General features: G+C 66.1%; 103 protein-coding genes (1 of these 103 only partly in view). 45 read left to right on the forward strand and 58 right to left on the reverse strand.

Annotated elements, in window-relative coordinates; all coding sequences use genetic code 11:
* The 11 genes from IB274_RS16175 to ccoN (IB274_RS16225) form a co-directional block, all read right to left on the reverse strand.
* A protein-coding gene (locus IB274_RS16175; RefSeq protein ID WP_192432934.1) for a heavy metal translocating P-type ATPase crosses the window boundary here: on the reverse strand, positions 1–360 show its start. It extends 2,118 nt beyond the left edge of the window; only the first 360 of its 2,478 coding nucleotides appear in the window; the start codon lies at positions 358–360; its stop codon lies off the left edge, out of view.
* On the reverse strand, positions 357–902 hold the full coding sequence (locus tag IB274_RS16180) for a FixH family protein (protein WP_192432935.1): 546 nt from the start codon (positions 900–902) through the stop codon (positions 357–359). The genes IB274_RS16175 and IB274_RS16180 overlap by 4 nt, the downstream gene beginning before the upstream one ends.
* A gap of 128 nt (positions 903–1,030) precedes the next feature.
* Positions 1,031–2,446 carry a cytochrome c oxidase accessory protein CcoG gene (ccoG, locus tag IB274_RS16185; RefSeq protein WP_192432936.1) on the reverse strand — a complete coding sequence of 472 codons (1,416 nt, stop codon included), beginning with the start codon at positions 2,444–2,446 and terminating at the stop codon, positions 1,031–1,033.
* A 210-nt stretch (positions 2,447–2,656) separates the two neighbouring features.
* Entirely contained in the window at positions 2,657–3,622 is a 966-nt protein-coding gene (ccoP, locus tag IB274_RS16190; protein WP_081518549.1) for a cytochrome-c oxidase, cbb3-type subunit III, read from the reverse strand.
* Complete coding sequence (locus tag IB274_RS16195; RefSeq protein ID WP_024763940.1) at positions 3,619–3,810, reverse strand: cbb3-type cytochrome oxidase subunit 3; 192 nt, start codon at positions 3,808–3,810, stop codon at positions 3,619–3,621. Before IB274_RS16195 ends, ccoP (IB274_RS16190) begins: the two co-directional genes overlap by 4 nt.
* Before the next feature lie 5 nt (positions 3,811–3,815).
* Positions 3,816–4,424, reverse strand: coding sequence for a cytochrome-c oxidase, cbb3-type subunit II (gene ccoO / locus IB274_RS16200; RefSeq protein WP_017516817.1), 609 nt, complete (start codon positions 4,422–4,424; stop codon positions 3,816–3,818).
* Complete coding sequence (gene ccoN, locus IB274_RS16205; protein ID WP_045209126.1) at positions 4,424–5,866, reverse strand: cytochrome-c oxidase, cbb3-type subunit I; 1,443 nt, start codon at positions 5,864–5,866, stop codon at positions 4,424–4,426. Before ccoN (IB274_RS16205) ends, ccoO (IB274_RS16200) begins: the two co-directional genes overlap by 1 nt.
* 340 nt (positions 5,867–6,206) lie before the next feature.
* Positions 6,207–7,130 (reverse strand): cytochrome-c oxidase, cbb3-type subunit III, encoded by a 924-nt coding sequence (gene ccoP, locus IB274_RS16210; protein WP_192432937.1) that lies wholly within the window; start codon positions 7,128–7,130, stop codon positions 6,207–6,209.
* Positions 7,127–7,318, reverse strand: coding sequence for a CcoQ/FixQ family Cbb3-type cytochrome c oxidase assembly chaperone (locus IB274_RS16215; RefSeq protein WP_017516305.1), 192 nt, complete (start codon positions 7,316–7,318; stop codon positions 7,127–7,129). Before IB274_RS16215 ends, ccoP (IB274_RS16210) begins: the two co-directional genes overlap by 4 nt.
* A gap of 4 nt (positions 7,319–7,322) precedes the next feature.
* A complete protein-coding gene (gene ccoO / locus IB274_RS16220) occupies positions 7,323–7,931 on the reverse strand; it encodes a cytochrome-c oxidase, cbb3-type subunit II (protein ID WP_017516306.1) in 609 nt (202 codons plus the stop codon).
* A 10-nt stretch (positions 7,932–7,941) separates the two neighbouring features.
* Positions 7,942–9,366, reverse strand: coding sequence for a cytochrome-c oxidase, cbb3-type subunit I (ccoN, locus tag IB274_RS16225; protein WP_192432938.1), 1,425 nt, complete (start codon positions 9,364–9,366; stop codon positions 7,942–7,944).
* Positions 9,367–9,487: 121 nt separating this feature from the next.
* Here ccoN (IB274_RS16225) and IB274_RS16230 point away from each other — a divergent pair, with 121 nt between their 5' ends.
* Together IB274_RS16230 and cprA are read left to right on the forward strand one after the other, a co-directional pair.
* Positions 9,488–10,186 (forward strand): alpha/beta fold hydrolase, encoded by a 699-nt coding sequence (locus tag IB274_RS16230; protein ID WP_225614882.1) that lies wholly within the window; start codon positions 9,488–9,490, stop codon positions 10,184–10,186.
* An 89-nt stretch (positions 10,187–10,275) separates the two neighbouring features.
* Positions 10,276–11,448, forward strand: a complete 1,173-nt coding sequence (cprA, locus tag IB274_RS16235; RefSeq protein WP_225614883.1) for a cationic peptide resistance protein CprA — start codon at positions 10,276–10,278, stop codon at positions 11,446–11,448.
* Positions 11,449–11,667: 219 nt separating this feature from the next.
* Here the strand turns inward: cprA and IB274_RS16240 are convergent, their stop codons facing one another.
* Together IB274_RS16240 and acnA are read right to left on the reverse strand one after the other, a co-directional pair.
* The gene (locus tag IB274_RS16240) at positions 11,668–13,233 is read right to left on the reverse strand and encodes a methyl-accepting chemotaxis protein (protein WP_192432939.1); all 1,566 of its coding nucleotides are present in this window, start codon (positions 13,231–13,233) and stop codon (positions 11,668–11,670) included.
* Between the two features lie 194 nt (positions 13,234–13,427).
* Complete coding sequence (gene acnA, locus IB274_RS16245) at positions 13,428–16,160, reverse strand: aconitate hydratase AcnA (RefSeq protein WP_192432940.1); 2,733 nt, start codon at positions 16,158–16,160, stop codon at positions 13,428–13,430.
* A gap of 359 nt (positions 16,161–16,519) precedes the next feature.
* On the opposite strand from acnA, the gene rlmM reads away from it, so the two are divergent.
* Positions 16,520–17,587: a 23S rRNA (cytidine(2498)-2'-O)-methyltransferase RlmM gene (gene rlmM, locus IB274_RS16250; protein ID WP_192432941.1), complete on the forward strand. Its 1,068-nt coding sequence runs from the start codon at positions 16,520–16,522 to the stop codon at positions 17,585–17,587.
* 100 nt (positions 17,588–17,687) lie between these two features.
* Complete coding sequence (locus IB274_RS16255) at positions 17,688–18,566, forward strand: MaoC family dehydratase (RefSeq protein WP_192432942.1); 879 nt, start codon at positions 17,688–17,690, stop codon at positions 18,564–18,566.
* Between the two features lie 93 nt (positions 18,567–18,659).
* Here IB274_RS16255 and IB274_RS16260 read toward each other — a convergent pair whose 3' ends face one another.
* Positions 18,660–20,216 (reverse strand): alpha/beta fold hydrolase, encoded by a 1,557-nt coding sequence (locus tag IB274_RS16260; protein ID WP_192432943.1) that lies wholly within the window; start codon positions 20,214–20,216, stop codon positions 18,660–18,662.
* Positions 20,217–20,367: 151 nt separating this feature from the next.
* On the opposite strand from IB274_RS16260, the gene tusA reads away from it, so the two are divergent.
* Complete coding sequence (gene tusA / locus IB274_RS16265; protein ID WP_015477744.1) at positions 20,368–20,607, forward strand: sulfurtransferase TusA; 240 nt, start codon at positions 20,368–20,370, stop codon at positions 20,605–20,607.
* Positions 20,608–20,736: 129 nt separating this feature from the next.
* On the opposite strand, the gene IB274_RS16270 is transcribed toward tusA, so the two are convergent.
* The 8 genes from IB274_RS16270 to IB274_RS16305 form a co-directional block, all read right to left on the reverse strand.
* Positions 20,737–21,552, reverse strand: coding sequence for an ABC transporter permease (locus IB274_RS16270; RefSeq protein WP_192432944.1), 816 nt, complete (start codon positions 21,550–21,552; stop codon positions 20,737–20,739).
* Between the two features lie 10 nt (positions 21,553–21,562).
* On the reverse strand, positions 21,563–22,399 hold the full coding sequence (locus IB274_RS16275; RefSeq protein WP_192432945.1) for an ABC transporter permease: 837 nt from the start codon (positions 22,397–22,399) through the stop codon (positions 21,563–21,565).
* 15 nt (positions 22,400–22,414) lie between these two features.
* The gene (locus IB274_RS16280; RefSeq protein ID WP_192432946.1) at positions 22,415–23,530 is read right to left on the reverse strand and encodes an ABC transporter substrate-binding protein; all 1,116 of its coding nucleotides are present in this window, start codon (positions 23,528–23,530) and stop codon (positions 22,415–22,417) included.
* 56 nt (positions 23,531–23,586) lie between these two features.
* Entirely contained in the window at positions 23,587–24,672 is a 1,086-nt protein-coding gene (locus IB274_RS16285; RefSeq protein ID WP_192432947.1) for an ABC transporter ATP-binding protein, read from the reverse strand.
* A 139-nt stretch (positions 24,673–24,811) separates the two neighbouring features.
* Complete coding sequence (locus IB274_RS16290) at positions 24,812–25,735, reverse strand: LysR substrate-binding domain-containing protein (protein ID WP_081518536.1); 924 nt, start codon at positions 25,733–25,735, stop codon at positions 24,812–24,814.
* A gap of 629 nt (positions 25,736–26,364) precedes the next feature.
* Positions 26,365–27,678 (reverse strand): NAD(P)/FAD-dependent oxidoreductase, encoded by a 1,314-nt coding sequence (locus IB274_RS16295; RefSeq protein ID WP_192432948.1) that lies wholly within the window; start codon positions 27,676–27,678, stop codon positions 26,365–26,367.
* Between the two features lie 202 nt (positions 27,679–27,880).
* Positions 27,881–29,245 (reverse strand): glutamine synthetase family protein, encoded by a 1,365-nt coding sequence (locus tag IB274_RS16300; RefSeq protein WP_192432949.1) that lies wholly within the window; start codon positions 29,243–29,245, stop codon positions 27,881–27,883.
* Between the two features lie 190 nt (positions 29,246–29,435).
* Positions 29,436–29,624, reverse strand: coding sequence for a hypothetical protein (locus IB274_RS16305; protein ID WP_192432950.1), 189 nt, complete (start codon positions 29,622–29,624; stop codon positions 29,436–29,438).
* 232 nt (positions 29,625–29,856) lie between these two features.
* On the opposite strand from IB274_RS16305, the gene IB274_RS16310 reads away from it, so the two are divergent.
* Together IB274_RS16310 and IB274_RS16315 are read left to right on the forward strand one after the other, a co-directional pair.
* Positions 29,857–30,126 (forward strand): MoaD/ThiS family protein, encoded by a 270-nt coding sequence (locus tag IB274_RS16310; RefSeq protein WP_192404720.1) that lies wholly within the window; start codon positions 29,857–29,859, stop codon positions 30,124–30,126.
* 28 nt (positions 30,127–30,154) lie between these two features.
* Positions 30,155–31,258, forward strand: a complete 1,104-nt coding sequence (locus tag IB274_RS16315; RefSeq protein ID WP_192432951.1) for a WD40/YVTN/BNR-like repeat-containing protein — start codon at positions 30,155–30,157, stop codon at positions 31,256–31,258.
* Here IB274_RS16315 and IB274_RS16320 read toward each other — a convergent pair.
* Together IB274_RS16320 and IB274_RS16325 are read right to left on the reverse strand one after the other, a co-directional pair.
* A complete protein-coding gene (locus IB274_RS16320) occupies positions 31,237–31,380 on the reverse strand; it encodes a hypothetical protein (protein ID WP_156160346.1) in 144 nt (47 codons plus the stop codon). The genes IB274_RS16315 and IB274_RS16320 overlap by 22 nt on opposite strands.
* Before the next feature lie 22 nt (positions 31,381–31,402).
* Positions 31,403–32,983, reverse strand: a complete 1,581-nt coding sequence (locus IB274_RS16325; protein WP_192432952.1) for a RimK family protein — start codon at positions 32,981–32,983, stop codon at positions 31,403–31,405.
* Positions 32,984–33,076: 93 nt separating this feature from the next.
* Between IB274_RS16325 and IB274_RS16330 the strand changes: the two genes are divergently transcribed.
* From IB274_RS16330 to IB274_RS16350, 5 genes are all read left to right on the forward strand, one after another.
* Positions 33,077–33,526: a GNAT family N-acetyltransferase gene (locus IB274_RS16330; RefSeq protein ID WP_192432953.1), complete on the forward strand. Its 450-nt coding sequence runs from the start codon at positions 33,077–33,079 to the stop codon at positions 33,524–33,526.
* Positions 33,527–33,602: 76 nt separating this feature from the next.
* Positions 33,603–33,932 carry an ArsR/SmtB family transcription factor gene (locus IB274_RS16335; protein ID WP_192432954.1) on the forward strand — a complete coding sequence of 110 codons (330 nt, stop codon included), beginning with the start codon at positions 33,603–33,605 and terminating at the stop codon, positions 33,930–33,932.
* On the forward strand, positions 33,929–34,363 hold the full coding sequence (locus IB274_RS16340) for a YeeE/YedE family protein (protein WP_192432955.1): 435 nt from the start codon (positions 33,929–33,931) through the stop codon (positions 34,361–34,363). Before IB274_RS16335 ends, IB274_RS16340 begins: the two co-directional genes overlap by 4 nt.
* Positions 34,360–34,785 (forward strand): DUF6691 family protein, encoded by a 426-nt coding sequence (locus IB274_RS16345; RefSeq protein ID WP_192432956.1) that lies wholly within the window; start codon positions 34,360–34,362, stop codon positions 34,783–34,785. Before IB274_RS16340 ends, IB274_RS16345 begins: the two co-directional genes overlap by 4 nt.
* Positions 34,782–35,645 carry an MBL fold metallo-hydrolase gene (locus IB274_RS16350; protein ID WP_192432957.1) on the forward strand — a complete coding sequence of 288 codons (864 nt, stop codon included), beginning with the start codon at positions 34,782–34,784 and terminating at the stop codon, positions 35,643–35,645. The genes IB274_RS16345 and IB274_RS16350 overlap by 4 nt, the downstream gene beginning before the upstream one ends.
* 106 nt (positions 35,646–35,751) lie before the next feature.
* On the opposite strand, the gene aceF is transcribed toward IB274_RS16350, so the two are convergent.
* The 3 genes from aceF to IB274_RS16365 form a co-directional block, all read right to left on the reverse strand.
* Positions 35,752–37,680, reverse strand: coding sequence for a dihydrolipoyllysine-residue acetyltransferase (aceF, locus tag IB274_RS16355; RefSeq protein ID WP_192432958.1), 1,929 nt, complete (start codon positions 37,678–37,680; stop codon positions 35,752–35,754).
* An 11-nt stretch (positions 37,681–37,691) separates the two neighbouring features.
* Positions 37,692–40,340 (reverse strand): pyruvate dehydrogenase (acetyl-transferring), homodimeric type, encoded by a 2,649-nt coding sequence (gene aceE / locus IB274_RS16360; protein ID WP_192432959.1) that lies wholly within the window; start codon positions 40,338–40,340, stop codon positions 37,692–37,694.
* A 223-nt stretch (positions 40,341–40,563) separates the two neighbouring features.
* Complete coding sequence (locus IB274_RS16365) at positions 40,564–41,544, reverse strand: sensor domain-containing diguanylate cyclase (RefSeq protein WP_192432960.1); 981 nt, start codon at positions 41,542–41,544, stop codon at positions 40,564–40,566.
* Between the two features lie 292 nt (positions 41,545–41,836).
* Here IB274_RS16365 and IB274_RS16370 point away from each other — a divergent pair, with 292 nt between their 5' ends.
* Positions 41,837–42,481 (forward strand): histidine phosphatase family protein, encoded by a 645-nt coding sequence (locus IB274_RS16370; RefSeq protein WP_192432961.1) that lies wholly within the window; start codon positions 41,837–41,839, stop codon positions 42,479–42,481.
* Here the strand turns inward: IB274_RS16370 and IB274_RS16375 are convergent.
* The 3 genes from IB274_RS16375 to IB274_RS16385 form a co-directional block, all read right to left on the reverse strand.
* Complete coding sequence (locus IB274_RS16375) at positions 42,468–43,040, reverse strand: hypothetical protein (protein WP_192432962.1); 573 nt, start codon at positions 43,038–43,040, stop codon at positions 42,468–42,470. The two genes, IB274_RS16370 and IB274_RS16375, sit on opposite strands and share 14 nt — an antisense overlap.
* Before the next feature lie 73 nt (positions 43,041–43,113).
* The gene (locus IB274_RS16380) at positions 43,114–43,488 is read right to left on the reverse strand and encodes an NUDIX hydrolase (RefSeq protein WP_192432963.1); all 375 of its coding nucleotides are present in this window, start codon (positions 43,486–43,488) and stop codon (positions 43,114–43,116) included.
* Positions 43,489–43,728: 240 nt separating this feature from the next.
* Entirely contained in the window at positions 43,729–44,634 is a 906-nt protein-coding gene (locus IB274_RS16385) for a LysR family transcriptional regulator (protein ID WP_192432964.1), read from the reverse strand.
* A 100-nt stretch (positions 44,635–44,734) separates the two neighbouring features.
* Between IB274_RS16385 and IB274_RS16390 the strand changes: the two genes are divergently transcribed.
* From IB274_RS16390 to IB274_RS16405, 4 genes are all read left to right on the forward strand, one after another.
* Positions 44,735–45,601: a pirin family protein gene (locus IB274_RS16390; RefSeq protein ID WP_192432965.1), complete on the forward strand. Its 867-nt coding sequence runs from the start codon at positions 44,735–44,737 to the stop codon at positions 45,599–45,601.
* A gap of 97 nt (positions 45,602–45,698) precedes the next feature.
* Positions 45,699–46,385, forward strand: a complete 687-nt coding sequence (locus tag IB274_RS16395; protein ID WP_192432966.1) for a hydrolase — start codon at positions 45,699–45,701, stop codon at positions 46,383–46,385.
* A 50-nt stretch (positions 46,386–46,435) separates the two neighbouring features.
* Positions 46,436–47,062, forward strand: coding sequence for an isochorismate family cysteine hydrolase YcaC (gene ycaC / locus IB274_RS16400; RefSeq protein ID WP_045209191.1), 627 nt, complete (start codon positions 46,436–46,438; stop codon positions 47,060–47,062).
* Positions 47,063–47,504: 442 nt separating this feature from the next.
* Entirely contained in the window at positions 47,505–48,656 is a 1,152-nt protein-coding gene (locus IB274_RS16405; RefSeq protein ID WP_192432967.1) for a hypothetical protein, read from the forward strand.
* 19 nt (positions 48,657–48,675) lie between these two features.
* Here IB274_RS16405 and IB274_RS16410 read toward each other — a convergent pair whose 3' ends face one another.
* Complete coding sequence (locus IB274_RS16410) at positions 48,676–49,962, reverse strand: OprD family porin (protein ID WP_192432968.1); 1,287 nt, start codon at positions 49,960–49,962, stop codon at positions 48,676–48,678.
* 194 nt (positions 49,963–50,156) lie between these two features.
* Here IB274_RS16410 and IB274_RS16415 point away from each other — a divergent pair, with 194 nt between their 5' ends.
* A complete protein-coding gene (locus IB274_RS16415; protein ID WP_225614884.1) occupies positions 50,157–50,447 on the forward strand; it encodes a DUF6021 family protein in 291 nt (96 codons plus the stop codon).
* Positions 50,448–50,457: 10 nt separating this feature from the next.
* Here the strand turns inward: IB274_RS16415 and IB274_RS16420 are convergent, their stop codons facing one another.
* The 12 genes from IB274_RS16420 to phnD form a co-directional block, all read right to left on the reverse strand.
* On the reverse strand, positions 50,458–51,024 hold the full coding sequence (locus tag IB274_RS16420; RefSeq protein ID WP_192432969.1) for a hypothetical protein: 567 nt from the start codon (positions 51,022–51,024) through the stop codon (positions 50,458–50,460).
* A gap of 14 nt (positions 51,025–51,038) precedes the next feature.
* Entirely contained in the window at positions 51,039–51,665 is a 627-nt protein-coding gene (locus tag IB274_RS16425) for a hypothetical protein (protein ID WP_192432970.1), read from the reverse strand.
* 10 nt (positions 51,666–51,675) lie between these two features.
* Positions 51,676–59,928: a hemagglutinin repeat-containing protein gene (locus IB274_RS16430; protein ID WP_192432971.1), complete on the reverse strand. Its 8,253-nt coding sequence runs from the start codon at positions 59,926–59,928 to the stop codon at positions 51,676–51,678.
* A 43-nt stretch (positions 59,929–59,971) separates the two neighbouring features.
* Positions 59,972–60,490 (reverse strand): toxin-activating lysine-acyltransferase, encoded by a 519-nt coding sequence (locus IB274_RS16435; protein ID WP_192432972.1) that lies wholly within the window; start codon positions 60,488–60,490, stop codon positions 59,972–59,974.
* A gap of 9 nt (positions 60,491–60,499) precedes the next feature.
* Complete coding sequence (locus IB274_RS16440) at positions 60,500–62,218, reverse strand: ShlB/FhaC/HecB family hemolysin secretion/activation protein (RefSeq protein WP_225614885.1); 1,719 nt, start codon at positions 62,216–62,218, stop codon at positions 60,500–60,502.
* Between the two features lie 435 nt (positions 62,219–62,653).
* Positions 62,654–63,481, reverse strand: coding sequence for a phosphonoacetaldehyde hydrolase (phnX, locus tag IB274_RS16445; RefSeq protein ID WP_192432973.1), 828 nt, complete (start codon positions 63,479–63,481; stop codon positions 62,654–62,656).
* 93 nt (positions 63,482–63,574) lie between these two features.
* The gene (locus IB274_RS16450) at positions 63,575–64,435 is read right to left on the reverse strand and encodes a LysR substrate-binding domain-containing protein (RefSeq protein WP_192432974.1); all 861 of its coding nucleotides are present in this window, start codon (positions 64,433–64,435) and stop codon (positions 63,575–63,577) included.
* Positions 64,436–64,491: 56 nt separating this feature from the next.
* Positions 64,492–65,787, reverse strand: coding sequence for an MFS transporter (locus IB274_RS16455; RefSeq protein WP_192432975.1), 1,296 nt, complete (start codon positions 65,785–65,787; stop codon positions 64,492–64,494).
* A 126-nt stretch (positions 65,788–65,913) separates the two neighbouring features.
* Positions 65,914–67,002: an iron-containing alcohol dehydrogenase PsrA gene (gene psrA / locus IB274_RS16460; RefSeq protein ID WP_192432976.1), complete on the reverse strand. Its 1,089-nt coding sequence runs from the start codon at positions 67,000–67,002 to the stop codon at positions 65,914–65,916.
* Between the two features lie 216 nt (positions 67,003–67,218).
* The gene (gene phnE, locus IB274_RS16465) at positions 67,219–68,037 is read right to left on the reverse strand and encodes a phosphonate ABC transporter, permease protein PhnE (protein WP_192432977.1); all 819 of its coding nucleotides are present in this window, start codon (positions 68,035–68,037) and stop codon (positions 67,219–67,221) included.
* Positions 68,034–68,834, reverse strand: a complete 801-nt coding sequence (gene phnC / locus IB274_RS16470) for a phosphonate ABC transporter ATP-binding protein (protein ID WP_192432978.1) — start codon at positions 68,832–68,834, stop codon at positions 68,034–68,036. Before phnC ends, phnE begins: the two co-directional genes overlap by 4 nt.
* Positions 68,831–69,703 (reverse strand): phosphonate ABC transporter substrate-binding protein, encoded by an 873-nt coding sequence (phnD, locus tag IB274_RS16475; protein ID WP_192432979.1) that lies wholly within the window; start codon positions 69,701–69,703, stop codon positions 68,831–68,833. Before phnD ends, phnC begins: the two co-directional genes overlap by 4 nt.
* A 111-nt stretch (positions 69,704–69,814) precedes the next feature.
* On the opposite strand from phnD, the gene IB274_RS16480 reads away from it, so the two are divergent.
* The 4 genes from IB274_RS16480 (at position 69,815) to IB274_RS16495 (ending at position 73,310) form a co-directional block, all read left to right on the forward strand.
* Complete coding sequence (locus IB274_RS16480; RefSeq protein WP_192432980.1) at positions 69,815–70,672, forward strand: LysR substrate-binding domain-containing protein; 858 nt, start codon at positions 69,815–69,817, stop codon at positions 70,670–70,672.
* Positions 70,673–70,758: 86 nt separating this feature from the next.
* Positions 70,759–71,886, forward strand: coding sequence for an MFS transporter (locus IB274_RS16485; RefSeq protein ID WP_192224402.1), 1,128 nt, complete (start codon positions 70,759–70,761; stop codon positions 71,884–71,886).
* 39 nt (positions 71,887–71,925) lie between these two features.
* Complete coding sequence (locus tag IB274_RS16490; protein ID WP_192224403.1) at positions 71,926–72,303, forward strand: c-type cytochrome; 378 nt, start codon at positions 71,926–71,928, stop codon at positions 72,301–72,303.
* A gap of 119 nt (positions 72,304–72,422) precedes the next feature.
* On the forward strand, positions 72,423–73,310 hold the full coding sequence (locus IB274_RS16495; protein ID WP_192432981.1) for a sterol desaturase family protein: 888 nt from the start codon (positions 72,423–72,425) through the stop codon (positions 73,308–73,310).
* Here the strand turns inward: IB274_RS16495 and IB274_RS16500 are convergent.
* Both IB274_RS16500 and IB274_RS16505 read right to left on the reverse strand, forming a co-directional pair.
* On the reverse strand, positions 73,299–73,982 hold the full coding sequence (locus IB274_RS16500; protein ID WP_192432982.1) for a helix-turn-helix domain-containing protein: 684 nt from the start codon (positions 73,980–73,982) through the stop codon (positions 73,299–73,301). The two genes, IB274_RS16495 and IB274_RS16500, sit on opposite strands and share 12 nt — an antisense overlap.
* Positions 73,969–74,529 (reverse strand): GNAT family N-acetyltransferase, encoded by a 561-nt coding sequence (locus tag IB274_RS16505; protein ID WP_192432983.1) that lies wholly within the window; start codon positions 74,527–74,529, stop codon positions 73,969–73,971. Before IB274_RS16505 ends, IB274_RS16500 begins: the two co-directional genes overlap by 14 nt.
* A gap of 241 nt (positions 74,530–74,770) precedes the next feature.
* On the opposite strand from IB274_RS16505, the gene IB274_RS16510 reads away from it, so the two are divergent.
* Positions 74,771–75,760 carry a zinc-dependent alcohol dehydrogenase family protein gene (locus tag IB274_RS16510; RefSeq protein WP_192432984.1) on the forward strand — a complete coding sequence of 330 codons (990 nt, stop codon included), beginning with the start codon at positions 74,771–74,773 and terminating at the stop codon, positions 75,758–75,760.
* Between the two features lie 66 nt (positions 75,761–75,826).
* On the opposite strand, the gene IB274_RS16515 is transcribed toward IB274_RS16510, so the two are convergent.
* The 4 genes from IB274_RS16515 to IB274_RS16530 form a co-directional block, all read right to left on the reverse strand.
* Entirely contained in the window at positions 75,827–76,756 is a 930-nt protein-coding gene (locus IB274_RS16515) for a LysR family transcriptional regulator (protein WP_192432985.1), read from the reverse strand.
* A gap of 49 nt (positions 76,757–76,805) precedes the next feature.
* Positions 76,806–77,780 carry a quinone oxidoreductase family protein gene (locus IB274_RS16520; protein ID WP_192432986.1) on the reverse strand — a complete coding sequence of 325 codons (975 nt, stop codon included), beginning with the start codon at positions 77,778–77,780 and terminating at the stop codon, positions 76,806–76,808.
* Positions 77,781–77,919: 139 nt separating this feature from the next.
* Positions 77,920–78,330, reverse strand: a complete 411-nt coding sequence (locus IB274_RS16525; RefSeq protein WP_192432987.1) for a hypothetical protein — start codon at positions 78,328–78,330, stop codon at positions 77,920–77,922.
* Positions 78,331–78,423: 93 nt separating this feature from the next.
* Positions 78,424–79,083, reverse strand: coding sequence for a hypothetical protein (locus IB274_RS16530; RefSeq protein ID WP_192432988.1), 660 nt, complete (start codon positions 79,081–79,083; stop codon positions 78,424–78,426).
* A gap of 273 nt (positions 79,084–79,356) precedes the next feature.
* On the opposite strand from IB274_RS16530, the gene IB274_RS16535 reads away from it, so the two are divergent.
* Positions 79,357–81,285, forward strand: a complete 1,929-nt coding sequence (locus IB274_RS16535) for an LTA synthase family protein (RefSeq protein ID WP_192432989.1) — start codon at positions 79,357–79,359, stop codon at positions 81,283–81,285.
* Between the two features lie 88 nt (positions 81,286–81,373).
* On the forward strand, positions 81,374–82,318 hold the full coding sequence (locus IB274_RS16540) for a LysR family transcriptional regulator (protein ID WP_192432990.1): 945 nt from the start codon (positions 81,374–81,376) through the stop codon (positions 82,316–82,318).
* Here IB274_RS16540 and IB274_RS16545 read toward each other — a convergent pair.
* Positions 82,309–82,752: a GlcG/HbpS family heme-binding protein gene (locus tag IB274_RS16545; protein WP_192432991.1), complete on the reverse strand. Its 444-nt coding sequence runs from the start codon at positions 82,750–82,752 to the stop codon at positions 82,309–82,311. The two genes, IB274_RS16540 and IB274_RS16545, sit on opposite strands and share 10 nt — an antisense overlap.
* Positions 82,753–82,754: 2 nt before the next feature.
* A complete protein-coding gene (locus IB274_RS16550) occupies positions 82,755–84,098 on the reverse strand; it encodes a metal-dependent hydrolase family protein (protein ID WP_192432992.1) in 1,344 nt (447 codons plus the stop codon).
* Positions 84,099–84,360: 262 nt separating this feature from the next.
* Here IB274_RS16550 and IB274_RS16555 point away from each other — a divergent pair, with 262 nt between their 5' ends.
* Positions 84,361–84,741, forward strand: coding sequence for a nuclear transport factor 2 family protein (locus IB274_RS16555; protein WP_192432993.1), 381 nt, complete (start codon positions 84,361–84,363; stop codon positions 84,739–84,741).
* Between the two features lie 187 nt (positions 84,742–84,928).
* Here IB274_RS16555 and IB274_RS16560 read toward each other — a convergent pair whose 3' ends face one another.
* The gene (locus IB274_RS16560; RefSeq protein WP_192432994.1) at positions 84,929–86,086 is read right to left on the reverse strand and encodes an alpha/beta hydrolase family protein; all 1,158 of its coding nucleotides are present in this window, start codon (positions 86,084–86,086) and stop codon (positions 84,929–84,931) included.
* Between the two features lie 199 nt (positions 86,087–86,285).
* Positions 86,286–87,224: a LysR family transcriptional regulator gene (locus IB274_RS16565; RefSeq protein ID WP_192432995.1), complete on the reverse strand. Its 939-nt coding sequence runs from the start codon at positions 87,222–87,224 to the stop codon at positions 86,286–86,288.
* 281 nt (positions 87,225–87,505) lie between these two features.
* Here IB274_RS16565 and IB274_RS16570 point away from each other — a divergent pair, with 281 nt between their 5' ends.
* From IB274_RS16570 to IB274_RS16650, 17 genes are all read left to right on the forward strand, one after another.
* Complete coding sequence (locus tag IB274_RS16570; RefSeq protein ID WP_192432996.1) at positions 87,506–88,447, forward strand: VOC family protein; 942 nt, start codon at positions 87,506–87,508, stop codon at positions 88,445–88,447.
* A 3-nt stretch (positions 88,448–88,450) separates the two neighbouring features.
* On the forward strand, positions 88,451–88,798 hold the full coding sequence (locus IB274_RS16575) for a Rieske (2Fe-2S) protein (protein ID WP_192432997.1): 348 nt from the start codon (positions 88,451–88,453) through the stop codon (positions 88,796–88,798).
* 140 nt (positions 88,799–88,938) lie between these two features.
* Positions 88,939–90,063 (forward strand): FAD-dependent oxidoreductase, encoded by a 1,125-nt coding sequence (locus IB274_RS16580; protein WP_192432998.1) that lies wholly within the window; start codon positions 88,939–88,941, stop codon positions 90,061–90,063.
* 90 nt (positions 90,064–90,153) lie between these two features.
* Positions 90,154–91,824, forward strand: coding sequence for a DUF1302 domain-containing protein (locus IB274_RS16585; RefSeq protein ID WP_192432999.1), 1,671 nt, complete (start codon positions 90,154–90,156; stop codon positions 91,822–91,824).
* Positions 91,825–91,838: 14 nt separating this feature from the next.
* Positions 91,839–93,206 carry a DUF1329 domain-containing protein gene (locus IB274_RS16590; protein ID WP_192433000.1) on the forward strand — a complete coding sequence of 456 codons (1,368 nt, stop codon included), beginning with the start codon at positions 91,839–91,841 and terminating at the stop codon, positions 93,204–93,206.
* 105 nt (positions 93,207–93,311) lie between these two features.
* Positions 93,312–94,373 carry a WD40/YVTN/BNR-like repeat-containing protein gene (locus IB274_RS16595; RefSeq protein WP_192433001.1) on the forward strand — a complete coding sequence of 354 codons (1,062 nt, stop codon included), beginning with the start codon at positions 93,312–93,314 and terminating at the stop codon, positions 94,371–94,373.
* 3 nt (positions 94,374–94,376) lie between these two features.
* Positions 94,377–96,863: an efflux RND transporter permease subunit gene (locus IB274_RS16600; RefSeq protein ID WP_192433002.1), complete on the forward strand. Its 2,487-nt coding sequence runs from the start codon at positions 94,377–94,379 to the stop codon at positions 96,861–96,863.
* 119 nt (positions 96,864–96,982) lie between these two features.
* Complete coding sequence (locus IB274_RS16605) at positions 96,983–98,173, forward strand: MFS transporter (protein ID WP_192433003.1); 1,191 nt, start codon at positions 96,983–96,985, stop codon at positions 98,171–98,173.
* The gene (locus tag IB274_RS16610) at positions 98,170–98,943 is read left to right on the forward strand and encodes an SDR family NAD(P)-dependent oxidoreductase (protein WP_192433004.1); all 774 of its coding nucleotides are present in this window, start codon (positions 98,170–98,172) and stop codon (positions 98,941–98,943) included. The genes IB274_RS16605 and IB274_RS16610 overlap by 4 nt, the downstream gene beginning before the upstream one ends.
* Positions 98,944–98,954: 11 nt before the next feature.
* Positions 98,955–99,527: a cupin domain-containing protein gene (locus IB274_RS16615; protein WP_192433005.1), complete on the forward strand. Its 573-nt coding sequence runs from the start codon at positions 98,955–98,957 to the stop codon at positions 99,525–99,527.
* Positions 99,524–100,516 (forward strand): fumarylacetoacetate hydrolase family protein, encoded by a 993-nt coding sequence (locus tag IB274_RS16620; protein WP_192433006.1) that lies wholly within the window; start codon positions 99,524–99,526, stop codon positions 100,514–100,516. Before IB274_RS16615 ends, IB274_RS16620 begins: the two co-directional genes overlap by 4 nt.
* On the forward strand, positions 100,507–101,490 hold the full coding sequence (locus IB274_RS16625) for an NAD-dependent epimerase/dehydratase family protein (protein WP_192433007.1): 984 nt from the start codon (positions 100,507–100,509) through the stop codon (positions 101,488–101,490). The genes IB274_RS16620 and IB274_RS16625 overlap by 10 nt, the downstream gene beginning before the upstream one ends.
* Complete coding sequence (locus IB274_RS16630; protein WP_192433008.1) at positions 101,487–102,269, forward strand: cyclase family protein; 783 nt, start codon at positions 101,487–101,489, stop codon at positions 102,267–102,269. The genes IB274_RS16625 and IB274_RS16630 overlap by 4 nt, the downstream gene beginning before the upstream one ends.
* A 71-nt stretch (positions 102,270–102,340) precedes the next feature.
* Positions 102,341–102,919 carry an NAD(P)H-dependent oxidoreductase gene (locus IB274_RS16635; protein WP_192433009.1) on the forward strand — a complete coding sequence of 193 codons (579 nt, stop codon included), beginning with the start codon at positions 102,341–102,343 and terminating at the stop codon, positions 102,917–102,919.
* Positions 102,920–102,985: 66 nt separating this feature from the next.
* Complete coding sequence (locus IB274_RS16640; protein ID WP_192433010.1) at positions 102,986–103,366, forward strand: MerR family transcriptional regulator; 381 nt, start codon at positions 102,986–102,988, stop codon at positions 103,364–103,366.
* An 85-nt stretch (positions 103,367–103,451) separates the two neighbouring features.
* The gene (locus tag IB274_RS16645) at positions 103,452–103,796 is read left to right on the forward strand and encodes a cupin (protein WP_192433011.1); all 345 of its coding nucleotides are present in this window, start codon (positions 103,452–103,454) and stop codon (positions 103,794–103,796) included.
* A 99-nt stretch (positions 103,797–103,895) separates the two neighbouring features.
* Positions 103,896–104,558, forward strand: coding sequence for a VIT1/CCC1 transporter family protein (locus IB274_RS16650; RefSeq protein WP_192433012.1), 663 nt, complete (start codon positions 103,896–103,898; stop codon positions 104,556–104,558).
* Positions 104,559–104,577: 19 nt separating this feature from the next.
* Here IB274_RS16650 and IB274_RS16655 read toward each other — a convergent pair whose 3' ends face one another.
* On the reverse strand, positions 104,578–105,477 hold the full coding sequence (locus tag IB274_RS16655; protein WP_192433013.1) for a LysR family transcriptional regulator: 900 nt from the start codon (positions 105,475–105,477) through the stop codon (positions 104,578–104,580).
* A gap of 139 nt (positions 105,478–105,616) precedes the next feature.
* Between IB274_RS16655 and IB274_RS16660 the strand changes: the two genes are divergently transcribed.
* Positions 105,617–106,270 carry an NADPH-dependent F420 reductase gene (locus tag IB274_RS16660; RefSeq protein ID WP_192433014.1) on the forward strand — a complete coding sequence of 218 codons (654 nt, stop codon included), beginning with the start codon at positions 105,617–105,619 and terminating at the stop codon, positions 106,268–106,270.
* Between the two features lie 7 nt (positions 106,271–106,277).
* A complete protein-coding gene (locus IB274_RS16665) occupies positions 106,278–106,934 on the forward strand; it encodes a DUF998 domain-containing protein (RefSeq protein WP_225614886.1) in 657 nt (218 codons plus the stop codon).
* Between the two features lie 56 nt (positions 106,935–106,990).
* On the opposite strand, the gene IB274_RS16670 is transcribed toward IB274_RS16665, so the two are convergent.
* The 4 genes from IB274_RS16670 to IB274_RS16685 all read right to left on the reverse strand — a co-directional run bounded on the left by IB274_RS16670 (position 106,991) and on the right by IB274_RS16685 (position 111,851).
* Positions 106,991–109,462: a TonB-dependent siderophore receptor gene (locus tag IB274_RS16670; protein WP_225614887.1), complete on the reverse strand. Its 2,472-nt coding sequence runs from the start codon at positions 109,460–109,462 to the stop codon at positions 106,991–106,993.
* A gap of 112 nt (positions 109,463–109,574) precedes the next feature.
* Positions 109,575–110,531: a FecR domain-containing protein gene (locus tag IB274_RS16675; protein WP_318652883.1), complete on the reverse strand. Its 957-nt coding sequence runs from the start codon at positions 110,529–110,531 to the stop codon at positions 109,575–109,577.
* On the reverse strand, positions 110,528–111,037 hold the full coding sequence (locus tag IB274_RS16680; protein WP_192433015.1) for a sigma-70 family RNA polymerase sigma factor: 510 nt from the start codon (positions 111,035–111,037) through the stop codon (positions 110,528–110,530). Before IB274_RS16680 ends, IB274_RS16675 begins: the two co-directional genes overlap by 4 nt.
* A 124-nt stretch (positions 111,038–111,161) precedes the next feature.
* The gene (locus tag IB274_RS16685; RefSeq protein ID WP_192433016.1) at positions 111,162–111,851 is read right to left on the reverse strand and encodes a GNAT family N-acetyltransferase; all 690 of its coding nucleotides are present in this window, start codon (positions 111,849–111,851) and stop codon (positions 111,162–111,164) included.
* Positions 111,852–112,026 lie beyond the last annotated feature (175 nt).

Genomic DNA, 112,026 nt, shown 5'->3' on the forward strand with positions numbered 1-112,026 from the left:
GGCAGGCAGGCCCTTGAGGTGCTTTTCGATCAGCCAGCCGCAGGCGGCGCAGCTGATGCCTTCCATGATCAGGGTGGTCTCGGCCAGTTCGCCCATGTGCTGGACGAAGGGCTGCTGCACGTCGGGGCGGTCGAACAGCTTCAGCTCATCGGCGAGCTGTTCGGGTAGGGCATCAGGGTTGGGCGCGGCTTCAGTGCGGTGGCGGTAATAGCCTTCCAGGCCGCCGGCGACGATGGCCTCGGCCACGGCCTGGCAGCCGGGGCAGCAGAATTCGCGGGGCTCGCCCAGGACGGGCGCAACGAAACGGCTGCCGGGTGGAACCGGCAGCGCGCAGTGGTAACAGAGCAGCGCGGCGCTCATGGGCGCTCGGCTTCATCTCCGCTGAGGGGCTCGTCGCCGAGGTCGAAGGAGCCGCCGGGGGCGACTTTCTCTTCCTCGAACAGACGCCAGGTCTTGCCGTTCTCTTCGCCGAGCAGCTCGACGAAACGGCGACCTTTTACGGCGGAGTCGAGGCTGGCGGTGTAGCGGCCCGGCTCGGCGGGGCTGGCGCGCAGCACGAGGTGCTTGTCCTGCGATTCCAGGGTGGGGGAGAGCAGGTTCAGGGTGAGCGTGGTCGGACGGCTGTCGCCGGTTAGGCGCAGGTCCACTTCGCCGGTCAGCTCGTCGAAGCTGAGCTTGGCGCGCAGCTTGAGTTCCTGGGCCAGGTGCTCGCGGTCGAGGGAGCGGTTGATGCCCTTGCCGGCCTCGTAATAGTTGTCGCTGACCAGGGAGTCCTGATTATTCACGGCGATGTTGACCATCGTCAGGCTGAGGGCGATAGAGGTAGCCAGCATGGCGATGATGATCCACGGCCAGAGGTGCTTGTACCAGGGTTCCACGGGCGTTTTCATGGCCGATTGCATGGTTTTTTTCTCTCGCTGGCAGTGCCGCAGGGGCGCTGCCCGGTGAAGGGGCGGGCGAAATTCTACGTGCTTCGTTCGGTACTGGCACCCCATGCGCAACATGGGGTGCCAATTAGTTCAGCGTTGGTTCAACGAACGCGCGGGCCGATGAAGCGGCTGGTGGATTCCTTGCTGATGGACGGGTCGTCCACCGACTGGATGGTGAAGCTGATCTCGTTGGTGGTGGAGGGCAGCTTCTCCGGATCGATGGACAGTTCCACCGGCATGGTGAAGATGTCCCCGGCGGCAACCGAGATTTCCTTCTTGCCTTCCAGGATCAGGCCGTCCATGCCCTTGGCGCTGAGCACGTAGGTATGGTCCTTCTGGTCCTTGTTCATGACCTTCAGGCTGTACACGTTCTCGATGCGGCCTTCTGCGTTCTCGCGGTAGAGCACGCGGTCCTTGCTGACGTCGAAGCCGACCAGCGGGCGCAGGATGATGGCCGTGATCAGCAGGCCGATCATGATGCACAGGGCGATGGCGTAACCGATCAGGCGCGGGCGCACCAGATGGGTCTTCTGCCCGGACAGGTTGTGTTCGGTGGTGTAGCTGATCAGGCCGCGCGGATAGTTCATCTTGTCCATGATGCTGTCGCAGGCGTCGATGCACGCAGCGCAGCCGATGCACTCGATCTGCAGGCCGTCGCGGATATCGATGCCGGTCGGGCACACCTGTACGCACATGGTGCAGTCGATGCAGTCGCCCAGGCCCTGGGCCTTGTAGTCGACGGTTTTCTTGCGCGGGCCGCGTTTCTCGCCACGACGCGGGTCATAGGAGACGATCAGGGTGTCCTTGTCGAACATCACGCTCTGGAAGCGCGCGTAGGGGCACATGTAGATGCACACCTGCTCACGCAGCCAGCCGGCGTTGCCGTAGGTGGCGAGGGTGAAGAAGCCGACCCAGAAGTAGGCCCAGCCGTCTGCCTGGCCGGTTACCAGATCGCTCAACAGCTCGCGCATTGGGGCGAAGTAGCCTACGAAGGTCAGGCCGGTCACCAGGCCGATCAGCAGCCAGAGGCTGTGCTTGGCGATCTTGCGCAGCAGCTTGTTGCTGCTGAAGCCCGCCTTGTCGAGCTTCATGCGCTGGTTGCGGTCACCCTCGGTGACTTTCTCGCACCACATGAAGATCCAGGTCCATACGCTCTGCGGGCAGGTGTAGCCGCACCAGACGCGGCCGGCGAACACGGTGATGAAGAACAGGCCGAAGGCGCTGATGATCAACAGGCCCGAGAGAAGGATGAAGTCCTGCGGCCAGAAGGTCGCGCCGAAGATGTAGAACTTGCGCTCGGGCAGGTCCCAGAGAACCGCCTGGCGACCGTTCCAGGTCAGCCACACGGTGCCGAAATAGAGGAGGAAGAGGAGGGCGCCCCCGGCCATGCGGAGGTTGCGGAAGAACCCGGTAAAGGCTCGGGTGTAGATCTTTTCCCGGGAGGCATAAAGGTCGACGCTTTCACCCTTGCCCTTGGTGGGCGGAGTGACGTCCTGGACCGGAATCTGTTTGCTCATCAGTGCATTCCACGGCAGCGGGAGGGCGCCCTGTCGATACATGCCGAAAGGGTCAGAAATATGCTTGCACGCCTAACAATGATACGGCGTGGTGGGTGTTGCAACCGTGCGACAGTTGGTCGCGCAAGGAATTATGGACCCAGAAATAGAGCGGCGCCGGTGTAGAAACCGGCGCCGCTGGGTGTCGCTATGGGTGTAGGAAAGAGAGGCTTATTCGGCGCTCTTCTCACCTTCGCCATGGGACAGGCTATACACGTAGGCAGCGAGTAGATGAACCTGGTCTTTGCCCAGACGCTCCAGCTGAGCCGGCATCTGGCCCTGACGGCCGTAGCGGATGGTCTGCTGCAGCTGAGCGAAGCTCGAGCCGTAGATGAACGCAGCCGGGTGGGTCAGGTTCGGCGCGCCCATGGCGGCGGTGCCTTTGCCTTCGGCGCCGTGGCAAGCCACGCAGTTGGTAGAGAAGATCTTCTGGCCATTGGCGACCTGTTCGTCAGTCACGCCTTCGGGCAGCTTGCGGCCGTCCAGCTTGGTGGTGACGAAGGCAGCGACGTCGTGGACACCCTGGTCGCCGATGACTTCGCCCCAGGCCGGCATGGCCGCGTGGCGACCGCCTTCGATGGTGGCGATGATGTCCTTCGGCTCGCCGCCCCAACGCCAGTCGGCGTCGGTGAGGTTCGGGAAGCCGTGGGCACCCTTGGCGTCGGAACCGTGGCAGACGGAGCAGTTGGAAGCGAACAGGCGGTTACCCATTTTCAGGGCCTGCTCGTCCTTGGCCACTTCCTCGATCGGCATGGCGCCGAACTTGGCGTACAGCGGGCCGTACTTCTCATCGGCCTTGGCCATTTCCTTTTCCCACTGGTGTACACCGGTCCAGCCTTGTTCGCCGTTGGCGAATTCGGCCTTGTCCTGGTAGCCCGGGAGCAGGCCCTTCCAGTTGCCCAGCCCCGGGTACAGGACCAGGTAGCCGAGGGCGAAGATGAAGGTGGCCACGAACAGCATGAACCACCACTTCGGCAGCGGGTTGTCGTACTCCTCAATGCCATCGAAGGCATGGCCGACGGTTTCATCGGTGGCTTCGTTGCGCTGACCGCGACGGGTGGCGAACAGCAGCCACGCCAGGGCGAAGATGGTGCCCAGGGTAAGTACGGTGACGTACAGACTCCAGAAGGTTGTCATTCTTTGTTGCTCCTAGAAGCTTGCTCTTGCTCGACGTGCTTTTTGGCGACCGGGTCATCCGCGAAGGGCAGCAGGGCGTCTTCGTCGAAGCGCTCCTTGCGTTTGCCGCCATAGGCCCAGAGCAGGACGCCGACGAAGGCGACCATCACTACTACAGTGCCGATACCGCGAATGGTCCCGATATCCATCACTGTCACCGTTTGCTCTTGATGATGGTGCCGAGGCCTTGCAGGTAGGCGACGACAGCGTCCATCTCGGTCTTGCCTTTGACGGCATCACGGGCACCGGCGATGTCTTCGTCGGTGTAAGGCACGCCCAGAGTGCGCAGGGCTTCCATTTTCTTCGCCGTGTCCTTGCCGTCGAGCTTGTTCTCCACCAGCCAGGGGTAGGAGGGCATCTTCGATTCCGGCACTACGTTGCGCGGGTTGTACAGGTGCGCGCGGTGCCAATCGTCCGAGTAGCGGCCGCCGACGCGGGCCAGGTCCGGGCCGGTACGCTTGGAACCCCACAGGAACGGGTGATCCCAGACACTTTCGCCGGCGACGGAGTAATGGCCGTAGCGCTCGGTTTCGGCGCGGAACGGACGGACCATCTGCGAGTGGCAGCCTACGCAGCCTTCGCGGATGTAGATGTCACGGCCTTCGAGTTCCAGCGCGGTGCGCGGCTTCATGCCTTCGACCGGCTTGTTGGTCACGTCCTGGAAGAACAGCGGAACGATCTGGGTCAGACCGCCGATGCTCACCGCAATGACCATGAAGAAGGCCAGAAGGCCGATGTTCTTCTCGACTACTTCGTGCTTCATCAGTGAGCTCCTACAGCGGGGATCTGGGCAGCGGCATCGGCGTCAGCCTGTTTGAAACCGCGCACAGTACGGAAGGTGTTGTAGGCCATCAGCAGCATGCCGGAGGCGAAGAAGGCGCCGCCCAGCGCACGGACGATGAAGCCCGGGTGGCTGGCCTGCAGGGCTTCCACGAAGGAGTAGGTGAGGGTGCCGTCGGCGTTGATCGCGCGCCACATCAGGCCCTGGGTGATGCCGTTGACCCACATCGAGGCGATGTACAGCACAGTACCGATGGTAGCCAGCCAGAAGTGGGCGTTGATCAGACCAACACTGTGCATCTGCTCGCGGCCGAAGACCTTCGGAATCAGGTGGTACAGGGAGCCGATGGAGATCATCGCAACCCAGCCCAGAGCGCCGGCGTGCACGTGGCCGATGGTCCAGTCGGTGTAGTGCGACAGGGAGTTGACGGTCTTGATGGCCATCATCGGGCCTTCGAAGGTGGACATGCCGTAGAAGGCGAGGGAGACCACCAGGAAGCGCAGGATCGGATCGGTGCGCAGCTTATGCCAGGCGCCCGACAGGGTCATCATGCCGTTGATCATGCCACCCCAGCTAGGAGCCAGCAGGATCAGGGACATCACCATGCCCAGGGACTGGGCCCAGTCCGGCAGAGCGGTGTAGTGCAGGTGGTGCGGACCGGCCCAGATGTACAGGGTGATCAGCGCCCAGAAGTGCACGATGGACAGGCGATAGGAGTAGATCGGACGCTCGGCCTGCTTCGGAACGAAGTAGTACATCATGCCGAGGAAGCCAGTAGTCAGGAAGAAGCCCACGGCGTTGTGGCCGTACCACCACTGGATCATCGCGTCGGTGGCGCCGGCGTAGACCGAGTAGGACTTGAACCAGGTGACCGGCAGTTCCGCGCTGTTGACGATGTGCAGCATGGCGGTGACGAGGATGAACGCGCCGTAGAACCAGTTGCCCACGTAGATGTGCTTGGTCTTGCGCTTCATCACAGTGCCGAAGAACACCAGTGCGTAGGTGACCCAGACGATGGCCAGCAGGATGTCGATCGGCCATTCCAGCTCGGCGTACTCCTTGGAGGAGGTGTAGCCCAGCGGCAGGGTGATGCCGGCCAGCACGATTACCGCTTGCCAACCCCAGAAGGTGAAGGCTGCGAGGCTGTCAGAGACCAGGCGGGTCTGACAGGTGCGCTGTACGACGTAGTAGGAAGTTGCGAAGAGAGCACAGCCGCCGAAGGCGAAGATCACCAGGTTGGTGTGCAGCGGACGCAGGCGCCCGAAACTGGTCCAGGGAAGGTCCAGGTTCAACTGGGGCCAAACCAACTGTGAGGCGATGTAAACACCCACCCCCATTCCAAGTATCCCCCAGACCACCGTCATGATGGCGAACTGGCGGACGACCTTATAGTTATAAGCAGTCGGACTGATTGCTGTGCTCATTCTAAGGTTCCACGGTTTTTGGATTTTATGGACAAAAAACGGCGGCAAGTATGGAGAAAGCAGGTGGCCATTGCAACGCGCCAGGCCTTGGCGCGGTGCCGGTTCGACGCCTGCTCCGAAGCGCTTTGCGCCGCTGTTTGCGCCTGTTTCGGGTCGCACGTACCAACCTGGAAAGTGGGTCAGGTTAGTCGTATTGCAGGTTTGCGAATGGAATCCAGCTTAGACGTGAACCGGAAGGGTGTGAAGAAAGGAGATAGAGAGGGTGCGACACTTCGTCGCGATATTGCGGAGGTAAGAAACTCGCGCCCGTTTTAAGGGGCGCGAGTTGGGGGCGAGGAGTTTACTTCGCCTGGCCGGAAATGTTGTAGATGTAACCGGCGAGAATGTGCACTTTGTCTTTGCCCAGGTATTGCTCCTGCGCCGGCATCTGGCCCTGGCGGCCGTGACGGATGGTCTGCTGCAGTTGCGCGTAGCTGGAACCGTAGATGAAGGCGCCCGGGTGGGTCAGGTCAGGCGCGCCCATGATCGGGTTGCCCTTGCCTTCTGGACCGTGGCATGCGACGCAGGTGGTGGCGAACAGCTTGCCGCCGTTGTCGACATTCTCGGCGGTCACGCCCTCGGGCAGCTTGCGGCCGTCCAGTTGAGCGGTGACGAAGGCAGCTACGTCCTGCACGCCTTTCTCGCCCAGCACTTCGCCCCAGGCCGGCATGGCAGCGTGACGGCCACCCATGATGGTGGTTTCGATGTCCTGGGCGGTGCCGCCCCAGCGCCAGTCGCTGTCGGTCAGGTTCGGGAAGCCCTGGGCGCCCTTGGCGTCCGAGCCATGGCAGATGGAGCAGTAGGTGGCGAAGAGGCGCTCGCCCATTTTCATGGCTTGCGGGTCTTTCGCGACGTCTTCCACGGACATGGCGGAGTATTTGGCGAAGATCGGCCCATACTTCTCCTTGGCCAGCGCTTCTTCCCGCTCCCACTGCTTGTCCTGCGTCCAGCCACCCTCGTAGCCCGGCAGGATGCCCTTCCAGGTGCCCAGGCCTGGGTAGAGGACCAGGTAGCCGGCGGCGAACACGATGGTGCCGACGAACAGCAGGAACCACCACTTGGGCAGCGGGTTGTCGTATTCCTCGATGCCATCGAAGGCATGGCCCATGGTCTGGTCGGTGGTGTTCGAGGACTGCCCGCTGCGGGTGGCGAATACCAGCCACAGCAGGGCGATCAGCGAGCCGACTGTTAGAACGGTGATGTACAGACTCCAGAAGGTAGTCATGCGTTGTTGCTCCTAGAAGCTTGCTCTTGCTCAGCGTGACGCTTGGCTGCCGGGTCATCCGCGAAGGGCAGTAGCGCGTCTTCGTCGAAGCGCTCCTTGCGTTTGCCGCCGTAAGCCCAGAGCAGTACGCCGACGAAGGCCACCATCACGATGACGGTGCCGAGGCCGCGAATGGTCCCGATATCCATGCTGTCACCGCTTGTTCTTGATGGAGGTGCCGAGGACCTGCAGGTACGCGACTACCGCGTCCATTTCGGTCTTGCCCTTGACGGAATCGCTGGCGCCAGCGATGTCGTCGTCCGTGTAGGGCACGCCCATGACACGCATCACTTCCAGTTTTTTCGCCGTGTCCTTGCCGTCGAGCTTGTTCTCGACCAGCCAGGGGTAGGCGGGCATCTTCGATTCCGGCACGACGTTGCGCGGGTTGTAGAGGTGCGCGCGGTGCCAGTCGTCCGAGTAGCGGCCGCCGACCCGGGCCAGGTCCGGACCGGTACGCTTGGAGCCCCACAGGAACGGGTGGTCCCAGACGCTTTCGCCGGCGACGGAGTAGTGGCCGTAGCGCTCGGTCTCGGCGCGGAACGGACGGATCATCTGCGAGTGGCAGCCCACGCAACCTTCGCGGATGTACACGTCACGACCTTCCAGTTGCAGGGCGGTGTAGGGCTTCATGCCTTCCACCGGGGTGTTGGTGACGTCCTGGAAGAACAGCGGGACGATCTGGGTCAGGCCGCCGATGCTGACGGCCACGGCCATGCACAGGGCCAGCAGGCCGACGTTTTTCTCAAGTACTTCGTGTTTCATGTCGGTATCCTCAGGCCATCTGCGCCGCGGCTTGCATTTCAGCCGGCTTGGCGGCGGCGACGGTGCGCCAGACGTTGTAGGCCATGACCAGCATGCCCAGCAGGAAGATGGCACCACCGATCATCCGCACGATGAAGCCGGGGTGGCCGGCGGCCAGGGCTTCGACGAAGGAGTAGGTGAGGGTGCCGTCGGAGTTCACTGCGCGCCACATCAGGCCCTGGGTGATGCCGTTGACCCACATCGAGGCGATGTACAGCACAGTGCCGATGGTGGCCAGCCAGAAGTGGGTATTGATCAGGCCCACGCTGTGCATCTGCTCGCGGCCGAAGACCTTCGGGATCAGGTGATACAGCGAGCCGATGGAAACCATGGCGACCCAGCCCAGTGCGCCGGCATGTACGTGGCCGATGGTCCAGTCGGTGTAGTGGGAGAGGGCGTTGACGGTCTTGATTGCCATCATCGGGCCTTCGAAGGTGGACATGCCGTAGAAGGCCAGGGAAACCACCAGGAAGCGCAGGATCGGGTCGGTGCGCAGCTTATGCCAGGCGCCGGAGAGGGTCATCATGCCGTTGATCATGCCGCCCCAGCTCGGAGCCAGGAGGATCAGGGACATCACCATGCCCAGCGATTGCGCCCAGTCCGGCAGCGCGGTGTAGTGCAGGTGGTGCGGACCAGCCCAGATGTAGACGGCGATCAGTGCCCAGAAGTGCACGATGGACAGGCGGTAGGAGTAGACCGGGCGCTCGGCCTGTTTCGGAACGAAGTAGTACATCATCCCCAGGAAGCCGGCGGTCAGGAAGAAGCCCACGGCGTTGTGGCCGTACCACCACTGGATCATGGCGTCGGTGGCGCCCGAGTACAGCGAGTAGGACTTGGTCAGGCTGACCGGGATTTCCAGGTTATTGACCACGTGCAGAATCGCCACGGTCAGGATGAAGGCACCGAAGAACCAGTTGCCCACATAGATGTGCTTGGTCTTGCGCTTCATCAGCGTGCCGAAGAAGACGATGGCGTAGGAAACCCAGACGATGGTGATCAGGATGTCGATCGGCCATTCCAGCTCGGCGTACTCCTTGGAGGAGGTGTAGCCCAGCGGCAGGGTGATGGCGGCGCACAGGATCACCAGCTGCCAACCCCAGAAGGTGAAGGAAGCGAGCGGCCCCGCGAACAGGCGGGTCTGGCAGGTACGCTGCACCGAGTAGTAGCTGGTGGCGAACAGTGCGCAGCCGCCGAAGGCGAAGATCACCGCGTTGGTGTGCAGCGGACGCAGGCGGCCGAAGCTCGTCCACGGTAAGCCGAGGTTAAGGTCCGGCCACACCAATTGCGCGGCGATCAGGACACCGACGGCCATGCCGACGATCCCCCACACCACTGTCATAATGGCGAACTGGCGGACCACCTTATAGTTATAAGCGGTCTGATTGGTTGTGCTCATTTATGGGCTTCCATCCACGGTTATGGGCTATGCCCATCCCGGCAAGGTTTTTTACGGCTTACGGCGTATGCCGCCCCTCCCCCTTGGGATAGGTACTAATTCGGAATTAGCGGAGTGAAGGATGGATAAAGGCACCTCCCGGAATATTGATTCGGATCAATTGGCACCTGAGACCCCTGTCGCGGGCGCCTGCGGTCCTTTGTCGCTGCTCCGGAACCCGGCACGTGGCGAGCTGTCGGCGACGCTGGTTCTGGCGCACGGAGCGGGTGCGCCGATGGACATTCCGTTCATGGACGACATCGCTGCGCGCCTGGCCGAAAGGGGTATCTCAGTGGTGCGCTTCGAGTTCCCCTATATGGCTATGCGCCGACAGGACGGAAAGCGCCGCCCGCCGAACCCGCAGAAGCAGTTGCTCGAGTGCTGGCGGCAGGTTTACGCGCAGGTCCGCGCTGAGGTATCGGGCCAGCTGGTCATCGGCGGAAAGTCCATGGGCGGGCGGATAGCCAGCCTGCTGGCGGACGAGTTGGGCGCCGACGCGCTGGTCTGTCTCGGCTACCCGTTCTATGCCGCCGGCAAGCCTGAGAAGCCGCGCGTTGCCCATCTCGCTGAGCTGAAGACGCCGACGCTGATCGTGCAGGGCGAGCGTGATGCGCTGGGAGATCGCCCCACGGTCGAGAGCTACTCGCTGTCGCCAGCGATCCAATTGCAGTGGCTGGCCGCTGCCGACCACGACCTCAAGCCGCTCAAGGCCTCCGGGCTGACCCACGAGCAACATCTGGAAAGCACAGCCGCCAGGATCGAAGCTTTTCTATTGCGCTAATCGGTCCTTAATGCAGGAGTTCCTATCCTCGCCAGCGTCGGCTCCCCGGAGTCGACGCCCCGCTTCCAGAGGACAGGCTGAACGCTGCCATGAACCCCGATTACGCTGAACGCATTGCCACCCAATCCTTCCGATACGCCCCCGGCGCCGCGCACAGCCTGTTGCTGACTGGCGCGACCGGCTTTCTCGGCGGCTCCGTTGCTGCCCACCTGATCGCGGACGGCCACGGTCCAGCGTTGCTGTTTCTCGTCCGAGCAGAAACTTCGGAGCAGGGCCTGGAGCGGTTGCGTGACAACCTGCGCCTGCATTGCGTGCCGGAGACTGCGCTGAAGGGCCTTCAAGAGGACCAGATTCTCTGCGGCGACCTGCTGGACACTGCGTGGATGCAGGACGAGCGCGCCCGCCTGATGCGCGTGGAGCAGGTGATCAACTGCGCGGCGGTGGCTTCGTTCTCGAAGAACCCGAGCATCTGGCCGGTAAACGTCGAGGGCACCTTCGCGTTTGCCCGCCTGCTCAGCCAGTCGCGCAACCTCAAGCGCTTCCTTCACGTGGGCACGGCCATGTGCTGCGGACCGCAGCGCGAGTCGCCGGTGCGCGAGTCCTGGGACTTCCCCGACACTGAAGAGCAACTGGTGGACTACACCGCCTCCAAGGCCGAGATCGAGCGACGCATGCGCGAAGAGCTACCGTCGTTGCCGCTGGTGGTCGCGCGCCCCTCCATTGTGGTTGGGCACCGCGAACTGGGCTGCCGTGCGTCGGGGAGCATTTTCTGGGTGTTCCGCATGGGCTTCGCCTTGGAGAGCTTCACCTGCGACCTGGATGAGCAGATCGACGTGATCCCGGTGGACTACTGCGCCGAAGCGCTGGTGGCTCTGGCGCTCAAGCCGACGCTGAGCCACAGTCTCTATCACATCTCCGCCGGCCACGGTTCGGCGTGCACCTTCGGCGAGATTGATCGCGCCTATGCCGACGCGCGTGGCGAGCAACCCGTGGGGGCTCGCTACCGCAAGGTCAGCAGCGAGGATCTGCGCGAACTGGCCGGCAGCTTCGAGAGCCGCATCGGCAAGGCCAACCCGCGCCTGGTGCTGCGGGCGTTACGCCTTTACAGCGGCTTCGCCGACCTCAACTACCTGTTCGATAACCAGCGTCTGCTGGATGAAGGCATTGCCGCACCACCGCGCTTCACCGACTACGTGGACGTGTGCGTGCATTCCTCGCGGGATGTCAGCATCCCGGCTCAGATGCAGTGGGATTTCAAGTGACTCGCTAGAACGCTGCGTTCCTTGACCTTGTAGGAGCGAGCTTGCTCGCGGACGAACGGGCCGGCAGTTCCGGTGGGGAGGGGATCGCGAGCAAGCTCGCTCCTACAGCTAGTCTCTGGATCAGAGCGTAGGGCGCATACCCCGGAACGGGTTATCCGCCGCAATGGCGGATAACGCCTGGGGCGTAATTCGCCCGACGGTCCTAGGTGAGCTTTGGCCCTAGCGGTTGAAGCGCTCCACCAGCGAGTACTGCCTTTGCGCGGTCTGTGTCAGCTCTTCGCTGAGCAGGGCGGTGCGCTGCGCCTCGCCGGATGTCTGGTCGGCGAGATTGGCGATGGTGCTGATGTTGCGATTGATCTCCTCGGCGACGGCGCTCTGTTCCTCCGCCGCGGCGGCGATCTGGGTGGCCATTTCGGTGATGTTGGCCACCGCATCGCTGATCCCCACCAGCGCGTTGTCCGCCTGCAGCACGCGCTCCACGCCTTCGTCGGCCTGGCGGCGGCCGGAGTCCATGGCGCGCACCGCCTCGGTGGCGGTATTCTGCAGGTTGGCGATGAGCTGGTGAATCTGCCCGGTGGACTCGGCAGTGCGCTGGGCCAGGGAGCGGACTTCATCGGCGACCACGGCGAAACCGCGGCCCATCTCGCCGGCACGGGCGGCTTCGATGGCGGCGTTGAGCGCCAGCAGGTTGGTCTGGTCGGCGATGCCCTTGATCACGTCCACCACGCCACCGATCTGCTCGCTGTCGCGGGCCAGTTGGCTGACGGCTTCACCGGTTTCGCCCACGGAGCTGGAAAGACGCTGCATGGCCTCGCGCGTCTCGGCGGCGATCTGTCGGCCTTCGGTGGTCAGGTTGTTGGCCTGGCGAGTGGCATCGGCGGTGCGCTGCACGTTGTCGGCCACTTCCTGAGTGGTGGCGGCCATCTGGTTGACGGCGGTGGCCACCTGCTCGGTTTCCTGGCGCTGGCGGTCCAGCCCGGCGGAACTGTGGTGGGCCAGGGAATCCGCTTCGCGGGCCTGCTCGGTGAGGGTTTCGGCGGTGTCCTGCAGACGGGTCAGGCAGGTCTTCAGCCTTGCTTCCTGGCTGAGGATCGACATTTCCAGGCGTGCCTGGGCGCCGCGGCTGTCGGTGTACATCTGTGCGATCAGCGGGTCGGAGGTAGTCTGCTCGGCCAGGCGCAGCAGGCGCTTCAGCCCGCGTTGCTGCCAGCCCAGGCCGGCGAGGCCCAGCGGGATCGAGAGCAGGGCGGCCAGCAGGAAACCCCAGTGAGAGTTCAGCCAGGCGCCGATGAGGAAGCCGATCTGGCCGATCAGGATGAACGGGAGCCAGTCCAGCAGCACCGGCAGCCAGCGGTCGCGGGTGGGAATGGCCGATTTACCGGCATTGATGCGCGCATACAGCGCTTCGGCGCGGCGTACCTGTTCGGCGCTGGGCTTCACCCGCACCGACTCGTAGCCGACGATCTCGTTGTGCTCGTACATCGGCGTGACGTAGGCGCTGACCCAGTAATGATCGCCGTTCTTGCAGCGATTCTTGACGATGCCCATCCAGGGGCGGCCTTTCTTCAGGGTCGCCCACATGTGTGCAAACACCGCCGGCGGCACGTCCGGGTGGCGCACCAGGTTGTGCGCCGCGCCCACCAGCTCCTCGCGTGAGAAACCGCTGATGGCGCTGAAGGCATCGTTGACGTAGCTGATGACACCGCGGGCGTTGGTCGTGGAGATCAGCCGCTGTTCGGCAGGGAAGGTGCGTTCACGCTGGGTGATCGGCTGGTTGTTGCGCATCAGGCTGGGGTCTCGGAGAAAGGCGAATTGGCACGTCTGTCCAGCTTATCGGCCGCCGGCTCTAAAATTTGATGGCAATCACAGGAAAATGTCAGAAGAGTGACGCCGAGAGAATGACGATAGCGTATCGCCACCGGTCACGGAAATGAAACAAAAGAAGGAGGCGGCGGCCCGTTGCAGGCCGCCGCACCGCTCTAGATCAGGCTGCGCAGCACGTAGTGGAGGATGCCGCCGGCCTTGAAGTACTCGACTTCGTTCTGGGTATCGATACGGCAGAGCACCTCGAAGCTGTCCTGACTGCCGTTCTCCCGCTTCACCGTCACCTTGAGGGTCATGTGCGGCTTCAGCTCGCCGGACAGTCCGCTGATGCTCAGCACTTCCTTGCCGGTCAGCTTGAGCGCCTTGCGGTCCTGGCCGTCCCTGAACTGCAGTGGCAGCACGCCCATGCCCACCAGATTGGAGCGGTGGATGCGCTCGAAGCTCTCGGCGATCACTGCTTTGACCCCCAGCAGGTTGGTGCCCTTGGCCGCCCAGTCGCGGGACGAGCCGGTGCCGTATTCCTTGCCGGCGACGATCACCAGCGGGGTGCCGTCCTGCTGGTAACGCATGGCGGCGTCGTAGATCGCCAGCTTGTCGCCGGTGGGAACGTAGAGCGTGTTGCCGCCTTCCTCGCCGCCGAGCATCTCGTTCTTGATGCGGATGTTGGCGAAGGTGCCGCGCATCATCACCTCATGGTTCCCACGGCGCGAGCCGTAGGAGTTGAAGTCGGCGTAAGCCACGCCGTGCTCGCTGAGGTAGCGGCCGGCGGGGCTGTCCTTCTTGATGTTGCCGGCGGGGGAGATGTGGTCAGTGGTCACCGAGTCGCCCAGTACCGCGAGGATGTTGGCGCCCTGGATATCCGCGACTTTCGGTGGCGCCTCGGCGATGTGCTCGAAGAACGGCGGATGCTGGATGTAGGTGGAATCGTCCTGCCAGGTGTATGTCTGGGCGTCCGGCACCTGGATCGCACGCCATTTCTCATCGCCCTGAAAGACTTCGGCGTACTCCTTGTGGAACATCGCCGTGTCGACCTTCTGTACGGCGTCGGCAATTTCCTTCTGGGTCGGCCAGATGTCCTTCAGATAGACCGGTTGGCCATCCTTGCCGGTGCCCAGTGGGTCTTTCGTCAGGTCGGTGCGTACGCTGCCGGCCAGTGCATAGGCGACCACCAGCGGCGGCGAGGCCAGCCAGTTGGTCTTCACCAGCGGATGAACGCGGCCCTCGAAGTTGCGGTTGCCGGAGAGCACCGAGGCGACGGTCAGGTCCGCCTGCTGCACGGCCTTCTCGATGGGGTCGAGCAGCGGGCCGGAGTTGCCGATGCAGGTGGTGCAGCCGTAGCCGACCAGATCGAAGCCCAGCTCGTCGAGATAACGGGTCAGGCCGGCGGCGTGGAAGTACTCGGTGACCACCTTGGAGCCGGGAGCCAGGGAGCTCTTCACCCAGGGCTTGCGCTGCAGGCCTTTCTCCAGCGCCTTCTTCGCCAGCAGGCCGGCGGCCATCATCACGCTGGGGTTGGAAGTGTTGGTGCAGGAGGTGATGGCGGCAATCACCACGGCGCCGTTCTTCAGCCGATAGGTGTGGCCGTCGTGCTGGTAGTCGGCCTCGCCGGTCTGGGCTGCCGCGCCCACGGCGGCGCCACCACCACCCTCGCTGAGCAGGCGGCCTTCCTCGGTGGAGGCGGGTTTGATCTGCAGGCCGAGGAAGTCATCGAAGGCCTGGCTGACATGGCCGAGGGCGACGCGGTCCTGCGGGCGCTTGGGCCCGGCGAGGCTGGCCTCGACGTCGCCCATGTCCAGTTGCAGGGAGTCGGTGAATACCGGTTCGTGGCCTGTCTCGCGCCACAGGCCCTGGGCCTTGCTGTAGGCCTCCACCAGTTTGACCGCGTCGTCCGGGCGGCCGGACAGGCGCAGGTAGCCCAGGGTGATCTCGTCCACCGGGAAGAAGCCGCAGGTGGCGCCGTATTCCGGGGCCATGTTGGCGATCGTGGCGCGGTCGGCCAGCGGCAGGTCGGCGAGGCCGTCGCCATAGAACTCGACGAATTTTCCGACGACACCTTTCTTGCGCAGCATCTGGGTGACGGTCAGCACCAGGTCGGTGGCGGTGATGCCTTCCTTCAGCTTGCCGGTCAGCTTGAAGCCGATCACCTCGGGAATCAGCATCGACACCGGCTGGCCGAGCATGGCCGCCTCCGCCTCGATGCCGCCCACGCCCCAGCCGAGTACGCCGAGACCGTTGATCATGGTGGTGTGCGAGTCGGTGCCGACCAGGGTGTCGGGGAAGGCGTAGGTACGGCCGTCCTCGTCCTTGGTCCAGACGGTGCGCCCCAGGTACTCCAGGTTGACCTGGTGGCAGATGCCGGTGCCCGGCGGCACCACGCGGAAGTTGTCGAAGGCGTTCTGCCCCCAGCGCAGGAAGGCGTAGCGCTCGCCGTTGCGCTCCATCTCGATCTCGACGTTCTGGGCGAAGGCGGACTGGCTGGCGAACTTGTCCACCATCACCGAGTGGTCGATGACCAGGTCGACGGGGGACAGCGGGTTGATCTTCTGCGGGTCGCCGCCGGCCTTGGCCATGGCGTCGCGCATGGCGGCGAGGTCGACCACCGCCGGTACGCCGGTGAAGTCCTGCATCAGCACGCGGGCGGGGCGGTACTGGATCTCACGCTCGGAGCTGCGGGTCTTCAGCCAACCGGCCAGGGCTTTGAGGTCGTCGCCGGTGACGGTGTTGTCGTCCTCCCAGCGCAACAGGTTTTCCAGCAGGACTTTCAGGGACATGGGCAGCTTGCCCAGGTCCCCCAGACTCTTCGCCGCTTCAGGCAGGCTGTAGTAGTGATAGGTCTTGCCGGCGACCTCAAGGGTGCGCAGGCTGTTCAGGCTATCCACTGCGGGCATGACATTCTCCTCAGGCTTGGATTCTGCTCGTGATCGGCGGCGCGGCCGAATCAACGGCGCACAGGCGATACTTGGCGAAGGAGGGCGCTAACGTCCTGATCCATCGCAGGCCTGGTTCATTCAGACAGGCTGCGGTCGGTGGCATCTTCGCCAGGCAGGGCAATCATCGGGCAGTCTTCTGGCGGGCTGAGCCAGACCACTCAAGCTAGACCGCCCGAAGGGGTATTGCCATCTGTTCTGGACCCCAGGTTCCCCAGTGGGGTTCAGATCAAGTGAATATTGTCGTGGGAAGTTTCCTGCGAATCTGCATGAAACCTGTGCGGGCAGCCTCTATAGTGCGCGGCCAAGGAGACACCCCGATGAATACCCTCTTACTGCATTGCCGTCCAGGCTTCGAGAACGAGGTCTGTGCCGAGCTGTCCGAGCACGCCGCGCGCCTGGACATCCCCGGCTACGCCCGAGCCAAGCCGTCCTCCGCCTACGCCGAGTTCATCTGCATGGACGCCGATGGCGCTGGCCGCCTGATGCGCCAGTTGCGTTTCCCTGAGCTGATCTTCCCGCGCCAGTGGGCGCGTGGGAACGGCTTCACCGCGCTGCCGGAAACGGACCGCATCGGCGCGATCCTCGAGGCCCTGGCCGACTTTCCGGCATGCGGCAGCCTCTGGCTGGAGGTGTTCGATACCAACGACGGCAAGGAGCTATCGACCTTCTGCCGCAAGTTCGAGAAGCCCCTGCGCGCCGCCTTGGTGAAATCCGGCAAGTTGGTGGAAGACCCCAGCCTGCCGCGCCTGCTGCTGACCTTCCGCTCCGGCCGCGAGGCCTTCATCGGCCTGGCCGAGGCGCGCAACTGCGCCATGTGGCCCATGGGTATCCCGCGCCTGAAATTTCCCCGCGAGGCTCCCAGCCGCTCGACGCTGAAGCTGGAAGAGGCCTGGCACCACTTCATTCCGCGCGCCGACTGGGACCGCCGCCTGGCGCCGGACATGCTCGCCGTGGACCTGGGCGCATCGCCCGGCGGCTGGACCTGGCAGCTGGTGAACCGGGAGATGCGCGTGGTCGCCGTGGACAACGGGCCGATGGCGGAGAACCTGATGTACTCCGGGCTGGTCGAGCACCAGCGCGTTGACGGTTACGCCTTCCGTCCGCGCCAGCGCATGGACTGGATGGTCTGCGACATCGTCGAGAAGCCCGCGCGCACTGGGGCGATGATCGAAACCTGGATCGGCGAGGGGTTGTGCCGCGAGGCCATTGTCAACCTCAAGTTGCCGATGAAGCAGCGCTACGCCGAGGTGCAGCGTATCCTCGACCGCCTGGAGGAGTCCTTCCGCGAGCGCGGGCTGAAGGTGCAGATCGGCTGCAAGCAGCTCTACCATGACCGCGAGGAAGTGACCTGCCACCTGCGCCGACTCGAGAAGGGCGAGCGCTAGCGACGCGGAACTACCCGGTCACGCCACCCGACCTTCGGTGACTTGCCGCGCCGCCCGGCATTGCCCATGCTGTGCGGCGCGAGATCTTCCGGAGACCTTCGTGAAGCGAAAGTTGCCCTCCCTTCTGGGCAGTTACAGCCGCATGCTGCTGCCACGCCGTGGCCTCGGCCAGGGCGAGCGTGTGCCCTACCTGGCGATGGACAGCCGCACCCTGAAATTCGACCTGCGCCACCTGCGCGCGTACCGCCAGCACTTCGGCCTCGACCCGACGCTGGGCGTGCCGTTGCTCTATCCGCAGGTCATCAGCCTGCCGCTGCACCTGCGCCTGCTCAGCCGCTCGCGCATGCCGCTGTCGGTGGTCGGGCTGATCCACCTGCGCAGCCATATCCAGCGCTACCGCATGCTCGACGAGAACGAGCCGCTGCAGTTCGACTGCCGCATCCTCACCAGTCGCCGCAGCGAGCTGGGCCTGGAGGTGGACGTGGTCACCGAGGCCTGGCACCACGACATGCTCTACTGGCAGTCGATCACCACCTACCTGCGCCGGGGTGATTTCCTCGATGACGGGAGCCAGCCCGATCCACTGCCCGAGCGCGCCCAGTGGCAGACCCTGGAAGCGCCGGTGCATGCGGGCGTGCAGTGGCGCGTGCCGAAGATTGTCGGTTGGCGCTACGCCGGGCTGAGCGGCGACTTCAACCCGCTGCACCTGTCACGGCTGATGGCCTCGCACTATGGCTTCGGCAAACCCTTCGCCCACGGCATGTGGGGCTTGGCGCGCAGCCTGACCGGCCGTCGCCTGGCCGAGAACGTGCGCCTGGATGCGCACTTCAAGGCGCCGCTGCCGCTGGGTAGCCAGGTGAAGCAGGTCTACCGTCGCCTGGGCAAGAAGGAGCAGTGGGCGCTGCTGCCCGCCGAGGGCGATGGCCAGCCGATGCTGCTGGCGCAGCTGGACGAGGCGCCGGACGGGCCGTTGCGTTAGGCGCTTAGCTTGGATGAATTATTGCGGCTTGGTTCGCATCGGTGCACGCTTTTCGTAGGAGCGAGCTTGCTCGCGAACAGCATGGCAGAGCAGTCAACGACTCGTGGCGACGCGCGGTTGCAGCGGCACAAGGCCGGGCAGTTGCACTTCACCTTGCAATTCCACGGGGGCAATCAGCCAGGAACTGTTGAACAGGTACTGGTCGCTGAACCCGCTTACCAGTAATCCAATTTCATCCCCCGGCACGAGGCTGGCGCTGACGGCGTTCAACCGTGTGCTGCCCTGGTTCGCGAGCGGTTTCACCTGTTCGTCCAGGCGTCGGGTGCTGCCATCGGCGCTGCGGATCGCCAGGGCGGCGAAGAGCTGCGCTTCGGGGCGCTCCGTCAGCGGCTGGTTCAGGCGTACTTCGGCGCTGCCGAGCAGGGCGCTGTGTTCGCTGACGCGCTGCAAGGGGATGAACCGGGAAGGTTGCAGCAGACCGCTCACCGCCGGGCGGATGGCGGTGCCCGGCAATGCGAAGGTGGGGCCGGGAGCCGGCAGGTCGTCCAGCGCCACGCCCTGGTCGAGATCGAGGCTGATGCACAGGTCCGGCACGCCGTCGGCGGCGCCGGGACGCTTGCGCAGCTTTTCCTCGTACCAGGCGACGATGCCGGTGTAGAGGTTGATTGCCCGCGAGCCGCAATGGATCACCGGCTCGTTGTTGAACGGTGGCAACCCGCTCCAGGCCTGCAGCGGCGGCGGCAGGATGTGCCCGCCCTGCATGCCCAGCAGGCGTACGTCCGCGGGGCCCTGTTTCAGGCATTGTCGGATCTGCAGGCCTTGGTCCAGCGGGAACAGTGTGTCGCGCAGGCCCTGGATCAGCAGGGCGTCGGCGTGGGGCAGACGACCGGCCGCGCAATAACTGGCGAGGCTGTTGGCATGCAGTTCGGCCTGCACCGGCGCGGCCATGCGTCCGCCGGTGGTGTGCAGGTAATCGGCCTGGACGAACTTGCCCAGGTCGTAGCCGGTGGCCAGCCCCAGGCTCACCAGCACGCCGCCCCAGCCGATCTTCAGCTGGCCGTCCGGCGCCAGGGCGTCGGCCAGGTCGTACCAGGTGGCGATGGGGACGATGGCGTCGATGCGCGGGTCTTCTGCCGAGGCCAGCAGTTGAACGGCGCCGCCGTAGCTTTCGCCGAGCATGCCGACGCGCGGATCGTTCGGGCCGTCCATAGTCAGCCGGGCCAGATGCGCCGTGGCCCAGTCGATCACCGCGCTGGCGTCCTGCACTTCGAACTGCGGGTTCATCATCTCGATGCGCCCGTCGCTGCCGCCCCAGCCGCGCTGGTCGTAGCTGACCACCCAGAAGCCGGCCTTCCAGGCGCGCAGCGCGGCGCGACCGGACATCATGTTCTTGCCGTAGTAACCGTCCGGTCCGGTCACCCGCCAGCCGCCCCAACCGTGGGTGTGGACGATCAGCGGGGCGCTTTCGCCGGCCTTGAGTACCGGTTGGAACACGGTAGCGGAGAGCTTCGTGCCGTCGCGGGCGGTGATGACGGCCTCGAACCAGGTAGCCGGCAGATCCTGCCCGGCGCTGGCGTTGAAGTCGGGGACCTGGTCGCGGGCGGCGCAGCCGGCGAGCAACACGAGGCACAGGCAGAGGAGGGCGCGCATCGACTTTCCATAGTGGGGGCGAATGCGCCAGCATGCCCGGCGCCCGCAGCGCCCACCCCCCAACCAAGGTTCGGTGACCCGGACGGACGCGGGGTGACCGCACGGTGCGCTTTGCGCGACAATGCGCCATTGGTTTTTCTGGAGTGACGTGATGTCCCAGCCTGTCGATGCGATTCTCGACGCCACCGGCCTGAACTGCCCCGAGCCGGTCATGATGCTGCACAACAAGGTGCGCGACCTGCCGGCCGGCGGCCTGCTCAAGGTGATCGCCACCGACCCTTCCACCCGCCGCGACATCCCCAAGTTCTGCGTCTTCCTCGGCCACGAGCTGGTGGAGCAGCAGGAGGAGGCGGGGACCTACCTGTACTGGATTCGCAAGAAGGCGGAGTGATCATTCCGCCGATGCTGGATTGCGCGAAGGAGCGGACTGGATACTCCTCTGCGAGGCAACCTTCACCTCAACCCTCTGGGAGAGGGTTTGGGTGAAGGTAATCAGCTGAGCCGAAATTCCAGATAGTCGTCAGCTGCCGACCGGGCGTGTGGCGATGTGCTGGGCGATCATCCGCCCGACCAGCGCGATGAAGGTCAGGGCGATCAGCACCACCGAGATGGCCGCCACGGCCGGGTCGATGTTGTCGCGCAGGCCGGACCAGATCTGCCGGGGCAGGGTGTTCACCTCGGTACTGGTGACGAACAGGGTTACCGCGATCTCTTCCCAGGAGAGCGCAAAGCACAGCAGCGCCGTGCTCGCCACGCCCAGCTTGAGGTTCGGCAGCACCACCATGAAGGTGGTCTGGCCCAGGCTCGCGCCCAGGTTGCGCGCCGCCAGTTCGATGCGCCGGTCCAGTTGGCTCAGCGCCACCAGCATGGTCACCACGCCGTAGGGCACGACCATCACGATGTGCGCGATGGTCAGGCCGAACAGGGTGTCGTAGCCCAGGCCGGGGGCGAACTGGCTGACCTTGGTTTCCATGAAGTACAGGACCATCGCCGAGATCATCGGCGGGATCGCCATGGGCAGCAGCACCAGGCCGATCAGCAGGGTCGCCAGGCGCGAGCGCAGGTACCAGATGCCGAGGCTGAAGCTCACCGCCAGCGCGGTCGCGATGATGCAGGTGGCGGTCGCGACGATCAGGCTCTGGCCGATGGCCGCGAGCCATTCGGGGCTGTCCAGCAGAGCCTGGTAGTGGCGCAGCGACCAGTTGCCGTTGGGCATCGACAAAAAGCGCTTGCTGGTGAAGGACACCGGGATCACCGCCAGCAGCGGGAAGACCATGAAGATCATCGCCATGGTCGCCAGCAGGCGGCTGGGGGTTTTGGTTTCGTGTGCGTTCATCGTTGAGTCCTCAACCGACCAGCTTGTCGACGCGGGCCATGCGCAGCAGCGCCCAGATCATCCCGCTGACCAGCGTCAGCAGTACCACCGAGAGCGCCGCGCCCAGGCCCCAGTTGCTGGTCTGGAACATCTGCAGATAGACGTACTCGGCCACCATCACAGTCTGCCCGCCGCCGAGGATCGCCGGGGTGATGAAGAAGCCCAGGCAGAACACGAAGACGATGATGAAGGCGCCGAGGATGCCGGGAATGGTCTGCGGCACGAAGATGCTCCAGAAGGTGCGCATCTGACCGGCGCCCAGGCCGCGCGCGGCCAGCAGCACGCGCGGGTCGAGGCGGCGCATGGTCGACACCAGGGGGAACAGCGCGAAGGGCACCATGAAATGCACCATGCCGATCACCACGCCCATTTCGTTCCGTGTGAGCTGCAACGGCTCGCTGGTGATGCCCAGATATTGCAGCCAGTCGTTGAGCAGGCCGTTGCTGCGCAGGGCGATCAGCCACCCGAAGGCACGCACCAGCACCGACAGCCAGAACGGGATGAACACGCAGATTTCCACCACGCGCTGCCAGAACGGCGGGCTGTAGACCCAGCAGTAAGCCATCAGGTAGGCGATCAGCAGGGAGATCACGCTGACCGTGGTGCACAAGCGGAAGGTTCGCCAGAGCACGTCGTGGATCGCCGGGTCCGTCATGATCCGCTGGTACTGCTCGATCCCCGGCTCCGGCAGGGTCACGCTCCAGCCGAGCACGCCGAGGAAGGGCAGTACGTAGAAGACGATCAGAACCACCGGCAGCGGCAGCAGCAGGGCGCCCAGCTTGAGCCGCGAGGGGGCGTTATCGGCCATGACCTGCGCTCCGTGTCACTTGGAAATGTGGGTCAGGTACTGCTCCAGGGTTGCCCCATAGTGGTCGGTGTACCACTCGTGGCTGAGCATTACCTGCTTGGGCAGGTTTGCAGGATCGGTGCAGTTCAGGTGCTTGCGGTCGTCCGGGATCAGCGCAGCGGCGGCGGGGTTGGCAGGGCCATTGCCGAACATCTTGAAAAGCTCCACCTGGGTCTGCGGGTCCTGGGCGTAGGCGATGAACTTCATGGCCGCCTCGGTGCCGGCCGGGTTGCCCTTGAGCACGCCCCAGTTGCTGCAACCCAGCAGGGCGTTGTCGAAGGTCCATTTGATGCGGCCTTCACTGTCGTCGGTGATTACTTGGGCGCGGGTGTTCCAGATGGCGCCCATGGACACTTCACCCTCGATCAGCAGTTGCTGGGTCTCTGCGCCCGAGCCCCAGAAAGACAGGATATGGGGCTTGAGCTCATCGATCTTCTTCAGAGCACGCGGCACGTCCAGCGGGTAGAGCTTGTCGGGCGTCACACCGTCGGCCAGCAGCGCAGCCTCGAGCATGCCGTTCATCCACTTGTAGAGCGTGCGCTTGCCGGGGAAGGTCTTCACGTCCCAGAAGTCGGCCCAGGTCTTGGGCGCCTTGTCGCCGAAGCGTTCGCTGTCGTAGGCGATCACGTAGCTGAGCATGTAGTCGGCGATGCCGTATTCATAGGCGAAGCCCGGCAGGACCTTATCCTTCGAGACGACGTTGTAGTCGATGGGCTGGACCAGCCCTTCCTTGCCCAGGATCTGCAGCACCGAGCTTTCCGCGTCGACTACGTCCCAGCTCACCCGGCCGCTGGACAGCTGGGTGCGGATAGCGCCTTCGGTCGGGCCGCTACCGTCGATCTTGGTGGCGATGCCGGTGGCCTTGGAGAAGCCCTCGGTCCAGGCCTTGCCGAACGCCTTGATGGCGTCGCCGCCCCAGTTCACCACCACCAGCGGCTTGTCGCCGGCGGCGAAGCTCACGCCGTTGCGCAGCGCCAGCGGCAGGGCGGCCATCAGGCCCATGCCCTTGAGGAAGGTACGGCGGTCGATCTGTCCGCGACGGGTCTTTTCGATGAGGACTTCGATGCAGTCTTGCTGGTGCGGATTGAACATGGAGGCGGCTCCCGATCAGGTGGGATGGCAAATAAGGGACGAACACGTTCGGCGACTCAGGCGATCAGCAGGCTTTTCTCGATGGGCCAGCTCAGCCAGACCTTGGCGCCCTGTTCCAGGCGCGAGGCCTGGTGGTCGGCATGCACGGCCAGGCTCATCGGTTGCTTGCCCTCGCTGCCGGCACCCAGGCAAAGCTCGGTGCTGGCGCCCTGGTAGGTCTTGGCGGTGAGCACCGCCTGCACCACGTTGTGGCCGTTCACCTGCGGCGGCACGCTATGCAGCTGCATGTGTTCCGGACGCACGGCCAGCAGCGGTGCTTCGGCCTGCACGGCCGGCGAGTAGCCGGCGCGCAGCTCGGCCTCGCCGAAGCGTCCGCAGGCCAGCTCGCCGGTGCGGCCCACCTGGCTCAGCGGGAACAGGTTCATCTTGCCGAGGAACTCGGCGACGAAGCGGTTGCTGGGCTGGTTGTAGATGGTCTGCGGGTCGTCGACCTGGGCCAGTTGGCCGCGGTTGAAGATGGCGATGCGGGTGGACAGGGCGAGGGCTTCGTTCTGGTCGTGGGTGACGAAGACGAAGGTGGTGCCGACCTGGCGGTGGATGCGCTGCAGTTCGGCCTGCAGCTGCTCGCGCAGGTTCTTGTCCAGTGCCGAAAGGGGTTCGTCGAGCAGCAGCATGTCTGGCTCGAACACCAGCGCCCGGGCGATGGCCACGCGTTGCTGCTGGCCGCCGGAAAGCTCGCCGGGGCGCTTGCCCAGGTGCTCGCCGAGGCCGACCACGTCGAGCATGTGGCGCACGCGGCGGTTGCGCTCCTCGGCCTTCACGCCACGGATCTTTAGCGGGAAGGCGACGTTGTCCTCGATGCTCATGTGCGGGAACAGGGCGTAGCCCTGGAACACCATGCCGAAGTTGCGCTTCTCGGCGGGGCGTCGGGTGATGTCGGCGCCGCCTTCTTCGAGCTTGCCGCGGGACGGGTCCTGGAAGCCGGCGAGGATCATCAGGAAGGTGGTCTTGCCGGAGCCCGAAGGCCCGAGGAGGGTGAGGAACTCGCCCTGCTGGATGTCGATGGACACGTTGTCCAGCGCGTTGAAACTGCCGTAGCTCTTACCGATGCCGATGGCACGTAGTTGGGGCTGTCGCTCCACTGCATTTACCTCGATTTCTTGTTCTTGTTCGAGCGGCCGCCGGGTGAGGATCGGGTAAAGATCGGCGGCCTTTTTTTAATGCAGTATTGTTAAATCTCTCTCCGCATCAATCGCGTTTTTTCGCCCTCATTGTTCGAAATCATTCACCTATCACCGCGCTGCGGCCGCTGTGGCGGAACTGCTCGGACATCCGCAGCTCGGCCTTCATCCAGGCCTTGAAGGCCCGCACGTCGGGGCGTTCGGACTTGGCAGGATCGGTGACGAAGTAGTAGCGGTTGGGCGGTTCGATGGCGACGTTGAACAACCGCACCAGCTGCCCCTTGGCCATGGCGTCGCCGCTGACCAGCGCATCGCCCATGGCCACGCCTTGCCCGGCGATGGCCGCCGACTGCACCAGGTGCGCATCGGAGAAGACGATGCCGTTGCGCACGTTGAGGTTCTTCACCCCGGCGGCGGCGGTCCACAGCAGCCAGTCGGAGTGATCGACCATGTGCAGGAAGGGCAGGCTGGCGAGGTCTTCCGGCGAATCGAGGCCGCCGACGGAGTTGATCAGCGACGGGCTGCACACGGGAAAGGTGTCCAGGGTGGCGATCAGGTCGACGTGCAGGTCGGTCCAGTCGCCCACGCCGTAGGCGATGAACAGGTCGACGTCGCGGTCGCTGACGTCGTCGGGCACCCGCGGCGAGACCAGGTTCAGCTCCACCTGCGGGTGGGCGCGCTGGAACTTGCCGATCTGGTGGCACAGCCAGTAGGTGGCGAATCCGGGCGTGCAGCTCACGCACAGGCGGCCGGAGACTTCCTCGGCATTGGCGAAGCGCCGCGCCTCGTTGAGGATCGCCAGGGCGCGCTGAGTTTCGCGGGCGAAGCATTCGCCGTGGTAGGTCAGCGCTATGCCGCGGCCGACCCGCTCGGTGAGCGGGATGCCCAAGCAGTCTTCCAGGCTGTGCAGCTGGTGGCTGACGGCGCTGCGGGTCAGGCTCAGCTCGCTGGCCGCGCCGGACAGGCTGCCCAGGCGGGCGACGGCGTCCAGCACGCGCAGGGCGGTCATCGAGGGAAAACGCATGGCTCACTCCAATTTCGAAGTGGAGCCTTTATCCCTGAGCGGGGCGGTGGTGTCGAGTGGCTGCGGGTACGGGCGCAGAGGGTGGGTGTTTCGGGGCGTTGCGCTCGGCGCCTGCAGCGGGTGCCCCGTTGCGACAGATGCTTCCCTGTAGCAGTGGGCCATGCCCGCGATCCGTCGGCAGGGCCGGCGTTTGACCTTTGCTCCGGTGCTGCAGGTGTGTTGCTTCGGCCTGGGTATTTCCGCGCCGCTTTGGTGTGCGCCCGGCCTTCCTGTTTTGCCCCCTCGGGCGAGTCCCTTTTGGCAAACGTCGGATAGCCGCCCTCCCAAAAGGAACCAAAAGGTCTTGCCCTGGACATCCGGTTTTTCGCTTGGGCGAAAAAAACCCTCTTTGAAGCGCATTTTCAGGGGCACTCGCTGACGGGCCATCCCTGGCCGGACAGCGCTCTCGCGACATCCATGTCGCTCAACCCCTGAAACTCTGATTCGACGAGGCCTCCTGAACGGGGCATTCGGAGTGCGCGGATGTTTCTCTGGAAGCTATCTGAGAGCGAGGGGCGAAAAGCGGATGTGGGGGCGAGCTTGCTCGCGAACCGCCCAACGCCAGTGTTTCCGTGCAAGAGCGCCGGTTGTCAGCGCAGCTTCTCCATCATCTGGTAGTACCACATGCCCGCGGCCAGCATCGGGTTGCCGAACACGTCGCCCATGGGCACGCGGATGTGCTTGCACTGGGCGAAGGTGTCGAATTTCTCCAGGTCGCCGGTCATTGCCGTGGCCATGATCTCGCCCATGATGTGGGTGGTCGCCACGCCGTGGCCGGAGTAGCCCTGGCAGTACCAGACGTTCTCCGAAAGCTTGCCCAGCTGCGGGATGCGGTTCATCACGATGCCCATGGCGCAGCTCCACTGGAACTCGATGTCCACGCCCTTGAGTGCCGGGAAGGTGCGTTCGATGCACGGGCGGAGCTCGCCGGCGATGTCGCGCGAGTCACGGCCGGAATAGTTGGCGCCGCCGCCGAACAGCAGGCGGCCGTCGCCGGTCATTCGGTAGTAGTCGAGCACGAAGCGGCAGTCGTAGACCGCCAGGTCCTGCGGGTTGATGCGCTTGGCCAGCTCGCCCAGCGGCTTGGTGGTGACGATGCCGCCCATGGCCGGGAAGATCATGCCCTTTAGCTGCTTGCGCTCCAGCTTGTGGTAGACGTCGCCGGCCAGCATCACCTGGGCGGCATTGATCCGCCCGCTCGAGGTGACCACCGCCGGACGCGGGCCGTGGATGATATCCAGCACTTCGGAGTGCTCGAAGATCAGCGCGCCCAGGCTGGCGGCTGCCTTGGCTTCGCCGATGCACAGGTTGAGCGGGTGCAGGTGCATGTTGCGGGTGTTCTTGATGGCACCGCAGTAGAGGTCGCTCTCCAGGTGTGCGCGCACGCCGGCGCCGTCCAGCAGGCTGATCTCGTCGCCCATGCCGCGACGCTTGGCGTCATCGAAGGTGGCCTTCAGTTCGTCCATGTGCGACTGCTTCATCGCCGCGTGCAGGTGGCCGAACTTCAGATCGCACTGGATGCCGTACTTCTCCACGCGGCTCTTGATGATCTCATGGCCCCGCCAGCGCAGGTGCCAGATGAAATCGTCGACGTCGTCGCCCAGCCATTGGCGCATCTGCTTCTCCATGGCGGAGTCGCCCGAGAGGCTGCCGGTGACCTGCCCGCCGTTGCGCCCGCTGGCGCCCCAGCCGACCTTGTTGGTCTCGACGATGGCGACCTTGTAGCCGCGCTCGGCCAGCTCCACGGCGGTGGCGACGCCGGTGAAGCCGCCGCCGATGATAGCGATGTCCACGTTCACCTCGCCTTGCAGCGTGGGGTAGCTGGTCTCTTCGTTGAGGCTCGCGGAGTAGTAGGACTTCGCGCGCTCGGGGGCGGGAGTGGCGGGGTTCAGTGCAGCGTTCATTTCGGTGTTCCTGTTGTTGTTCGTTTTCCCTCACCCTAGCCCTCTCCCAGAGGGAGAGGGGACAGTTTGGTGCGGGTTGTAAATTCGGTTTTGCCGGGTGTATCAGTGCGCGGAAAGCTCATCTCGGCACAGTCGGCACCCTCTCCCCCTGGGAGAGGGCTGGGGTGAGGGGCTCGTGAGTCCACGACTCAACAGAGCGCCCTCACGCCTGCGTCAGATACCAGCGCCAGTCCTGCTCGCCGACCTCGCCCATGAACTGGCGGTACTCGGCCTGCTTGACCTTCAGGTAGACGCCGAGGAATTCGTGGCCCAGCGCATCCCGTGCCCAGCTGGAGCGCTCCAGCGCGCGCAGCGAGGTGAGCCAGTCGGTGGGCAGCAGTTCCTTGGCCTGGGCGTAGCCATTGCCTTCCACCGGCGCGCCCGGATCGATCTGCTCGCGGATGCCGCGATGGATGCCGGCAAGGATGGCCGCCGCAGCGAGATAAGGGTTGGCATCGGCGCCGCAGATGCGGTGCTCCACGTGCCGGGTGTTGGCCGGGCCGCCGGGCACGCGCAGGCTCACGGTGCGGTTGTCGCAGCCCCAGGTCGGCGCCAGCGGCGCGTAGCTGTTGGCCTGGAAGCGGCGATAGGAGTTGGCGTTGGGGCAGAACAGCAGCAGCGAGTCGAGCAGGCTTTTCAGCATGCCGCCTACGGACTGGCGCAGCAGCGGAGTGCCCGCCGGGTCTTCACTGGCGAAGAGGTTGTTGCCTTCGGCATCGGCCAGGGAAACGTGCATGTGCATGCCAGTGCCGGCCAGGTCGTCGAACGGCTTGGCCATGAAGCACGCCTGCATGCCGTGCTTGTGCGCCACGCCCTTCACCAGGCGCTTGTAGCGCACGGCCTGGTCCATGGCGACCAGCGCGTCGCCGTGCTCCAGGGTGATTTCCACCTGGCCCGGCGCGTACTCGGAAATGGCGGTGCGTGCCGGAATGCCCTGGGCCTTGCAGGCGGCATAAAGGTCGGCGAGGAAGGGCTCGATCTGCTCCAGTTCGCGCAGGCCGTAGACCTGGGTGGCACGCGGGCGGCCACCGTCGGCATCCAGAGCCGGTTGCGGGCGGCCGTTGGCGTCGCGCTTTGCGTCCAGCAGGTAGAACTCCAGCTCGCAGGCCATCACCGGGTGGTAGCCGGCGGCCTTGAGGTCGTCAATTACGTGGATCAGCACATGGCGCGGGTCGGCGATGTCGGCCGGCTTGCCTTCCTCGGGGTGCATGCTGACCTGCACCGCCGCCGTGGGAATCTGCCGCCAGGGCAGGCGAACCAGGCTGCCGGCCAGCGGGTAGGCGCGGCAGTCGATATCGCCGACGTCCCAGACCAGCCCGGAATCCTCCACATCCTCGCCATGCATGGTGAGTCCGAGGATGGTGCTGGGCAACGGCCGACCGGACTGGTACACGGCGAGCAGTTCCTCCCGGTGCAGCAGCTTGCCGCGCGGCACGCCGTTGGCGTCGAGGATGAACAGCTCGACCATCTCGATATCGGGATTCTGGGCCAGGAAATACTGGGCTTCTTGCACGGAGGCGAAATTCATGGGGCTCTCGTTAGCATCCACGCGGATGCGCTGACGACCTGCAGGCCAGGGCCGCGCCGAAGGACACGGGATTGAAGGCAGGCAAGCGATGCAACGGGCTACGTCTTGTTCGATGAAAAGCGTTGGCCGTGATTAGCCGAGCTCTTCGATGAATGTAGCTCCGTCGGGCGAAGTCGGGCGGGGTGCCCGGTCAGCGAGAGGTGGTGTCCGGCGGGCGCGCGTGGCGGCAATGCCAGAGCGCCCAGAAGGCCAGTTCCAGAGGCAGGGTCAGCGGTTGCAGTTCGAGCCAGCGGGCATGTTTGCGCGGCAGGCGGACGACGCTGCCGGCCTTGCGGGCGGCGACGGGTTCCAGCGGTGCGGGCGAAACGAGCAGGTGCATGTCGAAGGATTTGGCTGACGATTCCCGCAGACTCGCACGGCGTATGGGTTTGTTAAATGTGATTTTCACGACGTTTGGTTTTGCCAAATCGAAACTGAATGCTCGCGGGTGACCACCGCGAAGGCCGTCCCAGAGCCATTTCGTGGCCCTTCGCGCATCCCGTCGAAGCGACCGGAACGCCCGCCAAGTCTGCCCTAGACTGGGGCAATCAGCGTCCGCAACGGGCCCGCCCATGTGCCGCATCGTCTTCGCCCCATCGATCCAGCGCCACGTTCCCATCGAGGAGCGCGAGTTGCCGGCCGTGACCCTCGCCGGCGCGCTGGAAGCGGTATTCGTCGAGGCGCCGAAACTGCGCGGCTATCTGCTCGACGACCAGGGCGGGCTGCGCCGGCACCTGACGATCTTCATCGACGGCCTGCGTCTGCGCGACCGCGCGCGCCTCAGCGATGCGCTGGCGGCGGACAGTGAGGTCTACGTGGTCCAGGCTCTGAGCGGTGGCTGAGGACCAGGCGGCATTTCAGGAGAGCAAGATGGATGATCTACTGCTGGTGGCGACTCGCAAGGGGCTGTTCACCTTTCAGCGTGGCGCGGACGGCTGGCAGGAAACCCGCCGGGACTTCATCGGCGAGCCGCTGAGCACGGTGCTCGCCGACCCGCGCGATGAAACCCTCTATGCCGCCCTCAACCTCGGCCACTTCGGCTGCAAGCTGTGGCGTCAGCGTGCCAGTGAGGACTGGCAGGAGATCGCCGTGCCGACCTACCCGTCGCAACCCGATCCGCTACCCGAGCCTAAAGAGGGTGAAGGCCCGCCTGCGCCCTGGATCCTGCAGCAGGTCTGGTGCCTGGAGACCGGCGGGGCCGCGGAGCCTGGCGTGCTCTGGGCCGGGACCATTCCCGGAGGCCTGTTCCGCAGTGATGATAGTGGCGACAGCTGGGAGCTCAATCGCCCGCTCTGGGACCGCCCCGAGCGATCGCGTTGGATGGGCGGCGGCTACGACTGGCCGGGCATCCACTCGATCAGCGTCGACCCGCGCGACAGCCAGCACCTGACCGTTGCCGTGTCCTGCGGCGGCGTGTGGCAGAGCGAGGATGGCGGCGCCAACTGGCGCCTCACCACCAGCGGCATGTTTGCCGATTACATGCCGCCGGAGCTGCGCGAGGAGGGCGCCATCCAGGACCCGCACCGCCTGGTGCATTGCCCTGCGCAGCCGCAGCGCCTGTGGGTGCAGCACCACAACGGCATCTTCACCTCCACCGATGGCGGCGCGCGCTGGAGCGACGTGCAGGTCAAGCCGTCGAGCTTCGGCTTCGCCGTCGCCGTCCACCCGACCCGGCCGGACACCGCCTGGTTCGTTCCCGCGGTAAAGGATGTCTGCCGGATTCCGGTGGACGCCCGCTTCGTCGTCACTCGCACCCGCGACGGCGGCGCCAGTTTCGAGGTGCTCGACAGCGGCCTGCCGCAGGGTGCGGCCTTCGACCTGGTGTATCGCCACGGCCTGGCGGTGGACGACGATGGCGTCTGCCTGGCGATGGGTTCCACCACCGGCGGGCTGTGGCTGTCGGAGAATGGCGGTGACCATTGGCAGTGCCTGTCGATGAACCTGCCGCCGATCTACTGCGTGCGCTTCGGCTGAGCCTTGCGCCTGGCCTGTTCGCGCACCTCGCGCGGCTTCATGCGGTGGTCGAAATAGTTGATCGCGGTACCGAACACGACGATGGCGATCAGGATGGTCAGGCCGATGTGCGTAGCTTCCATGGGTTCTCCTTGAGGGGGCGGATCACAGCGCCTGGCCGCGCCGCTTGAGTTCCAGGCGGCGGATGAATTCCTCCAGCACCTGGCGGTAGAGGTCGTCCTTGAGGCAGGCGTCCTCGATGCCGGCGTCGAGGTTGGGGTTGTCGTTCACCTCGATCACCACCACCTCGCCCTTCGCCTCCTTGAGGTCCACGCCATACAGGCCGTCGCCGATCAGGCTGGCGGTCTTCAGCGCCAGTTCCACCACGGCCGGCGGTGCGCTTTCCACCGGCAGGGTGCGGCATTCGCCGATCACCTCGCCGCCGGCCTTGTGCTCGACGATCTGCCAGTGCCCGCGGGACATGAAGTACTGGCAGGCGAACACTGGCTTGCGGTTGAGGATGCCGATGCGCCAGTCGTACTCGGTGTAGAGGTACTCCTGGGCGAGCAGCAGCACCGAGTGTTCGAAGAGTTCGGCGCTGACACTTCGCAGTTGCTGGGCATCCTCGACCTTGTAGACGCCCCGGGAGAAGCAGCCGTCGGGAATCTTCAGCACCAGCGGGAAGCCCAGCCGTGTACCGACGCGCTCCAGCTCCTGGGGGGTGTCCTTGTAGAGGATTTCCGTGTCCGGCATGCCCAGGCCCTGGCCGCGCAGCAGGTCGGTCAGGTAGACCTTGTTGGTGCAGCGCAGGATCGAAGCCGGGTCGTCCATCACGATCAGCCCCTCGCGTTCGGCCTTCTTGGCGAAGCGGTAGGTGTGGTCGTCGACGCGGGTGGTCTCGCGGATCAGCAGGGCGTCGTACTCGGCCAGGCGCGCATAGTCCTTCTTCTCGATCAGCTCGACGTCGATGCCCAACTGCCGGCCGACCCGGACGAAGTTCTCCAGTGCGCGGGCGTTGGACGGCGGCAGGCACTCCGCCGGGTTGTGCAGGATGGCCAGGTCATAGCGCGCAAGGCGTCGCGAGTTGGGCTGGCGCCAGACGCGCCGGCTGAAACGGTCGAGGGCATCGGCGAACTGGTCTTCCTGGTTCTCCCGCAGCTTGTGCAGGGCGCCGGGGCGTACACCGGCGATGTGCCAGGCGTCGGTGCGGCGGAAGTCCACCAGCAGGATCGGGCAGGGGAAGGCATCGAATAACTGGCGTGCGATGGGCTGCAGCGGCTCGAGGTCAGTGCGGCCGAAGTACAGGCGCAGGGTGAAGCCGTCGGTGCTGGCGCAGGGATGCTGGTCGAGGGCTCTTTCCAGGGTCTTTTCCAGGCCATCCAGGGCCAACCCGTAGAGGGATTTCTTCGCCAGTTCGCTGATGGTGCGTACCGACGGAATCACTTTGTGCCCGCGCGCCTCGGCCAGCAGGGAACAATAATAACCGTGGCCGAGATATTTATAGTTGCGACACAGGTTGATCACTTGGAAGCGTTTTCCCGCATCGAACTGGCGGGAGTCCTCCAGATATTCCCGTGCTGTCAGCATATCTTCGCTGGGGATATAGGAAGCCCAGTCTTCCTTGCGCTCGACGATGATAAGAACCTGGCTTGACCTGGCTGAAGGCGGCTCCGCAGAGGCCTCTGAGATTGCCTGGAGAGAACTTGCATTCAACTTTTCATGGAAGTTAGTGTGTAGCGAAGACATTGTTCACGGACCTGTCTGAAAGTTGCCGTGTGTCTATTAAGCAGCAACTTCCGGAAATGTCCCGGTCCATTACGAAAGTTTTACGGAGAACCCATGTCGCTGTTATGTCGCCTTGCCACCCGTGCCGATTTTCCGGCTCTTGTGGCGTTGGAGGAAGGCACTTTTCACGAGGACCGTCTGAGTGCGCGCAGCTTTCGCCAGCTGATCGCGGCGCCGAGCGCCGAGCTGATCGTGGCGGAGGAGGGTGGCGAGTTGCTCGGTTATGCCTTGCTGCTGTTTCGCCGGGGCACGAAGGTGGCGCGTCTGTATTCGCTGGCGACCTCGCAGCAGGCTCGTGGTCGGGGGTTAGGCAGTGGTTTGCTGGAGCAGGCGGAGCGCAGCACCGCGCGGCACGGTTGCAGGGCGTTGCGGCTCGAGGTGCGTGTCGATAACAGCGTCGCCATTGGTCTCTATGAGCGGCGTGGCTATCGCCGCTTCGGCCAGATCGCCGGTTTCTACGAAGACGGCGCCGATGCCTGGCGGTACGAGAAGCCGCTGATCTGAGGAAGCGGCAAGGGGCTGGTCATGACGCGGAAAACAATCTATAAAAATATAGATTGTTTATTGGTAGATCGTTCCCATGACCGCCACCACGCTCGAACCCGTCGAGGCCCTGCGCCTGCACCAGTCCGCTGAATCCGCCTGCCAGTTGCTCAAGGCGCTGGCCAACACCGACCGCTTGATGCTGCTCTGCCAGTTGGCCCAGGGCGAGCTGAACGTCGGCGAGCTGGAAGCCCTTACGGGTATCAGCCAGCCCACCCTGTCGCAGCAGTTGGCCGTCTTGCGCCGCGAGGAGCTGGTGGAGACCCGCCGCGACGGCAAGCAGGTCTACTACCGCATTGCCAGCCAGCAGGCGCTGGCGGTGATCGAGACCTTGTACCGGCTGTTCTGCGCGGAGCAACCGACATGATCGACTGGACGCATTTCACCCCGTGGAGCGCCCTGGCCGGTGGCGCGCTGATCGGTCTTTCGGCCGGGCTCTATGCCGTGCTCGAGGGTCGTGTCGCCGGCATCAGCGGCCTGCTCGGCGGGTTGTTCAAAGGCGCCGGCTGGAAGGGCGAAGGGCTGTTCTTCCTGCTCGGAATACTGGCGGCGCCGTTGTTGTGGACGGTGCAGCGCCCACTGCCGGAAATCCGTTTCGACGCGGGATGGATGACGCTGGTGGCGGCGGGACTTCTGGTCGGTGTCGGCAGCCGTTTGGGTTCCGGCTGCACCAGCGGCCATGGCGTCTGCGGTTTGTCGCGGCTGTCCGGTCGCTCGCTGGTGGCGACGCTGTGTTTCATGGGCACCGGCTTTGCCACTGTGTTTGTCGCGCGTCATCTGCTGGGGAATGGAGCATGAGCCGCATCGTCGCTTTGCTGGCCGGGCTGTTGTTCGGTTTCGGCCTGCTGCTGGCCGGCATGGCCAACCCGGCCAAGGTACTGGGCTTCCTCGATCTCGCCGGGCAGTGGGACCCGTCGCTGGCGCTGGTAATGCTCGCCGCCATCACGGTTGGTCTACCGTTCTTCACTTGGGCGCGCCGGCACGATCACGCGTTGCTGGGCGGCGTGATGCAGTTGCCGCAGCGCCGCGACCTGGATGGCCGGCTGGTCGGCGGCAGCCTGCTGTTCGGGGTTGGCTGGGGGATTGCCGGCATCTGTCCGGGGCCGGCTCTGGTGACCTTTGCTGCCGGCTACTGGCAGGGTGCATTGTTCTGCCTCGCCATGCTGGTGGGGATGGCGGGCTACGAATGGAAAGTCGAGACCAGCAGGAGACCCGTATGAGCGGCACCATCCAGCACTTCTTCGATCCGGCCACGTCCACCTACAGCTATGTGGTGGCGGATCACAGCACCGGGCGCTGCGCCATCATCGACCCCGTGCTGGACTACGATGCCGCTGCCGGCCGCGTTGGCAACGTTGGCGCCCGCCAGATACTCGCGTACGTTCGCGAACAGGCGCTGACGGTGGAGTGGTTGCTGGAAACCCATCTGCATGCCGATCACCTGTCGGCGGCGGCCTGGCTCAAGGGCGAGCTGGGCGGCCAACTGGCCATCGGATCAAGCATCGCCCAGGTGCAGCGCACCTTCGCCGGGCTGTTCAACCTGGATGACGATTTCCCCTGCGACGGCAGCCAGTTCGACCACCTGTTCGAAGACGGCGAGCGCTTCAGCATCGGCGAACTGCAAGCCCAGGCATTGCACACACCCGGCCACACCCCCGCCTGCATGACCTACCTGATCGGTGATGCGGCGTTCGTGGGCGACACCCTGTTCATGCCCGACTACGGCACCGCCCGTTGCGACTTCCCCGGCGGCGATGCGCGGCAGTTGTACCGCTCGATCCAGCGACTGTTCGCCTTGCCGGACGAGACGCGGCTGTTCATGTGCCACGACTATCTGGCGCCGGGACGCAACGAGCACCAGCACGAGACCACCGTGGCGCGCGAGCGTGAGGCGAATGTCCATGTGCACCAAGGGATTGGCGAGGAGGCGTTCGTTGCCATGCGTAACGAGCGCGATGCCACGCTGCATGCGCCAGCGCTGATCTGGCCGTCGATCCAGGTGAACATGCGCGGTGGGGCGCTGCCGGAGGCGGAGGGAAACGGGGTGCGTTACCTGAGGATTCCGCTGGACCGGATGTAACGGGTTCGCGTGCCATAACGATGGCGTCCGCTCGCTCCTACGGGAGGCATGTACGATCAGCTCTTCGTAGGAGCGAGCTTGCCCGCGAACAACGCCGGGAAGGGCGCTACAGCAACAGACTCCGAATATCCCCCAGCACTTCGCCCAGCCGGCGGGTGAACCTGGCCGCCGCCGCGCCGTTGATCACCCGGTGGTCATAGGATAGCGACAACGGCAGCAGCAGCCTGGGCTGGAAGGCCTTGCCGTCCCAAACGGGCTGGATCGCTGCCTTGCTTACGCCGAGGATCGCCACTTCCGGCGCGTTGACGATGGGCGTGAACCCGGTACCGCCGATGTGTCCGAGGCTGGAGATGGTGAAGCAGGCACCCTGCATCGCGTCGGCGGAGAGTTTCTTGGTCCGTGCCTTCTCCGCCAGTTCGGCCGCTTCGAGGGCGAGTTGCAGCAGCCCTTTCTGGTCGACGTCGCGGATAACCGGCACCAGCAGGCCGTCCGGAGTGTCCACGGCAAAACCGATATGCACGTACTTCTTGCGGATCAGCGCCTTGCCGCTGGGGGCGAGCGAGCTGTTGAAGTCGGGCAGCTCGCGCAGCAGATGGGCGCAGGCCTTGAGAAGGATCGGCAGGATGGTCAGCTTGGTCCCGGCTTTTTCCGCCGCGGCCTTCTGCGCGATGCGGAATGCCTCCGCCTCGGTGATGTCGGCGGACTCGAACTGCGTTACGTGGGGCACGTTCAGCCAGCTGCGGTGCAGATTGGTGGCGCCGACCTGCATCAGCCGGGTCATGGCCACTTCCTCGGTTTCGCCGAACTTGCTGAAGTCGATCTCCGGGATCGGCGGGATGCCCGCGCCGCCGGATGCTCCTGCCGCCGCGCTGGACTTGCTACGTTGCAGTTGCTCCTTCACGAAGGCCTGCACGTCTTCCTTGAGGATGCGTCCCTTCGGCCCGCTGCCGGTGACTTGCACCAGGTCGACACCGAACTCTCGGGCGAGCATGCGCACGGCGGGGCCCGCGTGCACCTTGGTGCCGTCGCGGCTGGGCGCGCCCACTGGGGCGACGTCCGGCGCCTTGGGTGATTCGGCTTTCGCCGCTGGCGCAGTGGCCGGCTTTTCCGCGGCGGCTGCAGGAGCCGGAGCTGTGCCCGCCACTTCCAGGTCGAGTATCTCGTCGCCTTCCTTGAGCGTGTCGCCGATCTTCACCTTGATGGCCTTCACCACGCCGGCCCTGGGCGCGGGAATCTCCATGCTGGCCTTGTCGGACTCCAGCGTCAGCAGGCTCTGGTCGGCCTCGATGCGGTCGCCGACCTTGACCATCAGTTCGATGACGTTGCCCTGGCCGTTGCCGATATCCGGCACGCGGATGGTCTCCACGCCGCCACTGGCAACCGGCGAGGGTGCCGGCTTCTCTTCCTTCGCAGGAGCCGGGGCAGAGGCGGGCACCGCCGCGGCCGGCGTGTTGGCCGTCGCCGCGCCGCCCTCGGTTTCCAGTTCGAGGATGTCGTCGCCTTCCTTGAGGGTGTCGCCGATCTTCACCTTGATCGCCTTCACTACCCCGGCCTTCGGCGCGGGGATCTCCATGCTGGCCTTGTCGGATTCCAGCGTCAGGAGGCTCTGGTCGGCCTCGATGCGGTCGCCGACCTTGACCATCAGTTCGATGATCTCGCCCTGGCCATTGCCGATGTCCGGCACCTTGATGGTTTCCACGCCGCCAACGGAAGACGCAGGTTGAGGCGCCGGCCCGGCGGCGGGTTGGGGTTCCTCGGCGGCAGGTTGGGCCGGTTCCTCGGCCTTGGCTTCGGCGGCGCCGCCTTCGGCCTCGAGTTCGAGGATTTCATCGCCCTCCTTGAGGGTATCGCCGATCTTCACCTTGATCGCCTTCACCACGCCCGCTTTCGGCGCGGGGATCTCCATGCTGGCCTTGTCGGACTCCAGCGTCAGCAGGCTCTGGTCGGCTTCGATGCGGTCGCCGACCTTGACCAGGAGTTCGATGACTTCGCCCTGGCCGTTGCCGATGTCGGGTACGCGAATGGTCTCGCTCATCGTGCCTCTCCTCAGCAGTCCAGCGGGTTGGTTTTTTCCGGGTCGAGGCCGAACTTCGCGATGGCCTCGGCTACCACTTTCGGCTCGATGTCGCCGCGATCGGCCAGGGCCTCCAGCGCGGCGAGCACCACCCAGTGGCGATCCACCTCGAAGAAGTGGCGCAGCTTGGCGCGGGTGTCGCTGCGGCCGAAACCGTCGGTGCCGAGCACCTTGTATTCCTTGGTCGGCACCCACTGGCGAATCTGGTCGGCGTAGACCTTCATGTAGTCGGTGGACGCCACCACTGGCCCGCGCCGCCCGCCCAGGCATTGCTCGACATAGCTGGGCCGTGGCTTCTGTCCTGGATGCAGGCGGTTCCAGCGCTCCACCGCGAGTCCGTCGCGACGTAGTTCGTTGAAGCTGGGCACCGACCAGACGTCCGCACCGATACCGAAGTCGTCACGGAGGATTTTCGCCGCCGCTTCCACCTCGCGCAGGATGGTGCCCGAGCCGAGCAACTGCACATGGTGCGCGGCGGCACGCTTGTCCTCGTCGAGGAGGTACATGCCCTTGATGATGCCTTCCTCGGCGCCCTTGGGCAGCGATGGGTGAGGGTAGTTCTCGTTCATCACGGTGATGTAGTAGAAGACCTCCTGCTGCTCTTCCATCATCTGCCGCACGCCTTCATGGATGATCACCGCCAGTTCGTAGGAGTAGGTCGGGTCGTAGGTGCGGCAGTTGGGGATGACTGAGGCCAGCACATGGCTGTGGCCGTCCTCGTGCTGCAGACCCTCGCCATTGAGCGTGGTGCGCCCGGCGGTGCCGCCCAGCAGGAAGCCGCGCGTCAGGCTGTCGCCGGCCGCCCAGGCCAGGTCGCCGATGCGCTGGAAGCCGAACATTGAATAGAAGATATAGAACGGCAGCATCGGCTGGCGGTAGTTGCTGTAGGCCGTGCCGGCGGCGATGAAGGACGACATGGCACCGGCCTCGGTAATGCCTTCCTCCAGAATCTGGCCCTTCTTGTCCTCGCGATAGAACATCAACTGTTCCTTGTCGACCGGCTCGTACAGCTGGCCCACCGAGGAGTAGATGCCGAGCTGGCGGAACATGCCTTCCATACCGAAGGTGCGTGCCTCGTCGGGAATGATCGGCACGATGCGCTGGCCCAGCTCCTTGTCCTTCACCAGCTGCGAGATGATCCGCACGAAGGCCATGGTGGTGGAAATCTCGCGGTCGCCGGAGCCATCCAGCAGTGCCCTGAGTGTTTCCAACGGCGGCGCCGGGATGCGCTGGCTGTTGCCGTGGCGATGGGGCATGAAGCCGCCCAGGGCGGCGCGGCGCTCCTTCAGGTAGCGCGCTTCGGCGCTGCCCTCGTCGGGGCGGTAGAAGGGCAGCTTGGCTAGGTCCGCGTCCTTGATCGGGATGTCGAAGCGGTCGCGGAAGGCGCGCAGGCTGTCCACGTCGATCTCGTGGATGTTGTGGGCGATGTTCTTCGCCTCGCCGGTGCCGGTGCCGTAGCCCTTGATGGTCTTGGCTAGCACTACGCTGGGCTGGCCCTTATGGTTCACCGCCGCGTGGTAGGCGGCGTAGACCTTGTAGGGATCGTGGCCGCCGCGGTTGAGCTTCCAGATTTCCTCGTCGGAGAGGTCCTTGACCATCTCCAGCAGCTCCGGCCGCGCGCCGAAGAAGTGCTCGCGGACGAAGGCACCGTCCTTGGCCTTGTAGTTCTGGTAGTCGCCGTCCACCGCCTCGTCCATGCGCGCCTGCAGCAGTCCGGCGGTGTCCTTGGCGAACAGCGGGTCCCAGAAACGCCCCCAGATGACCTTGATCACGTTCCAGTTAGCGCCGCGGAACACGCCTTCCAGCTCCTGGATGATCTTGCCGTTGCCGCGCACCGGGCCGTCCAGGCGCTGCAGGTTGCAGTTCACCACGAAGATCAGGTTGTCGAGCTTCTCGCGCCCGGCCAGGGAAATCGCGCCGAGGGATTCCGGCTCGTCGGTCTCGCCGTCACCCAGGAAGCACCAGACCTTCTGCTTGCCGGCGGGAATGAAACCACGGCTCTCCAGGTACTTCATGAAGCGCGCCTGGTAGATCGCCTGGATCGGCCCCAGGCCCATGGACACGGTGGGGAACTGCCAGAACTTCGGCATCAGGCGCGGGTGCGGATAAGAGGAAATGCCCTTGCCGTCGACCTCCTGGCGGAAGTTCTCCAGTTGCTCGTCGGTGAGCAGGCCTTCGATGTAGGCGCGGGCATAGAAGCCCGGCGAGGCGTGGCCCTGGAAGTAGATCAGGTCGCCGGCGTGTTCCTCGGTGGGACCGTTGAAGAAGTAGTTGAAGCCGATGTCGTAGAGGGTCGCCGAGGATGCGAAGGTGGAGATGTGCCCGCCCAGCGACGGGTCCTTGTGGTTGGCGCGCATCACCATGGCCAGTGCGTTCCAGCGCACCAGCGAACGGATGCGCCGCTCCATGAACAGGTCGCCCGGCATGCGGGCCTCATGGCCCACGGGGATGGTGTTGCGGTAGGGCGTGTTGATGGCGTAGGGCAGTTGCGTGCCGGTTCGGCTGGCCAGCTCGCCTAGGCGAGTCATCAGGTAGTGGGCGCGCTCTTCGCCTTCTTTTTCCAGTACGGATTCCAGCGCGTCCAGCCATTCCTGGGTTTCGACGGGGTCGATATCGTGCATGGTCAGGGGTCCTGGTTACGGGGTCGGCTCTACGCAATGCCGGCTCCGGGCCAGGTGATCCATCGGGTTGGCGCAGTGGGTGGCAACCCTCGTGAGGCCGCCGCGCTGCCGCCGGCACGCGCGTGTGGCTATAGAGCTTAGACAGCTCTGGCGCCAGTGCTCGCCCGGTTGGTCGAGTCAGGACGTCGCAGGGGGCTCTTTATCAGAGCTTGGCACGCACTAATCAGAGCCTGCTGCTTGCCGCATCTCGCCGCAGGTCGTCGCCACGACCCCACTGCGCGGTAACCAGCCGGTCGCGTCCGGCCTGCTTGGCCCGGTAGAGCAGGCGATCCACCGCCGCGACGAAGTCCAGCGGACGGTCACTGGAAGAGGGCACGGCGGTGCCGACGCCCAGGCTGATGGTGAGCATATCGGAGACAGCGGACTTCTCATGGGCTATGCGCTGCTCACGCAGCACACTGCGACAACGCTCGGCGATCTGCCGCGCGGCCTCGCTGTCGGTCTCCGGCAGCACCAGCACGAATTCCTCGCCACCGAAGCGCGCGATGAAGTCCCTGGGTCGATGCAGCGCGCCGGCCAGCGCCTTGCCGACGCTGCGCAGGCAGTCGTCGCCCTGGATGTGCCCGTAGTGGTCGTTGAACTGCTTGAAGTAATCGATATCCAGCAGCACCAGGGAAAGCGGCTGGCCGCTGCGCTGGGCACTGCCCCATTCGGTGTCCAGCACCGAGTCGAACATGCGCCGGTTGGCCACGCCGGTCAGGCCGTCCTTGTACGAATACTCCTCCAGCTGGCGCTGCAGCATGATCAGCTGCTCTTCGGCGCGCTTGCGCTCGCTGATGTCGAACATGAAGCCGACCAGCGAATCCACCTCGCCGTTGTCGTCGCGCACCACGTGCACCACATCGCGGATCCACACGTAGTCACCGGAGGAGGTGAGGGCGCGGTAGTCCGCCTCGTGGTCGGTGCCCTCGCGGGACTGCGACACGCAGAAGTTCACCACGCGCTCGCGATCCTCCGGGTGCATGCGCTCAGCCCAGTCGTTGGCGCTGACCCAACTGGCCTGGCTCCAGCCAAGGAGATCTTCGATCTGCGGGCCGATGTAGGCGAACGTCATGGATCGCCAGTCGATTTTCCACGGGATGGCGCGGGTGGATTCTAGGAGGGTCTGGTAGACGGGATTTTCCGGGGAGGCGTCGTACGGCATGGCGGCGGCTCTCTGCTGGCACTGTGCCTTGTTCTATCACATTGCGATGACCGAAAACCGTTGAATCTCGCCAGCTGTAGCCCGGAAAGCGGCGAGACGACAGGCGGTCGTTTTTCACAGAGACGGATTCTTCAGCAATTCATAACGGGTTCTTCACGAATCCGGGGATAGGGTTTGATCGCCCGCCATCTGACAACCCCGCAGTGCGATGGTCATCCCAGGGAAGGGTCGGGCCTCCCTCCTTTTTTCGGGGGAAACGGATGCGGATCCATTCCCTGTAGCGGCCCAAACCATGCCCATCCCGAAATTCATCAGATCACTGTCCCGCGGCTGGTTGGCCTTGCTCGCGATTCTTCCGGTGATTGCCCTGCTCAGCGGTTTTCTGCCGCTGGATTTCTCGCGGCCGACGCCGCTGGTGGGCGATGCCCAGCGCCAGGCCGAGTTGCGCGAGCATTGGCAGAACGGCGACCTGATCGTTCTGGTGCGCCATGCCGAACGCTGCGACCGCTCAAGCGCGCCGTGCCTGGCCGACGCCAGCGGCATCACCGTGCGTGGCGGGCAGAGCGCTCATGAGATCGGTCAGGACTTCGCCGCCCTCGGCCTGGCCAACGCCGACATCCTCAGCAGCGACCAGCTGCGCGCCGTGCAGACCGCCTCGTCGATGTTCGGCCGCATGCCGCAGGAGCAGTCCTGGCTGTACAAGTGTGAAGGCTCGATGCTAGAACAGGCGCTCCAGCACAAGGTCGCGCACCGCAACCTGATCCTGGTGACTCACAGTGAGTGCATCGAGGACTTGGAGCACTCAGTGAGCGTTAATGACCCGGCCACGCCGGATTACGCCTCGACGCTCTTCGTGCTCAGTGAGAAGGACCAGACGCCGCGCCTGCTGGGCTATCTGGAGGCCGATCAGTGGCCGCTGAACGTCAGCGGGCGCTGACCTGGCTGGGCGTGGCGCCCAGTCGGTAACGCTGCAATTCCTCTGATGTCAGCACACGCATGCGCTGCGGATCGATGGCCTGCATGGTATCGGCCAGTTCCAGCGGAATATCCATGTCGCGGAAATACGTACGGGCGTTGTAGCTGCCTGCCGCCTGCGACGAATCGCCAGCGGGGTAGTAAGGGCGATGCAGGCCCACATAGCCGCGCACCGTGCGGTGCTTGCCGGCGGCCAGCAGGTAGACGCAGGAGCCCTGACAGACGCTGTTGGTCGGCACCAGGGTCTCGAAGCCGGACTCGCGCAGCAGGCGGCCCATCTTGATCGATTCGGCGGCGCTGCCCCCGATGCTGTCCAGCAGCGCCACCTTGCGGGCGAACTTGCCCGGGTTGGCCATCAGCCCCTTGAACAGGCGCTCGTAGTCGCCCGGAGCGATTTCCTCGCTGATCCGTACTGCCAGTACTTCGCCCACCTTGGAATGCTGCACGGGCTTCACCTCGACCTGGGCGAAGGCAAGGCCGGAGGACAGCGCAAGGGTGCAAAGCAGGGCAGCGCGAAGCATGGGGGTAAATCCTGTACGGGCGTCTTATAGGAAAGCGCTGACGATACCCTGATACGCGGCGTCCGTCAGCCTGTCAGCTGGCCTTCAGGCAGGTGCGCAGCAGGCGTCGCGCCGACTTGTTGACCCGGCGGCGCTCCAGTTCTTCGGGAGCGAACCAGCGGCAGTCGGCGATCTCGTTCAGGGGCGTGGGCTGCTGCGCCGGGTTGACCGGCGTCTCGAACACGTAGTGCAACGTCTGGTACAGCTCCAGCGGCGCGACATAGTTCATCTGCTCGATGGCCAGCCCGGTTTCCTCTATCAGTTCGCGGATTGCGGCTTGGCCGGGGCGTTCGTCGGCCTCGATGCGGCCGCCGGGCAGGTTCCATTTCGACTTGGATTTGCGGACGAAGAGAATCTTGTCGTCGAGGCGGCAGATGACCGTTGCACGCTCTTTCAGATTCTTAGCCATACCGGCTGCTCCTCGACAATCTTCCAACAGTATTCAAGGTAGACATTAATCAGATATTTCCAACCAGATGAACTGGTTACGGCGTTTATTTCGACAAATGGTAAGGATTGGTCGCTGAAAAGGTATGTCAGGCCTTTCTTAAGAAAGGTCCGTCCTATTCCCGACTTGTATTTCCTGCAGAGTCGACCTGTGCCTTGGGCCGAAAGTGCGAATTTTCTGTCAGGCCTAAAGGACTTCCGCTTAGGACATATCGCTCTTCTCGAACTCCTCACCCAGAAAATCCAGCAAGGTTCGTACCGACGGCAGCAGCCCGCGCCGTGAAGGGAACACCGCGTGGACCACCCCGGTGCGCGGCGCCCAGTCCGGCAGTAGATTCACCAGCTTGCCGTCATTCAGGTCCTCACATACCACCACGGCGGGCATGTGCACCGCGCCGGCGCCGGCCAGCGCGGCTTGGCGCAGCGCGACCAGATCGTCGGTGACCATTCGCGGCTGGTAGCGCACCTGCGCGCTGGCGCCCTTGGGGCCGTCCAGCTGCCAGCTGTACTCGCGCTGCACCACGCCCCAGTGCAGCGTCGGCAATGCCGCCACATCGGCGGGCGTCGGCCTGTCCGGCAAGCGCTCGCGCAAAGCCGGGGCGCCCACCACACGCTGGCGGCTTTCGCCCAGCACCTTCATCACCAGATCACTGCTTTCCAGCGGCGGGAAACGCACTCGCAGGGCGATGTCGATGCCTTCCTGGATCAGGTCCACCTGGCGGTTGGTGCTCTGTACATGCAGCTCCACCAGTGGGTACTGCACCATGAAGCGCGCCAACATAGGGCCCACCCAGAAATTCAGCAACGCCGTGGGGCAGCTCAGGTTCACTACTCCGCGCGGCTCGGAACGGTGCTGCTCGACGGCCTCGGTGGCCGCCGCCGCTTCCACCAGCATCGCCACGCAGTGCCGGTAGAACACCTGGCCGATCTCGGTCACCGAGAAGTGCCGCGTCGAACGCTGGATCAGCCGCACGCCCAGGCGCTCTTCCAGCGCGGCGATACGCCGGCTCAGCTTCGACTTGGGCTCGTCCAGGTCGCGGCCGGCGGGGGTGAAGCCGCCATGTTCCACCACCTGGGCGAAGTAATAGAGGTCGTTTAGATCGTCCATTCCAGTGTTCCTCTAGTAGAACACTGATACTAATTTTTGCCGGCTACCGGCGCAATTGTTCCATCCGTATCGTGGCCTCCATGCACAACAGGAGGTACCCATGAAACAGATTCTTGGCATCTACAGCGCCGCCCGGCCGCACTGGGTCGGTGACGGTTTTCCGGTTCGCACGCTGTTTTCCTACGACAGCCTGGGCGAGCACCTCAGCCCCTTCCTGCTGCTCGACCATGCCGGCCCCCACGCTTTCGGCCCCACCACGGTGCGCCGTGGCGTCGGCCAGCACCCGCACCGGGGCTTCGAGACCGTGACCCTGGTCTATGAGGGCGAACTGGAACACCGCGACTCCAGCGGTGGTGGCGGCCGCATCGGCCCCGGCGACGTGCAGTGGATGACTGCCGGTGACGGCATCCTCCACGAGGAATACCACTCGCCGGATTTCGCCCGCAGCGGCGGCAACCTGCACATGGTCCAGCTCTGGGTGAACCTGCCGGCCCGCCACAAGCGCACCGCGCCGGCTTACCAGACGCTGCTGGCCGGCGATGTCCCGAGCATCGAACTGGCCGACGGCGCTGGCCGCCTGCGGGTGATCGCCGGTGACTACGCCGGCCATGCCGGTCCGGCGCACACCTTCAGCCCGCTGGATGTCTGGGACCTGCGCCTGCAGCCCGGCTGCCCGCTGGAGCTGGCCGTCAAGGCGGAGCGCAACACCGCCCTGGTGGTACTGCGCGGCAACGTCCGGCTGGGGAGCGGCGAAACCCTGCGCGAAGGCCAGCTGGCGCTGTTCGACCGGCGCGGCGACAGCCTGCAGCTGGAAGCCGAGAGCGATGCCCTGGTGCTGCTGCTCAGCGGCGAGCCGCTGAACGAGCCCATCGTCGGCTACGGCCCCTTCGTGATGAACAGCGAAAGCGAAATCCAGCAGGCCATTGCCGACGTCCAGAGCGGACGTTTCGGACAGATGACCCGCTGATGTCACACCCCCGACTCAGGCGTCGCCTAGTCTGGATGAACGCCCGCGCAGGAGGCGCGGGCTTTATGGGCCGGATGCCCTTTGTGGAGACCCCGAAATGAGCCACTTCAACCAGATTGCCAACTTCAACGGCCAGCGCCCGGTGATCGATCCCGACGACACCGCCATGCTCCTCATCGACCATCAGAGTGGGCTGTTCCAGACGGTCAAGGACATGCCCATGACCGAGCTGCGCAACAACGCCATCACCCTGGCAAGGATCGCCACGCTGGCAAGAATCCCGGTGATCACCACCGCCTCGGTGCCGCAGGGCCCCAACGGCCCGCTGATCCCGGAAATCCACGAGGCCGCGCCGCATGCGCAGTACGTGGCGCGCAAGGGCGAGATCAACGCCTGGGACAACCCCGAATTCGTCGCCGCCGTCGAGGCCACCGGCAAGAAGACCCTGGTCATCGCCGGCACTATCACCAGCGTCTGCATGGCCTTCCCGGCGATTGCCGCAGTCAACGCGGGCTACAAGGTCTTCGCCGTGATCGATGCTTCCGGCACCTACTCCAAGGCCGCGCAGGAAATCACCCTGGCCCGTGTCGTCCAGGCCGGCGTGGTGCCCATGGATACCGCCGCCGTCGCCTCGGAAATCCAGCGCACCTGGAACCGTCCCGACGCCGCGCAATGGGCGGAGGCGTACAGCCTGATCTTCCCGCATTACCGTCTGCTGATCGAAAGCTACACCAAGGCCCAGCAGGTAGTGACCGAACACGAGGTGCTGGACTCCCAGCGCTGATCCAACCCCGCCCGGCTCCGGTCGGGCTATCACTGCAACGAGGAAACGCCATGAGCAAGCCCTACGTCCGTCTCGACAAGACCCAGGCCGCCGTACTGCTGGTCGATCACCAGGCCGGTCTGCTCTCGCTGGTGCGCGACATCGAACCGGACAAGTTCAAGAACAATGTCCTGGCCCTGGCCGACCTGGCCAAGTATTTCAAGCTGCCGACCATTCTCACCACCAGCTTCGAGAACGGCCCCAACGGCCCGTTGGTCCCCGAGCTGAAAGACCTGTTCCCCGACGCGCCCTACATCGCCCGCCCGGGCAACATCAACGCCTGGGACAACGAGGACTTCGTCAAGGCGGTGAAGGCCACCGGCAAGAAACAGCTGATCATCGCTGGCGTGGTCACCGAGGTCTGCGTGGCCTTCCCGGCGCTGTCGGCGCTGGAAGAGGGCTTCGACGTGTTCGTCGTCGCCGACGCCTCCGGCACTTTCAACGAAGTCACTCGTGACGCCGCCTGGCGTCGCATGGAAGCCGCCGGCGCGCAGATGATGACCTGGTTCGGCGTGGCCTGTGAGCTGCACCGCGACTGGCGTAACGATATCGAAGGCCTGGCTGCGCTGTTCTCCAACCACATTCCCGATTACCGCAACCTGATCACCAGCTACAGCACGCTCACCGCCAAGAAGTGAGGCACTGCTGCCGGGTCGGCGCAGCGAGGCCGGCCCGGCTATGGATCTTATCCTTCCAGCAGCCCTGCCTTGCAGTCGGGTGCTCCAGGGCCAGCTCGTAAATCTCGGGCTTCCCCGGCCAGTGGGGCCAAAGCCGAGGCGAAGCGGGCGGTGACGCGGATGGGGCCGCAAGGCTGATGGCTCGTGGGACTTTTCGGTTGGTGACGGCGGGATGTCGCCGACAGGATGAAACGGGTCTCATCCTTTCGCCCCAAATCTGGGAGTGAATACGGTGCAAAGGCGGACGCCGGCCAGGCTGCGCCGGGGCGGACGGGTCCTGGCGCCAGCGCGACTGGGTTAGGCCTTCGCGGCGCCAGGAGCTGGAGCCACATTGGGGACCTGGAACCGGCACTTGCGGGCGGCCCTTGCAGCGGCTGCCGTGCGTTCACCATAGGGTTTGCCGATGTCTTCGGCGCTGGTCGAGGCCTCGATCATCATCGATATGAATGATGACCGGGGCCTCTGGGAAGTTCAGGCTCAGTCACTGACCGCTCCGCCTCACTTCAAGGAAGAGACCATGCACAATCCATTGGGCTTACTGGGCATTCTTCTGATCAGCCAGGCCGTGGCGTTCGAAATCCATCCGGTCAGCTGGAGAGGAGGAGCGAATGACTACGACTCCAGCGCGGTTCAGTTGGAATTCCGCGCCGATGCGAGCGCCGCTCAGTGCCATCTGCGTTCCTACATCCTCGACAGCCGCAATCAGGCCATCCACGAGATCATCACCCGGCAGGCCTACCAACCGGCTTACGCGAAAGTCCTTCGGGGCAGGACCTGGCTCCTGCCGTTGCTGGGCGGCGTGGAGTGGAACGATGACCCCGAAGAGCTGACGCGCAAAGCTTGGCACTACAACGGCGCGAGACATATCTTGCTGTTCAAGGCTCATGAGGAAAATGCCGGTCGGCCCAATACGCTGACCCGTCGCGTGCACCATGGCGATCTGCAATTCCTTCATTCGATGCGGGCTGCGGATGAGTCCGACGCGCAAGCCAGAGCAAAGATGTATCGGTGGCTGGAATACACCTACCGGGTCGCGATCGGGAAGGTGCCGGCTAACACCGTTCGCAAGTCAACGCCCTACCACGAGTTCTTCGGCAAGGTCGGCTGCTCTCGCAATCCGCAGTTGGCCGATCCCAGCGACTGCACGGTGCTCGATGTTTTCGACATGAAGCACATGTATCGCCAGGGCGATCAGGAAGAAAACCTGCGATCGCTGGCTGCAGGGGCGATCGCCCACCTGATCCAGGACAGTTACAGCGCGAGCCACACGCTGCGCGAGAATGGCACCGGCAGGCTGCTGCAGCTGTATACGTACGATGCCGAGAACCAGAAGTCACATTGTGAAAAGGATGGGGCCTACGAGAGCAACCGGGCTGGCATCGACATGGCTCGGGCAATGACTACCGAGTTGCTGGGCTACGTTCACCGACGGGAAAGCTGGGAAAAGGCCTCAGCTTTTTTCTACCAAACCCTGGGCGCCCCCGATGCTGGCCCGGCCACGACGGAGCGTCGGGCCGGAGCCGTCACCGATACCTGGGTGAGCATCACGCGGTGAGTGCCCGCGCCCGGCTGGATCAGAGAATCGAGAAGTTGTAGCTGACGATCAGTCGCACCTCATCCACGTCGCGCGCCGACTGTTCGTAGTTGGTGCGGTAGGTGGCGTTGCGCAGGCGCAGGCTGAGGTCCTTGAACGTGCCGGTCTGGAGCACGTACTTGAACTCCACGTCACGCTCCCATTCCTTGCCCTCGTTGCCGTTGGCCAGGGCGATGTGGTCGCCGTTGACGTAGCGGGTCATGAAGCTCAGGCCGGGCACGCCGACGCTACGCAGGTCGAAGTCGTAGCGCAGTTGCCAGGAGCGCTCCTGGGCGTTGGCGAAGTCGTTCACCTGCACGTAGTTGGCGAGGTAGGGGTTGCTGCCGTCGAGGTAGGGCATGGAGCTGTCGCCGCTCATGCGCTGCCAGCCGGCGCTGAAGATGTGGCCGCTCTGGGCGTAGGACAGCAGTAGGCTGAGGGCGCGGTTGTCGATCTCGCCAGCGCGGGCCGAGCCGTCGTCGTCGCTGTCGAACCAGCGCAGGTCGGCCGTGACCTTGCCGGCGCCCAACGCCTGCTTGCCGACGATGCCGACGTAGCGCTGGCGGTAGACGTTCTCCAGCCCGCCCTGGGCGTATTGCAGCAGGAGCTGGTCGTTAACCTGGTAGTCGGCCTGGTAGGAGTCGAAGCGGTTGCCGGTGGTGTCGCAGGCGTAGCGCTTGTTCTTGCAGTTCAGGCGCACGTCCTGGGCATCGGTGGAGTCGCGCGCGGTGTAGCGCTCCAGGCGCGTGGCAGTGAGCTTGAGGTGGGCGATTTCCTCGCTGGTCAGCTGCGCTCCATGGAACATGTTGGGCAGCAGGCGGCCGTCGTTGTACTTGAGCAGCGGCATGTCCGGCAGCATCGCGCCGTACTTGAACTGGGTGTGGGAGACGCGCAGCTTGCCGGTGACGCCGGCTTTGGCGTACTGGTCTTCGGAGTGACGCGGGTCGTGACCGCTGGAGGGCAGCAGGCCGCTGTTGCTGTCGGCGGGGCTGGAGTCGAGTTTCATGCCGAGCATGGCCAGGGCGTCGACACCGAAGCCGACGGTGCCTTCGGTGTAGCCCGACTGCAGGTTGAGAATGAAACCCTGCGCGGTTTCCTCGCGCTTGGAGGCACCCTGCGGGTTGGCCGAGCTGCCGTCGCGGAAGTCGCGGTTGAAGTAGAAGGTGCGCGATTCCAGGCGCGCGCTGCTGTCCTCCAGGAAGTCGGCGCTGGCCGGGGCGGCGATGCCACCGAGCAGGGCGAGGGCGCTCAGGCGGGCGAGCGGGCTGGAGGATAGGGGGGAGGGCATGCGGTGACTCCGGGACGCTAAAAAAGCGCGCGAAGGTGTCACAGATGCGTGGTCGGGTCTTTGCGACCATGGTCTAGAACGCGGGTTCAGCGCTTCGAGATAGCAGCCGACAGTACCGTCCGACCATCGGCTGAAACCTTCGCGGCGCGCCCACGTCCACCGCCATACCATTGCCCGAATCGCTGGAGGTGAACATGAAAGGCCACGGTGAAATCAGCCAACGTCCCTCGGTCGCGCCCGAGCGCTGGCCGGCACAATCCGGTCCTGGCGCCAGTCGCGGCCTGCCGGGCTACCCGCAGCGCCCGGGGCCATCGGGCGGCTCGCGGCATATCGACCCTGAGCTGGGCTTCGACCCGGATTCGCCGGACCTCGCCGACCCGCAGATCGATCCGCCGCATCCACCGCACGTTCCTCAGGACGGCCCCGATCCGCAGGGCCAGCGGCGTGTTCCGGGGGACCGCTATCCGCCATATTCGTGTCCGTGAGGCCACGCGCTCAGAGGGCGTCGGACGCCTTGCACAGCCGGGTGTCCTGCAGGCTGCCGCTGAGGTTTCGACCATCACCCAGGCGCACCAGGCGCGCCAGGCACTGGCCGCTTTCCATCAGCAGCAGCTCGTAGTCCTGCCCGGCTTCGGGGGTGAAGGTCATCGATTGCTGGCAGCTGTACGAGTAGCCGCTGCTGACCATGCCCTTGCTCTGGAAGTTGACGGCGAACGGCTGGTTCGCTGGGATGTTCACCTCGCTGCTGGCGAAGCCGCCCTGGCCCAGTTGCTCGGCCTGGCGGCTGGTCGGCATGCCGAGGTTCTGGCCGTTGCGGCTGGCGAAACCGGATTGCGCCACGGCGATCACCCCGGCGCCGGCGCGGCGCCAGTCGATGCAGGCGCTGGCGGGTACACCGCGGGCCATGCCGTTGGTGATCACCCGTAGCCGCGCGGTGTCGCCGGTCGCGGGCGCGGAGTAAGGCGTGGAGTAGGACTGTACGTTGGCGAGGTTGCCGCAGCCGGCGAGCAGCAGCGCGGCCAGCGCGAGGCTGGCGGCGCGGGAGAGGAGGGTGGCGTCCATGGTGATTCCTGGTCTCAGCGTTGTCCGGCGGCCTGGGGCGGCGCGCAGCAGTTGCGCGTATTGATGACCTTGCCGCGGCATGCGGGAAGCATGGGCGGGTTCTTGCACAGCAGGTAGTTGGCCGGCCGGGTGAAGTGGAAACCGCGGTCGAGCATGCACAGTTGCGCGGCGGCGATGTCGTTGAGCAGCATTTCGTCGACGGGCTCGATCACTGTGGTGTAGCCGCAGCTCTTCATGGCCTGCTGCACGCCCTGGCTGTCGGTGCCGGTTTGCGCCCACTGCGTGTAGGCGGGCGGACGCTGCGTGGCATTGGTCCCGGGCTTGCCGCCGGCCGCTTGGCAGGCGGGCAGTTGCGGGCTGGTGTCGCAGAGGGTGTAGCGATCCTGGTAAACGAACCCCTTGCCGAGCATGCATTGCTCGCCGCGGGCGTAGTCGTTGCTGGTGATGGTGGTGCTGTCGACGTAGGCGGTGTTCGGGAAACCGCAGTCCAGCAGGGCGTTGCGCACACCTTGCTGGTCGACGCCACCCCTGGCCCACAGTTCGTACAGAGGCGGAGCCGGCTGCAATGGCCGGGCCTGGCTGCACGCAGCCAGGAGGAGGCAGGGCAGGAGCAGCCCCAGGGCGCCATGGCGCTTCAGCATGTCAGCGCTCTCATGGCGTCTGCGGGTAGGTTTTCACGGGCGTCAGCACCGGCTTCTGATCGGGCATGTCCTGCCAGAACTTCTGGCAGGCAGCGTCGCCGTTGCCATAGCAGTTGTGCACGGTGTACTTGCCGCCCGCCACGTTCTTGATCTCCTTGAGTGCATTGCTGTCCGCGGGGATGGTGCCTCCGGTGGCGGGGTTCCAGCCGATCCAGCCGCCCACCGGGTCAGTCTTGTGGTTCTGCAGCTGGACGACCATCTCGTTCTTCTTCTCGTCGCTCATCGCGTCGCGATTCTGCAGCATGGCCAGCAGGTCGTCAGCCTTGGCGGCGTTGTAGGCCGGGCCGTAGAAGTTGAGGGTCGTGTTGCTCAGGCTGCCGCTGGGGTCGGGCAGGCGGGCGATGGACTCCATGGCGTTGCCGGTGGTCATCGAGCCGCGGCTATGGCCATCGATGTGCAGACCGGTCTCGCCATAGCGCAACAGGGCTTCGCGGGTCTCGACGGTGGCGTTGGCCAGTCCCCAGAAGTCGTTCTCCAGGTACTTCTGATAGCCGGCGATGAGCAGCTCGGCGACGGAGTTGCTGGCATCGGGGAACCAGATGAAGTACTGCGGGCCGTCAGAGGTGCTGTGCTGCGCCGCGTATTTGGCCGCGCCGTCCTCGTCGTTGAAGATGCCGTTGTTGGCGATGTGCACGCGGCCGTCGGAGCCGGCCTGCAGGTTGGCTTTCTCGGTGTCGTTGAGCTCGCGACGCAGCGGTACACCGTCCTTGTCGCGCAGAACGTTGCCCTGGTCGTCGGTGAGGATGACGAACATCCGCGCCTTCTCCAGGAACATCTTGCGGTAGGCCTCGTCGGTGAACTGCACGGCCTGACGGTAGGTCTCGTTCTTGATTGCCTGCTCGGCTTCGGCGGTGCGGCGCATCTCGTCGACGTCCTGGCGCTCGGCGGCGGTATGGGCATTGGCGGTGTCGCGATTGAGGCCGGCGACGGTGTCAACCGCGTTCTTGCCGGTGAGCTCCTGCTGCAGGGCGTCGTCGGTGATGACCACGGTGCCGGCGCTGATCGCGCTGCGGGTATCGCCCGAGGACGAGCCCGAATCCTTGCCCGAGTTCATCGCGTTGCCGACGATGGCCTTGCCGACGCCGTACTTGCCCTGGGTAACCATGTCGGTGCTGAGGTTGATACCGCTGCTGGTGGCCTTGGCGTCGGCCTGGTTGTGGATGTCCGACTGGGTCAGGGTGCCGGTGCTGAGCTGGTTGCGGCCGGCCGCGATAGCAGCGTCGCTGCTGGCGATCAGGCCGCCCTTGAGGTCGGTGTTGCCATTCACGCGGATGTCGAAGCCGCCGTCGCCGGCCTTGATTCCCGACTGCTCGGTGACGCTGGCGTAGTTGGAGTTCTGCTTGGCGGTGTTGCTGCTGACGCTGCCGCTGGAGGCGCCGTAGCAGAAGGGCGGGATACACAGGCTGACGCCCACACCCTTGCTCGACTGCTTGGCGTCGTAGGTGCTGGTGTCCTGCAGGCTCTCGATGCTCAGGTTGCCGCCAACGTTGGCGGTGACCTGCGGTCCGCTGACCACCGCGCCGTGCAACTGGGTATCACCACCCGATTGCAGATTGACCTGGCGGCCGCCGTCGACGTGGGTGTTGCTCCAGACCAGGTCCTTGCCGTCGGCGTTGCCCCGGCTCTGCGAGGCGCCGGCGTTGATGGTGAAGCCGTTCTGCGTGCCGCCCACGGCGAAGCCGATGCCGATGCTGGCGCTGCTGCCCTTGCTGGTGCTGTGCTGCTCCACGGTGTTCTTCGCTGCGAGCAGGGCGATATCGCCTTCGGCCTTGAGGTTGGCGTCCCGCCCGGCGCTGATCTGACTGCCTTGCACGGTGATGTCGCTGTCTTTGCCGGCGCCGCTGGCGACGATGTTCACATCACGCCCGGCGCTCACGCTGGAGCCGGCCGCGGTGCTGCCGCGCTGTTCGCTGTGGCTCTCGTTCTTGCTCGCCCCAATGGAGATGCTGATGTTGATGCCGCCGGCCTGGGCCGGGTTGGCCATGACGGCGGAGGCGGCGCCGGCGCCTTCCAGCGCGACGTTGGCCGCGGCCAGGGCCTTCATGCGGTTATCGTCGGTGCGTTCGGCGGACTTCTTCATCTGCTGTGCGGTCTGCACGGCGGTGATGATCGGGTTGGTCAGCGTGACGGAGAGGCCGCTCTGCTTGAACTTGCTCTCCTGGGTACTGAGATGGGCGTTCTGCGCCTCGACGATGCCTACCGTGCGGCCTTCGATGTTCACGTCGCCGCTCGGTGCGCTGACCTTGCTGCCGACCTGGCGGTAGGCCTCGCCGGCCTTGATGTTGACGTTGCCGTTGATCGAGCCGACGGTGCTGGCCGCGGCGCTGTCGCCGTCGTCGGTGTTCTTCACCGATTGCTGCTGGCTGCCGATGGTGAAGCCGATTCCCCCGCCGCTGAACAGGCCGCTCTTCTTCTCGTCGCGGCTGTGCACTTCGTTGAGGTGGTCGGTGGCGGAGGCGATGGTGACGTTGCGGCCGGCCACCAGCGTGGTGTCGCCATTGGAGACTACATTGCTGCCTTCAACCTTGAGGTCGTTGCCGGCGCTGACGTAGGTCGTCTCGCCACTGAAGGTGCTGCCCTGGGACAGAGTCTCGTTGACCGTGTCGCGGGTCACGATGGTCTTGGACGAGAACCAGCCGGTCTTGCTCTTGACCTTGTGCGCCTCGTCCGCCATGGCGCTGTTCTGGCTGGCGGTGAGGTTGACATCGTGGTCGGCGGAGGCCTGCACCGCGCCTTTTTCGCTGGTCACGCTGGCGCCACGGGCATTGAGGTCGTGGCCGGCGATCAGGCGCACGTCGCTTTGGCCCTGCACGCTGCTGCCCACTTCGCCGGCGCTGGACTCGTTGCGCCAGTTGCTGGAGTTCCAGGTCATGCTCTGCTGTTCCTGGACGGCCACGGTGCCCAGGTTGATATCGTTGCCGGCGCCGAGGGTGGTCTTGCCGCCTTCGCCGTTGTTGACCACCTGCGCGGCGTTGAGATTGAGGTCGCGGCCGGCAGTGGCGATCAGCTCACCGGCCGGGTCGGAGACGAACAGCCCGGCGACCCGTGACACGCGCGTGGCGCTACCCTGGGCACTCTGGGTGTCCTGGGTACTGGAGGTCAGGTTGATATCGCGGCCTGCCACGGCGGTGAGGCTGTGGCTGGCGTCGATCAGGCCGCCGAGGTTGTTCAGGTCGCCGCTGGCCTTCACGGCCACGTCGGTGCCGGTCAGGCGACCACCGAGGTTCTGGATATTCTCCGAGGTGATCGACAGCACGTTGCGCCCGGCGAGGGTGCCGCTGTTGACGAGGTTGTTCTGGATGTTCAGGTCCACGTTCTGCCCGGCCATCAGCGCGCCGGAGCCGTCGATGTCGCCCTGGCGAACACGCACATAGACCTGCGGCACCAGTGCCTGAGCCACGCTGCCATCGGGGAGGGTGACGTCCTTGGCCACCAGCCAGACGATGTCGCTGGTGAGCTGCGCCATCTGCTCGGGGGTGAGGGCGATACCGGGTACCAGGTTCCAGGCATTGGCGTAGGTCAGGCCATTATCCAGCAGGGCGCGGTACTGTATTTCGTCGTTGCCGTAGCCGTCGAGGAAGCGCCGGCCGGTAAGCTGGGCGATCTGTTCGCGGATCAGCTTCTGCTCGTAGAAGCCATCGCCCAGGCGCGTCAGGGTCAGGCCGGGGTTCAGGCTCAGGCGGTCGAGCATGTAATCCGAGGAGAGCCAGGCGCGATAGTTGGTGAAGCGCGGGTCACTTTCGATCAGGTAGCCGCTGGTGGCTTGCGGGTTGACGTGGAACAGGCTGTTGTCCGGCACGCGGGTGTCGATGCCGCCGGTGCGAATGCTCTCGGTGACGCCGGCGTTGTTCTTGGTCTGCACCGCGGTGACTTCCAGCACCGGGCTGATCACCCGGCCGTTGCCGACATTGACCTGGGCTCCGTTGGCGCCGGAGGCCGGCTGGTCGACGCGGCCCAGGTTGAGGTCGCCGACCTGGGTGCCGCTGCCGGCATGGGCGGTGTTCTGCTGGTAGGCGCCGGGCTTGAGGAAGATGTCGACGATGCTGGCGGCGGGGTTGTAGGCCGCGCCGTCGGCGCCCTGTTTGTCCCGGCCTTTTTTCTGGATGCGGTAGAAGTGGGTGACGATGCCGCTCTCGGTGGTGGTGCGCGCGCCGGGCGCCTCGTCGTTCTCCAGGCGGCCCAGGTTGCCGCTGATTGTGCCGCCGGCGATGATCCGGCTCTTGTCGTTGAGCGCGTCGGCGACGTCCAGGCGCAGGTTGCCGCCCGCGAGGATCTGCGCTGGATCGGAGCTGAGGATCTGGGTTTCGCGGGTCACCCGGGTGTAGCTGTAGAGATTCCAGTCGTCGCGGATGCCTTCCGGAGTGACCAGGTGATCGACCTCGGAGTTGTAGATGGAAATCTGCTCTGGCTTGTAACGGGCAGTGGAGCCGGTGAGCTGGTACTCGAGGACGCTCTCGCGGCTGACTTCCACTTCCTGGGTGCTGAAGTGCTCGTTGGTGTTGCGCAGCACGGCGCTGGCCAGGCCCATCTCGCCCAGGGCCTCGATGGTGGCGCTGGCGTTGCGGATTTCACCGGCGCTGCCGGTGGCGTGGCCATTGGCGTCCAGCGCACCGCCGATGTAGAGATCGCCGGCGCTGAAGAGCAGGGCATGTTCGCGGTTGAGCAGCGAGCCGACACCGATGTCCAGACGGTTGCGCGCGGCAATTACCGCGGCCTTGCCGTCTTCCACGTCGTTGTGCAGGGTGCCGGCGGAGACCGACAGCTGGTCGCCATAGATGCGCCCGGTTCCCAGGTTGTTCAGGGTGCCGGCGTTGACGCGCGTGGTCTGGCCGTCGAGCAGGCCACGGTTGCTCAGAGTGCCGCTGGCGTCGACGGTCAGGGTGGTGGCGCTGAGCTCGCCGTTGGCGCTGTTGTTCACGTCTCCGGCGCGGACTTTCAGTGCCTGCCCGGCGACCAGTCGGGCCTGGTTTTCCAGGTTGCCGGCGGTCTGCAGGTCGATGGTGCCGTTGGCCTGCAACTGTCCGCTGTGCACGTAGCTGTCACGCAGTTTCAGGCTGATGTCGCCCAGGCTCAGTGTCTTGCCGTCGCCGCCCAGGCTCTTGCTGTCGATGCTCAGTTTCTGCCCGGCGATCAGTTTGCCGTCGTGGTTGAGGATGGCGAGGGACTTGCTGGTCGCGGCATCAAGGATGTTCAGCTCTTTGCTGGAGCTGATCAGGCCGCCGCTGTTGTCCAGCTGGCCACTGCTGTTGAGGGTGAGGGTCTCGTCCGCGCGCACCGCGCCGGCCTGGTTGCCGATCTGGCCGGCGTTGAGCGTCAGCGAATGGCCTTCGAGGCCCTGGTCGGCTCCCTGGGTGTTGCGGTTGTCGATGATGCCGGCGCTGATCACCAGCTTGCCGCCGGCGCGCAGCAGGCTGCCGGCGTTGTCCAGGCGGCCGCTGGCCAGGTCGAGTGTGGCGTCGCCAAGGGTCTGCAGTTGGCCGCCACGGTTGTCCAGGCCGCTGGCCTTGATGCGCACGTTGCCTTCGCTGGTCAGCAGCCCGCCACGGGCGTTGTTTATTTGCGCAGTGGTGAGGTCGAGGTCGCCCTTGCCGCCGATGAAGCCGGCACTGTTGTCCAGGTTGCCGCTGGCGAGAATCACCCCGCCCTTGCCGAGCAGGCCGCCACTGACGCCGGAGTCGGTGTTGGTGATGGCTTGGCCGTGAGCGTCGATGCGCAGCAGGCCGTCGGCCTGGACCAGGCCACCCTGGTTGTTCAGCGCGCCGCTCTGCAATTCTACGCCATCGGTGGCAATCAGCACGCCACCCTGGTTGTCCAGCGCCGCGCCGCTGCTGTCGAGCTTGAGGTTACCAGCGCTGATCAAGCCGTTGCCGTTGAGCACGCCCTGGCCGGAAAGGGTGATCTGGTGCTGGCCTTCGATGCGGCCACTGCGGTTGTCGAGACGGCCCTGGGTGGCGTCGAGGGCGACCGTGCCGTCCACCGAGCCGAGGGTGCCGCCCTGGTTGCTGATCGAACCGCCACGGGCGGTGAGGGCACCCTTGGCGGCGAGTGTGCCGGTGTCATTGTTCAGTTTGTCGGCATTGACGTCGAGCGTGCCGCTGGCAGTGACCTTGCCCTTGGCGTTGACCAGCTCGCCGGCCTCCAGACGCGAGTTTCCGGTGGCCGCGAGGGTGCCGGAGCTGTTGTCCAGCTTGCCCTTGACCTTGGCTTGCAGGTCGCCTCCGGCAGCCTGGACGGTGCCGGACTGGTTCAGCAGGGTGCCGGCATCGAGCTGGACCCCGCCGTTGCCGGCGAGGGTGCCGCTGCTGTTGTCCAGCAGGCCACTGGTGCTGACGCGCAGGGTGCCCGTGCCGGTCTGCAGGATTTCGCCCTGGCGATTGGAGAGCGAAGCGGCGTCGATGCTGATCTGCCGGGCCACGGTGCTGGCGCCGTCGAGCAGGGCGTCGTGGAACTTCGCCTGCAACTGGCCGTTGCTGGCGAGCGAGCCGTCGCGGCCATCGACCGAGTTCGCGTTGACTTTCAGGGTGCCGTTGCCTGCGTGCTCGATCTTGCCGCGACGGTTGTCCAGGTTCAGCGAGTCGAGGGTCAGGTTGGTGGCGTTGCTGGCGATGCGGCCGTCGCTGTTGTCCAGGGTGCCGGGGAGGGCGAGGGTCATGTCGCCGCTGCCGGTCTGGATGATCTCGCCCTTGCGGTTGGACAGGTCATGGGCCTGCAGCTGAATGCTGCTGCCGGCAAGTTTGGCCGCGTCGCTGGTGAGCTTCTGCGAGACGCTCACCGCCAGCGCGTTGCTGGCGTCGACCTGGGCACCGGTGAGGTTTGCGTTGCCATTGCTGGCGGTGAGGCGGACGTTCTGCGCACCGGCCTGGCCCTGGCTCAGATCGAGGCTGGCGCCGGCGATGTCGAGGTCGCCGCCGGCAACGGTCGTGCCCTGGCTCTTCACCTGCTGGCCGGCCTTGATGTCGAGTCGGCCGCTGCTGCCGACACTGCCGTCGGCCTGCACGCCGGCCGCGAGAGTGGCCTTGCTGTCGTTGACGATGCCGTTGGCATTCAGGCTGACGTTCTGCTGCGCTGCGGCGATGCCGCTGTTATGGATATCGCCGCGGCTGCTCAGCGCGGTATCGCCCTTGGCATACAGAGAGCCGCTGTTGTCGATGCCGCCATTGCTGTCCAGGCGGACATGGGCGGTAGCGTTGATCTGGCCGCTGTTGCCGATGCGGCCGTCGGCGCTGATCACCACGTCGCCTGCGCTGGCGCCGATCTGCCCGGCATTGCGCACGCCGACGCCGGATTCGGTGCCCACCAGCATGATCTTGCCGGCGTACATGCCGCCGAGCTGGGCAACGTCGATGGCCACCGAGGGCTTCTCGCCATTGCCTTCGATAGCTCGTGCGCTGTTGTTGTCGGCGTTGACCTGGTTGGCCCCGGCGGTGACGCGCAGGTCCTTGGCCCAGACGCCGGCGTTGACTTCCACTGAGCGGGCGATCACGTCGGTGAAGTCGGTCTGGCTTGCATCCAGGCCCTTGCCGGTGATTGCGATGTGTCCGCCGCGGACTTCGTAGCCCTGCAGCTGGCCATCGACGATCTGCGCGGTGCCGGTGGTGAGGGTCGCGCGGTTGGCGTTGATGAAGCCGCAGCCGTCACAGGCGATGCCCGCCGGGTTGGCGATCACCACCTGGGCGCGGTCGCCAGCGACTTCGACGTAGCCGCGCAGCTGGCTGGGGTTGCTGCCGTTGACCTCGTTGAGGATGACCCGCGCGGTGCCGTTGGCCAGCGCCTGGTTACCGTCGATCCAGCCGCCAAGCTGGGTCTGTACGCTGTTGCGCGAGTTATTGAGGATCGCGCCCTGCTGGTTCACGTCGAACTGGCTGTAGGTGTTGCGCGAGACGCCAGCGGCGCTGGGCGTCTGGATGTTCACCTGAGGCACGCCGTTGGCGGAGTTGATCACGCCCGGCTGCTGGTTCTGTGGGGCGCCGCGGTCGGCGACGATGTCGGCATGGGCCAGCGGGGCGGCCAGGCTGACCAACCCCAGTGTCGCCATCAGCGCGAAGCGCAGCGGGCGCAGGCTGACTAGCAGCGAGGCGCCCAGCGCACCCAGCGGGCCGTCGGTGGTGCCCGGCGCCTTGCCCTGGCTGGTGACATTCTCGGCGACGACCATCAGTTGGCCGCGTGCCTTGTTGAAAACGATGCGGTAGAGGTGCTTGTTCATACAAATCCCTTTGTCGGTTCAGGGCGCAGGCCGCGGGGTGCGCTCAGAGCTGGATGGCCAGCGGGTGGTCGGAGAACCATGCGCGCGCTTCGGTGGGCATGACCGCGACACCCTGGAACTTCTTGATCCTCAGGCCGCGTTGTTCGCCACGGTGGTACAGCGCCCGGCCGCAGCGGTTGGCGAAGAAGTGCCGCTGCAGGACGCGCGACACCGGTACGGAGTGGCCGAACGGCGCCACCCAGTCGTTGAACCAGATGCGCTCGCCGCTGTTCCAGTCGGCGGCCGGCATGCAGATCGCCGGTTGGCTCAGGTAGCGCGCCTCGGCTTCCAGACTGAGGTTGCTGAAGGCGACGTAGAACACCGGCCGGCCGTTCTGTCGCCCGAGGATGAACTGGCGATGGCTGATCGCCGGCAGCAGCAGGGCATTGAGCGCGTGCAGCGGGATGTCGCGGTGGGACGCCGAGTGCAGCCACAGCCAGACCGCCGAGCCGAGCACCTCGGCCTCGCTCCAGGGCTCGTCGAGGAAGCCCGGCGCGGTGATGTCGAATCCGTCGATATGCATGGCGCCTCCTCAGAAGGACCAGGTCAGGTTGAAACCGCCGGTGGTATTGGCGGTATCGAAGCCGCTGGGCTTGCTGATCGGCTGGCCGACGAAGACGTCGTAGGAGACGCCGCGATAGCCGCCGCGCAGGCCCAGCACGTAACCGGCCAGGTGTGTGCCGATCAGGTACTTGCTCGACTGCCCGCCGACTTCGCCGTAGTCCACGCCCACGTAGGCTTCCTGGCCGGTCTGGCCCAGCGCCAGGCCCAGGTCGTTGCGGGTCAGCCAGCCACGGTCGGCGGAGAGGATCTGTTCGCCGTCGAAGCCACGCACGCTGTAGCGCCCGCCGATGGTGAAACGGTCCTGGGGCACCAGCGGCGTGCGGTTCCATTGCGCGCGCCAGGAGCTGCTGTAGCGCAGGCGCTGGTCGCCCAGGGCGAAGGGCACGCTGAGCTGGGCTTCGGCGGTGATGATCTTGGAGCGCGAGGTGCCTTCGTCGAAGGGCTCCTCCGGCGCCGCCATGGCGTTGCGGGCGCCGGTGCCGCGACGGTAGCCGGTGCTCAGGTAGAGGGTGGAGGCACCGATGAATTCGGTGTGCGTCAGGCCGAACGACCACCCGGCCATTCGCCGACGCTGGATCTCGATCTCGGTGTCGTCGATCCAGTTTTTCGAGCGCCGGCTCCAGCCGCCGAGGCTGGCGGTGGTCTTGCGCACGGCGTCGCGGTAGAGCATGCGGGTGAGGGTGATCTCGTCGTTCTTGCTCTCGCCGCTGTAGCTGTAGTCCTGGTTCGCCCCGGAGATGGTCTGGTGGTAGTCGTACTCGCTGGAGGTCACCCCGAGCAGCCAGTAGCCGAAGGGCACCGAGTAGTGCAGGGTGTGGCCGCGCGAGCCGCGATCGCCGGAATCGCCGCCGCCCAGGTCGTGGTTGTAGCTGAAGTAGAAGAGATCGCTCAGGGTCAGGAAATTGTCGAAGGACACCGACGTGGTGCCCAGGTACTTGCCTGTCTCGTCGGTGCCCGAATCGTCGACCGAGAGGCTGAAGCGGATCGGGAATTTCTGCCGCCAGGCGATCACCAGGTCGCTCTCGCCGGGCTGTGCGCCGGGGCCCTCGGCCGCGGTGATCTGGATATCGGCATCGGCGGTGGGTACCCGCTTGAAGTTCTCCAGCGCCTGTTCGATGTCGCGCAGGTTGAGCAGGTCGCCGGGTTTGGCCGGTACGGTGTTCCAGGCGTTGGCGCGGTGCGAGGTGCCTTCGGCAAAGCGGATCGAGCGAATGCGCCCGGGCACCAGGGTCAGTTCCAGGGTGCCGCTCTTGAGGTCCTGTGGCTGCGCCAGCACGCGGGAAGTGACGAAGCCGCGCTCGATGATCGCGTTCTGGATGCGCTTCATCGTCAGGTTGATGCCGTTGGAGCCCAGGCACTGGCCAGTAGCCGGGTCATCCTTCGGGTCGGCGGCGCGCAGTGCCCACTGGAAGCGCTCGGCCGAGTCGCCGACCAGGGTGATCTTGCGGATGGGGAAGCAAGGCGCTTCGTCCTTCGCCAGTCGATTGGCTTCCAGCCCGCTGGGCGGCAGCTTCAGGCGCACGTCCGGCGACGGTTCCAGCTGCTCGCGCAGCGCGCGGTCGCGTTCCTGCTGCTGCAGCAGTTGCTGGGCGGGTAGCGGATCGGCGGCGAGGGCGACGCCGCTGCAGGCACTCATGGCCAGGATGGCGAGGCGCAGCGCGCTGCGCAGGGGAAGATCGATGCCCATCCATGGGGCTCGTGGAGCAGGGCCGGCATCCACCGGCAGCTCTCTAGGGCAAGAGAGAAAAGCCATTTCGCATCCTTGTGAAATATCTTGCAAAAGCTCGTCGAATTATGACGACTGGTCCTGAGTCCGACCGTGAATCTGTTCAAATCGCTGTAAATCCGCTGATACACCGCTTTCGGATGTGTAACGCGGATATGACAGTTCCGACGGTTCGAGATGAAAGACGGAAAATTTGTTCCGAATTTTTACCAAGGTCTGACGAACGGTCTGAAGTGCCATTGCGGTGATATCAGTTTGCACTTTCCGCGGCGGGGCCGGACGGGGCACGAGGGCGCTGCTGCAGGGGAGTTTGGCGAAGGTTTTCGGCATTTGAGAGCATCCATCTCGAGCGCAAAAAGCCCGCACAAAGCGGGCTTTCATGGCCAATCCCAAAGATCAGCAACTTTGCGGCATCTCTCCCCGCGCCAGGCGTGCATTGATATCGACGATCACTGCCGGCAATTCGGCGATGGTGTCGATCAGGTAGTGCGGGCGTGAGCCTTCGAACATCTGGCCGATGCGCTGGCGCTCCTGCTCCAGCTTCTGGGCCGGCAGCGCCTTGTACTGCTCATAGGTCAGGCCCAGGGCGTTACCCGAGCAGGTCAGCGCCACAGTCCACATGCCAGCCCTGCGACCTTCGAGAATACCCGGCCAGGTGTCGTCGACCTTCACGCAGGCCGCCACGTCGTTGATCCCCAGGGCAATCACGTTGGCCAGTGCCTGTGCCGGGTGTGGACGGCCGTTGGGCACTTCATCCGTCGCCACCACGTGGTCGGCGGCGTAGCCGTTGGTCTTGGCCAGGGCGACCACTTTTTCCATGACGACAGCCGGGTAGCCGGAGCAGGAACCGATCTTCAGCCCTTGCTTGCGCAGTGCGGCGATGGCGTCCAACGCGCCGGGAATCAGCGCCGAGTGTTCGGCGATCTTCTCGATCTGCAGCGGCATGAAGCGCTCGTAGATGGCGGTGACATCGTCGTCGGTAGGCAGGTGGCCGAAGGCGGCGCGGTAGCGTTCGCCGATGGGGGGGAGGTCGCACAGGGTACGGATGTGGTCCCACTTGCCCATGCCCATCGGGCCGCGAGCTTCTTCCAGGCTGACCTGGACGCCGAACTCGGCGAAGGCCTCGACGAAGATCTGCGTCGGCGCGAAGGAGCCGAAGTCGACCACGGTGCCGGCCCAGTCGAGGATGGCGGCTTGCAGTTGCTTGGGTTGCTGGTAATGCATGGTGGTGCTCCTGTGAGGGGATTCTTGAGGCTGAGTTCGGCCCGCTCGGCATGAGGGCAGGCTCGCGGTGTCAGGGGTTGTTAGGGGTGAGGATCAGGCCGTGGAGTCGAACAGCTCGGCGATGATCGGCCGCTTGCGGCGGATGCCCAGGCAGCACAGGAAGTAGCTGATGTGGAACGGGTCCTCGGCGAAGGCGATGGAGCGCGTGCCCGGTCGGTCGGCGTATTCCACCGAGGAGACAAAGCCCACGCCGATGCCGTGCACCACCGCATGGACGATGGCCTCGCGGCTGTTCAGCTGCATCGCGCAGTCCAGCTCCACGCCATGCCGGCGACAGCCTTCCTCCACCAACTGGCGGGTGCGTGAGGCTGGCTCGCGCAGCACCACACGCTCCTTTGCGATCTCCTGCACGCTCACCGATTCCTGCTGCGCCCAGGGGTGGTCGTCGCGCACCACCGCGAGGATCGGGCAGGTGCGGTACAGCTGAGTGCTCAGGCGCTGATCGAACTCGGAGAGAGCGAGGATCGCCACGTCGATGTCGAAGTTGTACAGCCGCTCCAGGGTGCCGGCCTCGCTGGTGAAGGAGGTCTCCAGATCGATGTGCGGGTAACGCTGCATCAGCGAGTAGGTCAGGCTCATGGCGATCGGCGGCGACACCGCGCCGATGCGCAACATGCCCTGCTTGCGCTGCTGGAAGCTCTGCAGCAATTGCAAGGCTTCGTCCTCCTGGCCGAACAGACCCTGGGTGATGGCGTAGAGCTGCTCCCCGGCCGGGCTCAGCTCGATGAAGCGGCCGCGGCGGTGGAACAGCTCCACCGAAAAGCGCTTCTCCAGGCCGCTGACCTGCTCGCTGATGGTCGGCTGGCCGACGCTCAGCAGCGCCGCCGCCTGGGTGAAGCTGCCGGTGCGAGCCACGGCATGAAAGGAGCGCAACCACTTGTGGTACTGATACATGGCTTCTCTTTTTATTGGGAACGCCTGGCGCGAGGGTTTGCCGCATGGCCGTGCCCTCAGCGCCGGACGAACAGGGCGACCACCGCGCTGCACACGCAGGCCGTGGTGACCACGATGAAGATCAGGGAAGTATTGCCGGTTGTATCCAGCATGCGACCTATCAGGGGTTCGGCCAGACCCGCAAAGAGGTAGGAGGAGAAGTTCATGATCCCGGTGGCGGTACCGGCGCGGCGCGCGCCGACCAGGTCCGGGCAGAGCGCCCAGAAGCTCGACGCCGGGCCGTAGACGAAGAAGCCGCAGAGGAACAGCGCTAGCAGGCCGACGCCGCTGTGTGCCGGCAGGCTCCACATCCACAGGCTGGTGAGGGCGCCCAGCACCATGTAGAGCATGATCGCGCGGTAGCGCTTGCTGCCGAACAGGCGGTCGGAGACCCAGCCGTTGCTCAGTGCGCCGACGGCCATGCCGACCGGCAGGGCGATGGTGATCCATTTCGGGTCGATGAAGCTCTGGCCCTTCTGCCAGTCGGCGCCGAGGAAGTGCACCGGCACCCAGACGATCAGCCCGTAGCGCGCGGCGTTCTGGAAGCCCAGGGATAGCGCGGCCACCAGCAGGCGCGGGTTTTTCAGCACGGCGAGATAACGTTGCGTCGAGGTTTCTTCCTCGCCGTGGGCGGCTTCGCTGGAACGGTCCTCGGCATTCGCCACGCCGGTGTCGGCCAGCGGCTCGAAGCCCATGTCCTGCGGGCGTTCGCGGGCCACCAGGTAGAACACGATGCCGCCGGCAAGCATCAGCAGCACCGGCAGGCGGAAGATCCAGCGCCACTCCAGGTGCATCACGTCGATCACTATCACCGAAGTGACGTAGGACAGCACCGACGCGCAGCCAGCGGCGAACACATAGAAGCCGTAGACCTTGCCGCGCTCGGCGGCGCTCCACCAGTTCGACAGCAGGCGGCTACCCGGCGCCCAGCCCAGGGCCTGGAAGTAGCCGTTGATGCCCCAGGGCAGAATCAGGCTGCCGAAGCCACCGGCGAAGCTGGTAACCCAGTTGGCTGCGCAGGACAGCACCGCGCCCAGGCTCATGATGCGCCGGCCGCCGAACTTGTCGGCGAGGTTGCCGTTGACGGCCTGGCCGATGGCGTACATCCACAGCATGGCGCTGGATGCCCAGCCCAATGTTTCCTTGCTCAGGCCGAACTCGGCCTGGATGCCGGGGATGGCGAAGCCGAAGGTCTGGCGGCCGGTGTAGAAGAACAGGTAGCAGAACATTGCAGCCAGCAGCATGCGCCACTGGGCGAGGCGAAACGGGGGGACGGCGGAGACGGGCCCAGACAGGGTTTGTGCACGGTTCATGGTGGTTTTCCTTCTTGTTCGCTCGCGCCGGCGCAAGGCTCGGCGTGTCGGCACTCTTGTTCGGTGCGATAGGTCTTCGGAGCAACAGGAAAAGGCGGCCGCCAGGGCCGCCCGGTGAAGGCGGCGTCAGGCGGCCTGCGAGCCGATGAAGTTGCGGCCGCGGGCACCCTGCATGGCGAAGTCGATCATCGCTTCAGCTTCGGCAGCCGTCACGCCGTAGTCGCCGAACTCGGTCTTGACCCCGAGGCGATGTAGGAATTCACGCAGGCGCTTCTGCGCGCCGGCAAGGTCGTGGCCGAACACCCGTTGCAGGGTGCGGTCGCGGTCGGCGTCGCGGCCCCAGGCCAGGCCTAGCACCAGCGGCAGGGTGAAGGAGCAGGCGATGCCGTGGGGCAGGCCATGGCGCAGGGTCATCTCGTAGGAGATGGAGTGGGCCAGCGCGGTCTTGGTGTTGGAGAAGGCCATGCCGGCCTTCAGCGCGGCCAACGCCATGCGCGAGCGCAACTCGCGGTTGGAAAGGTCCTGCTGCAGGCGCGGCAGGCAGTCGAGGATGTCCTCGATGGCGGAGATGGCGAAGGTGTCGGAGATCGGGTTGGCGTTGTGGTTCCAGATCGACTCCAGCGCGTGGGACAGTGCGTCCAGCCCGGTGGAAACCGTCACCCCGGCGGGCACGCTGAGCATCAGGTCCGGGTCGATCAGCGCGACCTTGGGCCAGGTGCAGTCCAGGTGCAGGGAGTACTTCTTCTGCTGCTGGGCGTCCCAGATGGTCGCCCAGGGCGTGACTTCGCTGCCGGTGCCGGCGGTGGTCGGTGCGGCGATCAGTGTCCTGCTGCGCGCCGGAGTGAAGGGCTTGCCGGCGGCCAGCAGGTCGAGCAGTTCGTCGAAGTGCCCGGATGCGGTGCCGACGATCAGTGCCTTGGCGGTGTCGATGGCGCTGCCACCGCCGAGGGCGAAGACGGTGCTGCAGTCGGCTGCTTCACGCCAGAAGCGTTCGTGCACATCGCGCAGCCAGGCCACGTCGGGGTTGGGCTGTACGTCGTCGATGACGTAGGCGAGGCGTTCGCCGAGCAGGCTGCGGACGCGGTCGATCAGCCCCAGTTGCGCGGCTTCGGGGAAGGTCACCAGGGCGACCTTGCCTTCGCACAGTTCGGCGATGCGGTCCAGGCTGCCGCCGCCGAAAATGGTGGCGACCGGATTATGGAATCGGGCAGGCATGGGCAGTTCCTTGTTGTTGTTTGAACGTGCGGCCATGCTCGGGGCCTCGTCGGTTTCGTTCCAATCGATTGATCGCAGGTGGGCATCGGCCAGACCGATAACGGTGGGTGCGGGCATCTTGGGCAAACTCCGGGCGTGCGCCTGCCCGGCGCGCGCCCGGAAGGCGCACGTGGCAGGAGGTTGAGGCGGAAGGAAAGGGGGTTGGGGCGTGAGCGGTCAGTGCCGCCCGTCACCCTGGATGGCGTGGCGCAGGCGGTTGGAGAGCAGGTCGGCAAGCACCACCATGATGGTGATGACGACGATGCAGGTGGCGGTCTCCTGGTACTTGAACAGCTTCAGGCTGCTGACCAGTTCGAAGCCCAGACCGCCGGCACCGACCATGCCGAGCACGGTGGCCGAGCGCAGGTTGACCTCGAAGCGGTAGAGCACCACCGCGATCCACGCGGTGATCACCTGCGGCAGCACGCCGAAGACGATCACCTGCAACGGCCGCGCACCGGTGGCCTGCAGCGCCTCGATGGGGCCCTGGTCGATTTCCTCGATGCTTTCGGCGAAGAACTTGCCGAGCATGCCCACGCCGTGCAGTGCCAGGGCCAGCACGCCGGGGAAGGGCCCCAGGCCCACGGCGGAGACGAACACCAGGGCGAGGATCAGTTCGTTGATGCTGCGGATGACGTTGAGCAGCTGCCGCGTGGCGAGGTACAGCCAGCGGTTGCCGTGCAGGTTGCGCGCGGCGAGAAAGCCCAGCGGCACGGCCAGCACGATGCCCAGCAGGGTGCCCCAGAGGGCGATCTGCAGGGTCTCCAGTGCCGGGCCCCAGAGGCTCGGCAGGATGCTCAGGTCCGGCGGCAGCGAGCGGCTGAGGAAGTCGCCGATCTGCGGCAGGCCGCTGGCCAGTTCGCTCCAGCTCAGCTGTGCGCCCTCGGCGCTCCAGTGCAGCAGGTAGAGCACCGCCAGCACGGCGGCGCCGGTGGTCAGCCAGCCGCGTTTGGTGTGCGGCGTCTCGACCATCCACTGGTGGCTGCGCAGGTTCATGCTCCGGCTCCTGTGTCGCTGGCGTAGACCGCGCGGGCGGCCGCCTGGTAGGCAGTTGCCTCGCTACTCGGCCGTTGCTGGTAGATGCGCCGCAGGGCCGCGTCATCCAGTTGTTCGCGGTTGCCGTCGAAGACCAGGCGGCCATTGGCGAGGCCGACGATGCGGTCGCCGAACTCCCGCGCCAGGTCCACTTGGTGCAGGTTGCACACCACGGTGATGCCCAGCTTGCGGGTGGCCTCGCGCATGTAGTGCATGACCAGTTGCGCGGTCTTCGGGTCGAGGCTGGCCACCGGTTCATCGGCGAGGATCACTTGCGGCCGCTGGGCCAGCGCGCGGGCGATACCGACGCGCTGCATCTGCCCGCCGGAGAGAGAGTCGGTGCGGGCCTCGGCCTTGTGCTCCAGCTCGACCCGGTGCAGGCATTCGCGGGCCAGTGCGACGTCGTCGCGGCTGAACAGCTGCAGCACCGAGGCGAGGGTGCCGACGCAGCCCAGGCGCCCGGTGAGCACGTTCTTCAATACCGACAGGCGCGGCACCACATTGTGGTGCTGGAAGATCATCGCCACGCGCCGCCGCAGTTCGCGGGTATCGCGCGCCTGCATGGCGTCGACGCCAGCCACCTGCAATTCGCCGCTGTCGGCTTGAGCCAGGCGGTTCATGCAGCGCAGCAGGGTGGACTTGCCGGCGCCGGACTGACCGAGGATCACCACGAACTCGCCGGCCTCGATGCGCAGGTCGATCCCGCGCAGCACCGGGTTGTCGCCGTAGCCCTTGGTCAGTTGGGCGATGCGGATCATTTCAGGCTCCGCAGGTCGAGGTCGAGCACCTTGGCGGTGTCGCGCACGACGTTGTAGGCGGCGTCGTTGGTGGGCTGGAAGCCATTGAGCTGGCCCTGGTCGCCCCACGGCACGTCCTTGATCGAGGCGAACGCGGCGACCAGTTTCTTCTGCAGTTCCGGGTCGAGGTTCTTGCGCCAGACCATGGGCGATTCGGGGATGTCGTCGGACTTCCACACCACCTGTATGTCGTCCTGCTTGACCTGCCCCGAGCTGATGGCGCCGGCGAGGATGCGGTCGGCCACGGCGGCGGCGTCCACCTTGCGGTTCGCCACGGCGAGGATGCTGGCGTCGTGGGAACCGGAGAAGATCACCCGCGAGAACAGCGCCTTCGGGTCATGGCCGGACTGCTCCAGGCCGGCCTTGGGGAACAGGTGGCCGGAGGCGGAACTGGGGTCGACGAAGGCGAAGGTGTGGCCCTTGAGGTCGTCGAGGCTGCGGATGCCGCTGTCCTGACGGGCGATGATCAGGCTGTGGTAAGCGCTGGTGCCGGTCTTCTTGGTCACCGCCACGGCGAAGGCGTCGGCACCGGCGACCTGATGCGCCAGCACGTAGGAGAACGGGCCGAGGTAGGCGACGTCGAGCTTGCCGGCGCGCAGCGCTTCGATCACGCCGTTGTAGTCGGTGGCCACGAAGGGCTTCACCGGCATCCCCAGGCGTTCCTGCAACTGGTCGAGCACCAGCTGGCTGCTCTTGATCATGGCCTGGGAGTCCTCGGAGGGAATCAGGCCGACGGTGAGGGCGTCCTGCGCCTGGGCGGTCGGCAGCAGGGCGGAGGCGAAGGTGAGCGGCAGCACGGCGAAGCGGAACAGTCTGGTCAGCGAAGTCATGGCGTTACCCGGAGGTTGTGTTCGGTAGCGCCAAAGCTAGGGCTGTCATGTGACAGTCACGCCATCAAATCAATATGGGTTAAAGCACTAATCCATTGATAGGAGCTATGGATGTCCACCGCCCGCCTGCGCACCTTCCTCGCCGTGGCCCGCCACGCCAGCTTCAGCGCCGGGGCCAGGGCCATCGGCCTCAGCCAGCCGACCGCGACCACGCAGATCCAGGGCCTGGAGCGCGAGTTCAATGTCGAGCTGTTCCACCGCCGTGGCCGGCGCATCGAGCTGACCGCCGTGGGCCGCGCGCTGCTGCCCATCGCCCAGCAGATGTCGATGCTCGAATCCGAGGCGACCAACCTGCTGCGCGATTCCGGCCAGCTCAACCGCGGGCAGCTGAAGGTCGGCGCGGTGGGGCCGTTCCATGTGATCGAGATGGTCGACCTGTACCGCCGCGACTACCCGCAGATCGACGTATCGATCCGCATCGGCAACTCTGCCTCGGTGCTCGCCGATCTGGAGAACTACGTTACCGATGTCGGCGTGCTCGCCGGGCTGCATGACGATCCGGCGTTCGTCGCGCAGTTGTATGCGCGCCATCCGGTGATCCTCTTCGCCCACATCGACCACCCGTTCGCGCGTAACCACGAGGTACGCCTGCAAGCCTTGCAGGGCCAGCCGCTGCTGCGCCGCGAGCAGGGCTCGACTACCCGCGTGGCGCTGGAGCGCGAGCTGGACAAGGCCGACGTGACGCCGCGCATCGCCATGGAGATCGGCAGCCGCGAAGCCCTGCGCGAGGCGGCGATCCGTGGCATCGGCATTGGCGTGGTGTCCGAGGCGGAGTACATCGCCGACCCGCGGCTGAAGGCCATCCGCATCACTGGTGACCCGGTGTGTACCGAGACCTACCTGTACTACCTGGCCGAGCGCCGCAGCAGCCAGGTGATCGCCTCCTTCCTGCGCTCGCTCGCGCAATAGCACAGCGGCCGGTGCCGGCGTAAGGCTTGTCCTGCGGGGCGGGGCGCGGGTTATCCTGCGGCCCCCGTCGTTGTCACGAGGCTGTCATGTCGTCCGCTTCCGCGCCTGCCCTGCAGCGAGCCGACCGAGATTCGCGCAACTCCGCCCAGGTGCTCAGCCTGTGCCTGCCCAGCGACGTGCTGCTGTACCTGCTGCTGCCGATGTACGCCGCCGATTTCGGTGTGACCCTGGTGGAAGCGGGCATCCTGCTGGCGGCCAACCGGCTGGTGCGCATCGTCGGCTACGGCTGGGTGGTGCGCTTCTACGGCCGCCACGGCGACCGCGCCGCGTGCAGCCTCGCGGCCTTCGCGGCGGCGGCCTGCGCGCTGGGCAACGCGACCCTGTCCGGCTTCGCCGCGCTGCTGGTCCTTAGGCTGGTCTGGGGCCTGTGCTTCGCCACGTTCAACCTCAGTACCCAGACCCTCGCCACCGCTGAAGCACAGGGCGCCGCGCGGCGCGCCGGGCGCTCGCGGGCGACCCTCTCCATCGGGCCGATGCTGTTCCTCCCGCTGGGCGCGGTAATGGCCCAGTCGCTGGGCCCGCGCAGTATCTTCTTCGTCCTCTGCGTTAGCGCCCTGTGCGGCCTCTGGCGCGCCCGCGCGCTGCCCGACAAGGCCCACGACATCCCTGCCAACAGCGGCCGCCGCCTGCGCCTGCCGGACAGCATCGCCACCTGGTCCTTCATCGAGGGCGTGACCCTCGACGGCCTGTTCATCTTCGGCCTGTCGCTCTACGCGCAGACCCACCTAGGCGGCACCGGCGTGCTGGTGGCGGGCGTGCTGATGGCGGTGCGGTATCTCAGCGAGATGCTCTTCAGTCCCTTCGGCGGGCGCCTGGCCGACCGCTTCGGCGCGTTGCGCATGCTGGTGGTGCTGTCGCTGGCGACTTCGCTGGCGCTGCTGATGTTCGGCAGCTACTGGCTGTTCGTCGGTGCCTTCTTCGTGCTGGTGCTGCGGGCGTTACAGCTGCCGCTGGTGGTCACGCTGGTGGCGCAACGCAACCCGCAGGCGCGTATCCAGGCGCTGGCGGGCAACGCAGTGTGGCGCGACATCGGCGCGGGGCTCGGGCCGATCCTGGCCGGCGTGCTGTTGCCGCAGGTGCCGGTGCTCTGGGCCTACGCGGGTGCGGCTGCGATACTGGCGCTCAGCGCGCTGGGCTGTGCCTGGCGACGTTGACTGAATCAGGATGGATCGGCACGGCATGGAAGCAGGAAAGTGAAAGCATTGTTCATCGGTCTGACCGGGATTCTCTCGCTCGCGCAGTTAGCGCCAGCCCTGGCGGATAACCTCAACGGCAAGAACCTCTTCACCCAGCGCTGCGCGGTTTGCCACGGTGGGGACATCAAGGCGACCGGGCCGCTGGCCCGCAAGAGCAACCCGCCCACGCCCGATCTCACGACGCCCGCTTTCAGGAAGCGCCTGAGTGACTATCCGGGCGTCATCGTGTCTTCGGTGGTGCTGCGCCCCAGCGGCAGCCTGATCCCCCGGACCCTGCGCGAGAATGGCGTGAAGCTGCCGCCGCACGCCTGGAGCATCGATGACCTGCGCGATCTGAACCAGTACATGGTCGGGGTGATTTCCAAGAGTCGCTGAGGCTGCCCGTGGGGTACGGAAATCCGCGCGCGATGGCGGCGCCGAATGCGCGGATTGTTCAAGCGTGGTTTGTGGCTCGACGGGAACACTGGTGGCTCCCACCGTACTGGAGCTGCCTCATGCGATACCTCTATGCCCCCGCATTCTTCTTCGGCTTCATCGGCCTGGCCCTGTACCTGGTCGGTGAAGGCGTCTCGCTGCTGTGCCTGCCGGCGCTGTTGCCGCTGGCGATCCTGCTGGCCTTCCTCGCCGAGCGATTCTGGCCCTATCGCGCAGGCTGGAATGAGAGCCACGGCGACGGCGCCCGCGACCTCATCCACGCGCTGGTCAATGAGACGCTGAATGCGCTGGGCATTGCGGCGATTCCGTTGATGGCCCTGTGGCTGCCGCACTTCGGCCAGTGGCCAACGGATTGGCCACTGGCGCTGCAATTGCTGGCGGCGCTGCTGATCGCCGACCTCGGCATCACCCTGGTGCACTACGCCAGCCACCGTTCGCCGCTGTTATGGCGCCTGCATGCGGTACACCACAGCGTCACGCGCATGTATGGCTTCAACGGGCTGATGAAGCATCCGCTGCACCAGATGCTCGAAGCCCTCGGCGGCACGCTGCCGCTGCTGTTGCTGGGTGTTCCCGTGGAGGTCGCGGCGCTGCTGGCGTTCGCCATCGCTATCCAGCTGTTGCTGCAGCACAGCAACGTGGACATGCGCATCGGTGCTCTGCGCCACCTGTTCGCCTGGGCGCCGCTGCATCGCCTGCACCACTTGAAATACGGCACGGCGGGGGACGTGAATTTCGCGCTGTTCTTCAGCTTCTGGGATCGCCTGCTGGGCACTGCGTTGCACCTGCCTGACTACGCGCTGGCGGAGGATGACCTGGGGATTGGTGACCGGCCGGATTATCCGCTGGCGTATGTCGATCAGCTTGCCGAGCCGTTCCATCGCTTTGAGTCCGCGTACCCGCCGGCACCGTTACCGGTAGCGCTGCGCCGCCTGCTAGTCGAGTAAGCGCAGCCTCAACTGGCGCAACGTCAGGTCGGCGCGGATGCCGAACTGCCTGCGCACACTCCGCGAGAAATGCGCGGAATCGGCGAAGCCCCCCGCGATGGCGGCGCTGGTCAGGCTGTCGCCGGCCATGGCCAGCCGCAGCGCCTGGCGCAGCCGTTGCCAGAGCACCAGGCGGCGTACGGAGAGCCCCAGCGTGCCGCTGAACAGCCGCTCCAGCTGGCTCAGCGAGAGCGAGGCGGCCTCGGCCAGCGCCTGGGCGGGCAGGGCGTCGTCATCCAGCGCGCGGATGCGTTGCAGGGCTTTCTCCAGGCGCGGGTCGAGCTGTCGGCGTGGCAGTTCGCGCAGACCTGAGGCGAGCCTTTCCAAGTCCGGTCCGACCTGCCGGCAAAGTCGTTCGAGATCAGCCAGTTCGAGCGCCAGCGGCTCGGCGAACAGGGTGACGGCGCGCTGGTTGCTATCGAGGATCGCGTGGCGCTGGTTGGAAGCGATCACCAGCAGCGCAGCTTGCTGCAGCTGCCCATCGATCAGCGCGTTCACCTCGCCTTCGCGGGCCATCAGCAACTGGTGGGCGTAGTGGGCGTGGCTGCGTGCGTGGCCAGTAGTGCCGGCGACGAGGCAGAAGTCCGCGCCGAGCCACAGCTCTCCCTGCCAGGCTTGCTCAGTCGTCTGCATGGCGTGCCAGCCACTCGTCCCGCGTCAGCTCCCAGGTTTCCCGTGGCAGCACGCCGCTGACGAAATGACCTTCGTCGCGGACCACCAGGCGCATGCCTTCGCGTTCGGAGACACGCCGCGAACCTTCATTGGGGACGGCCTTGGGCACCTGCATCAGTGGGCGGCCCAGCGTTTGGAACCAGAAGCGGCTGACCGCCTCGCAGGCCTCGCTCATGTAGCCGCGCCCCTGCCAGGCGGGCCCCAGCCAGAAGCCGCGGTGATTGCCAGGTTGATCGAACAGCGAGATGTTACCGATGGCTTCGTCCGGCTCACCGGCGAGGCGGATCATCCAGTGCCATTCCTCGCCGCGGGCCATGGCCGGCAGTACCACATCGCGCACATAGGTCAGCGCGCCGTCGGCCGGGTAGGGCCAGGGCTCGCGGCGGTCGAGGTAGCGCACCACTTCCCAGTGCGGGAAAAGGCGCTGGATATCTTCGGCGTCGGCCAGCTCGATTGGCGTGAGCAACAGGCGCGCAGTGCGCAGGGTGGGTGTGGGTTGGCAGTCCATGGCGGGATCCTCGATGCTGGCGGGACAGTCTGCCGTTCCTTGGCAGGGGTGGCCAGCGTGCTCGCGCGGTCGACCGAGATCAGGACGACCGAGTGCAGTCGGCGAAGTCGAAGAAGCTGCGCCGGCCCGGTCAATCCCTCTGATTCCCCACGTCGAGAACGGTCTGGCAGGGCTGGCGTGACTATCTACACTCCCATTCCGTCCGGCGTTCTGTGCGCCGGTCCCGCTTGAAGAGGTTTCCATGGCCCGCATTGTCAGAATCCACGAATACGGTGACGCCGGCGTTTTGAAGCTGGAGGTGGTGGACGTACCCGCTCCGGCGGCGGACGAGGTGCAGATCGCGGTCAGGGCCTTCGGTCTGAACCGCGCCGAAGTGATGTTCCGCAACCATGCCTACCTGCAGGAAGCCGAGTTCCCCAGCCGCCTGGGGTACGAAGCCGCCGGCTTGGTCAGCGCGGTGGGCAGTTTAGTGAAGGACGTTGCGGTGGGCGATGCGGTGAGCCTGATCCCGCCGCTGGATATCGCCCGCTGGGGCACCTACGGCGAAGTGGCCAACGTGCCGGCGCATCTGGTGGTGAAGCATCCGCAGAACCTCAGCTTCGAGCAGGCCGCCGCGTCCTGGATGCAGTACGTCACCGCATGGGGCGCGCTGGTGGAGCAGGCGAAGTTGTCGCAGGGCGACTTCGTGCTGGTCACCGCAGCATCCAGCAGCGTCGGTCTTGCGGCGTTCCAGATCGCCCGCATGGTGGGCGCCACCTCGATTGCCGTGACTCGCACCCAGGCGAAGAAACAGGCGCTGCTGGAGGCCGGTGCCGATCACGTAATCGTCAGTGACGACGAGGACATCGTCGAGAAGGTGATGGCGCTGACCGGTGGGCAGGGCGCCCGCGTGGTGTTCGACCCCATCGGTGGGCCCGGTTTCGAGGTGCTGACGCAGGCCATGGCGCGGGGTGGCATTCTCCTCGAATACGGCGCACTGAGCCCGGAGCCGACGCCATTCCCGCTGTTCACCGTGCTGGGCAGGAGCCTGACGCTGAAAGGCTATCTCTATGCCGAGATCGTCGCCGACCCGGCGGCCCTGCAGCGGGCCAAGGCGTTCATCGTCAGTGGCCTGGAGTCCGGCGCGCTGAGCCCGGTAATCGCACGGACCTTCCCGCTGGAGCAGATCCAGGACGCGCACCGCTTCCTCGAAGCCAACCAGCAGGTGGGCAAGATCGTCGTCACAGTCTGAGGACGGGTGACAGGAAACGGGCGCCCGGCATTGCGATGCCCGGTGCCCTTTTTTGTGCGCGGTCGATCAGAGCGGTGGCCGCTCCCAAGGTGCGCCGTCGGCGAACTGCTCCTCGATCCAGGTCTTGAACACTTCGCTGGTGGCCGAGCTGTAGCGCGCCGAGGGACGCACGAAGTAGATGCCGGCGGAGGCGTCCAGTTGCCAGCCCGCCAGCACCCGCACCAGGCGGCCGGCATCGAGGTCGTGCTTCATCAGCCATTCGCCGCCGGCGAGGATGCCCACTCCAAGGCGTGCCGCCGAAAGCAGGGCCTCGTTGTCGTTGCTGTGCAGGTTGCCGCTGACGCGAACGGTCTGCTGCCGGTTGCCGTTGGCCAGCTTCCAGTCCGGCCAGGAGTGTAGGCCGGTGAAGCCCAGGCAGTTGTGGCCGGCAAGTTCTGCCGGAGTTCGTGGAGTGCCGTGGCGCTCCAGGTAGTCGGGCGCTGCACACAGGATGCGCCGCAGGTCGCAGAGCCGGCGGGCCAGCAGGCGGCTGTCGGCGAGCTCGCCGATGCGGATGGCGGCGTCGAAGCCCTCGGCGACGATGTCGACGAAGCGCTCCGAGTACTCCACCTCCAGCGTCACCTGCGGGTACGCCAGGACGAAGCGCGAGAGGATCGGGCTCAGCCACAGCCGACCCATGGCGGCCGGCACGGCGAGCCTCAGGCGACCCTGGACCTGAGCTGCGCTGCGGGTGGCCTGGTCCTGGGCTTCGGCGATCAGGCTGGCGGCCTGGCGCAGGCGCTCCACCAGGCGCAGGCCTTCGTCGGTGAAGCGCAGCTGGCGGGTGGTGCGTTCCACCAGCCGCACGCCCAGGCGTTGCTCCAGCGCGCCGAGGCGTTTCGACAGCACCGAGGGGTGGCGTTGCAGGGCGCGGCTGGCGGCGGCGAAGGAACCATGCTCGGCCAGCGCCAGGAGGGTGGCGAGTTCGTCGGCCTGGCGACTATCGAATAGATCCATAGGGCTCCCAATTCGGCGAATCCACCCGCACGGCGGCTTGTGGCGTAGATCATGGCGTGAGCACGATGGCCCCTTCGGAGCGGCCTTCCTGCAGGTCGGTGTGGGCCTGGGCGACTTCCGCCAGCGGGTAACGGCGCCACACGCGAGGCTGGATGATACCGCCTGCGACGGCTTGCAGGACGTCCTGCGCGCGCTGCTGGTATTCCTCGACCGTGGCGGTGTGTGCGGCCAGGGAAGGGCGGGTGAGGAACAGCGAGCCCTTGGCGTTCAGCGTGGCGACCTCCATGGCCGGCGGCGCGCCGGAGGCCATGCCGAAGCTCACCAGCAGGCCGCGCGGGCGCAGGCAGTCCAGCGAGGCTTCGAAAGTGGCGCGGCCAATGGGGTCGTAGACCACGTCGACCTTGTGCCCGTCGGTGATCTCGCGGACCTGATCGGCCAGCGTCGCAGCATCGAACACCAGCACTTCATTGCAGCCTGCGGCACGGGCGCGTTCGACGCTCTGCGGCTTCGACACCACGCCGATGACGAAGGCGCCCAGGTGCCTGGCCCAGGGCACCATCAACTGGCCCAGCGCGCCGGCGGCGCCATAGATCAGCACGCGGGAACCGGGACCGACTGGCCAGGTGGTCTTGAGCAGGTATTGCGCGGTGATGCCCTTGAACAGCACGGCGGCGGCGTCTTCGAAGCTGATGGAGTCCGGCAGCTTCACCAGTCGCTCAGCCGGGTACAGGCGGGCGCTGGCATAGGCACCTAGCGGCCCGGTGGCGTAGGCGACGCGGTCGCCGATCTGCACGTTGGTCACACCTTCGCCCACGGCGGCCACGGTGCCGGCGCCTTCCAGGCCGAGCGAAGAGGGCAGCGGCACCTTCACCGCGCCGGAGCGTTGGCTCAGGTCCAGTGGATTGACGCCAATGGCGGCCTGTTCCAGCCACACTTCGCCGGGGCCGGGTTGTTGCACCGGGGGCTGTTCGAGACGGAGGACTTCCGGGCCGCCGAAGACTGGCAGTGATACGCGAGTGGGCATGGTTTTCCCCTGACTGGAAATGGTGTTCGCCAGTCTAGAGATGTGACCGCAATGCACCAGATGGGGCTGCTGCAGGACATAGCTGCATGCTGTGCAGCAATCCGCAGGGCTTTCCCGCGCCGCGATCAAGGCAGCGGGATCAGCGCAGAATCACCCGCAGCAGCGAAACCAGCGCCGCGCCGAATACCGGTGCAATCCAGATGCCGAAGGTCTGCAGGATGAATGGCCGGGCATACGCCATCAGGCCGATGTCCGGAGACGGGACACCGAGGCTGTGCCGGCAATAACCCACGACAGCGACGATGAAGCAGGTGCCTGCGAGCACTCCAAGCGCTCGCCATACCAGCCCCCGCTCGCTGGCGTAGGACAGCAGGGCGCCACAGAACGCGCCGCTTAGAGCCACCAGAATCTCGAAGGTGAATTCGGGTTCGGCAAACCAACGGTTACCGTTAAGCCCGATGATATTGCCGAGCTGCCAGCCGGCGAGACTGCCCACGAGCAGTGCCATGGCAAGCCACCAGAAATAGCGCATTACCGTGTTGTTCTGCATCGGGGAGACCCCCTGAGAATTTTCAGTGATGGCAAAAGAGCAGTATAGCGGGCGCCCCGGCGTTCGCCGATCCAGCGACGGATGGTGAAACGGTTACTTGCGCAGGATGTAGACCCGCACGCCGTCCACGCCAGGGATGACGTTGTAGTGGCGTATCTGCGAGAAACCCAGGCGCTGGAACTCGCGCTCCAGGGAGCGGGCGCTGGCAAAGTCAGGGCCGCCGGGATGGGGATCGGGGCCGCAGGGGCAGGCCTGGTCCGCGGTGACGGCGGCGTTGGTGTGATCAACGCGGGCGAACAGGATCGCGCTGTCGCGGGTGACGGGAATCCACTGGTTCAGCAGCCGGATGTTCTGCCGGTTGCATGCACTTTGCGGGATTTCCGGGAGCAGCAGGCAGTCGACCGAGCCCTTGCGCAGTTCGACGTTTTCCTGCGGGGCGGGCAGGTCCCTGATCCGCCGCTTCATCGCCTCAGGCAGCCGCTGGTGGGCTTCGCTCAGCGATTCGCTGGACGGACAGCTCGCCACGATGATGCGATTGCTGTGCTCCAGCAGCACGGGCCAGGCGGCGCCGGGCGACTGCGATACCTCCAGTATCAGGATCGGCTCTTCCGCCACGCGCAGGGCCAGACGCAGCAAGCGCTTGTGTCGCCACTGGCGAATCCGCTGGCAAAGACCGCTGCCGAGCGAGTTGCCGGACTGGGTATCGCGACTGTGTTGGGGGGCGGAGGCGAACAGGCGTTGGTGGTCGTTCATGGGCGCGGACTCGTCAGTTGCCGTCATTGTCGAGTTGCGCGATCAAGGAGTCGTCAAGGGCTTGTGAAAAAGACGTGGAGAAGGACATTTCGCTCGCCAGCACCGTGCCATGAGCGTGATCGATCGCGGGCGAGGGGCAATTCACGAAACCCGTAGCTTTATTTGACGATTTCTTTTCCTTTCACCTTGTAGTGTCCCGCCCCGGCTGCCGGCTCCGGCGCTGACTTGCGCTGCACCCTGTCGCGCAGGAAGTACTACTACAAGGGACACCCCATGCAATTTTTCCGCTCGGCCCCTACGCGCTTCCTGGCGCTGGTTGCCTTGCTCTGGCTGATCGTCTTCTTCCTGACCCGCCTGGTCCTTCTGGTAAGCCACCTGTCCGAGGTGGGTGCCGGTCATGCCGGGGTCTTCGTCATCGGCCTGCTTTATGACCTGAGTTTCCTGGTCTATGCCCTGTTGCCGATGGGCGTGGTCCTGCTGCTGATGCCCGCGCGGGTCTGGCGCAGCGCTACCTGGCGCTGGTTGCTGACGGCCACGCTGTTCGTCAGTGTCTACGTGATGCTTTTCACCGCAGTAGCCGAATGGCTGTTCTGGGACGAGTTCGGGGTGCGCTTCAACTTCATCGCAGTCGACTACCTGGTCTACTCCGACGAGGTGCTGAACAACATCCTCGAGTCCTATCCGATCGGCCTGCTGTTGAGCATCCTGGCGGCCATTTCGCTGGTCGTGACACTCGCGCTGTTCAAGGTCGTCGGCCGCCTGCGCAACGCCAAGGTGGCGTCCCTGCCGCGCCGCCTGCTGGCCTGCGTTGGCCTGGTGGTGCTGGCGCTGGTGGCAGGCCTGCTGGTGGACCAGGATTCCCCGCGCGGCCAGGGTGGCAACACCTACGCCCGCGAACTCGCGAGCAACGGTCCGTACCAGTTCTTCGCCGCCTTCCGTAACAACGAGCTGGACTACCCGCAGTTCTACGCCACCCTGCCGGCGGAACAGGTGAGCCAGCAGATTCGTGCCGAGCTGGCCGAACCCAACGCGCGCTTCACCGGCACCGAGCCGATGGACATCCGCCGCGTCATCGCCAGCGAAGGCGCGCCCAAGCGCTACAACATCGTCCTGGTGACCATCGAAAGCCTGAGCGCCAAGTACCTGGGCAGCAATGGCGACGGCCGCAACCTCACGCCCAACCTCGACGAGCTGCGTCGCAACAGCCTCTACTTCAACAATTTCTACGCCACCGGCACCCGCACCGACCGCGGCCTGGAAGCTATCACCCTGTCGATCCCGCCGACGCCGGGCCGATCCATCGTCAAGCGTGTCGGCCGCGAGAGCGGCTTCGCCAGCCTCGGCCAGCAACTGAAGAACGTCGGTTACGACGCGGTGTTCCTGTACGGCGGCCGCGGCTACTTCGACAACATGAACGCCTTCTTCGGCGGCAACGGCTACCGCATCGTCGACCAGTCCAGCGTCCAGGAGTCGGATATCCACTTCAAGAACGCCTGGGGCATGAGCGACGAAGACCTCTACGCCCAGGCCATCAAGCTGGCGGACGAAGATCACGCGCGCCAGCAGCCGTTCCTGCTGCAGCTGATGACCACCTCCAACCACCGCCCCTACACCTATCCGGACGGCCGCATCGACATTCCATCCGGCGAGGGCCGCGACGGTGCGGTGAAGTACACCGACTATGCCATCGGCCAGTTCCTCAAGGCGGCGAAGGCCAAGCCCTGGTTCGACAATACCCTGTTCGTGTTCGTCGCCGACCACACCGCAGGCAGCGCCGGCAAGGAAGACCTGCCGGTGGCGAACTACCAGATTCCGCTGTTCATCTACGCGCCCAAGCTGCTACCGGTTGGCGAGCGCAGCGAACTGGCGAGCCAGCTGGACCTGGCGCCGAGCCTGCTGTCGATCCTCAACCTGAGCTACACCTCGACCTTCTACGGGCGCGACCTGATGGTGCCGAACGCCCTGCCGCCGCGCGTGGTGATTGGCAACTACCAGCACCTGGGCCTGTTCGACGGCCAGGACCTGGCGATCCTCAGCCCGCGCGGCGAACTGCGCCGGCACAACCAGGCGCTGGGCGCGAGCACGGAAGTGCCGGCGAACACCGGCGACACGCTGGTGGATCGGGCGATCAGCTACTACCAGTCGGCGAGCTACGGCTTCACCCACCACCTGCTGGACTGGAAACCGGCGGCGGGGCAGTAAGCCCCGAGCTGGCAGGTATCGCGCGATGCGATACCTGCCAGCTCGAAATACGCCACTTGCCGGCGCAGCGCTTGGGTATAAGTCGCCCATGCGCTACCGACGTCTGGACCTCAACCTGCTGGTCGCCCTGGATGTGCTGCTCGAAGAGGGCAGCGTCAGCCGGGCGGCGCAGCGTCTCAACCTCGGCCAGTCGGCGACCAGCGCCGCGCTGGGCCGCCTGCGCGAGCATTTCCAGGACCCGTTGCTGGTGCCCCTGGGCCGAGGCCTGGAGTTGACCGCACTGGCGCGCCAGCTGGCGCCGAAGGTGCGCGAGGTGCTGAGCCTGGCCGGGGAGGTGGTGGAGACTGCCGCCGCCTTCGACCCCGCACGCTGTGATCGGCGGTTCACCCTGGTGGCTTCGGACTATGTGGCGGCGACCTTGCTGCCGGCTGTCAGCCGTGAACTGGCGCGCCGGGCCCCGGCTGCTTCGCTGGTGCTGCGTGACCTGCCGCTGCCGCGCGACGGCGATGTGGTGGCCGAGGCGCTGGAGTACCGGCGCAGCGACCTGGTGATAGTCCCGCAGCGGCGGATCAATCCGCGCTACCGCCACGAGGCGCTGCTCAGCGATGAGCTGTGCTGCATCGTCTGCTCTCATTCGGCGCACGATGAGCTGCTGAGCCTTGGCGGTTATTGCGCGGCCGAGCACGTGGTGCGCGAGTTCACCGATGGCCAGAACCTGTCGCTGGATACCCAGCACCTGCGCGAGAATGGTATCGAGCGGCGGGTCGCGGTGGCGGTGCAGAGCTTTGCCCTGATGGCCGAGTTCGTCGTCGGCACGCCGCGAATCGCCACGCTGTTCCGCCGCCAGGCCGAGGCGCTGGCGCGGCGCTATCCGCTACGCGTCCTGCCGGCGCCCATCGAGTTCCCGGCGGCGGCGCAGGTGCTGCAATGGCACCCGCAGCAGGCTTTCGACCCCGCACTGGCCTGGCTCCGCCAGGTGCTGGCGGAGCAGGCTGCCCAGCTGGATCAGGCCGCGCTACGCGATCAGGAGTGAGCGTCGCCCGTCTCGCCGTACAGGCCGAGTTCCGCAATGGCCAGCAGGGCGCAGCGCTCGTCGTTGTCCGAGGTATCGCCGCTGACGCCGATGGCGCCCAGCAGCCGGCCTTCGTCATCGCGCAGGAGAATGCCGCCGGCCACCGGAATCACCTCGCCACCAGTGAGGCTGTTGATCGCATCGAAGAACGCTGGCATGGCCTGGGCGCGGCGCGCCAGTTCGCGGCCGCCGAAGCCCATGCCCAGGCAGCCGCGCGCCTTGCCGGTGGCGATCTGCGGGCGGAGGAAGCTGGCCTGCTCGTCACGCAGCACGGCCAGCGGGTGACCGGCCGCATCCAGCACGGCGGCGGCCAGCGGACGCACGCCCTCGGCGCGGGCGTGACGCAGGGTGGCGGCAGCCAGGCGCGCGGCCAGTTCGAAGTCGAGATCGGTCATGTTCACTGGCTCCATTTACCCAGTTGGGCGACGCGGTCGCGGGTATAGAGGTCGGTCCATTTCAGCGAGTTGAAGTCAGATACCTGCTTGGGGTTATAGGCGGTGCGTTGCAGGCGTACCGGCTCGCCGGCCTTGTACACGGCCTGCAGGCGGTTACGGTCTTGAAGAATGCGGATGTCTTCCAGCGGCGAGCCGTCGAGGATCAGCAGGTCGGCCTGCTTGCCCGTCTCCAGGGTGCCGAGGGTTTCGCCGCGGGGCATCAGGCGCGAGCCGACATTGGTGGCGGCATAGAGCGCTTCGGCGGGGGTGAAGTCCAGCCGGCGCACCAGTAGTTCCAGCTCGCGGGCGTGCCATTCGCCGTAGGGTGTCACGGCGAAACCGCTGTCGCTCCCGCAGGCGAAGGGGACGCCGGCGGCCTTGGCGCGCTTGAGTACCGGCGTGCCCAGTTCCAGGGTGCGCGCACAGTAGCCGGCGTAGCCGGTGGCGATGGCCGGGTCGTGGGGCTGGCAGAAGTCCACGGTGTTCTGTGGGAGGGTCATGGTCGGCGCGAGCACGCTGCCGGCTTCGAGCAGCGCCTCGATACAGGCGTCGTCCATGTAGAAGGCGTGGAAGACCAGGTCGACGCCGGCCTTGGCCGCGTACATGACTGCTTCACGGCCGTAGGCGTGGGTCGCCACGCGGCAGCCCAGGCGATGGGCTTCCTCGACCATCTCGCGGGTTTCGTCGGCGGTGAAGGCGGCGATGATCTCGCCATTGGGCCGGCGGTGCGTGCCGTCCATGGCGATCTTGATCAGGTCGACGCCGTCCTTGGCCTGCTTGCGGATTTGGGCGATGGCCTCGGTGCGGCTGGTGACCAGTGCGGCGGTGAAGTATTCCGGTGCGCCGACGCGGCTGGGGAACCAGTCGTTGAGGCTCTGCCGGTTGGTGATCACGCGGCTGCTGGCGGCGATGCGCGGGCCCTCGAAGAGCCCGGCGTTGACCGTGTTGCGCACGGCGATGCTGAGCTGGCCGCTGTCGCCGGGACAGACCATGGAGGTGACGCCGGCGGCGAGCACGTGCTGGGCGAAGAACAACCCGCGCAGGGCGCGGAATTCGTCGCTGGTCCAGATATCGATGTCTTCCTCGCTCTGGGCGTTACCGAAGGCCAGGTGGGTGTGCACGTCGACCAGCCCCGGCATGACGAAGTCGCCGTGGACTTCGCGGTCCCTCGCTGCCGGGCGCGGCGCCTCGGCCGTCGGCCCGACGTGGCGGATCACGCCGTTCTCGATGATCAGTGTCTGTTGCTGGCGCGTTTCCAGGCCGGTGCCATCGAACAGGGTGGAGCAGTGCAGGTGCAGGGCGCCCATGGTCGGACTCTCCTCGTCTTGTTGTTTGCCGGCAGGCTAGGGCGGGCGTGCCGGCCGGCACCATCAGATATGGTCGATGGGCACCCATCGATGCCGTCGATACCTGGCGCAGGCCACGTGTTTCCTGCGCTTCATAGGAGGATGCGATGCTGCAGGACGGGTATCGGGAGTGGCGATGCCTGGCATGGCGATCGGCGATTTTTCCTGCGGCCGTGGCGAGGGCGAGGATGCGCCCGCCCATCAATCACCAAGGGAAAATCCCATGAAGGCTATTCGTGATCTGTTGCTGAACCTGGAAGCCGAACGCCAGCGCGCCCTGGTCGAGGAGGACCACACGCGGCTGGACGAACTGTTCGCCGATGAGTTGCTGTATGTGCACACCACCGGGCTGGTGCAGGACAAGGCGCAGTACCTGGACTATGCCCGCCACGCCGTGCGCTACCTGGCGGTGGAGCGTGGCGAGCTGGCGGTTCGTCTGTTCGGCGATGGACTGGCGCTGATGAGCGGCCCGCAGTGCAACCTGCTGCAGAAGCGCGGCGGCGGCGAGCCGGTGCGTGCCGAGGGTTTTGCCACGCAGCTCTGGGTGAAGAGCGAGGAGGGGTGGCGCATCGCGTCGTTCCATGGCACCCGCGCGCCGGCCTGACCTGAACCTACGAAGAACACCCGTCGCCGGCGTCGTAGCGAACCTGCAGGAGCGGGCCATGCCCGCGATCGCGCCCTTGGGGCGCTCCTGCCGGGGAGCGAGCAGCAAGAAAACGGCGCCAACGGGCGCCGTGGAGGGCGGGGCGACGCCCCGCAGGAGCAGCGCCGGGTGACCGGCGCAAGGGATTTCAGGCAGTGCGGCCGCCGAGGGTTTCGGCGATCCAGTCGGCGATGTAATGACCGGCGTTGATGCTGTTGTCGAAGCTCGAATGCTGCACGCCGCCTTCGCGCTCGGTGAAGATCTTCAGCTCGCGTTTCGGGCTGTTCACCAGCTGTTCGTAAGTGCGATGCGCCCATTTCAGCGGAATCTGCGAGTCCTTCTCGCCGTGGGTGACCAGGAAGGGCACGCGGATGCGGTCCAGCACGCCATCCAGGTGCACGTTCTCGGCGATGGCCATGAACTCGTCCATGTCCTTCGCGCCCCAGACCCACTGCACGTGCGCCCAATAGTGCGGCACCGGGAAGTTGCCTTCCTTCTCCAGGCGGCGCTTCTGCACGTCGCGCCAGTCGTGGTTGGCGCCCCACACCACACCGCAGGCGAAGCGCGGCTCGAAGGCCACTGCGCGCGGGCAGTAGTAGCCGCCCAGGGAGACGCCCTCCAGGCCGATGCGCTTGGGGTCGACTTCGGGGTGGGTTTCCAGCCAGTCCACCACGCGGCTCGCCCAGTGCTCGCTGTCGTAGCGCGCGGTCAGGCCGTGCAGGCGCAACGCCTCGCCGGTGCCGGGCTGGTCGATGATCAGCGAGGACACGCCGCGCCTGGCCAGCCAGGCCGGCAGGCCGACGCGGTATTTCATTTCCTTGGTCGAATCCAGGCCGTTGACTTGCACCAGCAGCGGCGCCGGGCCGTCGACGCCCTCAGCGCGCACCAGCAGGCCGGAGAGGTGCTTGCCCTCATAGGGGATTTCCACCCGCTCGCAGTTTTCCTTCGACAGGTCGATGCCGCGCGCGAAGGTTTCCAGGAAGCGCTGGTACAACGCCGCGCGGCCGGGAGCGCCGTGGGCCTGCAGGCGTTCGCAGGTGAGGTAGTAGGTGGCGGCGCGGTTGTATTTCTCGCCGGCGGAGAGGCGGCGGCCGGCGGCTTCGTCTTCCTCGGCGAGGCCGCAGAGCTTGTCGGCCATCTTCGCCCAGGTTTCGCGGAAAGCCTGGGTGCCGGCGGCATCGGGCTGTTTGGCGGCCTCCTGCAGAGGGGCGCACATTTCCTCGATCTCGCCCAGACGGGCGCCCATCTCGATGGCCAGGTCCACCGAGAGATTCCAGACGTAATTGGTGGGGAAGTAACGGAACATTCTTCTTGTCCTTCTGCGGTCGTTGAGTCCGGCGCCCGGAAACAGCGGCAGGCACGCAGGGCGCGGTTCGAAGGCAAGGTACGCAGGCGGGCAGGGGCGGGGCCAATCGCGAGTGGGGATGCGAGGTATCGTGAAACGCGATGCCCCGGCGCCGTTGCGGCGGCCGGGGCGATGGCGACTGCTCAGCGCGGTGAAGTGCTCAGGCGCTGGCGCGCAGGGCTTCCGGTTGCTGGTCGACGCTCTGGATGAAGGCGCGGATGCGCTCGCGCAACCAGCGGTGCATGGGGTCGCCCTCCATGCTGCGGTGCCAGAGCATGAATTCGCGCATCACCGGGATCTTCACCGGCGGCGGCAGGATGCGCAGCGGCAGGTAGCGCGCGTACAGCTCGGCCAGACGCCGATGCATGGTCGCCACGCGCTGGGTGCCGACCAGCAGTTGCGGCAGGGTGTTGAAGTCGTTGGTGATCACTTCCAGGCGACGGTTGAAGCCGTACTGGTTCATGAACCAGTCCTCGATGCTCAGGTGCCGGTTGCGCCCGAAGCCCACCGAGATGTGGCCCATCTGCATGTACTGCTCCAGGGTCAGGGAGTCGCCGACCGCGGGGTTGTCGCGCCAGACCACGCAGACGTGGTCCTCCTCGAACAGCAGCTGCGCCGGGTGGCCGTCGATGATGTAGCGCTCGGGCACGATCATCATGTCCACCTCGCCGCGCATCAGCAGCTCGGCGCTGTTGTCGCCGGGGCTGACCATCTCGAAGGTGATGTGCGGCGCCTCCTGGTGGATTTTCTGGATCACCTGGGCGAACAGCACGCTGATCAGGTAATCCGAGGTCACCAGGCGGAAGTGGCGCTTGCTGGTGGAGGGGTCGAACACCGGTTTGGCGGTGATCGAGGAACGGATGGTCAGCAGCACCTCGCGCACCGGGTTGGCCAGCTCCAGGGCGTAGGGCGTGGGCTGCATCTTGCGCCCGACCTGCACCAGCAGTTCGTCCTCGAAGAAGGTGCGCAGGCGCCCCAGTACGCCGCTGGTGGCCGACTGGGTCATGTGCAGGCGTTCGGCGGCGCGGGTGATGTTCTGCTCTTCGAGCAGTACATCCAGCGCCACCAGCAGATTCAGGTCCAGGTGGTGAAAACGCATGGCGATGGCTCACGGTTCTTGTAGTTATTTTCGCGATACCTTCCCGCTGCATTCCCGCTACGTCAATACCACTTCGCCATCGCTGTGCGGCTAACGCCCCGTGTCATGGGCTGCCGGGCAGGTATCGCGATTGCCGATGCCTCGCATCCCCACTCGCGATTGGTCAGGGCGCCGGGCGAGCCATCAACCTGCGCTCCAGTCGAGCGGCCGACGAGCCGCGGCGACCCACCACCGGCGACCCGCTGCCCGGCGCCGAACATAATTTCAATGGAGTGGTAGCCATGAACATTCTTGGACTCGACGCGCTGGTATTCGGCGTCGACGATATCCAGGCCTGTGCCGATTGCCTGCGTGACTACGGCCTCACGGCCGCCCAACTGGATGCCGACGGAGGCCGCTTCGAGGCGCTGGACGGCACCGCGATCATCATTCGCCGTGGCGATGATCCGAGCCTGCCGCCGGCGCTCGGGCCGACCCCGTCATTGCGCGAGACCGTCTACGGAGTGGCGTCCACCGCGGACCTGGAAGCCATCGCCGACGAGCTGGGACGTGACCGCGAGGTGCGCCGCGACGAGAACGGCGCGCTGCACAGCGTCGACGACCTGGGCTTCGCCATTGCCTTCCAGGTGTCCTGGCGTCGCGTCTTCGAGGCGCCGGCCGACCTGACCAACGCCCCGGGCAGTGCGCCGCAGCGTCCGCTCAACCAGCTGGGCATCACCCCGGACATGCCAGCATTGCCGCGCTCGTTGTCCCATGTCGTTTACTTCGTGCCCGACGCGGTCAAGGGCGAAGCCTTCTACCGCGACCGCCTGGGCTTCGTCACCACCGACAGCTTCGTCGGCGTCGGCCCCTTCATGCGCAGCGCTGGCATGGACGACCACCATTGCCTGTTCATGATCCAGACCCCGCGTCACATGCAGGGCTGCGAACACTTCACCTTCCACATGGGCAGCGGCACCGAAGTGCTGCTGGCCGGCACGCGCTTCCAGCAGAAGGGCTGGACCAGCTTCTGGGGCCCCGGCCGCCACCTGCTGGGATCCAACTGGTTCTGGTACTTCAACAGCCCACTGGGCTGCCACATCGAGTACGACGCCGACATGGACAAGCACGACGACGCCTGGGCCGCACGCCAGGCGCCGATGTCGGCGGACAACTCGCAGCTGTTCCTCTTCACCTCGCGGGAGAAATGGGCGCCCAGCGGCCCGCCGCCCAAGCAGGGCTGAGCCGTGGATTGCGTGGCGCTGTGCCGGCTCGATGAGCTGGGCGAGGGGCAGTCGCGCGGCTTCGACCCGCAGGGCAGGGGAGCGGACAGCCTGTTCGCTCTCCGTCACCAGGGTCAGGTGCGCGTGTACCGCAATCGCTGCCCGCATCTGTCGGTGCCTCTGGAGTACCGCAAGAACCGCTTCCTCAGCGCCGATGGCCAGTGGGTCATCTGCTACGCCCACGGCGCGCGCTTCCGCCCGGAGGACGGCACCTGCGTGCACGGCCCCTGTCGCGGGGAAGTTTTGCCGGCGCTGCAACACCGCGAGGCGGACGGTTGGCTGCTATTGCCGCTGGCGCAACTGGACGCCTGAGGTATCGCGCCGCGCGATAGGTCGCATCCGCGGACTCGATTAGTCAAAGCCCGGCCCCGCCGGGAAGCTGTGCCCCGGGCACGCAGAACGGCCGCCGCGCAGGACGTGGCGGACAACAAGAACAAGACGTGAGAGATGCCATGAATACTGTGAGCAACGTGCTGATCGTGGGTGGTGGGATTGGTGGGCTGTGCGCCGCCATCGCCCTGCGCCGCAAGGGAGTCGCGGTCGATCTGGTCGAGCTGAAGACCGAATGGACGGTCTACGGCGTCGGCATCATCCAGCAGAGCAACGTGGTGCGCGAGATGCACCGCCTCGGCCTGCTCGACGCCTACCTGGATGCGGCCTACGCCTTCGAGGACGTGGCCATCTACACCACGCAGGGCGAGCAACTGGCGCGCATTCCCGGCCAGCGCCTGGCCGGCCCGCAGTACCCGGCCAACGTCGGCATCTCCCGTCGCGCCCTGCACAAGGTGCTGAGCGAGACCGCCATCGAGCTGGGCACCCAGGTGCGCCTGGGCACCTCGGTGGAAAGCCTCGAGCAGGACGCCAGCGGCGTCGACGTGCTGTTCAGCGATGGCAGCCAGGGGCGCTACGCGCTGGTGGTGGGTGCCGACGGCCTGTTCTCCAGGGTGCGCGGCCTGCTCTTTGGCGATAAGTACCAGCCGCACTTCACCGGCCAGTCGGTGTGGCGCCACAACTTCCCGCGCGCCGCTGGCATCGATCACCTGGCCAACTACCAGGGCCCGGCGGGCAACGCCGGCCTGGTGCCGCTGGCCGATGACCTGATGTACCTCTTCACCACCTCCCACGAACCGGGCAATCCGTGGATGGACCCAGCCAGCCTCGCCGAGGGCCTGCGCCAGCGCCTGGCCGGTTTCGGCGGGCTGATCGGCGAGCTGCGCGGGCAGATCGGCGACAGCGCCGAGGTCGTCTACAAGCCGCTGGAAGCGGTGTTCGTCGACGAACCCTGGTACCGCGGCCGCGTGTTGCTGATCGGCGACGCCGCCCACGCCACCACACCGCACCTGGGCCAGGGCGCCGGCATGGCCATCGAGGACGCCGTGGTGCTGGCAGAGGAACTCACCGCTGGCGGCGATCTGGAAGACCAGCTTCAGCGCTTCATGGGCCGCCGCTTCGAGCGCTGCAGGTTCATCAGCGAGATGTCCCTGCTGGCCGGCGAGAAGGAGATCCAGCGCGATCCGTCCTTCGACCGCATCGGCCTTGTCAAGCAGATGCTGGAGGTCACCGCGCGCCCCATCTGATCCAGCGCCAGGCGCGCCCTGCCTTGATGGCGCGCCACGGCTCACCACCGCCAACACCGACGCACAAGAACAAGAAAGAGGAAACCCCCGATGTTGACTCGCACGCGTGCAACCGCGCGGCCGCTGCCGCCGCTCAAGCCCATTACCCTGGCTCTTCTCGCGCTGGCCGCCAGCCACGCCCAGGCCTTCGAATTCGACACCGGCAACCCCGACCTGCGGGCGCGCTGGGACAACACCCTGAAGTACAGCGCCGCCTGGCGCACACAGGACCCGAGCAGCAAGCTCACCGAAGGCCAGACCGCGCTGAACCTCGACGACGGCGACCGCAACTTCGACAAGGGCCTGATCTCCAACCGCCTGGACCTGCTCTCCGAGCTGGACATCACCTACGGCAACGTCGGTGCGCGGGTCAGCGGCGCGGCCTGGTACGACGACGTCTACAACCGCGGCACCGATAACAACGCCCCCGGCCGCGCCAACAGCTACTCGGTGGACTACGACGAGTTCACCGACGACACCCGCACTCTCCACGGGCGCAAGGGCGAGCTGCTGGATGCCTTCGTCTTCGGCAAGACCGAGATCGGCGAGATGCCGGTGTCCGGCCGCCTGGGCCGCTACGCCATGCAGTGGGGCGAGAGCCTGTTCTACGGCATGAACGGCATCGCCGGCGGCATGGCACCGGTCGACGTGGTCAAGGGCCTGTCGGTGCCCAACACCCAGTTCAAGGAACTGATCCGCCCAGTACAGCAGGTCTCCGGCCAGCTGCAGCTGACCCCGGACGTGTCCCTGGGCGCCTATTACCAGTTCGAGTGGGAAGCCAACCGCCTGCCCGCTGCCGGCAGTTACTTCTCCAATGACGACTTCTTCGGCGACGGCGGCGAGCGCATGTTCGTCGGCACACCGGTGATGCCCGGCGGCCAGCCGCTGGCCTTCTACCGCGGCAACGACAAGGAGGCCAAGGATTCGGGGCAGGGCGGCGTGCAACTGCGCTGGCGCACCGAGACGGTGGACTGGGGCGTCTACGCCATCCGCTTCCACGACAAGAGCCCGCAGCTCAACGTGCGCCCGGACTTCGCCAACCTCAACCCGGTGACCGGCAAGGCCGGCGAGTACTACTGGGTCTATCCCGAAGGCATTGAGGCGCTGGGGGCGAGCTTCTCCACCACCCTGGGCAACTTCAACGTGGCGGGCGAGCTGTCCACCCGCTGGAACCAGCCGTTGGCCTCCACCAGCCAGCACGCCCTGGCGCCGGGCGAGGCAATCGACAACGACGACGACCCGGTCTATGCCACCGGCCGCACGCTGCATGCCAACTTCTCCTGGCTGGCGAGCCTGGAGCCGAACTTCGTCGCCGCCGAGTCGAGCTTCCTCGGCGAGATCGCCTGGAACCGGGTGATGAGCGTGAGCCAGAACGCCGATGCGGTCGACCCCAACGCCGACCGCGACGCCACCAGCCTGCGCCTGGTGTTCGAGCCGATGTACCGGCAGATCTACCCCGGCTTAGACCTCTCGGTACCCATCGGCGCGAGCTACACCAACGGCGCCTCCGAGGCGCTGGGCACTGGCTTCGGCACCGACCACGGCGGCGACCTGAACATCGGCCTGAAGGGCAACTACCTCAACACCTGGAACCTGGGCCTGACCTACACGCACTACTACGGCCCGGAGAACACCTTCCTCGACGCCGACAATCACTACACCTACGAACAGTCGCTGAAAGACCGCGACTTCATCGCCTTCACCGTCAGCCGCACCTTCTGACCGAGGACTGCCCGATGAAACACAACAAGAAAGTCGTTTCCCTGCTCACCGCCTTGAGTGCCTCCCTGCTGTTCGCCCATGGCGCCTCTGGCGCCGTCTCCGCCGAGGAGGCGGGCAAACTGAGAACCACCCTGACCCCGCTGGGCGGCGAGCGTGCCGGCAATGCCGACGGCAGCATCCCGGCCTGGACCGGTGGCTACACCCAGGTCGACCCGGCCTACAAGGACGGCGGCAAACGCGGCGATCCCTTCGCCAGCGAAAAGCCGCAGCTGACCATCACCGCGCAGAACATGGCGCAGTATGCCGACAAGCTGACCCCCGGCATCCAGGCGATGCTGAAGAAGTACCCGGACAGCTACCGACTGGAGGTCTACCCGACCCACCGCAGCGCCGCCGCGCCGCAGTCGGTGTACGACGCCACCTTCGCCAACGCCACCAGTGGCAAGCTGGTGGACGGCCCCGGCGGGCCGATGCCCGAAGGCGCCGCCGGGGGCATTCCGTTCCCGATCCCGGCCAACGGCGTGGAAGCCATGTGGAACCACCTGCTGCGCTGGCGCGGCGCCTCCTGGCACGCGAGCTTCAACCAGTACCTGACCACCGCCGACGGCAAGCATGTGCTGACCAACGACTCCCGCGCCGACCTGCAGATGCCCTGGTACCTGCCGGGCGGCAGCGGCGAGAAGGGCGTGTTCTGGTCGATTCGCATGACCAACGACGGCCCGCCGCTGCGCGCCGGCGAAGCCATCACCGGCCTGGAAAACCTCAACGCCGACAAGGCTGCGGTGTGGACCTACCTGCCCGGTCAGCGTCGCGTGCGTCGCCTGCCCAACGCCTGCTGCGACACCCCGACGCCGGCTACTGCCGGGGTCATGAGCTTCGACGAGCTGTACGTGTTCAACGGCCGCGTCGACCGCTTCGACTGGAAGCTGGTGGGCAAGAAGGAGATGTACATCCCCTACAACGTCAACAAGGTCTTCACCGCCGAAAACGGCGAGGCGCTGCTCGATGCGCACCACCTGAAGTCCGACGCCATTCGCTGGGAGCTGCACCGCGTCTGGGTGGTGGAAGCGAGCCTGAAGAGCGGCCAGCGCCACGTCATGCCCAAGAGCACCTACTACCTCGACGAAGACACCTGGGCCGCCGTGCTCGGCGAGCGCTACGACGCGCGCAACCAGCTGGCCAAGGTGGTCTGGACCTCGCCGGTGGTACTGCCCGACCTGCCCGGCGTGGTGACCCTCACCAACGGCTTCTACGACCTGCTCTCCGGGGCCTGGTTCGCCGGGGACCTGTTCGCCGGCAAGAGCGAGCAGTACCGCATCGTGCCGCCCTACAAGGACTCGGTGTTCACCGCCGACGCCATGGCGGGTGAGGGCGTGCGCTGATCGTCCGCGGGCAGGCCCGGCGTCTCGGGCCTCGCCCAGCTCCTGCAGCGAGCTGTGTAGCGAAACCGTTGTAGCGATTACAAGAAAAAAGAAAGGTTGCGTGCGATGAAGAAGAGTCTCTCCGCCTGGCTGCTGGCAGCCTGTTGCGCGGTGCCTGCGGCGTTCGCCGATGGCAGCGTGGATGTCCTGGCGCAGCCCGCCGTGCATGGCCCGCAGGCCCTGCGCGCGGTGCTGCAGGATGTGGCCCGCGCTGGCGAGCGTCTGGTGGCAGTGGGGGAGCGTGGCGTGGTGCTGCTCTCCGACGACAACGGCACTACCTGGCGCCAGGCCACGGCAGTGCCGGTGAGCGCCGGCCTGACTGCCGTACAGTTCATCGATGCGCAGAGTGGCTGGGCCATCGGCCACGCCGGCGTGGTGCTGCACAGCGAGGACGGCGGCGAGCACTGGACCCTGCAACTCGATGGCAAGCGTGGCGCTGCCCTGGAGCAGCAGGCCGCCGAAGCTTCCGGTGACGCTGCGCGCGTCGCTGCCGCGCAAAGGTTGGTGGCCGACGGCGCCGACAAACCGCTGCTGGCGCTGAGCTTCGCCGATACCCGCCACGGTCTGGTGGTCGGTGCTTACGGCGTGGCGCTGAGCACTGCCGATGGCGGTCGCAGCTGGCAGTCCGCGATGGGCCGGCTGCCGAACCAGCGTGGTCTTCACCTGTACGCCCTGGCCCGCGCCGGCAGTGACCTGTACGTCGCCGGTGAGCAAGGCCTGCTGCTGCGTTCCCGCGATGACGGCGCGCACTTCGACGCCCTGCAGAGCCCCTACGACGGCAGCTACTTCGCCGCCGCCGTGCTCCCCAGTGGGCGCCTGCTGATTGGTGGTCTGCGCGGCACCCTGTTCGCTTCCGACGATGCCGGCGAAAGCTTCCAGCCGCTGGCCAATCCGATCCCCGCATCGATCAACGGCATCCGCGTCGCCGGCGGCCAGCTGCTGCTCGCCAACCAGGCCGGGATGCTGCTGCGCGGCGGCCTGGACGCCTTCGCTGCGCAGCCGCTACCGGTCTCCGACGGCTTGCCGCTGGCCGCGGCGATCACAGCTGCCGACGGTGCCATCGTCTCCGTCGGCATGGCCGGTGCGCGCCGCCTGGCGCCTTCTTCCCAACCCCTTCGCGCGGACTGAGCCATGCACGCCACGACTTCCCCTGAGCCGTCCAGCGGCCGCCTCGACGACTTCGACAGTGCTTCCGGCTCGCTGCTGGAACGCGCGCTGTTCAACCACCGCGCCCTGGTCCTACTGCTGTGCCTGGCGGCGACCCTGCTGCTGGGCTGGCAGGCCACCCGCCTGACGCTCAACGCCAGCTTCGAGAAGATGATCCCGCGCGAGCACCCCTTCATCCACAACTACCTGGAACACCGCCAGGAGCTGGCCGGGCTGGGCAACGCCGTGCGCATCGCCGTGGCCAACCCGCGCGGCAGCCTCTACGACAAGGACTACCTGCACAGCCTGCAGCAGCTCAACGATGCGGTGTATCTGCTCCCCGGCGTCGACCGTGCGGCGATGAAGTCGCTGTGGACGCCCTCGACCCGCTGGACCGGTGTGACCGAGGACGGCCTCGAAGGCGGCCCGGTGATTCCAGACGGCTACGATGGCAGCCTCGCGAAACTTGAAGAACTCAAGCGCAACGTCGAGCGCTCCAACGAGATCGGCCAGCTGGTGGCCTTCGACCAGCGCTCGAGCATCGTCTACGTGCCGCTGCTGGAGAAGACCCCGGACGGTCAGGCGCTGGACTACACGGCCTTCGCCCATGAGCTGGAAAGCCTGCGCGCGCGCTTCCAGGGGCAGGGCGTGGACATCCGCATCACCGGCTTCGCCAAGGTGGTGGGCGACCTGATCGACGGGCTGAAGCAGATCCTGCTGTTCTTCGCCGCCGCCATCGCTATCACCGCCGCGGTGCTCTACTGGTACACCCGCTGCGTGCGCAGCACCGCGCTGGTGGTGATCTGCTCGCTGGTGGCGGTGGTCTGGCAACTCGGCCTGCTGCCGCTGCTGGGTTACGAGCTGGACCCGTACTCGGTGCTGGTGCCGTTCCTGGTGTTCGCCATCGGCATGAGCCACGGCGCGCAGAAGATGAACGGCATCATGCAGGACATCGGCCGCGGCATGCATCGCCTGGTGGCGGCGCGCTTCACCTTCCGCCGGCTGTTCCTCGCCGGGCTCACCGCGCTGCTTTGTGACGCCGTGGGTTTCGCCGTGCTGATGATCATCCGTATCCAGGTGATCCAGGACCTGGCGGTGATCGCCAGCCTGGGCGTGGCGGTGCTGATCTTCACCAACCTGATCCTGCTGCCGGTGCTGCTCTCCTACGTGGGCGTCAGTGCCCGCGCGGCGCGCCGCAGCCTGCGCGCCGAAGAGGCCGAGGCGAGCGGGGCGGACAAGCACGCCATGTGGCGCTTCCTCGACCTGTTCACCCGGCGCCGCTGGGCCGCCGCGTGCATCGCCGTGGCCGCGCTGATGGCCGCTGGCGGCTACGCGGTGAGCCTGCACCTGAAGGTCGGCGACCTCGATGCCGGCGCCCCCGAGCTGCGCCCGGACTCGCGCTACAACCGCGACAATGCCTTCGTCACTGCCCACTACGGCGCCAGCAGCGACGTCTTTGCTGTGATGGTGCAGACCCCGCCCGGCGCCTGCTCGGCCTACGACACCCTCAAGCGCGTGGATGACCTGGACTGGCAACTGCGTGGCCTGCTGGGAGTGGACTCGACCAACTCGCTGGCGCTGCTCAACCGCCGTGTTCTGGTGGGCCTCTCCGAAGGCAGCCCGAAGTGGTACGAGCTGGTGAACAACCAGGCGACCCTGAACATGGTCACCGCCAACGCGCCCCGTGGCCTGTACAACGACGATTGCAGCCTGCTGACGCTCTACGCCTACCTCACCGACCACAAGGCCGACACCCTCGCGCGCGTCGTGGACAGCGTGCAGGCCTTCGCCCACGACAACGACAGCGAGCAGGCGAAGTTCCTCCTCGCCGCCGGCAGCGCGGGTATCGAGGCGGCCACCAACCAGGTGGTGAAACAGGCCAATCGTGACATGCTCTGGTGGGTCTACGGCGCGGTCATCCTGCTCTGCCTGGTGACCTTCCGCTCTTGGCGTGCGGTGCTCTGCGCAGTGCTGCCGCTGGTGCTGACCTCGATCCTCTGCGAGGCGCTGATGGTGGCGCTGGGCATCGGCGTGAAGGTCGCGACCCTGCCGGTGATCGCTCTGGGCGTGGGCATCGGCGTGGACTACGCGCTCTACGTCATGAGCATCGTGCTGGCGCAGCTGCGCCAGGGCGCGAGTTTGTCCGAGGCGTATTACCGCGCGCTGCTGTTCACCGGCAAGGTGGTGATGCTCACCGGCGTGACCCTGGCCATCGGCGTCGGCACCTGGATCTTCTCGCCCATCAAGTTCCAGGCCGACATGGGCGTGCTGCTGGCCTTCATGTTCGTCTGGAACATGGTCGGCGCGCTGATCCTGCTGCCGGCTCTGGCGTATTTCCTTTTGCCGCAGCGCCAGGCCCGCCTGGAGGCGCAACCGACTGTGGCGGCGCACCACCTGCAGGAAGTCCATCACGACCGCGACTGCTGCCAGCAGCACGCCGCCACGCCCCTGGCCTGCGGCCAGGCTCGCTGAGTCCGCACAACGACAACAAGAGGACGACTCCATGCCCTGCTTGAAGACCCTGTGGCGCGAACTGCGCGCCGGCCTGATCCAGTACGGCGCCACCCATTGCCTGCTGGTGGAGGTGCGCGATGAGCGCTGAACGCACCGCCGGTAGTGCGCAAGCCCTGTTGTTGTTGTTCGGCAGCTGCCTGCCGGTGCTTGGCGCGGTGCTCATCGCGCCGGTACTGCCGCGCATGCAGGCGCACTTCGCCGAGACTCCAGGCGCCGCTGTGCTGGTGCCGGTGGCATTGACCCTGCCGGCGCTGGTGATCGCCTTCCTCGCGCCGCTGGCCGGGGTATTGGCCGACCGCGTGGGCCGGCGCTCCCTGCTGCTCGCCAGCATGCTGCTCTACAGCCTCTGCGGCTTGCTGCCATTGTGGCTGGATTCGCTCGGCCTGATCGTCGCCAGCCGTGCCGGCATCGGCCTGGCGGAAGCCGGGATCATGACCTGCTGCACCACGCTGATGGGCGACTACTTCGACGGCCAGCGCCGCGAGCGCCTGTTCGCCCTGCAGATGGTCGCCACCTCGCTCTCCGCCGCGCTGTTCATGGGGCTGGGCGGCGCGCTGGGAGAGAACAGCTGGCGCACCCCGTTCGCGCTCTATGCCGTGGGCGTGCTCTGTCTGCCGCTGATGGCCGCTTTGCTCTGGGAGCCGCAGGCACGCCGCGTCGAGCATGAGCCGGCCAGTTCCTCGCGCTTCCCCTGGGCCGCCCTGGCGCCGCTGTACCTGCTCACGGGGCTGGCCGGCGTCAGCCTGTTCATCGTGCCGGTGCAGGCGGGCTACCTGCTGCAACTGCTGCACGTCGACGGCCCGCAGCAGATCGGCCTGACCATGGGCGCCAACCAGCTCGGCGTGCTGGCCGGCGCGCTGACCTTCCGCCTGCTTGCCGGGTTGCCGGCGCGCCGCCTGCTGGCGCTGGGCTTCGCCACGGCGGGCCTGGGTGGCGGGCTGATGGCGCTGTCGTCCAGCCATGCGCTCGTGGTCCTCGCCGTGCTGTTGAACGGGCTGGGCGTGGGACTGCTGCTGCCGACGCTGATCACCCAGGTGATGCAGCAGGTCGGCTTCGACCAGCGCGGCCGCGCCACCGGTGGCTTCACCGCATCGATCTTCGCCGGCGAATTCGTCAGCCCGCTGCTGGTGCTGGCGCTCACCGGCGGCGTCGCCAGTCAGCTGCCGAATGCCCTGCTGCTGGTGGCGCTGGCCCAGCTCGCACTGGCGCCGCTGTGCTTGGTGCTGCTGCGCGGTCGCCGCGTGGCATCGGTGGCGGGGGCGTTATGAGCGCGCTGTTTACCCTGGCCGGCAAGGCTGCACTGATCACCGGCGCCACCCGCGGCATCGGCCTGGCCATCGCCCGCGAGTACGGTCTTGCTGGCGCGCGTCTGGTGATCAGCAGCGAAAGTGCCGATGACTGTGCACGAGCGGTGAAGTTGCTGGCGGACGAGGGCATCGATGTGATCGCCGTGGCCGCCGACCTACGTGACGCGAACGCCGTGCAGGCACTGGCGCAGCGGGCTCTGGAGCATCTCGGCCGGCTCGATGCACTGGTCTGCAATGCCGGAGTCGCGCCACACATGGGGCCGCTCGGCACGGCCAGCGACGCCGACTGGGAGCTGACCTTCACCGTCAACTTGCGCAGCGCGCTGTGGCTGACAAGCGCCTTGCTCCCGGCCATGGCCGAAGGTGGCGGCGGCAGCGTAGTGCTGATGGCGAGCATCGCCGGCGTGCGCGGCAACAAGGGCCTGGGCCTGTACGGGCTGTCCAAGGCCGGACTGGCGCAGCTGGCGCGCAACCTGGCGGTGGAGTGGGGCCCGGCGAACATCCGCGTCAACGCCATCAGCCCCGGCGTGATCCACACCGAATTCGCCCGCCCGCTCACCGACAACCCGGAGGTACTGCAGCGCCGCCTGGCGCTCACTCCGTTACGCCGGGTCGGCCGGCCCGAAGAAGTCGCGGCCCTGGCATTGCTGCTGGCGGCTCCCGGTGGCGCCTTCATCAGCGGACAGAACCTTATCGTCGACGGTGGCACGACCATCGGCGACGGCAATTGAAAGGAGACACCATGCAACAGCTTCCCACCTTCAAACGCGTAGTCACCGGCCACGACGCTCAGGGTCAGGCGGTGGTCGCCAGTTGCGGCCCGACGCCGAACAACTTCCCGCTCAAGGCGGTGCCCGGCACCCTGTTCTACGAGGTGTGGAACAGCCTCGGCAGCCCCGCGCCGCTGGACAACGGCGACGACCCCACCGCCCAGCCGCTTCAGCTCAGCCCCGGACTACAGGGCAGCGTCATCCGTGTGGTGGATATCCCGCCGGACAGCGTGCAGAACCAGGTCAGCGACGAAGACGCCGCAGCAGTCTTCGCCGAAATCGGTGAATCCCACGCCGGCACCGGCAAGGCCGACTCGAAGCACAAGCTGATGCACCGTACCCAGACCCTGGACTACGGCATCGTTACCGAGGGCGAGGTCTGGCTGGTGCTGGACGACGGCGAAGTGCACCTCAAGCGCGGCGACATCGTGGTGCAGCGTGGTACCAACCACGCGTGGAGCAACCGCACCGAAGCGATGGCGCGGATGGTCTTCATTCTTCTCGATGGCCGTTACGCGGCAGAGCTGAAGGAACTGCTGCCATGAAGCTCGCCACCCTCGATGACGGCAGCCGCGATGGCCGGTTGCTGGTGGTTTCCCGTGACCTGACGCGGGCGGTGGACGCCAGCGGTATCGCCGCCACTCTGCAGGCTGCACTGGACAACTGGGCGCTGCTGGAAGCTGACCTGCAGCGCCTGTACCAGCGGCTCAACGCCAATGCCGTCGCCGGCGCCTTCGACCTCGATCCGGCGCAACTCGCCGCGCCGTTGCCACGCGCCTGGCAATGGCTGGACGGCTCCTGCTTCCTCAGCCACGGCGAGCTGATGCAGAAGGCCTTCAACTTGGAGCCCATCGAAGGCGTCGAGCGCATTCCGTTGATCTACCAGGGCGCTGGCGATGACTTCCTCGGCCCGCGCGCGGATATCCCGCTGCCCAGTGAAGCCCACGGTATCGACTTCGAAGGCGAGTTCGCCGTGCTGCTCGACGCGGTGCCCATGGGCTGCCCGGCGGAGCAGGCGCTCAAACATGTGCGCCTGGTGCTGCAGCTCAACGACGTCAGCCTGCGAGCACTGGCGCCACGGGAGATGAAGACCGGCTTCGGCTTCCTCCAGGCCAAGCCGGCGTCCAGCTTCGCCCCGGTGGCGGTGACCCCGGACGAGTTGGGCGGCGCCTGGCGCGATGGCCGCGTGCACCTGCCGCTGACGGTGGAGTGGAACGGCGAATGGTTCGGCCATCCCCACGGCGGCGCCATGCACTTCGGCTTCCATGACCTGATCGCCCATGCCGCCCTGACCCGGCGCCTGAGCGCCGGCACGCTGATCGGTTCGGGCACCGTGTCCAACGCCGACCGCTCCGTCGGCTCGGCCTGCATTGCCGAGCGCCGTGCCATCGAGACCATCGCCCACGGCGCGCCACGCACTGCTTTCATGCACTTCGGCGACCGCGTGCGTATGGAGGCTCGCGGCAGCGACGGCGAGGTGCTCTTCGGCGCCATCGACCAGTGCGTGGTTCAAGGGGGCTGGCCATGCGCGTGATGGTCAGCGGGGCCAATGGATTTGTCGGCCGCCTGCTGGTGCGGCGCCTGTTGGAAGCCGGCGTGCTGCGCGGCAAGCGGATCGGAGCCTTGCTATTGCTGGACCAGAAACTCGAAGGCCTGCCCGACGATTCTCGCCTGCGCCGACATTACGGCAGCGTCACCGATCCGGCCCTGCTGCGCCGCGTGCTGGCCGATGGCGTCGACGTAGTGTTCCATCTGGTGAGCGTGCCCGGCGGTGCCGCCGAAGCGCAGTACGAATTGGGTTACCAGGTCAACCTGCAGGCCAGCCTGGAGCTGCTGCACCAGCTGCGCAATCCCGCGCGGCCGCCTGTGCTGGTTTATGCCAGTAGCGTGGCGGTCTATGGCGGCGAATTGCCCGCGCGGATGGACGAGGAACAACCGGCGGCGCCGCAACTGTCCTACGCGGCGCACAAGCGCATGGTGGAGATCGCCCTGCAAGACCTGTCCCGGCGCGGCGAAGTGGATGGCCGCGCACTGCGCCTGCCGGGCATAGTCGCCCGGCCGCGCGAACCCAACGGCTTGCGCTCGGCCTTCATGAGCGACCTGCTGCACGCCTGTGCAGCGGGGGACAGCTACACCTGCCCAGTGTCGCCGCAGGCCAGCGCCTGGTGGATGTCGGCGCGCTGCTGCGTGGACAACCTGCTGCACGCCGCCGAACTCAGGGAGCCCGGTAGTCAACGGGTGTGGCAATTGCCGGTGCTGCAGCTGTCGATTGCCCAGGTGCTCGCCGGGCTCGCCGCCTTTTTCGGCGAAGCCAACTGCGAGCGCATCGCCTTCGATCCCGATCCGCAACTGGAGGCGCTGTTCGGCGCCTATCCGCCACTGCGCACGCCGCAGGCCCGCGAGCTGGGCTTCTGCCACGACGGCACGGTGGCCGGGCTGCTGCGCAACGCCCTCGATCTTCCGCCGCGCCGCAGCCGCGCCGCCGCCCGCAAAGGAATCTCCGCATGAGCCTGAACCAACGCCGCTTGCTGGACCTGTCCGTGACCCTGGACAACAACCCCTACACCGACCCGCCGCCGCTGCTGCCGAAGATCGACTACATGGACCACCAGCAGGGCTGGCCGGAAATGGCCGCGATGTTCCCCGGCCTGCGCAAGGAGGACCTGCCTGGCGACGAGTCCTGGGCGGCGGAGCGCCTGCAGATCACCACCCACAGCGGCACGCATATGGATGCACCGTGGCACTACGCGTCCACCACCGACGGTGGCAAGCCGGCCTTCGGCATCGACGAACTGCCGCTGGACTGGTGCCTGCAACCGGGGGTGAAGCTGGACTTTCGTCACCTCCCGGACGGCCATGTGGTGACTGCCGCCGAGGTCGAGGCCGAACTGGCGCGCATCGGCCATGCGCTGCAGCCGCTGGACATCGTGCTGGTTAATACCCGCGCCGGCAGCCTGTTCGGCCAGCCGGGCTACCTCGAAGCCGGCGTCGGCATGGGTCGCGAGGCGACGCTTTACCTGCTGGAGCGCGGCGTGCGGGTGGTGGGCACCGATGCCTGGAGCTGGGACGCACCTTTCAAGTACACCCGCGAGCGCTTCGCCGCCTCGGGCGATGCGTCGATCATCTGGGAAGGCCACAAGGCCGGGCGCGACATCGGCTACGGGCAGATGGAGAAGCTCGCCAACCTCGAGCAATTGCCTGATCACGGCTTCCTGGTCAGCTGCTTCCCCTACAAGATTCGCCACGCCTCCGCGGGTTTCGTGCGCGCCGTGGCGATCCTCGAGTGACTGCCTGGCGTTGACTCTCCCCCCAGGGGGAGGCTTTAGGCTCGACTCGCTTACACAAGGAGTCGAGCACCATGCAACAGAAACGGATCCTCCTGATCCTCGGGCACCCCAGCGACGACAGCTTCTGCGGCGCGATCGCCGAGCGCTACCGGGAAGCCGCCAGCGGCGCCGGCCATGAAGTCAGGCTGCTGCGCCTGGGCGAGCTGGACTTCGACCCGGTGTTGCGCAGCGGCTACAACCGCGAGCAGCCGCTGGAACCGGCCCTGCTGCAGGCGCAGCAGGCGATTGCCTGGGCCGATCACCTGGCGCTGGTGTTTCCGGTCTGGTGGGGGGGGGTGCCCGCGTTGCTCAAGGGCTTTCTCGACCGGGCGTTGCTGCCCGGTTTCGCCTTCCGTTATCGAAAGGGCTCGGCCTTTCCGGAAAAACTGCTCAAGGGGCGCACCGCGCATCTGCTGGCGACCCTGGACACGCCGCCCTGGTACTTCCGCTGGTTCCAGCGCATGCCCGCGCTGCAGCAGATGCGCAGGACCACCCTGGAATTCTGTGGCATCCGGCCGACCGGCACGCTCCTGCTCGGGCCGATCCTCCACTCGGCGCCGCAGCGCCGCGAGGGCTGGCTGCGGCAGGTGCAGTCGCTGGCTGGCGGATGATCCGCAGGCTGGGATTTTCGCCGCGCCTGCCGCATGCTGGCCGCCGCCTGTGCAGGAGTGGTTCACATGTATATCGGGAAGGTCGCCGAACTGTCCGGCACCACAGTCAAGTGCATTCGTCACTATGAGGAAATCGGCTTGCTGCCCACGCCGCGTCGCGAGGGCAAGTACCGCGTCTACACGCCGGAGACGGTCGAGTTGCTGGTGTTCATCAAGTGCGCCCAGCAGCTGGGCTTTCGCCTCAAGGAGATGCAGGAGATCTTCCAGCGCGGCGATGAGCTGTCGCGCTGGGACCTCGTGCGCGAAGCGATTGCGGCGAAGAAGCAGGAACTGAGCCGGCGTATCGCGGAGCTGCAGAGCCACTACGAGGGCCTGGAGGATTTCGAGAAAGGCCTGCTCGACGCCACCGCGCTCTGCGACCTGGAGCGCCTGCCAGCCGTGGGCTGAACGACCCTTTGTCGCCTCGCTTCGAGCCGCGCCATGCAGCGTCTTTACTGGCACAGAGAACCTGTCGCTCAGCGAGGCCAGCGTGATGATCAGCCAGGAGGTGGCACCCGAGACCCGGGGTGTGACGGTGGAGCTGTTGTCCTCGGTCGACCTCGGCCCCGAGATCGACGGCATGGCGGGCCGGCAGTTGCGCATGCGCCGGGTGACCATCGCGCCCGGCGGCGTGTTCGGGCCGGTGCATGACCACGTGGACCGCCCCGGCACGGTGTTCATCCTGCAGGGCACCATCACCGACCATCGCAATGGCATCGCCACCGACTACGGGCCGGGAGTCGGCTGGCCCGAGGACCACGACACCACGCATTGGCTGGAGAACCGCGGCAGCGTCACCGCGGTGGAAATCTCGGTCGATATCGTCCGGCTGGGCTAGCCCCTGCCGGGCGCGTTGCTTCGATCACCAACTGCAAGCACTCACTCAATGGCATGAACGAGGGACGACGAGCCGTGCTCGCCGATCAGGAGGGTTGCGATGGACAAAGCCGAGAAGGGCACCTGGCAGCGGGTGCTGGAACCGATCGACCGCATCACCGAAGTGATTTTCGGCCTGCTGATGGCCATGACCTTCATCGGCTCGCTGAGCGTGGCGACCTCGGGGCGCGAGGAGGTGCGCACCATGCTGATCGCCGCGCTGGGCTGCAACCTCGCCTGGGGCCTGGCCGACGCCGTGATCTTCCTGATGCGCACCTGGACCGAGCGCACCCGCAGCCGAACCTTGCTGGCGAGCCTGCAGCGCAGCGAGCCGGGCCACGGGCAGGGCCTGATCGCCGCCGAGCTGCCGCCGCGCCTCTCCACTGCGGTGGGGCCGGACGGGCTGGAAATGCTGCGCCAGCACTTGCTGCGGGAAGCCGCTGGAACTTCGGGGCCGGCGCGGATCGGCTGGGAGGACGTCAAGGGCGCGCTGGCCACCTTCCTGCTGGTGGTGCTGGCGACCTTCCCGCTGGTCATTCCCTTCCTGCTGATCGACCAGACCGGCCCGGCCATCCGCGCCTCCAATGCGGTGGCGCTGGCGATGCTGTTCATTTCCGGCTGGATGCTCGCCCGCTACTCCGGCGGTTCGCCCTGGGCGGCGGGGATTGCATTGGCGGTGGTGGGCACGGCGCTGCTGTTCGCCATCATCGCGCTGGGCGGCTGAGGCCCGGTCGGCTGTTCGTTCAGGCCGGCCCGGCCCCCAGTTCGGCGACCACCTGATCGACGAAACGGCGCAGCTTCGGCGGCATGCGGCGGTCGCTGGCGTAGAGCAGATGAACCTGCCGCGCCGGCGCCTGGAGGTCGGCAAACAACTGCACCAGGCGGCCCTGGCGAAGGTCTTCGGCGAGCATCATCTCGGCGCCCAGGATGATGCCCAGGCCGTCGCACGCGGCGGCGCGCTGGGCACGGGCGTCGTTGATCTGGAGGCGGCTGTTCTGGGCCAGCAGCTGCAGGCTCTCGCCTCCCAGCATGTGCCACCCTCCGGAGACTGACGCCGGCCAGGCGGTAAGGCCCAGGCAGTGGTGCCCCTGCAGGTCGTCGGGCGTCTGCGGCGTGCCGTGCTCGGCCAGGTAGGCGGGCGCTGCGCAGGCGATCAGCCGATAGGCCGCCAAGGGGCGGGCGACCAGGCTGGAGTCGTCCAGCGGGCCGATGCGGATCACCGCTTCGAAGTTCTCGTCGATCAGGTCCACCAGACGATCATTGAGCGACAGCTCGATCTTCACGTCCGGGTGCTGGCGCAGGTAGCGGCCCAGCAGCGGCATCAGGCAGTAGGTGCCGTAGGTGACCGGGGCGCTGATCCGCAGGCGTCCGCGGGGGACTGCGAGATGGTCCAGGGCCAGCGCATCCGCCGCTTCGGCTTCGGCCAGCACGCGCTTGCAGCTTTCGTAGTAGTGCTGGCCGATCTCGGTCAGGCTCTGTCGGCGGGTGGTGCGGTTGAGCAGCTTGACGCCCAGACGCTCCTCCAGCGCGCTGACATGCTTGCCGGCCATCTGCGAGGACATGCCCAGCGCCGCCCCGGCGGCGGAGAAGGAGCCGCTGTCGGCCGCCCTGACGAACACTGCCATGCTCTGCAATCGATCCATGATTCGCTACCTGTGGTTTCGACACTTGCAAATGAAGGTCGATATTTAAGCTGCCTGATTTCAAATAGCATCCTGGCTTCCGGTCTGGCTGGCAAGCGCGGGCCGGTTCCCACTGCACTGCAAGCGAAGGAGTCAGGCGATGCGTATCGGAATCATCGGGGCGGGGTTCATTGGCCGCGCCATGGCGGCACTTGCCGTGAGGAACGGTTGCGAGGTCATGCTCAGCAATTCCCGCGGGCCGCACACGCTGGCCAGCAGCGCCGCTTCCCTGGGCTGCGAGGTTGGCACCGTGAAGCAGGCGGCAAGCTTCGGCGAGCTGGTGCTGCTGGCCATTCCCTTCGGCCGTTACCCGCAATTGCCGGTGGAAGCCTTCGCCGGCAAGGTCGTGTTGGATGCCGGCAATTACTACCCGCAGCGCGACGGCCAGCTTGCCGCGCTGGACAGCCGGCAAACCACCACCAGCGAAATGCTCGCGCAGCATCTGGTCGGCGCCAGGGTGGTCAAGGCGTTCAACGCCATTCTCGAGCGTGATCTGCTTCGCGATGCCCGCCCGGCGGGCGCCGCGGACCGTCGGGCGTTGCCCATCGCTGGCGACGACCTGCCGGCCAAGCAGGCGGTCAGCGATCTGCACGAGCGCCTGGGTTACGACGTGGTCGATGCCGGCGCGCTGGCCGAAGGGCGGCGTTTCGAGCGCGCGCGCCCGGCTTATTGCCGGCGGCTGGACAGCGTCGGCCTGCGCGCCGCACTGGCCGATGACGGTCCCGATCAGGTGGAGGGCAGCTGGCGTGAATGACCAAGGCATGCGCCACCGCGTGACCAACATCGACCGGACTCTTCTGCGCCTGGGGCTGTTGATTCCACTCTGGCTTTTCGCAGGGGTGGCGCTGACCGCGCTGGGCTACCCCGGCTACAGCCACCTCGATCAGGCCATGAGTCAGCTGGGCGCGGCGGGTGCGCCCACGCAAGGCTACTCCGCGTGGGTGAACAACTTCCCGCTGGGGGTGCTGTTCGTGCTGTTCGCCCTGGGTGTCGGACGACGCTTCGGCGGTTCGCGCCTGGCATTGTTCAGTGCCGCGTTGATAGCGCTGCACGGCCTGGCCAGTGTCGCCACCGGCTACTTCTCCTGCGACCAGGGATGTGTGCCGGCGCAGCCTTCGACGTCCCAGCAGCTCCACAACCTCGCGGGCCTGGTGATGTTCCTGTCGCTGACGCTGGCCAGCGCGATGTGGGCGTTCCTGGGCAGGCGACTGCTGTCTTCGCCGGGGTTCGGCCGGTTCTCGGGGCTCTGCGTGATACTGGCGGTCGTGACGCTGGCGATGATGGCGAGAGCCTTCGCCGAGGGGCACGGGTTCGGGCTGTATCAGCGGCTCAATTACGCCGTCTCCGTGATCTGGGTTGCGGGCCTGGCGTGGGTTGCGCTTCGCGCCGAATCACGAAGTCTGATGGGCGAGGTTTGAGGGTAGGCAATGCCCCTTGCGAGCCTCGCCAGGGGAATTGCCGCTGCGACCTCACCTCAGAAGTCGGCCTTCAAGGTGACGGTGTAGTTGCGCGGGTCTCCGTACTGGTTGCTCGCGTTCAGCCAGCCGATGGAGGAGTAGTACTTCTTGTCGAACAGGTTGTTGCCGTTCAGGGCGACGCTGAGGTTCTTGTTGATCTGGTAGCCCAGGCGGGCGTTCCAGATGGCGTAGCCGGATTGCTTGATATCGCCGACGCCGCCGGTGCCGCCGAAGTTGGTGTTGTAGTTCTCGCTCTGGATGTTGGCGCCGGCCCCGGCGCTCCACTGGCTCAGCTCGCCCGGCAGCTTGTAGTCGGCCCAGAAGCGCAGCAGGTGGCGCGGCGTGTAGCTGTTGAAGGTGGAGCCGGAGGACGAGGTGCCGTCGCCCGGATCGTTGAGGAACTTGGTCGAGGTGTAGGTGTAGCCGGCGAACAGCTGCAGGTCGCGCAGCACTTCGCCGCTGATCTCCGCGTCGAAGCCCTCGGCGCGAACCTTGCCGCCGGCCACGTAGCAGTTGTCTTCGCCGTTCTGCCCGCACGCCGAGGCGTAGTCGTACTGCGCACGGTTCTCCTGGTCCACGCGGAAGATCGCGAAGCTGGTGTTCACCCGCCCATCCATCAGCTCGCCTTTCAGGCCCAGCTCGTAGTTGGAGCCTTCGATGGGCTTGAGCGGAGCGCTGTCCTGGGTCAGCTCGGTCTGCGGCTTGAAGATGTCGGTGTAGCTGGCGTAGACCGACCACTGGCTGTTCAGCTCGTAGATCAGGCCGCCGTAGGGAGTGAACTCGCCGGTTTCCTTCGAATGCGCCGGGGCGGGGGAGGAGGTGGTGAAACGGGTGAGTTCGTAGTCGTACTGGTAGTTGCTGGTACGCCCGCCCAGGACCAGGGTCAGCGGCTCGGCCAGCTTGTAGCGCACCACGCCGTAGAGGCCGTTCTGGCGAATATGGCCCTTGGAGGTGCCGGCGTAGGTGGTGCTGAGCATCTCCTCCGTGGTTGGCTCGCGCGGGGAGACCGGGTCATAGATGTTGATCGGCCCGAGGTTGAGCAAACCGCCCTGCAGGTCGTCGGTCTTCAGGTCGCTGGCGTTGGCGCCGACCACCACTTGGTGCTCCAGGTCGAAGGCACGCCACTTGCCGGCGAGGTTGATGTCGGCGCCTTTGTTGATGTTCTCGAAGTCGTAGAGGTAGGCGCGCGACTGCATGCCGTCGCCGGTGGCCGGGTCGACCGCGCCACGGCCGAAACTGTAGAGGATGTCGTTGGTTTCGCGGATGTAGCTGCCCGATGCATTCAGGCGCCAGTCATCGTTGAAGTCATGGGTGATGTCGGCGAAGTAGGTGGTCTGCTTGTTGTTCCACTTGTTCCAGTCCGCGCCGGTGAAGGTGGAGCGCCCCGCATGCACTGCGCTGCCATCCTTGTTGCGTGGTAGACCGCCGAAGGACGGTGTCGAGTGCAGGTCCTCCACGCTGGCGCCGGCGGCCACTCGGGTGGCGTCGGTGAGGTCGTATTCCAGGATGCCGTAGAGCACGTTCTTGCGGCTGTCCGCGGTGTCGTAGAAGTAGTTGCGATCCTCGTGGGCGGCCACTACGCGGCCGCGCAGCCGGCCGTCGGCGGTGAGCGGAGTGCTGCCATCGATCGTCTGCCGGTAGGTGTCCCAGGAGCCGGCGCTGGCGGTCAGCGAAAGCGATGGTTCGGCCTTCGGGCGCTTGCGCACGAGGTTGATGGCGGCGCCGGGATTGCCGCTGCCCTGCAGCAGGCCGTTGGCGCCGCGCAGCACTTCGACGCGGTCGTAGAGCAGCGTGTCGGAGGTGAAGCTGCTGCCGATGGCGTAGTAGCGTCGGTCGAGGGGAACGCCGTCGTACTGGATGGTCTCCACCTCGAAGCCGCGCGAGTAGATGTACTTGCCGCCGGACGGGCTCTGGTAGGTGGTGATGCCGGTGGTTTTCTCCAGCACCTGGTCGAGGGTGTCGAGACGTTGGTCGTCCATCGCCTTGCGGGTGATGACGGTGACCGACTGCGGGATGTCCTTCAGGCGCTGGGTCGATTTGCCGATGGTGGCTTCGTTGGAGGTGTAGGAGCCGGAGTCTTCCGTTGTCGGCCCCAGGCCCTGGCCGGTAATGATCGTGTCGCTCATCGCCAGCGCCGCCGGAACCTCCTCCAGCACATAGCTGCCGCCCTGGTCCACCGCTCGCAGGCCGGTGCCGGAGAGGAGGGCAGCGAACCCGGCCTCCCGCGAATAGCTGCCGTGCAGGCCGGCCGACTGCAGGTGCGCGGTCTTGCTGGCATCGAACGAGAGCGCGACCCCGGCTTCGCTGGCGAAGCGGCTCAGCACCTCGGTCAGCGAACCGGCGGCGATGTCGTACTGGCGGATGCTCTGCACGGAGCCGGAGCTTGCCGGCTCTGCGGCCTGGGCGACGGGCACGGTGACGACGGCGACACTGAAGAGGGCGGCCTGCACGTGCATGGCGAGCCGATGGCGAACGAACGGATACAGCATGGTCTCTCCCCGGTGGTGGTGACCAAGTGGGTCACTGATGCCGGAGTAGCCGAACCAGGGACAAAGAAAGTGCACGGTGTCTGGAAAAATCTTTTCCGGCATTCATGCAGGCTCAGCCGCGCGGAACCACGGTTACCCAATACCCCGTGCGATACACCGCCGTAACAGGGAAGCTGCGCTCCAGGGCCCTGAGCGCGAGGTCGGTGTCATCCACCGGGAAGGCGCCGGAAATGCGCAGGCCGCTGATGCGCGGGTCGCATCTCAGCCAGCCGTGGCGGTAGCGCCCCAGCTCTTCCAGCAGTTCGCCCAGGGGGCGGTCGATGGCGATCAGGCTGCCTTGCCCCCAGGCGCCCACCGAGGCGTCGTTGGCCTGCACTGGCTGGATGACGCCGGAGACGATCCGCGTGTGCTGGCCGGCCTCCAGGCGTAACGGGTTGCCCTGGCCGGGCACCGAGACTTCGACGGCCTTTTCCAGCACCGCCACCTCGGTTCCATTGCCCCGGATACCCACGCTGAAACGCGTGCCCAGCGCGCGCACGGTGGCGTCGGTGCTGCGTACGCGGAAGGGTCTGTCGAGTGCATCGGTTGCGGTGCTGATCAGCACCTCGCCGGCGCGCAGGACGATCAGGCGCTGGTTCGCATCGAACAACACATCCACAGCGCTGTCCGTGCCCAGTTGCATCCGGCTGCCGTCCGCCAGGGTGAAGTGGCGACGTTCGCCGACCGCAGTCCTGTAGCCGGCTGTGTAGCGCTGGCGTGCGTCGCTGCGCCAACCCAGGGTCGCCAGTCCGCCAATGGAAGCGAGCAGTACGATGCTGCGCACCACCTGGCGCCGCGATTGGCCAGCCGAGGTCAGAGTGGCAGCGGCCAGGCGACCCGGCACGCGCGCCATCTGCAGGTTCACCGATTCGATGCGTTGCCAGGCGCGCTGGTTGATCGGGTCGGCCGCCAGCCAGCGTTGCCAGGCCTGCTGGTCGCCGTCTTCCGGCGCCGCGCTGGCCAGGCGTGCGTACCAGCGGGCCGCTTCGCCGATGGCTTGCCGTTCATTTTGTGGCAGGGCGTCGTTCACAGGACGCCCGCCATGGCCAGGCAGCAGTGCTCCATGGCCTTGGCCATGTACTTGTTCACCGTGCGCAGCGAGATACCCAGTCGCTCAGCGATCTGGTTGTAGGTCAGCCCTTCGAGCTGGGACAGGATGAAGGCCTGCCGGACTTTCGGCCCCAGGCCATCGAGCATTCGGTCGATTTCCAGCAGCGCTTCGAGCAGCAGCGCCTGTTCCTCAAGGGACGGTTGAACCGCCTGGGGAAGCAGCGCCAGCGCTTCCAGGTAGGCGCGCTCCAGCGAACGGCGGCGGTACAGGTCGATGACCAGGCCGCGGGCGATGGTCTGCAGATAGTGGCGGGGCTCTCGAATCGCCTCGGCGCTCCGGGCCATCAGCACGCGGACGAAGGTGTCCTGCGCCAGGTCGGCGGCATCGGCGGAGTCATTGAGACGCTTGCGCAACCAGCCGCGCAGCCAGCCATTATGGTCGCGATAAAGCATCCCTACCGCCTGCAGCGACGAATCTCCCTGCATTGCAATCCCCTAAGAACAGTTTGCAAACGACAATCGTTATCAACTATACGGGATGTGGGGTTGCTTGGAAACTGCGCTGTGGTGGGCGTCTGATCAGCGCCGATAGCTGCCGTCAGAGTGATCTTCAGTGGAGAGTGGGCAAGTGCTCCTTCACCAACTCCTGCGCCTGCCAGGTCATCTGGTCGAGCAGGCGGTCGCGTTTCTTTTCTGCCTCGCGCATGGCCTTGCTGCCGTTCTGTTTCACCAGGTAGGTGTGGATCTGCCGCACTTCCTTGGACTGGTAGATCGGCGCCAGGTCCTGCACGGCGACCATGCCATCGGAGCGGTGGTCGCGGGTGTTCATCAGGACGTGTGGCCCCTGAGCGGCCAGTACCTGGAAGCCCAGCGTCTCGAAGACCGGCACCTTGCCCGCCGCACAGGCCAGTTCGGCGTGGGGGCGATGCTCGGTCATCTTCTGTAGCAGGGCGCGGGCGATGCCGTGGCGGCGGTGGCTGGTCTGGACGGCAATGTAGGCGAGGGTGCAGGCCTCGGCGTCGTCCTGGCTCGGCAGGTAGAGGGCGAAGCCGAGCACCTGCGACGGGTCTTCGTCGTCCAGGGCGAGGATCAGGCGCGCGGGACTGGCCGGTGAACCGTCCATGGCCTGCAGGTACAGGTGCACCTCGAAGCCGATCACGTACTGGTACAGCTGGAATAGCGGGTTGCTTGGCGTGAGCGGCACCGGGCTGATGTCGCTGAAGTAGTCCACCACCATCTGCAGCACCTGGCTTTTCAGGGATTCGGGAGGCGAGGTGTCGAGGGATACGAGGGTGAACATCTGAAGCTGGCTCCGGGCTTGGCCGATGCGGGGGAATTGGTCTGGGCACCATTGTAACCTCCGTCTGCGGCGAACGTCGCAAGCTCGCCGCCATCACCCGGTCGTCGACAGGATCAGCTCGGTGGACGGGGTGGGCTACAGTCTGGAGCGCGAGTAGCGCGATAGCCGAGCCTTC

The sequence above is a fragment of the Pseudomonas sp. PDM18 genome, assembly GCF_014852585.1.
Taxonomy (GTDB): domain Bacteria; phylum Pseudomonadota; class Gammaproteobacteria; order Pseudomonadales; family Pseudomonadaceae; genus Pseudomonas.

What these genes read in the sequence shown, in the direction of transcription:
- IB274_RS16180 (WP_192432935.1), bottom strand. Translation starts at nt 902, where the DNA reads ATGCAATCGGCCATGAAAACGCCCGTGGAACCCTGGTACAAGCACCTC.
- ccoG (WP_192432936.1), bottom strand. Translation starts at nt 2,446, where the DNA reads ATGAGCAAACAGATTCCGGTCCAGGACGTCACTCCGCCCACCAAGGGC.
- ccoP (WP_081518549.1), bottom strand. Translation starts at nt 3,622, where the DNA reads ATGACAACCTTCTGGAGTCTGTACGTCACCGTACTTACCCTGGGCACC.
- IB274_RS16195 (WP_024763940.1), bottom strand. Translation starts at nt 3,810, where the DNA reads ATGGATATCGGGACCATTCGCGGTATCGGCACTGTAGTAGTGATGGTC.
- ccoO (WP_017516817.1), bottom strand. Translation starts at nt 4,424, where the DNA reads ATGAAGCACGAAGTAGTCGAGAAGAACATCGGCCTTCTGGCCTTCTTC.
- ccoN (WP_045209126.1), bottom strand. Translation starts at nt 5,866, where the DNA reads ATGAGCACAGCAATCAGTCCGACTGCTTATAACTATAAGGTCGTCCGC.
- ccoP (WP_192432937.1), bottom strand. Translation starts at nt 7,130, where the DNA reads ATGACTACCTTCTGGAGTCTGTACATCACCGTTCTAACAGTCGGCTCG.
- IB274_RS16215 (WP_017516305.1), bottom strand. Translation starts at nt 7,318, where the DNA reads ATGGATATCGGGACCATTCGCGGCCTCGGCACCGTCATCGTGATGGTG.
- ccoO (WP_017516306.1), bottom strand. Translation starts at nt 7,931, where the DNA reads ATGAAACACGAAGTACTTGAGAAAAACGTCGGCCTGCTGGCCCTGTGC.
- ccoN (WP_192432938.1), bottom strand. Translation starts at nt 9,366, where the DNA reads ATGAGCACAACCAATCAGACCGCTTATAACTATAAGGTGGTCCGCCAG.
- IB274_RS16230 (WP_225614882.1), top strand. Translation starts at nt 9,488, where the DNA reads ATGGATAAAGGCACCTCCCGGAATATTGATTCGGATCAATTGGCACCT.
- cprA (WP_225614883.1), top strand. Translation starts at nt 10,276, where the DNA reads ATGAACCCCGATTACGCTGAACGCATTGCCACCCAATCCTTCCGATAC.
- IB274_RS16240 (WP_192432939.1), bottom strand. Translation starts at nt 13,233, where the DNA reads ATGCGCAACAACCAGCCGATCACCCAGCGTGAACGCACCTTCCCTGCC.
- acnA (WP_192432940.1), bottom strand. Translation starts at nt 16,160, where the DNA reads ATGCCCGCAGTGGATAGCCTGAACAGCCTGCGCACCCTTGAGGTCGCC.
- rlmM (WP_192432941.1), top strand. Translation starts at nt 16,520, where the DNA reads ATGAATACCCTCTTACTGCATTGCCGTCCAGGCTTCGAGAACGAGGTC.
- IB274_RS16260 (WP_192432943.1), bottom strand. Translation starts at nt 20,216, where the DNA reads ATGCGCGCCCTCCTCTGCCTGTGCCTCGTGTTGCTCGCCGGCTGCGCC.
- tusA (WP_015477744.1), top strand. Translation starts at nt 20,368, where the DNA reads ATGTCCCAGCCTGTCGATGCGATTCTCGACGCCACCGGCCTGAACTGC.
- IB274_RS16270 (WP_192432944.1), bottom strand. Translation starts at nt 21,552, where the DNA reads ATGAACGCACACGAAACCAAAACCCCCAGCCGCCTGCTGGCGACCATG.
- IB274_RS16275 (WP_192432945.1), bottom strand. Translation starts at nt 22,399, where the DNA reads ATGGCCGATAACGCCCCCTCGCGGCTCAAGCTGGGCGCCCTGCTGCTG.
- IB274_RS16280 (WP_192432946.1), bottom strand. Translation starts at nt 23,530, where the DNA reads ATGTTCAATCCGCACCAGCAAGACTGCATCGAAGTCCTCATCGAAAAG.
- IB274_RS16290 (WP_081518536.1), bottom strand. Translation starts at nt 25,735, where the DNA reads ATGCGTTTTCCCTCGATGACCGCCCTGCGCGTGCTGGACGCCGTCGCC.
- IB274_RS16295 (WP_192432948.1), bottom strand. Translation starts at nt 27,678, where the DNA reads ATGAACGCTGCACTGAACCCCGCCACTCCCGCCCCCGAGCGCGCGAAG.
- IB274_RS16300 (WP_192432949.1), bottom strand. Translation starts at nt 29,245, where the DNA reads ATGAATTTCGCCTCCGTGCAAGAAGCCCAGTATTTCCTGGCCCAGAAT.
- IB274_RS16305 (WP_192432950.1), bottom strand. Translation starts at nt 29,624, where the DNA reads ATGCACCTGCTCGTTTCGCCCGCACCGCTGGAACCCGTCGCCGCCCGC.
- IB274_RS16310 (WP_192404720.1), top strand. Translation starts at nt 29,857, where the DNA reads ATGTGCCGCATCGTCTTCGCCCCATCGATCCAGCGCCACGTTCCCATC.
- IB274_RS16315 (WP_192432951.1), top strand. Translation starts at nt 30,155, where the DNA reads ATGGATGATCTACTGCTGGTGGCGACTCGCAAGGGGCTGTTCACCTTT.
- IB274_RS16320 (WP_156160346.1), bottom strand. Translation starts at nt 31,380, where the DNA reads ATGGAAGCTACGCACATCGGCCTGACCATCCTGATCGCCATCGTCGTG.
- IB274_RS16325 (WP_192432952.1), bottom strand. Translation starts at nt 32,983, where the DNA reads ATGTCTTCGCTACACACTAACTTCCATGAAAAGTTGAATGCAAGTTCT.
- IB274_RS16330 (WP_192432953.1), top strand. Translation starts at nt 33,077, where the DNA reads ATGTCGCTGTTATGTCGCCTTGCCACCCGTGCCGATTTTCCGGCTCTT.
- IB274_RS16335 (WP_192432954.1), top strand. Translation starts at nt 33,603, where the DNA reads ATGACCGCCACCACGCTCGAACCCGTCGAGGCCCTGCGCCTGCACCAG.
- IB274_RS16340 (WP_192432955.1), top strand. Translation starts at nt 33,929, where the DNA reads ATGATCGACTGGACGCATTTCACCCCGTGGAGCGCCCTGGCCGGTGGC.
- IB274_RS16345 (WP_192432956.1), top strand. Translation starts at nt 34,360, where the DNA reads ATGAGCCGCATCGTCGCTTTGCTGGCCGGGCTGTTGTTCGGTTTCGGC.
- IB274_RS16350 (WP_192432957.1), top strand. Translation starts at nt 34,782, where the DNA reads ATGAGCGGCACCATCCAGCACTTCTTCGATCCGGCCACGTCCACCTAC.
- aceF (WP_192432958.1), bottom strand. Translation starts at nt 37,680, where the DNA reads ATGAGCGAGACCATTCGCGTACCCGACATCGGCAACGGCCAGGGCGAA.
- aceE (WP_192432959.1), bottom strand. Translation starts at nt 40,340, where the DNA reads ATGCACGATATCGACCCCGTCGAAACCCAGGAATGGCTGGACGCGCTG.
- IB274_RS16365 (WP_192432960.1), bottom strand. Translation starts at nt 41,544, where the DNA reads ATGCCGTACGACGCCTCCCCGGAAAATCCCGTCTACCAGACCCTCCTA.
- IB274_RS16370 (WP_192432961.1), top strand. Translation starts at nt 41,837, where the DNA reads ATGCCCATCCCGAAATTCATCAGATCACTGTCCCGCGGCTGGTTGGCC.
- IB274_RS16375 (WP_192432962.1), bottom strand. Translation starts at nt 43,040, where the DNA reads ATGCTTCGCGCTGCCCTGCTTTGCACCCTTGCGCTGTCCTCCGGCCTT.
- IB274_RS16380 (WP_192432963.1), bottom strand. Translation starts at nt 43,488, where the DNA reads ATGGCTAAGAATCTGAAAGAGCGTGCAACGGTCATCTGCCGCCTCGAC.
- IB274_RS16385 (WP_192432964.1), bottom strand. Translation starts at nt 44,634, where the DNA reads ATGGACGATCTAAACGACCTCTATTACTTCGCCCAGGTGGTGGAACAT.
- IB274_RS16390 (WP_192432965.1), top strand. Translation starts at nt 44,735, where the DNA reads ATGAAACAGATTCTTGGCATCTACAGCGCCGCCCGGCCGCACTGGGTC.
- IB274_RS16395 (WP_192432966.1), top strand. Translation starts at nt 45,699, where the DNA reads ATGAGCCACTTCAACCAGATTGCCAACTTCAACGGCCAGCGCCCGGTG.
- ycaC (WP_045209191.1), top strand. Translation starts at nt 46,436, where the DNA reads ATGAGCAAGCCCTACGTCCGTCTCGACAAGACCCAGGCCGCCGTACTG.
- IB274_RS16405 (WP_192432967.1), top strand. Translation starts at nt 47,505, where the DNA reads ATGTCTTCGGCGCTGGTCGAGGCCTCGATCATCATCGATATGAATGAT.
- IB274_RS16410 (WP_192432968.1), bottom strand. Translation starts at nt 49,962, where the DNA reads ATGCCCTCCCCCCTATCCTCCAGCCCGCTCGCCCGCCTGAGCGCCCTC.
- IB274_RS16415 (WP_225614884.1), top strand. Translation starts at nt 50,157, where the DNA reads ATGAAAGGCCACGGTGAAATCAGCCAACGTCCCTCGGTCGCGCCCGAG.
- IB274_RS16420 (WP_192432969.1), bottom strand. Translation starts at nt 51,024, where the DNA reads ATGGACGCCACCCTCCTCTCCCGCGCCGCCAGCCTCGCGCTGGCCGCG.
- IB274_RS16425 (WP_192432970.1), bottom strand. Translation starts at nt 51,665, where the DNA reads ATGCTGAAGCGCCATGGCGCCCTGGGGCTGCTCCTGCCCTGCCTCCTC.
- IB274_RS16430 (WP_192432971.1), bottom strand. Translation starts at nt 59,928, where the DNA reads ATGAACAAGCACCTCTACCGCATCGTTTTCAACAAGGCACGCGGCCAA.
- IB274_RS16435 (WP_192432972.1), bottom strand. Translation starts at nt 60,490, where the DNA reads ATGCATATCGACGGATTCGACATCACCGCGCCGGGCTTCCTCGACGAG.
- IB274_RS16440 (WP_225614885.1), bottom strand. Translation starts at nt 62,218, where the DNA reads ATGGGCATCGATCTTCCCCTGCGCAGCGCGCTGCGCCTCGCCATCCTG.
- phnX (WP_192432973.1), bottom strand. Translation starts at nt 63,481, where the DNA reads ATGCATTACCAGCAACCCAAGCAACTGCAAGCCGCCATCCTCGACTGG.
- IB274_RS16450 (WP_192432974.1), bottom strand. Translation starts at nt 64,435, where the DNA reads ATGTATCAGTACCACAAGTGGTTGCGCTCCTTTCATGCCGTGGCTCGC.
- IB274_RS16455 (WP_192432975.1), bottom strand. Translation starts at nt 65,787, where the DNA reads ATGAACCGTGCACAAACCCTGTCTGGGCCCGTCTCCGCCGTCCCCCCG.
- psrA (WP_192432976.1), bottom strand. Translation starts at nt 67,002, where the DNA reads ATGCCTGCCCGATTCCATAATCCGGTCGCCACCATTTTCGGCGGCGGC.
- phnE (WP_192432977.1), bottom strand. Translation starts at nt 68,037, where the DNA reads ATGAACCTGCGCAGCCACCAGTGGATGGTCGAGACGCCGCACACCAAA.
- phnC (WP_192432978.1), bottom strand. Translation starts at nt 68,834, where the DNA reads ATGATCCGCATCGCCCAACTGACCAAGGGCTACGGCGACAACCCGGTG.
- phnD (WP_192432979.1), bottom strand. Translation starts at nt 69,703, where the DNA reads ATGACTTCGCTGACCAGACTGTTCCGCTTCGCCGTGCTGCCGCTCACC.
- IB274_RS16480 (WP_192432980.1), top strand. Translation starts at nt 69,815, where the DNA reads ATGTCCACCGCCCGCCTGCGCACCTTCCTCGCCGTGGCCCGCCACGCC.
- IB274_RS16485 (WP_192224402.1), top strand. Translation starts at nt 70,759, where the DNA reads ATGTCGTCCGCTTCCGCGCCTGCCCTGCAGCGAGCCGACCGAGATTCG.
- IB274_RS16495 (WP_192432981.1), top strand. Translation starts at nt 72,423, where the DNA reads ATGCGATACCTCTATGCCCCCGCATTCTTCTTCGGCTTCATCGGCCTG.
- IB274_RS16500 (WP_192432982.1), bottom strand. Translation starts at nt 73,982, where the DNA reads ATGCAGACGACTGAGCAAGCCTGGCAGGGAGAGCTGTGGCTCGGCGCG.
- IB274_RS16505 (WP_192432983.1), bottom strand. Translation starts at nt 74,529, where the DNA reads ATGGACTGCCAACCCACACCCACCCTGCGCACTGCGCGCCTGTTGCTC.
- IB274_RS16510 (WP_192432984.1), top strand. Translation starts at nt 74,771, where the DNA reads ATGGCCCGCATTGTCAGAATCCACGAATACGGTGACGCCGGCGTTTTG.
- IB274_RS16515 (WP_192432985.1), bottom strand. Translation starts at nt 76,756, where the DNA reads ATGGATCTATTCGATAGTCGCCAGGCCGACGAACTCGCCACCCTCCTG.
- IB274_RS16520 (WP_192432986.1), bottom strand. Translation starts at nt 77,780, where the DNA reads ATGCCCACTCGCGTATCACTGCCAGTCTTCGGCGGCCCGGAAGTCCTC.
- IB274_RS16525 (WP_192432987.1), bottom strand. Translation starts at nt 78,330, where the DNA reads ATGCAGAACAACACGGTAATGCGCTATTTCTGGTGGCTTGCCATGGCA.
- IB274_RS16530 (WP_192432988.1), bottom strand. Translation starts at nt 79,083, where the DNA reads ATGAACGACCACCAACGCCTGTTCGCCTCCGCCCCCCAACACAGTCGC.
- IB274_RS16535 (WP_192432989.1), top strand. Translation starts at nt 79,357, where the DNA reads ATGCAATTTTTCCGCTCGGCCCCTACGCGCTTCCTGGCGCTGGTTGCC.
- IB274_RS16540 (WP_192432990.1), top strand. Translation starts at nt 81,374, where the DNA reads ATGCGCTACCGACGTCTGGACCTCAACCTGCTGGTCGCCCTGGATGTG.
- IB274_RS16545 (WP_192432991.1), bottom strand. Translation starts at nt 82,752, where the DNA reads ATGACCGATCTCGACTTCGAACTGGCCGCGCGCCTGGCTGCCGCCACC.
- IB274_RS16550 (WP_192432992.1), bottom strand. Translation starts at nt 84,098, where the DNA reads ATGGGCGCCCTGCACCTGCACTGCTCCACCCTGTTCGATGGCACCGGC.
- IB274_RS16555 (WP_192432993.1), top strand. Translation starts at nt 84,361, where the DNA reads ATGAAGGCTATTCGTGATCTGTTGCTGAACCTGGAAGCCGAACGCCAG.
- IB274_RS16560 (WP_192432994.1), bottom strand. Translation starts at nt 86,086, where the DNA reads ATGTTCCGTTACTTCCCCACCAATTACGTCTGGAATCTCTCGGTGGAC.
- IB274_RS16565 (WP_192432995.1), bottom strand. Translation starts at nt 87,224, where the DNA reads ATGCGTTTTCACCACCTGGACCTGAATCTGCTGGTGGCGCTGGATGTA.
- IB274_RS16570 (WP_192432996.1), top strand. Translation starts at nt 87,506, where the DNA reads ATGAACATTCTTGGACTCGACGCGCTGGTATTCGGCGTCGACGATATC.
- IB274_RS16580 (WP_192432998.1), top strand. Translation starts at nt 88,939, where the DNA reads ATGAATACTGTGAGCAACGTGCTGATCGTGGGTGGTGGGATTGGTGGG.
- IB274_RS16585 (WP_192432999.1), top strand. Translation starts at nt 90,154, where the DNA reads ATGTTGACTCGCACGCGTGCAACCGCGCGGCCGCTGCCGCCGCTCAAG.
- IB274_RS16590 (WP_192433000.1), top strand. Translation starts at nt 91,839, where the DNA reads ATGAAACACAACAAGAAAGTCGTTTCCCTGCTCACCGCCTTGAGTGCC.
- IB274_RS16595 (WP_192433001.1), top strand. Translation starts at nt 93,312, where the DNA reads ATGAAGAAGAGTCTCTCCGCCTGGCTGCTGGCAGCCTGTTGCGCGGTG.
- IB274_RS16600 (WP_192433002.1), top strand. Translation starts at nt 94,377, where the DNA reads ATGCACGCCACGACTTCCCCTGAGCCGTCCAGCGGCCGCCTCGACGAC.
- IB274_RS16605 (WP_192433003.1), top strand. Translation starts at nt 96,983, where the DNA reads ATGAGCGCTGAACGCACCGCCGGTAGTGCGCAAGCCCTGTTGTTGTTG.
- IB274_RS16610 (WP_192433004.1), top strand. Translation starts at nt 98,170, where the DNA reads ATGAGCGCGCTGTTTACCCTGGCCGGCAAGGCTGCACTGATCACCGGC.
- IB274_RS16615 (WP_192433005.1), top strand. Translation starts at nt 98,955, where the DNA reads ATGCAACAGCTTCCCACCTTCAAACGCGTAGTCACCGGCCACGACGCT.
- IB274_RS16620 (WP_192433006.1), top strand. Translation starts at nt 99,524, where the DNA reads ATGAAGCTCGCCACCCTCGATGACGGCAGCCGCGATGGCCGGTTGCTG.
- IB274_RS16625 (WP_192433007.1), top strand. Translation starts at nt 100,507, where the DNA reads ATGCGCGTGATGGTCAGCGGGGCCAATGGATTTGTCGGCCGCCTGCTG.
- IB274_RS16630 (WP_192433008.1), top strand. Translation starts at nt 101,487, where the DNA reads ATGAGCCTGAACCAACGCCGCTTGCTGGACCTGTCCGTGACCCTGGAC.
- IB274_RS16635 (WP_192433009.1), top strand. Translation starts at nt 102,341, where the DNA reads ATGCAACAGAAACGGATCCTCCTGATCCTCGGGCACCCCAGCGACGAC.
- IB274_RS16640 (WP_192433010.1), top strand. Translation starts at nt 102,986, where the DNA reads ATGTATATCGGGAAGGTCGCCGAACTGTCCGGCACCACAGTCAAGTGC.
- IB274_RS16645 (WP_192433011.1), top strand. Translation starts at nt 103,452, where the DNA reads ATGATCAGCCAGGAGGTGGCACCCGAGACCCGGGGTGTGACGGTGGAG.
- IB274_RS16650 (WP_192433012.1), top strand. Translation starts at nt 103,896, where the DNA reads ATGGACAAAGCCGAGAAGGGCACCTGGCAGCGGGTGCTGGAACCGATC.
- IB274_RS16655 (WP_192433013.1), bottom strand. Translation starts at nt 105,477, where the DNA reads ATGGATCGATTGCAGAGCATGGCAGTGTTCGTCAGGGCGGCCGACAGC.
- IB274_RS16660 (WP_192433014.1), top strand. Translation starts at nt 105,617, where the DNA reads ATGCGTATCGGAATCATCGGGGCGGGGTTCATTGGCCGCGCCATGGCG.
- IB274_RS16665 (WP_225614886.1), top strand. Translation starts at nt 106,278, where the DNA reads ATGCGCCACCGCGTGACCAACATCGACCGGACTCTTCTGCGCCTGGGG.
- IB274_RS16670 (WP_225614887.1), bottom strand. Translation starts at nt 109,462, where the DNA reads ATGCTGTATCCGTTCGTTCGCCATCGGCTCGCCATGCACGTGCAGGCC.
- IB274_RS16680 (WP_192433015.1), bottom strand. Translation starts at nt 111,037, where the DNA reads ATGCAGGGAGATTCGTCGCTGCAGGCGGTAGGGATGCTTTATCGCGAC.
- IB274_RS16685 (WP_192433016.1), bottom strand. Translation starts at nt 111,851, where the DNA reads ATGTTCACCCTCGTATCCCTCGACACCTCGCCTCCCGAATCCCTGAAA.